Source organism: Pseudonocardia terrae (genome assembly GCF_021343995.1).
Lineage (GTDB): Bacteria > Actinomycetota > Actinomycetes > Mycobacteriales > Pseudonocardiaceae > Pseudonocardia > Pseudonocardia terrae.
Genome location: NZ_JAJTTE010000012.1, coordinates 57,378 through 147,499, shown reverse-complemented (window position 1 = coordinate 147,499; position 90,122 = coordinate 57,378). Strand labels below are relative to the sequence as shown.

General features: G+C 74.5%; 77 protein-coding genes (1 of these 77 only partly in view). 32 read left to right on the top strand and 45 right to left on the bottom strand.

Annotation, left to right across the window (positions count from 1 at the left end; translation table 11 throughout):
• Positions 1-4: 4 nt before the first annotated feature.
• Entirely contained in the window at positions 5-892 is an 888-nt protein-coding gene (locus LWC33_RS10790; RefSeq protein WP_233304145.1) for an alpha/beta fold hydrolase, read from the bottom strand.
• A gap of 118 nt (positions 893-1,010) precedes the next feature.
• Between LWC33_RS10790 and LWC33_RS10785 the strand changes: the two genes are divergently transcribed.
• From LWC33_RS10785 to LWC33_RS10775, 3 genes are all read left to right on the top strand, one after another.
• On the top strand, positions 1,011-1,697 hold the full coding sequence (locus LWC33_RS10785; protein ID WP_233304144.1) for an O-methyltransferase: 687 nt from the start codon (positions 1,011-1,013) through the stop codon (positions 1,695-1,697).
• Positions 1,698-1,773: 76 nt separating this feature from the next.
• Positions 1,774-2,931, top strand: a complete 1,158-nt coding sequence (locus LWC33_RS10780; RefSeq protein ID WP_233304143.1) for an acyl-CoA dehydrogenase family protein — start codon at positions 1,774-1,776, stop codon at positions 2,929-2,931.
• On the top strand, positions 2,924-3,418 hold the full coding sequence (locus LWC33_RS10775; RefSeq protein WP_233304142.1) for a GNAT family N-acetyltransferase: 495 nt from the start codon (positions 2,924-2,926) through the stop codon (positions 3,416-3,418). Before LWC33_RS10780 ends, LWC33_RS10775 begins: the two co-directional genes overlap by 8 nt.
• Before the next feature lie 77 nt (positions 3,419-3,495).
• Here the strand turns inward: LWC33_RS10775 and LWC33_RS10770 are convergent, their stop codons facing one another.
• Together LWC33_RS10770 and ctaC are read right to left on the bottom strand one after the other, a co-directional pair.
• On the bottom strand, positions 3,496-3,894 hold the full coding sequence (locus LWC33_RS10770; RefSeq protein ID WP_233304141.1) for a cytochrome c oxidase subunit 4: 399 nt from the start codon (positions 3,892-3,894) through the stop codon (positions 3,496-3,498).
• A gap of 13 nt (positions 3,895-3,907) precedes the next feature.
• Positions 3,908-4,879, bottom strand: a complete 972-nt coding sequence (gene ctaC, locus LWC33_RS10765; RefSeq protein WP_233304140.1) for an aa3-type cytochrome oxidase subunit II — start codon at positions 4,877-4,879, stop codon at positions 3,908-3,910.
• A gap of 243 nt (positions 4,880-5,122) precedes the next feature.
• Here ctaC and asnB point away from each other — a divergent pair, with 243 nt between their 5' ends.
• Positions 5,123-7,075, top strand: a complete 1,953-nt coding sequence (gene asnB / locus LWC33_RS10760; protein ID WP_233304139.1) for an asparagine synthase (glutamine-hydrolyzing) — start codon at positions 5,123-5,125, stop codon at positions 7,073-7,075.
• A 100-nt stretch (positions 7,076-7,175) separates the two neighbouring features.
• Here the strand turns inward: asnB and LWC33_RS10755 are convergent, their stop codons facing one another.
• The 3 genes from LWC33_RS10755 to LWC33_RS10745 all read right to left on the bottom strand — a co-directional run bounded on the left by LWC33_RS10755 (position 7,176) and on the right by LWC33_RS10745 (position 9,887).
• The gene (locus LWC33_RS10755; RefSeq protein WP_233304138.1) at positions 7,176-8,177 is read right to left on the bottom strand and encodes a carbohydrate kinase family protein; all 1,002 of its coding nucleotides are present in this window, start codon (positions 8,175-8,177) and stop codon (positions 7,176-7,178) included.
• A gap of 63 nt (positions 8,178-8,240) precedes the next feature.
• A complete protein-coding gene (locus LWC33_RS10750) occupies positions 8,241-8,609 on the bottom strand; it encodes a HesB/IscA family protein (protein WP_037040814.1) in 369 nt (122 codons plus the stop codon).
• Positions 8,610-8,744: 135 nt separating this feature from the next.
• Positions 8,745-9,887: a glycerate kinase family protein gene (locus tag LWC33_RS10745; RefSeq protein WP_233304137.1), complete on the bottom strand. Its 1,143-nt coding sequence runs from the start codon at positions 9,885-9,887 to the stop codon at positions 8,745-8,747.
• Between the two features lie 34 nt (positions 9,888-9,921).
• Between LWC33_RS10745 and LWC33_RS10740 the strand changes: the two genes are divergently transcribed.
• The 4 genes from LWC33_RS10740 to LWC33_RS10725 all read left to right on the top strand — a co-directional run bounded on the left by LWC33_RS10740 (position 9,922) and on the right by LWC33_RS10725 (position 13,034).
• Complete coding sequence (locus tag LWC33_RS10740) at positions 9,922-10,566, top strand: DUF3043 domain-containing protein (RefSeq protein WP_233304136.1); 645 nt, start codon at positions 9,922-9,924, stop codon at positions 10,564-10,566.
• The gene (locus LWC33_RS10735; RefSeq protein ID WP_233304153.1) at positions 10,563-11,129 is read left to right on the top strand and encodes a bifunctional adenosylcobinamide kinase/adenosylcobinamide-phosphate guanylyltransferase; all 567 of its coding nucleotides are present in this window, start codon (positions 10,563-10,565) and stop codon (positions 11,127-11,129) included. Before LWC33_RS10740 ends, LWC33_RS10735 begins: the two co-directional genes overlap by 4 nt.
• 104 nt (positions 11,130-11,233) lie before the next feature.
• A complete protein-coding gene (gene cobT / locus LWC33_RS10730; protein ID WP_233304135.1) occupies positions 11,234-12,295 on the top strand; it encodes a nicotinate-nucleotide--dimethylbenzimidazole phosphoribosyltransferase in 1,062 nt (353 codons plus the stop codon).
• Positions 12,296-12,302: 7 nt separating this feature from the next.
• The gene (locus LWC33_RS10725) at positions 12,303-13,034 is read left to right on the top strand and encodes an adenosylcobinamide-GDP ribazoletransferase (RefSeq protein ID WP_233304134.1); all 732 of its coding nucleotides are present in this window, start codon (positions 12,303-12,305) and stop codon (positions 13,032-13,034) included.
• A 168-nt stretch (positions 13,035-13,202) separates the two neighbouring features.
• On the opposite strand, the gene LWC33_RS10720 is transcribed toward LWC33_RS10725, so the two are convergent.
• From LWC33_RS10720 to LWC33_RS10710, 3 genes are read right to left on the bottom strand one after another with little or no spacing between them, the layout of a single operon-like run.
• Complete coding sequence (locus LWC33_RS10720) at positions 13,203-14,312, bottom strand: branched-chain amino acid aminotransferase (RefSeq protein ID WP_233304133.1); 1,110 nt, start codon at positions 14,310-14,312, stop codon at positions 13,203-13,205.
• Between the two features lie 53 nt (positions 14,313-14,365).
• Complete coding sequence (gcvT, locus tag LWC33_RS10715; RefSeq protein WP_233304132.1) at positions 14,366-15,463, bottom strand: glycine cleavage system aminomethyltransferase GcvT; 1,098 nt, start codon at positions 15,461-15,463, stop codon at positions 14,366-14,368.
• A gap of 14 nt (positions 15,464-15,477) precedes the next feature.
• Complete coding sequence (locus tag LWC33_RS10710) at positions 15,478-16,824, bottom strand: APC family permease (RefSeq protein WP_233304131.1); 1,347 nt, start codon at positions 16,822-16,824, stop codon at positions 15,478-15,480.
• 197 nt (positions 16,825-17,021) lie between these two features.
• Between LWC33_RS10710 and LWC33_RS10705 the strand changes: the two genes are divergently transcribed.
• A complete protein-coding gene (locus LWC33_RS10705; RefSeq protein WP_372476588.1) occupies positions 17,022-18,551 on the top strand; it encodes a leucyl aminopeptidase in 1,530 nt (509 codons plus the stop codon).
• 374 nt (positions 18,552-18,925) lie between these two features.
• On the top strand, positions 18,926-19,735 hold the full coding sequence (locus tag LWC33_RS10700; protein ID WP_233304130.1) for an SDR family NAD(P)-dependent oxidoreductase: 810 nt from the start codon (positions 18,926-18,928) through the stop codon (positions 19,733-19,735).
• Between the two features lie 5 nt (positions 19,736-19,740).
• Here the strand turns inward: LWC33_RS10700 and LWC33_RS10695 are convergent, their stop codons facing one another.
• Positions 19,741-20,094, bottom strand: a complete 354-nt coding sequence (locus tag LWC33_RS10695; RefSeq protein ID WP_233304129.1) for an oxidoreductase — start codon at positions 20,092-20,094, stop codon at positions 19,741-19,743.
• Between the two features lie 199 nt (positions 20,095-20,293).
• Here LWC33_RS10695 and lpdA point away from each other — a divergent pair, with 199 nt between their 5' ends.
• The 5 genes from lpdA (at position 20,294) to lipB (ending at position 26,639) form a co-directional block, all read left to right on the top strand.
• Positions 20,294-21,676: a dihydrolipoyl dehydrogenase gene (lpdA, locus tag LWC33_RS10690; protein WP_233304128.1), complete on the top strand. Its 1,383-nt coding sequence runs from the start codon at positions 20,294-20,296 to the stop codon at positions 21,674-21,676.
• Positions 21,677-21,726: 50 nt separating this feature from the next.
• Positions 21,727-23,547: a 2-oxoglutarate dehydrogenase, E2 component, dihydrolipoamide succinyltransferase gene (sucB, locus tag LWC33_RS10685; protein WP_233304127.1), complete on the top strand. Its 1,821-nt coding sequence runs from the start codon at positions 21,727-21,729 to the stop codon at positions 23,545-23,547.
• Positions 23,548-23,674: 127 nt separating this feature from the next.
• Complete coding sequence (locus tag LWC33_RS10680) at positions 23,675-24,565, top strand: TIGR01777 family oxidoreductase (RefSeq protein WP_233304126.1); 891 nt, start codon at positions 23,675-23,677, stop codon at positions 24,563-24,565.
• Positions 24,562-25,803 (top strand): FAD-dependent oxidoreductase, encoded by a 1,242-nt coding sequence (locus tag LWC33_RS10675; protein WP_233304125.1) that lies wholly within the window; start codon positions 24,562-24,564, stop codon positions 25,801-25,803. The genes LWC33_RS10680 and LWC33_RS10675 overlap by 4 nt, the downstream gene beginning before the upstream one ends.
• A 74-nt stretch (positions 25,804-25,877) precedes the next feature.
• Positions 25,878-26,639, top strand: coding sequence for a lipoyl(octanoyl) transferase LipB (gene lipB, locus LWC33_RS10670; RefSeq protein ID WP_233304124.1), 762 nt, complete (start codon positions 25,878-25,880; stop codon positions 26,637-26,639).
• Between the two features lie 51 nt (positions 26,640-26,690).
• Here lipB and LWC33_RS10665 read toward each other — a convergent pair whose 3' ends face one another.
• From LWC33_RS10665 to LWC33_RS10650, 4 genes are all read right to left on the bottom strand, one after another.
• A complete protein-coding gene (locus LWC33_RS10665; protein ID WP_233304123.1) occupies positions 26,691-28,838 on the bottom strand; it encodes a bifunctional polysaccharide deacetylase/glycosyltransferase family 2 protein in 2,148 nt (715 codons plus the stop codon).
• A 13-nt stretch (positions 28,839-28,851) separates the two neighbouring features.
• Positions 28,852-29,643: a hypothetical protein gene (locus LWC33_RS10660; RefSeq protein WP_233304122.1), complete on the bottom strand. Its 792-nt coding sequence runs from the start codon at positions 29,641-29,643 to the stop codon at positions 28,852-28,854.
• On the bottom strand, positions 29,640-30,710 hold the full coding sequence (locus LWC33_RS10655; RefSeq protein WP_233304121.1) for a glycoside hydrolase family 18 protein: 1,071 nt from the start codon (positions 30,708-30,710) through the stop codon (positions 29,640-29,642). The genes LWC33_RS10660 and LWC33_RS10655 overlap by 4 nt, the downstream gene beginning before the upstream one ends.
• 295 nt (positions 30,711-31,005) lie before the next feature.
• Complete coding sequence (locus tag LWC33_RS10650; protein ID WP_233304120.1) at positions 31,006-31,926, bottom strand: LLM class F420-dependent oxidoreductase; 921 nt, start codon at positions 31,924-31,926, stop codon at positions 31,006-31,008.
• Positions 31,927-32,016: 90 nt separating this feature from the next.
• Here LWC33_RS10650 and lipA point away from each other — a divergent pair, with 90 nt between their 5' ends.
• Positions 32,017-33,021: a lipoyl synthase gene (lipA, locus tag LWC33_RS10645; RefSeq protein WP_233304119.1), complete on the top strand. Its 1,005-nt coding sequence runs from the start codon at positions 32,017-32,019 to the stop codon at positions 33,019-33,021.
• A 119-nt stretch (positions 33,022-33,140) separates the two neighbouring features.
• On the top strand, positions 33,141-33,869 hold the full coding sequence (locus tag LWC33_RS10640) for a DUF4191 domain-containing protein (protein WP_233304118.1): 729 nt from the start codon (positions 33,141-33,143) through the stop codon (positions 33,867-33,869).
• A gap of 144 nt (positions 33,870-34,013) precedes the next feature.
• Here LWC33_RS10640 and LWC33_RS10635 read toward each other — a convergent pair whose 3' ends face one another.
• Positions 34,014-34,472, bottom strand: a complete 459-nt coding sequence (locus LWC33_RS10635; protein ID WP_233304117.1) for an RDD family protein — start codon at positions 34,470-34,472, stop codon at positions 34,014-34,016.
• A 142-nt stretch (positions 34,473-34,614) separates the two neighbouring features.
• On the opposite strand from LWC33_RS10635, the gene glnA (LWC33_RS10630) reads away from it, so the two are divergent.
• Positions 34,615-36,036 carry a type I glutamate--ammonia ligase gene (gene glnA, locus LWC33_RS10630; protein ID WP_233304116.1) on the top strand — a complete coding sequence of 474 codons (1,422 nt, stop codon included), beginning with the start codon at positions 34,615-34,617 and terminating at the stop codon, positions 36,034-36,036.
• A 144-nt stretch (positions 36,037-36,180) separates the two neighbouring features.
• Here the strand turns inward: glnA (LWC33_RS10630) and LWC33_RS35915 are convergent, their stop codons facing one another.
• The 4 genes from LWC33_RS35915 to LWC33_RS10610 form a co-directional block, all read right to left on the bottom strand.
• Positions 36,181-37,158, bottom strand: a complete 978-nt coding sequence (locus tag LWC33_RS35915) for an EamA family transporter (RefSeq protein ID WP_233304115.1) — start codon at positions 37,156-37,158, stop codon at positions 36,181-36,183.
• The gene (locus LWC33_RS10620; RefSeq protein ID WP_232875147.1) at positions 37,155-37,589 is read right to left on the bottom strand and encodes a GlcG/HbpS family heme-binding protein; all 435 of its coding nucleotides are present in this window, start codon (positions 37,587-37,589) and stop codon (positions 37,155-37,157) included. The genes LWC33_RS35915 and LWC33_RS10620 overlap by 4 nt, the downstream gene beginning before the upstream one ends.
• Before the next feature lie 103 nt (positions 37,590-37,692).
• Positions 37,693-38,121 (bottom strand): nitroreductase family deazaflavin-dependent oxidoreductase, encoded by a 429-nt coding sequence (locus tag LWC33_RS10615; protein ID WP_233304114.1) that lies wholly within the window; start codon positions 38,119-38,121, stop codon positions 37,693-37,695.
• Between the two features lie 41 nt (positions 38,122-38,162).
• Entirely contained in the window at positions 38,163-38,870 is a 708-nt protein-coding gene (locus tag LWC33_RS10610) for a M50 family metallopeptidase (protein ID WP_233304113.1), read from the bottom strand.
• 87 nt (positions 38,871-38,957) lie between these two features.
• Here LWC33_RS10610 and LWC33_RS10605 point away from each other — a divergent pair, with 87 nt between their 5' ends.
• Positions 38,958-39,878 carry a helix-turn-helix domain-containing protein gene (locus tag LWC33_RS10605; RefSeq protein ID WP_233304112.1) on the top strand — a complete coding sequence of 307 codons (921 nt, stop codon included), beginning with the start codon at positions 38,958-38,960 and terminating at the stop codon, positions 39,876-39,878.
• Here the strand turns inward: LWC33_RS10605 and LWC33_RS10600 are convergent.
• The 3 genes from LWC33_RS10600 to LWC33_RS10590 form a co-directional block, all read right to left on the bottom strand.
• A complete protein-coding gene (locus tag LWC33_RS10600) occupies positions 39,865-41,115 on the bottom strand; it encodes a M23 family metallopeptidase (RefSeq protein WP_233304111.1) in 1,251 nt (416 codons plus the stop codon). The genes LWC33_RS10605 and LWC33_RS10600 overlap by 14 nt on opposite strands.
• Positions 41,116-41,195: 80 nt before the next feature.
• On the bottom strand, positions 41,196-41,825 hold the full coding sequence (locus tag LWC33_RS10595; RefSeq protein WP_233304110.1) for a LysE family translocator: 630 nt from the start codon (positions 41,823-41,825) through the stop codon (positions 41,196-41,198).
• A gap of 54 nt (positions 41,826-41,879) precedes the next feature.
• Positions 41,880-42,797, bottom strand: coding sequence for a DUF2961 domain-containing protein (locus tag LWC33_RS10590; protein ID WP_233304109.1), 918 nt, complete (start codon positions 42,795-42,797; stop codon positions 41,880-41,882).
• Positions 42,798-42,915: 118 nt separating this feature from the next.
• On the opposite strand from LWC33_RS10590, the gene LWC33_RS10585 reads away from it, so the two are divergent.
• Complete coding sequence (locus LWC33_RS10585) at positions 42,916-44,034, top strand: DUF5685 family protein (RefSeq protein ID WP_233304108.1); 1,119 nt, start codon at positions 42,916-42,918, stop codon at positions 44,032-44,034.
• A gap of 111 nt (positions 44,035-44,145) precedes the next feature.
• On the opposite strand, the gene LWC33_RS10580 is transcribed toward LWC33_RS10585, so the two are convergent.
• The 4 genes from LWC33_RS10580 to LWC33_RS10565 all read right to left on the bottom strand — a co-directional run bounded on the left by LWC33_RS10580 (position 44,146) and on the right by LWC33_RS10565 (position 50,754).
• Positions 44,146-47,178, bottom strand: a complete 3,033-nt coding sequence (locus tag LWC33_RS10580) for a bifunctional [glutamine synthetase] adenylyltransferase/[glutamine synthetase]-adenylyl-L-tyrosine phosphorylase (RefSeq protein ID WP_233304107.1) — start codon at positions 47,176-47,178, stop codon at positions 44,146-44,148.
• 53 nt (positions 47,179-47,231) lie between these two features.
• Positions 47,232-47,606 carry a DUF6027 family protein gene (locus LWC33_RS10575; protein ID WP_233304106.1) on the bottom strand — a complete coding sequence of 125 codons (375 nt, stop codon included), beginning with the start codon at positions 47,604-47,606 and terminating at the stop codon, positions 47,232-47,234.
• Positions 47,607-47,674: 68 nt separating this feature from the next.
• Entirely contained in the window at positions 47,675-49,018 is a 1,344-nt protein-coding gene (gene glnA / locus LWC33_RS10570) for a type I glutamate--ammonia ligase (RefSeq protein WP_233304105.1), read from the bottom strand.
• Positions 49,019-49,113: 95 nt separating this feature from the next.
• On the bottom strand, positions 49,114-50,754 hold the full coding sequence (locus LWC33_RS10565; RefSeq protein WP_233304104.1) for an alpha/beta hydrolase: 1,641 nt from the start codon (positions 50,752-50,754) through the stop codon (positions 49,114-49,116).
• Between the two features lie 203 nt (positions 50,755-50,957).
• On the opposite strand from LWC33_RS10565, the gene panB reads away from it, so the two are divergent.
• Positions 50,958-51,887, top strand: a complete 930-nt coding sequence (panB, locus tag LWC33_RS10560) for a 3-methyl-2-oxobutanoate hydroxymethyltransferase (RefSeq protein ID WP_233304103.1) — start codon at positions 50,958-50,960, stop codon at positions 51,885-51,887.
• A gap of 52 nt (positions 51,888-51,939) precedes the next feature.
• Here panB and LWC33_RS10555 read toward each other — a convergent pair whose 3' ends face one another.
• Entirely contained in the window at positions 51,940-53,016 is a 1,077-nt protein-coding gene (locus LWC33_RS10555) for a glutamate-cysteine ligase family protein (RefSeq protein ID WP_233304102.1), read from the bottom strand.
• 108 nt (positions 53,017-53,124) lie between these two features.
• The gene (locus LWC33_RS10550) at positions 53,125-54,552 is read right to left on the bottom strand and encodes an RNB domain-containing ribonuclease (RefSeq protein ID WP_233304101.1); all 1,428 of its coding nucleotides are present in this window, start codon (positions 54,550-54,552) and stop codon (positions 53,125-53,127) included.
• 754 nt (positions 54,553-55,306) lie between these two features.
• On the opposite strand from LWC33_RS10550, the gene LWC33_RS10545 reads away from it, so the two are divergent.
• Together LWC33_RS10545 and LWC33_RS10540 are read left to right on the top strand one after the other, a co-directional pair.
• Entirely contained in the window at positions 55,307-55,468 is a 162-nt protein-coding gene (locus LWC33_RS10545) for a hypothetical protein (RefSeq protein ID WP_233304100.1), read from the top strand.
• A gap of 13 nt (positions 55,469-55,481) precedes the next feature.
• Positions 55,482-56,216 (top strand): hypothetical protein, encoded by a 735-nt coding sequence (locus tag LWC33_RS10540; RefSeq protein WP_233304099.1) that lies wholly within the window; start codon positions 55,482-55,484, stop codon positions 56,214-56,216.
• 62 nt (positions 56,217-56,278) lie between these two features.
• On the opposite strand, the gene LWC33_RS10535 is transcribed toward LWC33_RS10540, so the two are convergent.
• The 4 genes from LWC33_RS10535 to LWC33_RS35910 form a co-directional block, all read right to left on the bottom strand.
• Entirely contained in the window at positions 56,279-57,016 is a 738-nt protein-coding gene (locus LWC33_RS10535; protein ID WP_233304098.1) for a maleylpyruvate isomerase family mycothiol-dependent enzyme, read from the bottom strand.
• Positions 57,013-57,837, bottom strand: a complete 825-nt coding sequence (locus tag LWC33_RS10530; protein ID WP_233304097.1) for a fumarylacetoacetate hydrolase family protein — start codon at positions 57,835-57,837, stop codon at positions 57,013-57,015. The genes LWC33_RS10535 and LWC33_RS10530 overlap by 4 nt, the downstream gene beginning before the upstream one ends.
• Before the next feature lie 153 nt (positions 57,838-57,990).
• Complete coding sequence (locus LWC33_RS10525) at positions 57,991-60,336, bottom strand: xanthine dehydrogenase family protein molybdopterin-binding subunit (protein WP_233304096.1); 2,346 nt, start codon at positions 60,334-60,336, stop codon at positions 57,991-57,993.
• Between the two features lie 186 nt (positions 60,337-60,522).
• A complete protein-coding gene (locus LWC33_RS35910; RefSeq protein WP_233304095.1) occupies positions 60,523-63,012 on the bottom strand; it encodes a phosphotransferase in 2,490 nt (829 codons plus the stop codon).
• 360 nt (positions 63,013-63,372) lie between these two features.
• Here LWC33_RS35910 and LWC33_RS10515 point away from each other — a divergent pair, with 360 nt between their 5' ends.
• The gene (locus tag LWC33_RS10515) at positions 63,373-65,046 is read left to right on the top strand and encodes a fumarate hydratase (RefSeq protein ID WP_233304094.1); all 1,674 of its coding nucleotides are present in this window, start codon (positions 63,373-63,375) and stop codon (positions 65,044-65,046) included.
• Between the two features lie 115 nt (positions 65,047-65,161).
• Here LWC33_RS10515 and LWC33_RS10510 read toward each other — a convergent pair whose 3' ends face one another.
• The 3 genes from LWC33_RS10510 to LWC33_RS10500 form a co-directional block, all read right to left on the bottom strand.
• Positions 65,162-67,987 carry a bifunctional acetate--CoA ligase family protein/GNAT family N-acetyltransferase gene (locus tag LWC33_RS10510; protein WP_233304093.1) on the bottom strand — a complete coding sequence of 942 codons (2,826 nt, stop codon included), beginning with the start codon at positions 67,985-67,987 and terminating at the stop codon, positions 65,162-65,164.
• Between the two features lie 4 nt (positions 67,988-67,991).
• On the bottom strand, positions 67,992-69,164 hold the full coding sequence (locus tag LWC33_RS10505) for an acetoin utilization protein AcuC (protein WP_233304092.1): 1,173 nt from the start codon (positions 69,162-69,164) through the stop codon (positions 67,992-67,994).
• 130 nt (positions 69,165-69,294) lie between these two features.
• The gene (locus tag LWC33_RS10500) at positions 69,295-70,164 is read right to left on the bottom strand and encodes a sulfurtransferase (protein ID WP_233304151.1); all 870 of its coding nucleotides are present in this window, start codon (positions 70,162-70,164) and stop codon (positions 69,295-69,297) included.
• A 363-nt stretch (positions 70,165-70,527) separates the two neighbouring features.
• On the opposite strand from LWC33_RS10500, the gene LWC33_RS10495 reads away from it, so the two are divergent.
• Together LWC33_RS10495 and galE are read left to right on the top strand one after the other, a co-directional pair.
• Complete coding sequence (locus LWC33_RS10495; protein WP_233304091.1) at positions 70,528-71,247, top strand: iron-dependent transcriptional repressor DtxR; 720 nt, start codon at positions 70,528-70,530, stop codon at positions 71,245-71,247.
• Between the two features lie 177 nt (positions 71,248-71,424).
• Positions 71,425-72,387, top strand: coding sequence for a UDP-glucose 4-epimerase GalE (galE, locus tag LWC33_RS10490; RefSeq protein WP_233304090.1), 963 nt, complete (start codon positions 71,425-71,427; stop codon positions 72,385-72,387).
• A gap of 20 nt (positions 72,388-72,407) precedes the next feature.
• Here the strand turns inward: galE and LWC33_RS10485 are convergent, their stop codons facing one another.
• Positions 72,408-73,532, bottom strand: a complete 1,125-nt coding sequence (locus LWC33_RS10485) for a DUF4192 domain-containing protein (protein ID WP_233304089.1) — start codon at positions 73,530-73,532, stop codon at positions 72,408-72,410.
• A 247-nt stretch (positions 73,533-73,779) separates the two neighbouring features.
• On the opposite strand from LWC33_RS10485, the gene sthA reads away from it, so the two are divergent.
• The gene (gene sthA, locus LWC33_RS10480) at positions 73,780-75,189 is read left to right on the top strand and encodes a Si-specific NAD(P)(+) transhydrogenase (protein WP_233304088.1); all 1,410 of its coding nucleotides are present in this window, start codon (positions 73,780-73,782) and stop codon (positions 75,187-75,189) included.
• Positions 75,190-75,220: 31 nt separating this feature from the next.
• On the opposite strand, the gene LWC33_RS10475 is transcribed toward sthA, so the two are convergent.
• Together LWC33_RS10475 and LWC33_RS10470 are read right to left on the bottom strand one after the other, a co-directional pair.
• On the bottom strand, positions 75,221-76,261 hold the full coding sequence (locus LWC33_RS10475; RefSeq protein WP_233304087.1) for a M23 family metallopeptidase: 1,041 nt from the start codon (positions 76,259-76,261) through the stop codon (positions 75,221-75,223).
• A gap of 416 nt (positions 76,262-76,677) precedes the next feature.
• Positions 76,678-80,139: an indolepyruvate ferredoxin oxidoreductase family protein gene (locus tag LWC33_RS10470; RefSeq protein ID WP_308190925.1), complete on the bottom strand. Its 3,462-nt coding sequence runs from the start codon at positions 80,137-80,139 to the stop codon at positions 76,678-76,680.
• A gap of 198 nt (positions 80,140-80,337) precedes the next feature.
• On the opposite strand from LWC33_RS10470, the gene LWC33_RS10465 reads away from it, so the two are divergent.
• Positions 80,338-81,123: a 2-keto-4-pentenoate hydratase gene (locus LWC33_RS10465; RefSeq protein ID WP_233304086.1), complete on the top strand. Its 786-nt coding sequence runs from the start codon at positions 80,338-80,340 to the stop codon at positions 81,121-81,123.
• Positions 81,120-81,881 carry a 2-keto-4-pentenoate hydratase gene (locus tag LWC33_RS10460; protein WP_233304085.1) on the top strand — a complete coding sequence of 254 codons (762 nt, stop codon included), beginning with the start codon at positions 81,120-81,122 and terminating at the stop codon, positions 81,879-81,881. Before LWC33_RS10465 ends, LWC33_RS10460 begins: the two co-directional genes overlap by 4 nt.
• Positions 81,882-81,929: 48 nt before the next feature.
• Here LWC33_RS10460 and LWC33_RS35600 read toward each other — a convergent pair whose 3' ends face one another.
• On the bottom strand, positions 81,930-82,445 hold the full coding sequence (locus tag LWC33_RS35600; RefSeq protein ID WP_305080855.1) for a UGSC family (seleno)protein: 516 nt from the start codon (positions 82,443-82,445) through the stop codon (positions 81,930-81,932).
• Positions 82,446-82,468: 23 nt separating this feature from the next.
• Positions 82,469-83,929, bottom strand: coding sequence for a thioredoxin family protein (locus LWC33_RS10445; protein ID WP_233304082.1), 1,461 nt, complete (start codon positions 83,927-83,929; stop codon positions 82,469-82,471).
• A gap of 146 nt (positions 83,930-84,075) precedes the next feature.
• On the opposite strand from LWC33_RS10445, the gene LWC33_RS10440 reads away from it, so the two are divergent.
• Positions 84,076-84,870, top strand: a complete 795-nt coding sequence (locus tag LWC33_RS10440) for an SGNH/GDSL hydrolase family protein (RefSeq protein ID WP_233304081.1) — start codon at positions 84,076-84,078, stop codon at positions 84,868-84,870.
• Positions 84,871-84,912: 42 nt separating this feature from the next.
• Here the strand turns inward: LWC33_RS10440 and LWC33_RS10435 are convergent, their stop codons facing one another.
• A complete protein-coding gene (locus tag LWC33_RS10435) occupies positions 84,913-86,238 on the bottom strand; it encodes an MFS transporter (RefSeq protein ID WP_233304080.1) in 1,326 nt (441 codons plus the stop codon).
• A gap of 48 nt (positions 86,239-86,286) precedes the next feature.
• On the opposite strand from LWC33_RS10435, the gene LWC33_RS10430 reads away from it, so the two are divergent.
• Positions 86,287-86,988 carry a FadR/GntR family transcriptional regulator gene (locus LWC33_RS10430; protein WP_233304079.1) on the top strand — a complete coding sequence of 234 codons (702 nt, stop codon included), beginning with the start codon at positions 86,287-86,289 and terminating at the stop codon, positions 86,986-86,988.
• A gap of 122 nt (positions 86,989-87,110) precedes the next feature.
• Here the strand turns inward: LWC33_RS10430 and LWC33_RS10425 are convergent, their stop codons facing one another.
• The 3 genes from LWC33_RS10425 to LWC33_RS10415 form a co-directional block, all read right to left on the bottom strand.
• Complete coding sequence (locus LWC33_RS10425) at positions 87,111-88,061, bottom strand: NADP-dependent oxidoreductase (protein ID WP_233304078.1); 951 nt, start codon at positions 88,059-88,061, stop codon at positions 87,111-87,113.
• Between the two features lie 88 nt (positions 88,062-88,149).
• Positions 88,150-88,536 (bottom strand): YkvA family protein, encoded by a 387-nt coding sequence (locus LWC33_RS10420; RefSeq protein ID WP_233304077.1) that lies wholly within the window; start codon positions 88,534-88,536, stop codon positions 88,150-88,152.
• An 83-nt stretch (positions 88,537-88,619) separates the two neighbouring features.
• Complete coding sequence (locus tag LWC33_RS10415; protein ID WP_233304076.1) at positions 88,620-88,787, bottom strand: hypothetical protein; 168 nt, start codon at positions 88,785-88,787, stop codon at positions 88,620-88,622.
• Between the two features lie 266 nt (positions 88,788-89,053).
• Between LWC33_RS10415 and LWC33_RS10410 the strand changes: the two genes are divergently transcribed.
• Entirely contained in the window at positions 89,054-89,872 is an 819-nt protein-coding gene (locus LWC33_RS10410; RefSeq protein WP_233304075.1) for a PadR family transcriptional regulator, read from the top strand.
• 87 nt (positions 89,873-89,959) lie between these two features.
• Here LWC33_RS10410 and LWC33_RS10405 read toward each other — a convergent pair whose 3' ends face one another.
• Positions 89,960-90,122 carry the 3' end of an SCO5389 family protein gene (locus LWC33_RS10405; RefSeq protein ID WP_233304074.1) on the bottom strand. 227 nt of this gene lie beyond the right edge of the window, so only the last 163 of its 390 coding nucleotides appear in the window; its start codon lies off the right edge, out of view; its stop codon occupies positions 89,960-89,962.

Below are 90,122 nucleotides of genomic sequence, written 5' to 3'. Positions count from 1 at the left end.
CCGGCTACACCTGGTGGTCGGCCAGGAAGCCGAGCACGGTGCTGGTGAACACGTCGTTGTCGTCGCCCGCGACCATGTGGCCGGTCGCCGAGACGTCGATGTGGACCGCGCCGGGGATGAGCTGCAGCAACTCCTGCACCCCGTCGGAGCTCACGATGTCCGACTGGGCGCCGCGAACCAGCAGCGTGGGCACGGTGACCCGGGCGGCAGCGGCCGCGGCGCGCTCGTGGGTCGCCGAGCGCCGCGGCTCGTCCCCGACCCGGAGGAAGGCGGGATCCCAGTGCCAGTACCAGCGCCCGTCCTCGCGGAGCCGGACGTTCTTGCGCAGGCCCTCCGGGTTCGGCGGCCGCTTGCGGTGCGGGTTGTAGGCGCGGACGGTCTCGGCGACCTCCTCGAGCGAGCCGAAGCCGTCGGGGTTCGCACCCATGAACGCCATGATCCTCGCGACGCCGTCGGGTTCGACCCGAGGGACGATGTCCACCAGCACCAGGGCGCGGGCCACGCCGCCGTGCTCGCCCTCGGTGACCAGCGCGGTCATCCCGCCCATCGAGGCCCCGAGCAGCAGCGCGGGTTCGCCCACCTGCTCCGCGACCGCGAGCAGGTCCGCGTTCAGGGCGTCGGTGCCGTAGTCGCCGTCGGGCGCCCAGTCGCTGTCGCCGTGCCCGCGGGCGTCGAGCGCGATCGCGTCCCAGCCGGCGTCGGCCAGCGCAGCGGCCGTCCGGAACCAGGAGTGCCGGGTCTGGCCCCCGCCGTGCAGCAGCAGCGCGGGCCCGCGGCGCTCACCGGCCGCGGGCCACCGGTCCCCCACCAGCTTGCCGGCGGTGCCGTCGAACACCACCCGCTCGCCGCCCGCGGCCCGTCGCGCCGACCCCGGATCGTTCGCTTCCGACATGTACCGCACCCTAGGCGGGTCCGCCGGCCGGCGACGGGAGGCGTGTCCGACCCGACACGGTGGACGCGGCGATACCGGCCCCCTGGCTCGCGGCCCGTCGGAGGGCCAGGCTGGGAGCATGAGCGACAGCACCAGGGACGGCGCGAAGGACGGCGCGAGAGACAGCGCCGTCTGGGGCCGGGTCGACCGCTACCTGGAGGCCGCCCTCCTCCCCGAGGACCCGGTGCTCGGCGCGGCGCTCGCCCGCAACGCCGAAGCCGGGCTGCCGGCGATCGACGTCTCCCCCGCCCAGGGCCGCTTCCTGCACCTGCTCGCCCGGATCGCGGGCGCCCACCGCATCCTCGAGATCGGCACGCTCGGCGGCTACTCCACGATCGAGCTGGCCCGCGCCCTCCCGTCCGACGGCACGCTCGTGACCTGTGAGTACTCTCCCGAGCACGCGGCGGTCGCGCAGGCCAACCTCGAGCACGCGGGCCTCGCCGACCGCGTCGAGATCCGGGTGGGAGCGGCGCTGGACACCCTGCCGACGCTCGAGGGCCCCTTCGACCTCGTGTTCGTCGACGCGGACAAGCAGAACAACGCGGCCTACCTCGACCACGCGATCCGCCTCGGCCGTCCGGGCACCGTGATCGTCGTCGACAACGTGGTCCGCGGCGGCCGGGTCCTCTCCCCGGGCGACCCGTCCACGGACGGCACGCGGCACATGTTCGCGGCGCTGGAGACGGAGGACCGCGTGGAGGCGACCGCGCTGCAGACCGTCGGCACCAAGGGGTACGACGGGTTCGTCCTGGCGCGGGTGCGCTGAGCGGAGTTCGGAGCGCGCGGAGTGATCCATCAGCGCTGAGCTAGCGTCGGTGGCGAAGGAACGAAAGGAGCAGCCGGTGGACGTCGACGACCTGACACACGTGCTGGAGTCGGTGCGGGACTTCATCCGCACCGAGGTCGTGCCGCTCGAGGAGCAGATCGACGAGCAGGACGTCATCCCGGAGCGGATCGTCACGCAGTGCAAGGAGATGGGGCTCTACGGCTTCACCATCCCCGAGCAGTACGGCGGGCTGGGGCTCTCGGCGTACGAGGAGGTGCAGCTGGCCATGGAGCTCGGCTGGACCACCCCCGCGCTGCGGTCGCTGTTCGGCACCAACAACGGGATCGCCGGGCACGTGCTGCTGGAGGGCGCCACCGACGAGCAGAAGAAGGCGTGGCTGCCGCGGCTGGCGTCGGGCGAGGTCACGGCCTCGTTCGGGCTCACCGAGGCCGACGCCGGCTCCGACCCGTCGGCCCTGGCCACCACCGCGAAGCGCGACGGCGACCACTGGGTGATCAACGGGTCGAAGCGGTACATCACCAACTCGCCCGTCGCCGACGTGATCATGCTCTTCGCCCGGACCACCCCCGAGGCCAAGGGCAACCGCGGCATCTCGACCTTCCTGGTGCCCAAGGGCACGCCGGGGCTCTCGATCGGGCCCAAGGACAAGAAGATGGGGCAGTCCGGCGCCTGGACCGCCGACGTCCACCTCGACGACGTCCGCGTCCCGGCCGACGCCGTGATCGGTGGCGAGGAGGGCGTCGACCAGGGCTTCCGGATCGCCGCGAAGTGCCTGGCCCACGGCCGGCTGCACATCGCCGCGGTGTGCGCGGGTATGGCGGCGCGGCTGGTCCACGAGACCACCGAGTTCGCGAAGACCCGCGAGCAGGGCGGTGCCCCGATCGCGCGCTTCCAGCTGATCCAGGGCCTGGTGGCCGACTCGGTCACCGACTACTACGCCGGCCGTGCGCTGGTGCTCGAGACCGCCAAGGCGTTCGACGCCGGCACGGACCGGATCGCCGGGCCCGCCGCCGCGAAGTACTTCTGCTCGGAGATGGTGGGCCGCGTGGCCGACCGGGCGGTGCAGGTGCACGGCGGCGCCGGGTACATGCGGGGGGTGCCGGTGGAGCGCTTCTACCGCGACGTGCGGCTCTTCCGGATCTACGAGGGCACCAGCCAGATCCAGCAGGTCATCATCGCCCGCGACGCGCTCGGCCCGGCGGCCCGTGGCTGACGTGACGTTCCGGGTCGCGGGCCGGGAGGACTGGCCCGCGATCTGGCCGATCTGGCACCGCGTCGTCGCGGCCGGCGACACCTACACGTGGGACCCGGAGACCTCGGAGGAGCAGGCGCGGGCCCTCTGGATGCCCCCGCCGCCCGCGGCCACGATCGTCGCCGAGCGGGACGCGGCCGTCGTCGGGACAGCCCTGCTCAAGCCCGTGCAGCCCGGGCCCGGCGACCACGTGGCCAACGCCGGGTTCATGGTCGACCCCGACCGTGCCGGCGGTGGTATCGGCCGGGCGCTCGCCGAGTTCACCCTCGACGAGGCGCGCCGCCGCGGCTATCGGGGGATGCAGTTCTCGGCGGTCGTCGCGTCGAACGTCCGGGCCGTCGGGCTGTGGGAGTCCCTCGGCTTCACGATCGTCGGTACGGTGCCCGAGGCCTTCCGCCACCCGCGGGACGGGCTGGTCGGGCTGCACATCATGCACCGCGCCCTCTGAGTCCCCGAGAACGCCGAGTCCCCGAGAACGCCGACGGCGCCGGATCCCCGCGGGGGTCCGGCGCCGTCGACCGTGGCTCAGTGGCTCGCGGGGCGGATGTGGTACTCGAAGACGAGCCCGCCGACCGCGATCAGCAGCAGCACGCCGGCGATCACGATCAGCCACCAGAAGAAGAACGCCAGGCCGACGCCGACCAGCGCGGCGCAGCCCGCCACGGCGATCGGCCAGTAGCTGCCGGGCGAGAAGAAGCCGACCTCGCCGGCGCCGTCGGAGACCTCGGCGTCCGGGTTGTCCTCGGGCCGCTCCTCGAGCCGGCGGGACACGAACCGGAAGTACGTGCCGACGATCAGCGACAGTCCGCCGGTGAGGAACAGCGCGGCGATGCCCACGGCCTCGTGCGTCAGGACCGTGTAGACGATCGCGGCGACGAAGAAGAAGGCGGTGCAGATCTCGAAGATCCGGGATTCGACCTTCATCGCTGGTCCTCCCTCAGTTCCCGGCCGCGACGGGCTGGGCCTCGGCCTGGGCACGCTGCCCACGGTCGGTGAACGGACGGGTCGTGATGGCCTCCGGGGCGCACCACTGGCCGCAGTTCAGCGTGGCCAGGGCCTCCTGGGCGGTGTACGGCACGCCCGTGGCCGGGTTGTTCGCCTTGCGGAGCGCGATGTACCGGTCGTACAGGTCCGGGTTGAGCGCACGGACCTCGAAGTTCATCGACGCGTGGTACGTGCCGCAGAGCTCGGCGCAGCGGCCGACGAACGCGCCCTCGTGGTCGATCCGGTCGATCACGAAGGTGTTGTCCGTGTCGTTCTTCTCCGGCATCGGGAAGACGTCCCGCTTGAAGAGGAACTCCGGCACGTAGAAGCTGTGGATCACGTCGTTGGACGCGATCGTGAACTGGATCGAGCGCTGCGTGGGCAGGACCAGCAGCGGGATGGTGTTCGACGTCCCGATCGTCTGGACCGGCTTGCCGTCGGCCGCGATCTGGCCGGGGTAGGTGAACTCCCAGTTCCACTGGAAGCCCGTGACCGCGACGTTCATGTCGGTCGGCGTGTCCTTGTCGACGTACTGCTGGACGGCCACCGTGAAGCCGAAGAGCACGGCCACGATGATCGTCGGGATCACCGTGAAGACGATCTCGACCGGCAGGTTGTACTGCGTCTGCCGCGGGACCGACTCGTCGTCGCCCTTCTTCTTGCGGTGGAACGCCACCGCCCAGAACATCGCGCCCCAGGTGATCACGCCGACGCAGAGGGCGGCGATCGCCGCCCAGGTCCACAGGTGACGCATCTGCTCGGCCTCGGGCGTGACGCCCACCGGCCACCCGAAGCGGATGGCGTCCTGGACCGAGCATCCGGCCAGGAGCGGAATCGTCAGCAGCCCGAGACCGGCGAGCTTCGCCGCCCGGACGTACCCGGTACGGCCACGCACGGTCGTGCCGCCGCGCTCCGATCGGCTCACTGCCCGCCGCCTTCCCCTCGTCCGCGTGGTGTTCCCACCACACCCTTTCCTCGTTCCGACCAGCGCAAACCCGATCGGCCCGGGCCGGTCAGGCCGAGGGTCCGGACGCCCGGGACGGGGCGGACCTTCGACCACGCGTAGAGACTAGCCGAGCAGATCCGTCCGACGCGCCCCCGGGGGTCCGGCCCCTGCCGCATGACCCGTCCGGGGGTCCCCGGTCCGGGACCGCCATACTTGCTCCCTGTGTGCGGACTGCTGGGACTGCTGACCGCCGGCGCTGACGCGGCCGACCGGACCGAGGCCATCGCCGGCGCCCTGAGGTGCGCTCGGCACCGCGGGCCGGACGAGAGCGGCACCTGGAACGACGCCGACGTGGTGCTGGGCTTCAACCGCCTCTCGATCATCGACGTGGCGGGCTCCCACCAGCCGCTGCACTGGCCGCCGGCGCCGGCCGAGGACGCGGGGCGCTACACCATCGTCTTCAACGGCGAGGTCTACAACTACCTCGAGCTGCGCGACGAGCTCGCGGGGCTGGGCGCGGAGTTCGCGACCGAGGGCGACACCGAGGCCGTCGTGGCCGCCTTCCACCACTGGGGCGCCGAGGCCGTCACCCGGCTGCGCGGGATGTTCGCCTTCGCGATCTGGGACGCCCGGGAGCGGCAGCTGTTCGTCGCGCGGGACCCGTTCGGCATCAAGCCGCTCTTCCTCGCGTCCGGGCCGACCGGCGTCGCCTTCGCGAGCGAGAAGAAGAGCCTCCTCGAGCTGGCCCCCGAGCTGGGCATCGCCGGGTCGGACGAGCTGGACCCGGCCGCCCTGCAGCACTACCTGATCCTGCAGTACGTCCCGGAGCCGGAGACGCTGCACCGCGCGATCGGGCGCGTCGAGTCCGGCACCTACGCCACGGTGAAGGCCGGCCAGCAGCCCGTGCACCACCGCTACTTCCACCCGCAGTTCGTGTCGCTGCCCTCGCACGCCCCGGCCAGCGCCGAGGCGGAGGCGATCGTGCACGGCGAGATCACCGAGGTCCTGCGGGACTCGGTGGCCAAGCACATGCGCGCCGACGTCACCGTGGGCGCCTTCCTCTCCGGCGGCATCGACTCCACGGCCATCGCCGCGCTGGCCAAGGAGCACAACCCGGACCTCATCACCTTCACCACCGGGTTCGAGCGCGAGGGCTACTCGGAGGTCGACGTCGCCGCCGAGTCCGCGGCGGCGATCGGCGTGCGGCACGTGGTCCGCACCGTCAAGCCGGACGAGATGATGGAGGCCCTGCCGCTCATCGTCTGGTACCTCGACGACCCGGTGGCCGACCCCGCGCTCGTCCCGCTCTGGTTCATCGCCCGCGAGGCCCGCCAGTACGTCAAGGTGGTGCTCTCCGGCGAGGGGGCCGACGAGCTGTTCGGCGGCTACACCATCTACCGCGAGCCGCTGTCGCTGTCGCCGTTCGAGAAGGTGCCGGGCACGCTGCGGCCGCTGCTCGGTCGGGCGTCCCGCCGGCTGCCGGAGGGCATGCGCGGCAAGGACCTGTTGCGCCGGGGCTCGCTGCGGCTCGAGGAGCGCTACTACGGCAACGCCCGGATCTTCCGGGACGACCAGCTGCACGAGATCCTGCGCCAGTACGACCCGCGGGTCTCGCACACCGACGTCACCGCCGCGCACTACGCGGCCTCCGAGAAGTGGGACCCGGTGGCGCGGATGCAGCACGTCGACCTCTTCACCTGGCTGCGCGGCGACATCCTGGTCAAGGCCGACAAGATGACCATGGCCAACTCGCTGGAGCTGCGGGTGCCGTTCCTCGACCCGGAGGTGTTCCGGATCGCGTCGGCCCTGCCGCTGGCGCAGAAGATCACCGGCGGCGCGAGCGGCACCACCAAGTACGCGCTGCGCGGGGCGCTGGCGCAGGTCGTGCCGTCGCACGTGCTGAACCGACGCAAGCTGGGCTTCCCGGTGCCGATCCGCCACTGGCTGCGGGACGAGATGTACGCCTGGGCCCGCCAGATCATCCGCGACTCCGGGGCCGGTCACCTGGTCGACCTGCCGGCGGTCCAGGCGATGCTCGACGCCCACCGCGAGGGCCCGGTCGACCACAGCCGCCGGATCTGGACGCTGCTGGTCTTCCTGATCTGGTACGGCATCTTCGTCGAGCGCCGGATCACGCCCGAGGTCCCCGAGCCCGCCTACCCCGTCACCCTGTAACCGCGAGTCGGCACTCCCGGGCGACCGAACTACACATCGCGGTCGCCCGGGATGTGTAGTTCGGTGACCGGAGAGTGCCGACTCGCGGACCGTGCAGCGGTCAGGCGGGGAGGGCGGCGGCGATCTCGGCGGCGGCGTCGGGGCCGTAGGCCTGCTGCAGGCGCTCGAGGGCGCTGCCCCGGTCCCACCGCCACTCCTGGGGCCCGTCCGTCTCCAGCACCAGCACCGCGACCAGCGAGCCGAGCTGCGCGGCACGCTCCAGCGACAGGCCCCGGCCGGTAGCGGCCAGGAAGCCGGCGCGGAAGGCGTCGCCGACGCCGGTCGGGTCGACCTTCGCCGTCTCCGGCACAACCCCGACCTCGAGGGCGACGCCGTCGCGCCCGACGATCTGCACGCCCTTCTCACCCAGCGTGGTGATCCGTGTGCCGACCTTCTCCCCGACCTGCTCGGGCGTCCAGCCGGTCTTCTTGAGCAGGAGCTCCCACTCGTAGTCGTTGGTCAGCAGGTACTGCGCGCCCTCGACGAGCTTCCGGATCTCCGAGCCGTCCAGCCGCGCGAGCTGCTGCGACGGGTCCGCGGCGAAGGCGTAGCCGCGCTGCCGGCACTCGTCGGTGTGCCGGACCATCGCCTCGGGGTCGTTGGCGCCGATCAGCACCAGGTCAACCCCGCCGACCCGCTCCGCGACGGGCTGCAGCTCGATGAGCCGGGCCCGGGCCATCGCGCCCGCGTAGAACGAGGCGATCTGGCGCATGTCGTCGTCCGTGGTGCAGACGAACCGGGCGGTGTGGACGTCGTCGAACACGTGCACGCCGCTGGTGTCGACGCCGTGCCGGTCGAGCCACGAGCGGTAGTCGGCGAAGTCCGCGCCGACCGCCCCGACCAGCACCGGCGACTGCCCGAGCACGCCGAGCGCGTAGGCGATGTTGCCGGCGACGCCGCCACGCTTGATGGTCAGCTCGTCGACCAGGAACGACAGCGACACCCGGTCGAGCTGCTCGGCGACGAGCTGGTCCGCGAACCTCCCCGGGAAGTGCATGAGGTGGTCCGTGGCGATGGATCCGGTGACGGCGATACGCACGTCGGGACACCTTACGTCAGACATGACGGAACCCCCGGGTGAAGAAGAGGTGACCTTCTCCGACCCGGGGGCCCGCGACGCCGGGACTCAGTTGAAGGAGTCGCCGCAGGCGCAGGAGCCGCCCGCGTTCGGGTTGTCGATGGTGAAGCCCTGCTTCTCGATCGTGTCGACGAAGTCGATGACCGCGCCCTGCAGGTACGGCGCGCTCATCCGGTCCACGCCGACCTTGAGGCCGTGGAAGTCACGGAACAGGTCGCCGTCGAGCGAACGGTCGTCGAAGAAGAGCTGGTAGCGCAGACCGGCGCAGCCACCGGGCTGCACGGCGATGCGCAGGTGCATGTCGTCGCGGCCCTCCTGCTCGAGCAGGGAGCGGGCCTTGAGGGCGGCGTTGTCGGTCAGCTCGACGCCGTGGGTCTCCTCGGCGGCGCCGGCCTCGACGGTGTTCTCGACGGTCATGAACTCTCCCAACAGCGCACGTGACGGAACTGTTCCCGGCGACCCGGGAGTCGTACCGCGACCCATAGTAGGCCCTCCCGCCGACACCCTCCCGGGCCTGCGGGGATCCACCCTCCGCCGAGCGGGTGATCCGGGTCACCGGCTCAGCGGGGAACCGCCCCACCGGCGCGCGACGTGCTCGGCCAGCGCCGACAGCGTGCCCGCGGGGTCGGCCATCGAGGCCTCGATCCCGCCCGCGTGCTCCGAGGCCGAGTAGGCGGCGTCGACACCCGCGGCGGCCGCCTCCCGCCGCCCCACGCTGACCCGCCCGGCCAGGACGACGCACGGCACGCCCCGCTCGGCCGCCGCGCCCGCGACCGCGGTGATCAGCTTCCCGCGCAGCGACTGCCAGTCGAAGCTGCCCTCGCCGGTGACCGCCAGGCCGCCCTCGGCGGCGACGGCGTCGAGCGCGGCGTCGAGCCCCAGGAGCCGGCGGACCAGGCCCGCCCCGGACTCCCGGCGCGCACCGAGCGCCAGCAGCGCCGCCCCCAGGCCACCGGCGGCACCGGCGGCGGGCTCGTCGCGCACGTCCCGGCCCGTCGCCCCGGCGAGAACCCCGGCCCAGACCGCGAGTGCGGCGTCGAGCGCCGCGACCGTCGCCTCGTCGGCCCCCTTCTGCGGACCGAACACCGCGGCGGCGCCGTGCGGGCCGAGGAGCGGATTGTCGACGTCCGCGGCCGCGACCAGCGACAGCCCCGCGTCCGGGGTGCCGGACAGGCGGACGCACCGGCCCAGGTCCGCGCCGCCCGGCGGCAGCTCCGCGCCGGACGCGTCGAGCGGGGCGGCGCCGAGGGCCGCGAGCATGCCCGCACCCCCGTCGGTGGTGGCCGATCCGCCGAGCCCGACGACGGCCTCCGTGCAGCCAGCGGCCCGGGCGTCGAGCAGCAGTTCGCCGACCCCACGCGTGGTGACGCGCCCCGCCACCTCCGGCGTCCGCCGCTCGCGGGGCACGTGGTGCAGCCCGCACGCCGCCGCCGACTCGACGTAGGCGACCGTGCCGACCTGCAGCCACGGCGCGGTCACCGGGTCGCCGAACGGCCCCGTGACCTGCGGTTCGTGCAGGATCCCGCCCAGGCGCTCCTGCAGGACGTCGACGAAGCCGGTGCCGCCGTCGGCCAGCGGGAGGCGCTCGATCCGGGCGTCCGGCACGGCGCGCAGCCAGCCCTCCGCGATGGCGCCGGCCGCCGCCCGCGCGCTCAGGGTTCCGCCGAAGGAGTCGGGAGCGACGACCACACGCACACCGCGCACGCTATCGCCCGTACCCTGTGGACCTGTGAGGTTCCTGCGCCGCTCCGACGATCCCCCGGCATCCGCGTCCGTCGACACGGACGAGGCCGAGGGCACGCAGGAGAAGAAGCCGCTCGATCCGCGCTGGACGCAGGGCAAGGGCAAGCCCACGCCGAAGCGCCGGGACGCCGAGACCAAGCGCCGCGGCCCGGCCCCGCCCCCGCCGAAGACCCAGCGTGAGGCCTCCCGCCTGGCCAAGGCCAACCGCCCGAGCAAGGACGAGCGCCGCGCGCAGGCCGCGGAGCGCCGGGCCCGGATGGACGCCGGCGACGAGCGGGTGCTCCTCCCCCGCGACCGCGGGCCGGTCAAGGCCTACATCCGCGATGTCGTGGACTCCCGCCCGCACCTCATGGGCCTGTTCATGCCGCTCGCCGTGGTGGTGCTGATCTCGGTGCTGCTGCCGATCCCGTCGGTGCAGCAGTACCTGAGCCTGTTCAGCCTGGTCGTGCTGTTCGTGATGGTGGTGGAGGGCGTCACGCTCGGCATCCGCATCACGAGGCAGACGCGGGCCAAGTTCCCGAACGAGCAGATCAGCGGGCTCGGCACCGGCTGGTACGCCTTCACCCGGGCCAGCCAGATCCGCAAGCTCCGCGTGCCCAAGCCGCGGGTGCAGCGCGGGGCGCAGGTCTGAGAACCCTCGTCCTGGGCGGCACCCGGTCGGGCAAGTCGGGGTACGCCGAGGCGCTGCTGCCCGCCGACGCCCCCGTGCGCTACGCCGCCACCGCCCGCCGCCGGCTCGACGACCTCGAGTGGGAGGCCCGGATCGCCCGGCACGCCGCGCGTCGCCCGGCCTGCTGGACCACGGTCGAGGAACCCGACCTCGTCGCCGAACTGGCCCGCGGCGGGCCGTTGCTGGTCGACGACCTCGCCACCTGGCTCACCGGCGTCCTCGACGACACCGAGGCCTGGGAGGCGCCCACCACCCCGCCCGGGGTCGACGACGCCGTCGCGACCCTGGTCGAGGCCGTGCGCCGGGCGCCGTCGTCCGTCGAGGCGTCGTGCGTGCTGGTGTCGGCCGAGGTCGGGCTGGGCGTGGTGCCCGCGACCCGCGCCGGCCGGCTGTTCCGGGACGAGCTCGGCGCCCTCAACGCCGCCCTCGCCGAGGTCTGCGACGAGGTGGTGTTGCTGGTGGCCGGCCTGCCACTGCGCCTGAAGCCCGCCGCAGGCCGAGTGATCGCCGCCTCGGACCGCTGAAGGCCACGGGCGGCCGCGGACGGTCCGGGACAGCGATCAAGGGCAGGCGAGCCGACGGGTGGGCTGCCGCGGCGCCTGCCCAGGCCGGACGGTAGGAAGGGCGCGTGAGCGAGAGCCCCTTCCCTGCCGTCCCCGCACCCCATCTCGAGGCGCGGCGCGAGGCCGTCGCCCGGTACGAGGCGTTGGCGGTGCCCGCGGGCGGGCTGGGCGTGCTCGCCGACCTGGGCCTGTGGCTGGCGTCGATGCAGGGCGTCTGCCCGCCGCGGCCGCCCTCCCGGGCGCGGGTGGTCGTCGTCGCGGCCGACCACGGGATCGCCGCCGCCGGCGTCTCGGCGTACCCGCCGGAGGTCACCGCGCGGCAGGTCGCGGCCGCGCTGGAGCAGTCCGCGCCGGTCGCGGTGGCGGCGTCGGTGTCCGGGGCGTCGGTCCGCGTGGTCGACGTCGGGCTGGACCGCGAGGCGATGCTGCCCGGGCAGGAGCGGTTCAAGGTCCGCCGGGGCAGCGGCCGGATCGACCGCGAGGACGCGCTCACCGCCGCCGAGGTCGAGAACGCGATCCGGATCGGCCGCGCCCTGGCCGACGAGGAGGTCGACTCCGGCGCCGACCTGCTCGTCCCCGCCTCGCTGGGCGTCGGCGCGACCACCCCGGCCTCGACCCTGGTCTCGGCGGTGACGGGGGCCGAGCCGGTCGCCGTCGTCGGGCGGGGGTCCGGCATCGGCGACGACGCGTGGATGCGCAAGGCCGCCGCCATCCGCGACGCCCTGCGCCGGGCGAAGCCGCACCTGCGCGACCCGCACGCGCTGCTGCGCACGGCCGGCGGCGCCGATCTCGCGGTCCTCACCGGGTTCCTCGTGCAGGCCGCGCTGCGGCGCACCCCGGTGCTGCTCGACGGGCTGGTCGTCGGGGCCGCGGGGCTGCTGGCCGACGAGCTGGCCCCGGGCGCGCACCAGTGGTGGCTCGCCGCGCAGCACTCCCCCGAGCCCGCGATGACGCTCGTCCTGCAGCACCTGCAGCTCGTCCCGGTGCTGGACCTGCAGGTCCGCCAGGGCGACGGCACCGGCGCGGTCACCGTGCTGCCGCTCGTCCAGGCGGCCGCCCGGCTGCTCGGCGAGACCGCGACCGCGGAGGCGAGCGGGATCGCGCCGGTGCGCGCGGTCAGCGGATGAGCGGGGCATGAGTGCGCTCGCCCTCGCGCTGAGCTGGCTCACCGTCCTGCCCGTGCGGACCGGCGCCCCGTCGGCGCGGACCGCGGCCGGGGCGTTGCGCTGGGCTCCGCTGGTCGGGGCCGGGCTGGGTGCCGTCGCAGGGCTGGTGGTGTGGGGCCTCACCGCGCTCGGCGTGCCCGGACTGGTGGCCGGCCTGCTCGCCGTCGGGGTGCTGGCGCTCGGCACGCGGGGGATGCACGTCGACGGGCTCGCCGACACCGCCGACGGCCTGGGCTGCTTCGGCCCGCCCGAGCGGGCGCTGGCGGTGATGAAGGACGGCGGCGCGGGGCCCTTCGCCGTCGTGACGCTGCTGGTGGTGCTGGGCATGCAGGCGGGATCGCTGGGGGCGCTGTCCGGCTGGCAGGTCGTCGCCGGTGCCGCGGTCGCCGTCGCCGGCGGGCGGGCGGGGTTCTGCTGGATCGCCCGGCGCGGGGTACCGGCGGCCCGGCCGGGCGGGCTCGGCGCGATGGTCGCCGAGTCACAGCCCGCCTGGGTGGCGCCGCTGTGGTGGGTCGTGCTGGCCGCCGCGGGCTACGCGGTCGCGGGCTGGCGCGGGCCGGCCGGAGTCGCGCTCGCGGCGGTCCTCGTGGTGGCGCTCTCGGCGCACACCGCGCGCCGGTTCGGTGGGATGTCCGGAGACGTGCTGGGTGCGGCGGCGGAGCTGGGCACCGCCGCCGTCCTGCTGCTCCTCGCCGCGTGATCGCGTCGTGGCTCCATAACGCGCTCCACGCCTCGGTCCGAGCGCGTTATGGCTCCATGACGCGCTCCACTCACCGGCCCGACAGCGTTATGGCTCCATGACACGACCCACGCCCGGGCCGTGCGTCAGGGGTCCCTGCCGCTGCACCAGGGAGGAGCCGGCGTCAGATCAGAGCGCCGTCATCCACCCATGGGTGTCCGTGCCGCTGCCCCGCTGGATGTCGGTGAGCAGCGTGCGCAGGCGCGTGGTGATGGCGCCCGGCTGCCCGTCGGCCACCCGGACCGACCCGACGCCGGCGCCCTCGCTGAACTTGACGGCGCCGACCGGGGTGATCACCGCGGCGGTGCCGCAGGCGAAGACCTCGGTGATGGTCCCGTCCGCGCACCCGGAGAGCCACTCCTCCGCCGAGATCTTGCGCTCGGTGACCTGGCAGCCGATCTCCTTGCCCAGCGTGAGCAGCGAGTGCCGGGTGACGCCCTCGAGGATGCTGCCGGACAGCTCCGGCGTGACGAGCTCCGCGGAGTCGCCCGAGCCGAGGACGAAGAACAGGTTCATCCCGCCCATCTCCTCGACCCACTTCTTCTCCGCGGCGTCGAGGTAGGCGACCTGCGCGCACCCCTGCTGCGCGGCCTGGGCCTGCGGCAGCAGCGAGGCGGCGTAGTTGCCGCCGCACTTCGCGGTGCCGGTGCCGCCGAGCGCGGCGCGGGTGAAGTCCGTGCACAGCCAGACGTCGACCGGCTTGACCCCGCCCGGGAAGTACGCGCCGGCCGGCGAGGCGATCAGCAGGAACAGGTACGAGTCGGCCGGCTTCACGCCCAGCCCGACCTCGGTGGCGATCATGAACGGGCGCAGGTAGAGCGACTCCTCGCCGCCGGCCGGGGGCACCCAGGCGCGGTCGACGTCGATCAGCTCGCGCAGCGCGGCCATGAACTGCTCGTCGGGCAGCTCGGGCATGCCCAGGCGGACGGCGGACCGGCGGAACCGGGCCGCGTTGGCCTCCGGCCGGAACGACGCGATCGTGCCGTCCGGCTGCGTGTACGCCTTGAGGCCCTCGAAGATCTCCTGCCCGTAGTGCAGGACCATCGTCGCGGGGTCGAGCGCGATGGGCCCGTACGGCTCGACCTTGTGGTCGTGCCAGCCCTCCGCGGACGTCCAGCGGATCGTGACCATGTGGTCGGTGAAGTAGCGGCCGAACCCCGGTGCGGCCAGGATCTCGCTGCGCCGCTGGTCGGAGGCCGGCGCGGGGTTCGGGATTCGGGTGAACAGCGGCGCGTTCATGAATGAACGGTAACCCGACGGGCAAGGAGCGCGTCAGCCGGTCGGGAGTCCGATCATCGGACGTGCGACGGGACGAACGGCGGCTTCACGACCTGCGTCTCCAGGGCCCGTCCCCGGACGTCCACGGTGAGGACGTCGCCGGCCGACACCCCCGCCGCGGTGTCGATCAGCGCCAGCGCGATGCCCGTCCGCAAGGTCGGCGAGAAGGTGCCCGAGGTGGTCACCCCCACCGGCTCGCCGCCGGTCAGCACGGTCATGCCGGCGCGCGGGATCCCGCGTCCGGTGGCCCGCAACCCGCGCAGCCGGCGGGCCGGGCCGGCCTCCCGCTCGGCCAGCAGCGCCTCGCGGCCCCAGAACGCCGGCTTGGACCAGCCGACCGCCCACGAGCTCCCGGCCTGAACCGGCGTGATGTCGGACGAGAGGTCCTGCCCGTGCAGCGGGTAGCCCATCTCGGTGCGCAACGTGTCCCGCGCCCCCAGCCCGCACGGCCGAACACCGAGCGGCTCCGCGCCCGCGAGGAGGCCGTCCCAGACCGCCGGGGCCTGCGCGGCCGGCACGAGCAGCTCGTAGCCGCGCTCGCCGGTGTAACCGGTGCGGCAGACCCGGACCTCGCCGGCGTCGGCGAACGCCATGTAGTCCAGCCCGGCCACGCCGGCGGACCCCGCGAACGTCGTGGCGAGCAGCTCGGCCGAGCGCGGCCCCTGCACCGCGATCACGGCGAGCTCGCGGTGCCGGTCGACGACCTCGATCCCGGCCGGGGCGGCGTCGCGCAGCAGCGCGGCGACCCGGGCGGCGTTGGCGGCGTTGGGGACGAGGAGGACCTCGTGCGGGCCGTCGAGATAGGCGATGAGGTCGTCGACGACACCCCCCGACTCCGTGCAGCACAGCGTGTACTGCGCCTTCCCCGGCGTGATCCGGCCGAGGTCCGCGGTGAGGCAGGCGTTGACGAAGGCCGCCGCGCCGGGGCCGCGGACCAGGAGCTTGCCGAGGTGGCTGACGTCGAAGACCCCGACGGCCTCACGGACCGCGGTGTGCTCGGCCACCGTGCCGGCCGGGTAGGCGATCGGCATCGACCAGCCGCCGAACGCGCCGAGGGTCGCCCCCAGGGCGACGTGCCGGCCGTGCAGCGGCCCCGTGATCAGCTCGTCCACGCCCGGAACCGTACTCAGGCGGCCTGTTCCCCCGGCGGCTCCTCCTGCCGGGCGGGCGGTCTCCGGCGACCGCGCAGCGCCGACAGCTCGGACAACCCCCATCCGACGACCAGGACGCCGAGGGTGATCAGCACCGTGGTCCGCGGCAGCAGCGCCGCGAGGCCCAGGCACAGCACGAGCCCGACGGCCGCCACCCAGGCCGGGGTCCGCCGGTCCGGGACCCGCAGCGCGGCGGCGTGCACGAGCGCGTAGTGCAGCAGCATCGCGCAGGCCGACAGCGCGATGGAGGCGATGGGCCCGGCCAGCACGGCGACGAGGATCGCCAGGGCCGCGCCGAGGACGTCGGACCGCCAGGGGGCGCCGCTGCCGCAGACCGTCGCGAACGAGCGGGGCAGGTCCTCCCGGGCGCCCATCTGCATCGCCGTGCGGCTGATGCCGATCAGCACGGCCAGCAGCGTCGAGCCGGCGGCCGCGGCCGCACCGATGCGCACCAGCACGCCGAGCGCCGGAGCCTGGCCGGTGTCGACGAGCGCGACCAGCGGGGCGTGCTCCTCGCCGATCCGGCCGGTGCCCAGGCCCACGAGCAGCGCCCCGGCGACGGCGAGGTAGGTCAGCGTGCACACGGCGAGCGCGATCGGGATGGCGCGGCGCAGGGTCCGGGCCGGGGTGCGGACCTCCTCGCGGAAGGTCGCGACGTTGGCGAACCCGACGAACGCGAAGAACACCAGGCCCGCCGCGGACAGCACGCCGAGCGCACCCGGCGAGGCCTGCGGGACGGGCACCGCGACCCCGCGGGCCTCCCCCGCGGCCGTCACCGACGCCGACACCGTCTGCTCCCCGCCCGGCCCCAGCAGCCCGACGACGACCACCACGACCAGCACCGCGAGCGTCCCGCCGGCCAGCAGCCAGGAGGACCGGGCGGTGGTCCGGACCCCGACGATGTTGAGCACCGTGGCCACGACGATCACGACGATTCCGGCCACCAGCGGGTTCGACGGCAGCACGTACGCCCCGAACACGCCCGCGGAGGCCGCCGCGGAGGCGACCCCGCCGATCAGCAGCGTGACGCCGGCGAGCCGGCCCGCCACCGGGTGCAGGCGGTCCCGGGCCCCGACGTAGCCGGCCGTGTACCCGGCGGAGAAGGTCGCGCCGCCCGCGCCGCCCGCGAGCACCAGCTCCGCGGTGGACAGCACGCAGGTCCCCGCGACGACGGCGGCGAGCAGCACCGCCAACAGCAGCCACGGCCCCGCGGCGGCGCCGGCGGGGGCGAAGACGGCGAAGACTCCGGATCCGAGCATGGCGACGAGCCCGAGCACCACCACGTCGGCGGTGCCCAGACGACGGCCGAGGGTCGTTGCCACGTGCACCACCATCGCATCCGACCCTGCGCGATACGGCCCCGCGACGGTGTCATTAGCATTTCGAAGAGGTCTCGCCGGGCGCTCGGACCGCCCGTCGACGGGCGGTGCGGCGCCCGGGCCCGGCGATGCCCCACCGAATCACGCCGCCGCGCGGCGGTGCGACCCGCCCCAGCCGACCCCGACCGAGGAGACCCGCCTTGACGACCACCGTCCCGCAGACCGGCACCCGCATCGGCGCCCTGGAGGGCCCCGCCGCGGCGGCCGAGGCCGACGTCCTCGTCGTCGGCGTGCTCCCGGGCGCGAACGGCAACGGCGGGAACGGCGAGGAGACCGAGCCGGTCCTCGCGCCGGGAGCCGAGGAGATCGACGCCGCGTTCGACGGCACGCTGGCCGGCCTGCTCGCCCTGGCCGGTGCCACCGGCAAGGTGGAGGAGGTCGTGAAGCTGCCCTCGCGCGGGGCGGTCGGCTCCCCGCTCGTCGTCGGGGTCGGGCTCGGCAAGGCCGACGAGTCCGGCGCGATCCCCGCCGACCAGGTACGCCGGGCGTCGGGCGCGGTCGCCCGGGCGCTCGCGGGCAGTGGCCGCGTGGTCAGCACGCTCGGCGCGGTCGACCTGGCCGCCGCCGCGGAGGGCGTGCTGCTCGGGGCCTACCGGTTCACCGCGTTCAAGGGCGACCCGACGGCCGGGAAGAAGCCGATCGAGTCGGTCGAGTTCCCCGGCGGCGACGCCGACGTGCTGGAGCATGCCTACGCCGTCGCCCAGGCGGTGAGCACCGCGCGCGACCTGATCAACACCCCGCCCAACGCGCTCTACCCCGAGAGCTTCGCCACCCGTGCCCGCGAGCTGGGCGAGACCGCCGGGCTGCAGGTCGAGGTGCTCGACCACGAGGCGCTGGCCGCCGGCGGGTACGGCGGCATCCTCGGCGTCGGGCAGGGGTCGTCGCGGCTGCCGCGGCTGGTCCGGCTGCGCTGGTCGGGCGGGGAGAACCCGGTGAAGAAGGTCGCCCTGATCGGCAAGGGCATCACCTTCGACACCGGCGGAATCTCGATCAAGCCCGCCGCCAACATGGACCACATGACCTCGGACATGTCCGGGGCTGCCGCGGTGATCGCGACGACGGTACTGGCTGCCCGGCTGAACCTCCCCGTGGCCGTGACCGCGACCGTGCCGATGGCCGAGAACATGCCGTCGGACACCGCGTACCGGCCCGGCGACGTGCTGTCGATGTACGGCGGTAAGACCGTCGAGGTGCTGAACACGGACGCGGAGGGCCGGCTGATCCTGGCCGACGCCATGGTCCGCGCGGCCGAGGACGAGCCCGACTACCTCGTCGAGACCTCCACCCTCACCGGTGCGCAGATGGTCGCCCTGGGCACCCGCACGGCCGGCGTGATGGGCAGCGACGACTTCCGCGACCGGGTCGCCGCGCTCGGCCGCTCGGTCGGCGAGGACGCCTGGGCCATGCCGCTGCCCGAGCACCTGCGCGGCGAGCTCGACTCACGCATCGCCGACCTGGCCAACGTCACGGGCAACCGCTTCGGCGGCATGCTCGCGGCGGGGATCTTCCTGCGCGAGTTCGTCGCCGACGGGCTGCCGTGGGCGCACATCGACATCGCCGGCCCGTCGTTCAACACCGGCGGCGCCTGGGGCTACACGCCCAAGGGCGGCACGGGCGTGCCGGTGCGCACCCTGGTCGCCCTCCTCGAGGACATCGCCGCCAACGGCTGACTTGCCGGTCGGCGCCGGGCTGCCGGGAGTCGGGAGCTCCCGCACCGCGAGTCGGGAGCTCCCGCACCGCGCCGGAGTCGGAGGCGTCGGGGCGGTGGCGCCGAGGCGCGCTCGAGGTCGCCCACCTGTCGGTGATCGACGATCCTGTGTCATGAGGCCGGTGTCCGCGGCCACCACTGCACGCGGACGCCGATCACCCGCCCGTCCGCGCGTCCATGATCGACACCTGCGTGCACCCACGGTTCGGCTGCGCACCCTGGGAGCATGCCGATGGCGATCATGCGTCCGCGCATCGGGCCGCAGAGGCACCGCACGGGGCACCGCCTCGGCGTTCGGGGCTCCCCCGAGGGCTACCCGCGGGTAGGGTCACGCCCGTGATCCGTCGTCGTGTCGCCCACTCGGTCCCTGCCGGCTCCCGCTCGGCCGTCGTCACCGGTGGGGCGCGCGGCATCGGGGCCGCGATCTCGCGGGAGCTCGCGGGGCGCGGCTACCGCGTCCTGGTGACCGACGTCGACGCGACGGCGGCGGAGGTCACCGCCGCGGACATCGGCGGGGAGTCCGCCGCCTACGACGTGACGGACCCGGCCGCGGCGCACGCGATCGCCGCCCGCGCCCGGGAGCTCGCGCCGCTCGGCGCATGGGTGAGCAACGCCGGTGTCGGCACCGGCGGCCCGCTCACCGAGCTGACCGACGCGCAGGCCCGGGCGCTCGTCGAGATCAACCTCCTGGGCCCGGTGTGGGGCTCGCGCGCGGCGATCGCCGCCTTCCGGGAGCAGGGCGGCGGCGGTGACCTCGCGATCACCGCGTCGCTGTCCGGGCTCGGCCCGGTGCCCGGCCTGTCCCTCTACGCCGCGACGAAGGCGGCCGTGCTCTCCCTCGCCTCCGCGCTGTCGGCCGAGGTCCGGGCGGACGGGATCCGGGTGCACGCGATCAATCCCGACGGCGTCGCGACGGCCCTGCTCGACACCATGGAACCCCGGGCGCGGGCCCTCGTCCGCTCGGGGGTGCTGCTCACCCCGGACCGGGTGGCCTCCGAGCTGGTCGGCCTGTTCGGCACCGGGCGCGTCTACAAGACGGTCCCGGGCTGGCGCGGCGCGATGATGCGGCTGTCCGCCCTGGCGCCCGGCCCGCTGCTCCGCGCCGCACCCGTGCTGCAGGCGATCGGCGCGCGCAAGTCCCGGTAGCCGGCTCAGCCCAGGCCGCCGAGCTCCTCCAGCCCGCGGCGCCGCTCGCGCTCGCGCAGGATCCGCTGCCGGGCGTCGTGGTCGCGCATCCGCTGCGGGTAGCCGACGATCTGCGCGTCGTAGACCGGGATCCGCAGCGACCGCGCGAGCGCGCGGGCCCCGGCGGGTCCGGTGACCCGGCGCCGCGTCCACTCCCCGTCCTTGGCGACGAGGACCATCGTCGTCTCGGTCACGGTGGTGCGGGGCTCGACGAACGCCTCCACCCCTTCGCGCACCATCGCCCAGTCGCGCAGGTACTCGGCGTCCGCGGCCGCGGCACCACGCCGCCCACCGGCGCGCTTGCGGCCGAACAGTCCCATGAGCCCTCCGCTCTCCACGACGGTCACCAGGCCAACGCGCGGCCTGTCCGCTTTTCTCCCGGACCTGTTCCAGCGACTGCCGCCGCCGAGTGACAAGATGGGGCCGCCCGGACGGAGCACCGGGCGCGCGAACCGCACGGACCAGCACGGACCAGCACCGACAGAGAGCACCGAGACCGCGCGAGCGAGGAGGACGGACGTGCCCGAACGGACTGCCGATCTGGTGATCCTCGGTGGCGGCTCGGGTGGCTATGCCTGTGCGTTGCGCGCGGCGGAGCTGGGCATGTCGGTGGTGCTGGTGGAGAAGGACAAGCTCGGCGGCACCTGCCTGCACCGCGGCTGCATCCCCACCAAGGCCCTGCTGCACGCGGCCGAGGTGGCCGATGCCGCCCGCGACGGCGCCAAGGTCGGCGTGCTCTCCCAGCTGGTCGGCATCGACATGACCGGGGTCAACACCTACAAGGACGGCGTGGTCGGCCGCCTCTACAAGGGTCTGCAGGGGCTGGTGAAGTCCCGCCAGATCGAGCTCGTCGAGGGTGCGGGCACCTTCGTCGGCCCGACGTCGGTGGAGGTGGACGGCACCACCTACACCGGGCGCCACGTCGTGCTGGCCACCGGCTCGTACTCCAAGACCCTGCCCGGGCTGGAGATCGGCGGCCGGGTCATCACCTCCGACCAGGCCCTCACCCTCGACCACGTGCCGCAGCGGGTGGTGGTGCTCGGCGGCGGCGTGATCGGCGTCGAGTTCGCCTCCGTGTGGCGCTCCTTCGGCGCCGAGGTCACCCTCGTCGAGGCCCTGCCCCGACTGGTCCCCAACGAGGACGAGTTCGCCTCCAAGCTCCTCGAGCGCGCCTTCCGCCGCCGCAAGATCACCGCCAAGACCGGGGTCAAGTTCACCGGCGCCAAGCAGGTCGGCTCCGCGGACAACGGCACCGTCACCGTCTCCCTGGAGTCCGGCGAGGAGATCGAGGCCGACCTGCTGCTCGTCGCCGTCGGCCGGGGCCCGAACACCACCGGCCACGGCTACGAGGAGGCCGGCCTCGCGATGGAGCGCGGGTTCGTCACCACCGACGAGCGGCTGCGGACCAACCTCGACGGCGTCTACGCCGTCGGCGACATCGTGGCGGGCCTGCAGCTCGCCCACCGCGGGTTCGCCCAGGGCATCTTCGTGGCCGAGGACATCGCCGGGCTCGACCCGGCCCCGATCGACGAGGCCGGTATCCCGCGGGTCACCTACTGCGAGCCCGAGGTCGCCTCCGTCGGCCTCACCGAACCGGCCGCCAAGGAGAAGTTCGGGGAGATCGAGACCCTGACCTACGACCTCGGCGGCAACGGCAGGTCGCAGATCCTGCAGACCTCCGGCGCGATCAAACTCGTCCGCGCCAAGGACGGCCCGGTGGTCGGGATCCACATGGTCGGCGCCCGCGTCGGCGAACTCATCGGCGAGGCCCAGCTCGTCTACAACTGGGAGGCCGAGCCCGGCGACGTCGCCCCGCTCGTCCACGCCCACCCCACCCAGAACGAGGCGTTCGGCGAGGCACACCTCGCCCTGGCCGGCAAACCCCTGCACACCCACGGCTGAGGTCCCGAACGGACCACACCACCGCACGTCGAAAGAGGATCCGAGCAGACATGGCCTTCTCCGTCCAGATGCCCGCCCTCGGTGAGAGCGTCACCGAAGGCACCGTCACCCGCTGGCTCAAGGCGGAGGGCGACACCGTCGAGGTCGACGAGCCGCTGCTCGAGGTCTCCACCGACAAGGTCGACACCGAGATCCCGTCCCCGGTCGCCGGCGTCCTGCAGAAGATCGTGGCCGGCGAGGACGAGACCGTCGAGGTCGGCGGCGAGCTCGCCGTGATCGGCGACGCGGGCTCCGACGAGGGGTCCGCGCAGCCCGAGGCCCAGCCGCAGTCCGAGGCCGCCGAGCCCGAGGCCGAGCCGGAGCCGGAGCCGGAGCAGGCCGAGGCGCCGCAGCAGGAGGAGCCGCAGGAGGCCCCGAAGGCCGCGACCGGGAAGTCCTCCGGCGGCGGCACCCCGGTGACCATGCCCGAGCTGGGCGAGTCGGTCACCGAGGGCACCGTGACCCGCTGGCTCAAGCAGGTCGGCGACACCGTGGAGGTCGACGAGCCGCTGCTCGAGGTCTCCACCGACAAGGTCGACACCGAGATCCCGTCGCCGGTCGCCGGCACGGTCCTCGAGCTGTCGGTCGGCGAGGACGACACCGTCGAGGTCGGCGGCCAGCTGGCCCTGATCGGCGACGCCGAGGCCGCGCCCGCCCCGGCCGAGGAGTCGACGCCGGAGCCCCCGAAGCAGGAGGCCCCGAAGCAGGAGGCCCCGAAGGAGCCGGAGGCGCCGAAGGAGCCCGTCAAGGAGGAGCAGGCCGCCCCGGAGCCGACGAAGCCGGAGACCGAGGACACCGCCCGCGCCGCCGAAACCGCGCCGGCTCCGTCGGGCAACGGCAAGGCCGAGACCAAGGGCACCTCCGCCCCGCCGTACGTCACCCCGCTGGTGCGCAAGCTGGCCGCGGAGCACGGCGTGGACCTCGACTCCCTCGAGGGCTCGGGCGTCGGCGGCCGCATCCGCAAGCAGGACGTCCTCGCCGCGGCCGAGTCGGCCAAGGCCCCGGCGCCCGCCGCCCAGCCCGCCGCGGAGCAGCCGGCCGCGCCGAGCGCCCCGACCGGCGCGCCGAAGGAGCCCACGAAGGTGCCGGCGCGCGCCGCCGACGCCCCGCAGCCGGGCACCACGGTGAAGATGCCGCGCCTGCGTCAGGTCATCGCCCAGCGCATGACCGAGTCGCTCAAGGTCTCGGCCCAGCTGACCACCGTGCAGGAGGTCGACGTCACCCGGATCGCCAAGCTGCGGGCCCGGGCCAAGGCGGCCTTCGAGCAGCGCGAGGGCGTCAAGCTCACCTACCTGCCGTTCTTCGCGAAGGCCACGGTCGAGGCCCTCAAGGCCTATCCGGCCGTCAACTCCTCGATCTCCGAGGACGGCAAGCAGATCGAGTACCACGGCAACGTCCACCTGGCCATCGCCGTCGACACCCCGCGCGGCCTGCTCGTCCCGGTGATCAAGAACGCCGAGGACCTGTCGCTGGCCGGACTCGCCCGCAAGATCGCCGACGTCGCGGCCCGCACCCGCAACAACACGATCAAGCCCGACGAGCTGTCCGGCGGCACCTTCACGATCACCAACATCGGCAGCGCCGGCGCGCTGTTCGACACGCCGATCATCAACCAGCCGCAGGTCGCGATCCTCGGCACCGGCGCGATCGCGAAGGAGCCGAAGGTCGTGGCGGGTCCGGACGGCGAGGACGTCATCGCCGTGCGGTCGGTCTGCTACCTGCCGCTGACCTACGACCACCGGATCGTCGACGGCGCCGACGCCGGCCGGTTCGTCAGCGCGATCCGCGCCCGGCTGGAGGAGGGGGCGTTCGAGGCCGAGCTCGGCCTCTGACACCCGTCCCGCTCAGCTCACACCCGGAGGGGTCCCGCAGGTCGCGGGGCCCCTCCGGCCGTTCTCACGCGCCCGTGTCGGCGTGCCCGGGTCGCGCGTCCCGGCCGCGTTCGGAAGGATCCGGACCGTGCGCGTCGTCGTCGCCGGTTCGTCCGGCCTGATCGGAACCGCCCTGGTCGCCGGCCTCCGGGAGGCGGGTCACGAGGTCGTGCGGCTGGTCCGCCGCACCCCGTCGGCCCCGGACGAGCGGGGCTGGGACCCGCCGTCGGGCGCGATCGACGAGGGCGCCCTCGACGGGGCCGACGCCGTGGTGAGCCTCGGCGGCGTCGGCATCGCCGACCGGCCGTGGAGCGGCGCGCGCAAGCAGGCGGTCCGGGACAGCCGCAACGTCCCGACCGAGGTCCTGGCCACCGCCGTCGCGCGGGCCGGCGTGCCGGCCTTCGTCAGCGGCTCGGCGGTCGGCTACTACGGCGACGCCGGGGCGACGGAGATCGACGAGTCCGCACCGTCGGGCGAGGGGTTCCTGGCCGAGGTCTGCCGGGACTGGGAGGCCGCGACCGCGCCGGCCGCCGACGCCGGTGTCCGGGTGGTCCGGCTGCGCACCGGGCTGGTCCTCTCGCCCTCGGGCGGGCTGCTGGCGCTGATGCGTCCGGTGTGGAAGGCGTTCCTGGGTGCGCGGATCGGCAGCGGCGAGCAGTACATGCCCTGGGTCTCGCTCGACGACGAGGTCGCTGCGATCCGGTTCGCCGTCGAGAACGGCGCGCTGCGCGGCCCGGTCAACGTCACCGGGCCCACGCCGGTGACCAACGCGGTCTTCACCCAGACCCTCGCGAGCGCCGTCGGGCGCCCCGCGCCACTGGTCGTCCCGGCCTGGGCGGTGACCACCGTGCTCGGCGACATGGGCTGGGAGATGCTGCTGTACTCGCAGCGGGCGATGCCGCGGGCGCTGCTCGGGGCCGGGTTCGCCTTCCGGCACACCACCCTCGCCGACGCCCTCTCCGCCGCCGTCCGGGCATGACCGCCGCACGCACCCCCGACACCGACGTCGCCGTCGTCGGGGCGGGCGTCGCCGGGCTGCGGGCCGCGCGGATCCTGCGCCGCCGCGGGCTCGACGTCACGGTCCTCGAGGCGGCCGACCGGGTCGGCGGACGGATCGCGACGGACGTCGTGGACGGCTTCCGCTGCGACCGCGGCTTCCAGGTGCTCAACACCGCCTATCCCGCGCTGCGCACGGTCCTCGGGCCGGACGGGCCGGAGTCGCTGGCGATGCGCCCGTTCGTCCCGGGTGCGGCGATCCGGACCGCCGACGGGGCGCTGCGCCGGTTCGTCAACCCGCTGCGCAGCCCCACCGGCGCGCCCGCGTCGCTGCGCGCGCTCCCGCCCGCGGACCTGGCGCGCCTCGCTGCGTGGACCGCCCGGGTGCTCGCCACCCCGCTGGCACGCACGGCCCTCCGCACGGCCCGTTCGGCCGCCGCGGACCTGGTCGCCGCCGGGCTGGCCGGCACCGCCACCGAGACCTTCCTCCGCCCGTTCCTGTCGGGGGTGCTCGCCGACCGCGAGCTCGTGACGAGCGAGGCCTTCGTCCGGCTGGTGTGGCGGAGCTTCGCGCTCGGCCGGATCTTCGTGCCCGCCGACGGCATGGAGGCCCTCCCCCGCCGGCTGGCCGCCGGGCTGCCGGTGCGGCTCCGGACCGGGGTCGAGGCCGTGACCGGCGGCGCGACCCCGGTCGTCCGGACCGCTGACGGCGAGATCGCGGCCCGCGCCGTCGTCGTGGCGACCGACGCGGCCACCGCGGCGAGGCTGCTCCCCGGCGTGACCGCACCGCCGACCCGCACGCTCACGACCTGGTACCACAGCATGCCGGAGCCGCCCGCCGACGAGCCGGTCCTGCACCTCGACGGGACCGGCGGGCCCGTCGCCAACACCGTCGTCATGACCGCGGCGGCGCCGGAGTACTCGGCGTCGGGCCGCCCACTGGTGTCCTCGACGGTCGTCGGCGCGGCGCTGCCCGAGTCCGAGGTGCGCCGCGAGCTGGGCCGGATCTACGGCACCGGGACCGGCGACTGGGAACTCGTGCACACCGTGGAGGTCCGTGCGGCGCTGCCCGCCTTCCTGCCCGGTCGGCCGGTGCAGAGCGGGGTCGCTTCGGGCGACGGGATGTTCGTGTGCGGCGACCACCGGGACACCCCGTCGACCCAGGGCGCCCTGGTCAGCGGGCGGCGGGCGGCCGCGGCGGTGCTGCACGCCCTCGCCTGAGTACGGGCTGTGCGGTCCCTGTGGTGTGACCATGCCCGCCCTGCCGTGCCGGGACCCGGGCGTACTCTGGGCCGGTGGCCAGCCAGGGAACCTCGTGCCGCCGCTCCCCCAACCCCGTTCGGGTGGACCTGCTCGGCACGGTCGACTACCTCACCGCCTGGGACGTCCAGCGCGCCAACGCCGAGGCACGGCGCGCCGGCACCGGACCGGACGTGCTCATGCTCCTCGAGCACCCGTCGGTGTACACCGCGGGCAAGCGGACCCGGCCGGAGGACCGCCCGACGGACGGCTCTCCCGTCATCGACGTCGACCGCGGCGGCCGGATCACCTGGCACGGCCCGGGCCAGCTCGTCGGCTACCCGATCGTCTCGCTCGGCGAGCCGCTCGACGTCGTCGACTACGTGCGGCGGCTCGAGGAGGCGCTGATCGCGGTCTGCCACGGCCTCGGCGTGACCGCCGCCGGCCGGGTCGACGGTCGCAGCGGCGTGTGGCTCCCCGCCGACGACCTGCGCCCGGAGCGCAAGATCGCCGCGATCGGCGTGCGCGTGCAGGGCGGGGTGACGCTGCACGGCTTCGCCCTCAACTGCGACCCCGACCTCACCGAGTTCGGCCGGATCGTGCCCTGCGGGATCACCGACGCCGGCGTGACCTCGCTGTCCGCCGAGCTGGGCCGCGAGGTGGTCACGGACGAGGTGCTCGTGAGCGTCACGGACGCGGTGCTGGGTGCCCTCGAGGGCGCCCTGCCGGTCCGCGAGCACGTGGTTCCCCGCCGCGAGGAGCCGGTCGCCGCCGGGGTGGCGGGCCTGGACCTGCAGCTGCACCCCTCGCTGCACTGACCGTGAGCCGACGCCGTGGGTGGCGGCGGCCCGCCGCCACCCACCCCCGGGTCAGACGCCGGCACCGACGCCCTTCTCCACCGGTGCGCCGCCGAAGTCGCCGGTCCGGCGCAGCTTCTGCCACTTGAGCCGGATGCCCGCCAGTGCGGTCATGATCGACTGGATGAGCACCGCGTACATCAGTTGCCGGTAGACGATCTGCTGGAACGGCAGCAGCCACAGCACGCCGATCTTCTCCCGCTCCAGCCGGAACGCGTAGACCGCGGCGAGCAGCTGGATCAGCTGGACGCCGCCCCAGGCCGCGAGCGTGGTGACCGGGTCGAGGAAGAACAGGCCGTACACCAGGAACACGTCGACCAGCGGCGCGAGCAGCGGCAGCACCACCTGGAACAGCGCGATGTTGAGCAGGCCCACGCGCCCGAAGTGGCCCGCCGGGCCGCGCGCCACGACCGTCGCGCGGTGCTTCCACATCGACTGGATGGTCCCGTAGCTCCAGCGGTAGCGCTGCCGCCACAGCTGGCCGAGCGTGCCCGGCGCCTCGGTCCAGGCGCGGGCGCGCTCCTCGTAGACCACGCGCCAGCCGGCCCGGCACAGTGCCATCGTGAGGTCGGTGTCCTCGGCGAGGGTGTCGTCGCTGACGCCGCCGACCTCGAGCAGGGCGGTGCGGCGGAAGGCGCCGACCGCGCCGGGGACGGTGGTCATGCAGCGCCACAGGTCGTAGACGCGGCGGTCGAGGTTGAAGCCCATCACGTACTCGATGTGCTGCCAGCGGGACACGAGGCCGCGCCGGTTGGCGACCTTGGCGTTGCCCGCCACCGCGCCGACCTCCGGCCGGGCGAACGGCTGCACGAGGGTCCCGACCGTCGTCGGCTCGAACACGGTGTCGCCGTCGATCATCACGACGATCTCGTGGCTCGCCGCCCGGATGCCGGCGTTCAGCGCGGCCGGCTTGCCGCGGTTGGGCTGGCGGATGACCCGCACCCCCGGCAGGCCCAACCGCTCGACGATGTCCGGCGTGCCGTCGGTCGAGCCGTCGTCGACCACGATGATCTCGACGGGATGGTCGCTCGCCACCAGGGAGCGCACCGTGTGCTCGATGCACTCCTTCTCGTTGTAGGCGGGCACGACCACCGACACGGGGTCGGTGTACCAGGGCCCGCTGCGGCGGCGGGTGGCGAGCCGGCTCTGCTTCGCGTGCCGGCGGGCGACCACGATCATGATCAACAAGCGCGCGACGACGAGCGCCCCGACCAGCAGCAGCAGCCACTCCAGCGTCCGGACGATCGAGGTGGAGACACCCGCGGCGGCGACGAGGATCGTGCCGAAGGTGCGGTCCCAGGCGTCGGCCGGCGTGTTCGCCGTGGGCAGCCCGAGGCCCTCGCTGACCGTGGTGAACCGCCAGCCCTGCGCCTGCAGCTCCGGGATCAGCTTGTCCAGCGCCGCGACGGTCTGCGCCCGGTCGCCGCCGGCGTCGTGCAGCAGCAGCGCACCACCGGCGTCCGAGGGCGGGGTCGAGGCCTTCTCGATGACGTCGACGCCCTTGCGCTCCCAGTCCCGGCTGTCGAAGTCGGTCAGCGCGGTGACGTACCCGCGCTCGCCGAGCTCCCGGACGACCGTGTAGTCGTCGTTGGTGAGCGCGTCGGACCGCGAGGAGTACGGCGGCCGCACCAGGTAGGAGATCTCGCCGGTCGCTCCCGCCAGGGCCAGCTGGGTCAGGGTGAGCTCACGGTCGAGGCGGCTCGCCGAGGCCTCGGCGAGGTTCGGGTGGGTGAAGGTGTGCAACCCGATCTCGGACCCGGTGGCGCGCATCTCCCGGACCAGGTCGGGGTGCTGCGCGGCCAGCGAGCCGAGCACGAAGAAGGTGCCGGGGACCTGGTACTTCTCCAGGACGTCGAGGATCTGCGGCGTCCACTCGGGGTCCGGCCCGTCGTCGAAGGTCAGCGCGATCGTCTTCGCCGGGTAGCTCAGGGTGCGGGGCGGGTCGTGGATGGTGTCGACCGCCGAGCCGCCGTCGTGGACGGCGACCGGCACCTGGTCGTCGGGGCCGCGGACGAGGTGACCCTCCGCGTCGGAGGAGGTCTTGGCGGTCAGGACGCCGTTGAGGAGGAGCACGGCGACGAAGGTCGCGAGCACCACCACCGCGACCACGAACTTGCCGGGGGAGAACGCGCTCCCGCGCCGGCGGATGCGACTGCGCATGGGCTGCGTGCTCCTAGACCGGGACGACCAGGGCCGTGGTGGTGGTGGTGGTGACCACCGGGGTCGTGGTCGGTACGACCGTGGTGGTGACCGGTGGCGTCGTCGTGGTGACCGGCGGCTTCGTGGTAGCGGGCGGCGTCGTGGTGGCGGGCGGCGTCGTGGTGACCGGTGGCTTCGTCGTGGTCGGCGGCGGGTTCGTGGTCACCGGCGGGGGCGTCGTGGTGACCGGCGGCGGGGTGGTCGTGACCGGCGGGGTGTCCGGTCCGCCCTCGGAGTTCGGCGGGGTCGTCGGGTCGGTCGCCGGCGGCGTCGTCGGGCCGGCCGGGGCCGCCGGGTCGGTGGGGACGGGCGCACCCGGCAGCGGAGCCGCCGGGACAGGCGCTGCCGGGACCGCCGCGGGCGCGCCCGGGGCGGCCGGGGCCGCGGGGAGCCCGGCCAGCGGCGCGAGGACGTCGGCGGCCCCGCCGCTCGGCGTGCCGCCGGTCCTCCCCGCCGAGGCGGCGGTGACGCCGCCGATCAGCCCGCCCTGGGAGGGCGGCGCCGCCGGCCGCACCTCGCCCTCGGTGTCGTCGGCCGCCTCGGCCTCGGGCGCGGGCAGCAGGTCGCCGAGCACGGGGATGTTCAACATGGGCGTGCGCTGCCCGGCCGCCAGGCTCGTCCCGACGACGACCAGGAACACCAGGCACATCGAGACCAGCCCGTACACGGCCATCCGGATCCGGCGCTGCCGGCGGCCGGTGCCGTCGACGAACACCGGGCCCCGTTCGGGGACCTCCCGGGATACGAGGGTGTCGTCGTCGTTCATCGGGGACCTTCCTCGGGGGACGCGGCCGCGTCGCGCGCGGCCAGGGTGAAGGCGAACGGCGACTGCGCGATGCCGCTGCAGTCGAAGGAGGCGGTGGGGCGGTCGGGGCACCCGCCGTTGTCGCGGCCGACGGACCAGAAGCCGACGGTGCCGAGGCCGCGCTCGCGGGCGTCGCGCACCACGGCGGTGGCGTCGTCGAGCGTGGTGACGGCGCCGACGTCGGTGCGGCCGAGCATGAACACCACACCGGCGCGGGCGGCGACCGCGGCGTCGGACATCTCGGAGCCGGAACCGGACCAGACCTCGCCGAGCTGGCCGAGGACGGTCTCCGTGGCGCCGGTCATCGCGTCGGCCCACGCGCCGGTGTACGGAAAGTTCATGACCATGGCGTCGACGTGGGCCTCGACGCCGGCCGCGTCCGCCGCCCGGACGAGGTCGAGGGCCTCGGCGGTGAGCCCGCGCTCGGCGTCGTCGACCTTGAGGGTCAGGGTGACCGTGGCGTGCCGCTCGTCCTGCACGGTCCGCAGCGCCTCGACGACCGTGGCGACGGGGACGTCCTCCTCGACGTCGACGACGAGGGCGGTGCTGCCGACCGCGTCGAGCGCCTCGCCGTAGGCACGGGCCAGGGACGGGGCGTCGGGGCAGGCGCTCTCCAGGTAGGTGCCCGAGGCGCCGCCGGTGGCGACGGCCACCGCGCCTCCCCTCCCGGTCAGGTCGCGGGCGGCGGTCACCACCGCGGGGGCGGTGACGGGCTGGGTGCCGCCCCAGCTCGGCGTGCAGCCGCCGGAGCCGGCGAGGACGAAACCGAGGACGGCGTCGGTGACCCCACTCGCGTCGGCCATGGCCGGGAGCGGGGAGGGCACGAGGGAGGCGTCGACGTAGGGCCGCAGCCGGGTGCCGGCGGTCGCGGTCGTCCCGGCGGTGGCGGCGGTGCCGGTCGTGGTGGAGACGCCGGACGGGCTCCCGACCGCCGTCGGCGCCGACCCGCATGCCGCGAGGAGCAGCGCCGGGAGGGCGAGCAGGGCCAGCAGGGCCGAACGGCGCCCAGGGGCGGAGTGCGTACGCACGAGCAGTTGTTCCCTCGTCTGGTGAACCAGTACTACGGATGGCCTAGACCGCTACCCCGAGAGGGAGACAGAGAGTGGCCAACGCTTGCGTCTGGCAATCGACCGAGGGAACGCGTCCGTTACGGACGGTTCATCACGGAGTGATGACGACGCGTCGGAGCGCGCCGACCGGTCGCCGCGCGGGGACCAGAGGGGACCGGAGCGGGACCGGCGAACGATCGGCGCAGGATCGGCGCACGATCGGCGCACGATCGGCGCACGATCGGCGCAGGGTCAGCGCGGGATCAGCGCCGGATCACAGCAGGTGTGAGGCGATGAGCTCGAGGTGGTCGAGGTCGCCGAGGTCGAGCACCTGGAGGTACACGCGCGTGATGCCCGTCCGCTGCGCCCACTGCCCCAGCCGGTCGGCGACCTCCTCCGGAGAGCCCGCGAGCCCGTTGGCCCGCAGCTCGTCGGGCTCGCGGCCGATGGCCAGCGCCCGGGCCTTCACCTGCTCGTCCGTCCGGCCCACGCACACCACCTGCGCGATGGAGCGGACGATCTCCTTCGGGTCGCGGTCGGCGGCGGCGCACGCCTCGTCGACCCGCCCGAACTGCGCGGCGACCTCGTCCATCGAGGAGAACGGGACGTTGAACTCGGAGGCGAACCGGGCCGCCAGCCGCGGGGTGCGACGCTTCCCCTTCCCCCCGACGATCACCGGCGGGCCGGGCTGCTGGACGGGCTTCGGCAGCGCCGGCGAGTCCGTGACGGTGTAGTGGTCGCCGGAGTACTCGAACCGCTCTCCCGGCAGCGTGCCCCAGAGCCCGGTGACGATCTCGAGCTGCTCGGCGAGGATGTCGAAGCGCTCGCGCAGCCGCGGGAACGGGATGCCGTAGGCCGCGTGCTCGGCCTCGAACCAGCCCGTGCCGAGGCCCAGCTCGACCCGGCCGCCGGACATCCGGTCGACCTGTGCGACCGAGACCGCGAGCGGCCCGGGCAGCCGGAAGGTGGCCGACGACACCAGGGTGCCCAGCCGGATCCTGGACGTCTCGCGGGCCAGCCCGGCGAGCGTCAGCCATGCGTCGGTCGGACCGGGTTCGCCGCTGCCGCCCATCGCGAGGTAGTGGTCGGAGCGGAAGAAGGCGTCGAACCCCGCCTCCTCGGCGGTCCTCGCCACCCGGAGGAGGTCGGCGTAGTCGGCACCCTGCTGCGGTTCGGTGAAGATCCGGAGGTCCACGGCGGGCAACGCTAGCCCGGTGCGCGACGGGCCGCCGGACCGCCGCCGGGACCGGCGTCACGCCTGCTCCCGGGGCGTAGGCTGGTCGCCGTGACGATCGCTCCCGAAGGCCGCAAGCTGCTCCGCCTCGAGGTCCGCAACGCCGAGACCCCGATCGAGCGCAAGCCCTCGTGGATCCGGACGAAGGCGCGCACCGGCCCGCAGTACACCGAGCTCAAGGGCCTGGTCCGCGCCGGCGGCCTGCACACGGTGTGCGAGGAGGCCGGCTGCCCCAACATCTACGAGTGCTGGGAGGACCGCGAGGCCACCTTCCTCATCGGCGGCGAGCAGTGCACCCGGCGCTGCGACTTCTGCCAGATCGACACCGGCAAACCCGCCGACCTCGACCGCGACGAACCGCGGCGGGTCGCCGAGTCCGTGCAGCAGATGGGCCTGCGCTACTCCACCGTCACCGGTGTGGCCCGCGACGACCTGCCCGACGGCGGCGCCTGGCTCTACGCCGAGACCGTCCGCCAGATCCACGCCCTGAACCCCGGCACCGGCGTCGAGCTGCTGATCCCGGACTTCAACGCCAAGCCCGACCAGCTGGCCGAGGTGTTCGACTCCCGCCCCGAGGTGCTCGCGCACAACCTCGAGACCGTGCCGCGCATCTTCAAGCGCATCCGCCCCGCCTTCCGCTACGAGCGGTCCCTGGACGTCCTGACGGCCGCGCGCGAGGACGGGCTGGTCACCAAGTCCAACCTCATCCTCGGCATGGGCGAGACCCCCGACGAGGTCACCGAGGCACTGGCCGACCTGCACGACGCGGGCTGCGAGATCATCACGATCACCCAGTACCTGCGCCCCTCCAAGCGCCACCACCCCGTGGAGCGGTGGGTCAAGCCCGAGGAGTTCGTCGAGCACGCCGAGACCGCCGAGAAGATCGGTTTCGCGGGCGTCATGGCCGGGCCGCTGGTCCGCTCCTCGTACCGGGCCGGGCGGCTCTACGCCCAGACCGTCGCCCACCGCGGCGAGGAGCTCACCCCCGAGCTCGCGCACCTCGCCGCCGAGGCACCGGCCGCCCAGGAGGCGCGCTCCCTGCTCGCCCGCGGCTGAGTCCTCCCCGCGCACTCCCGGGCCGTTCCGGGTCGCACTCCCGGGCCCGTCCGGGCCTTCCCGGGCGCTCCGCCGATCCTCGCGGCGCGACCCGGCCTGCTCGACGTATCCTGGCCCGCATGGCCGGCAAGCCCGACAAGGAGACCCAGAAGCGCCTGAAGGCGGAGAAGCGCGCGGCGTCGAAGCAGCGGCGTGCGCAGATCTGGCAGGCGTTCCAGATGCAGCGCAAGCAGGACAAGCTCCTGCTGCCGCTGATGATCGGGTCGGTGGTGGGCGCGGCCGTCGTCGCGTTCCTGATCGGGCTGATCTTCGGCCTGCAGTGGATCTTCCTGGTCTTCGGTGTCGCGATCGGCGTCATGGCCGCGATCAGCATCTTCGGTCGTCGCGTCCAGAGCACCGTCTACGCGCAGGCCGACGGGCAGCCGGGCGCCGCGGGCTGGGCGCTCGACCAGCTGCGCGGGCAGTGGCGGGTGACCCAGGGCGTCGCCGGCACAACGCACCTCGACGCGGTGCACCGGGTCGTCGGCCGGCCGGGCGTCGTCCTCGTGGCCGAGGGCGCGCCGCACCGGGTCAAGTCGCTGCTGGCGCAGGAGAAGAAGCGCACCGCGCGGGTCGTCGGCCAGACCCCGATCTACGACATCGTCGTGGGCAACGAGGAGGGCCAGGTCCCCCTCAAGGGCCTGCAGCGGCACATGATGAAGCTGCCGCGCAACATCAGCGCCGCCGAGATGGACTCCCTCGACGCCCGGCTCGCCGCGCTCGGCAACCGGGCCGCCGCGCTGCCCAAGGGCCCGCTGCCCCAGGGCGCCAAGATGCGCAGCGTCCAGCGCACCGTGCGCCGCCGCTGACGCCGGAGCGCATCCCCGACACACACCGCGGCCAGGACCCGATCGGGTCCCGGCCGCGGTCGTTCTCGGATGCGTTCTCGCGTGGCCGTCCTCGGGTGGTCGTTCGCCGGCCGGTCGTTCGTCGGCTGGTCGTTCGGCGGCCGCTCAGGCGCGGGAGCGCACCACGATCGTCTGGGTGGCCCGGTCGTGCCAGCCCCGCCCGTCCGCGTCCCGGATCAGCGCCGGGAGGACCACGCCGAGCAGCACAGTGCGCAGGATCGCCCGGAACCCGACCGTCGCGGCCATGTCCACGCGGGCGACCCGGATGCCGACGGCGACCATCCCGGGCGTCATGCCGAAGAGTGCGGTCGGGATCACGGTCAGCACGAACCAGACGACCCACACCCACCAGCCGATGCTGGTCCCGCCCAGCGCGTCGAGCCCCATCACGGCCAGGGTGAGCACGTACGCGAGCAGCCAGTCGACCGTGACGCCGACCAGCCGCCTGCCGAACCCGGCGACCGCGCCCACGCCCTCCGCCGGGAGGCCGAACCGCTCACCCGGGTGGTCCTGGTCGTGCGCGGACGGTGAACCGCCCGTCCAGGAGTCGAGGAACCCCGCCATGCCCCCTACCCTAGTTGTCCCATGTGAGAGAGGACGCGATGCGGCTCCGTTAACGTCTGTGAAACCCGCGAGTGATGAACGGGCAACACGGCGGCCATACCGTCGCGGCCGATACAGAGGACGACTGAAGGAGCCAGCGCTCGTGTTCAACAACTCCGAAGAGGTACTCAAGTACATCTCGGACGAGAAGGTCGAGTACGTCGACATCAGGTTCTGCGACCTGCCCGGCGTGATGCAGCACCTCACCGTCCCCGCCTCCACGGCCGGCGACCTGCTCGAGAACGGCGCCGCCTTCGACGGCTCGTCCGTCCGCGGGTTCCAGGCCATCAACGAGTCGGACATGGCCCTGCTGCCCGACGCGGCGACGGCCCGGCTGGACCCGTTCCGCAAGCACCGGACCCTCAACATCAACTTCTTCGTGCACGACCCGATCACGGGCGAGCCGTACTCCCGCGACCCGCGCAACATCGCCCGCAAGGCGGAGGAGTACCTGGCCGCGTCGGGCATCGCGGACACCGCCTTCATGGCGCCCGAGGCCGAGTTCTACGTCTTCGACTCGATCCGCTTCGGCTCGAACCCGCACGAGACCTACCACCACATCGACTCCTCCGAGGGCTGGTGGAACACCGGCCGCGAGGAGGAGGGCGGCAACCTCGGCTACAAGGTCAACTACAAGGGCGGGTACTTCCCCGTCCCGCCGGTGGACCACTACGCCGACCTGCGCGCCGACATCGTGTCGACGATGATCGACTCCGGCTTCACCGTGGAGCGCGAGCACCACGAGGTCGGCACCGCCGGCCAGGCGGAGATCAACTACAAGTTCGACACGCTGCTCCACGCGGCCGACGACATCATGCTGTTCAAGTACATCGTCAAGAACGTGGCCTGGCAGGCCGGCAAGACCGCCACCTTCATGCCGAAACCGCTCTTCGGCGACAACGGCTCGGGCATGCACGTGCACCAGTCGCTGTGGAAGGACGGCCAGCCGCTGTTCCACGACGAGTCCGGCTACGGCGGCCTCTCGGACATGGCGCGCTACTACATCGGCGGCCTGCTGCACCACGCGCCGTCGCTGCTGGCCTTCACCAACCCGACGGTGAACTCGTACCACCGCCTGGTCCCGGGCTTCGAGGCGCCGGTCAACCTGGTCTACTCGGCCCGCAACCGCTCGGCCTGCATCCGGATCCCGCTCTCCGGTGACAGCCCCAAGGCCAAGCGCATCGAGTTCCGTTGCCCCGACTCGTCCGGCAACCCGTACCTCGCCTTCTCGGCGATGCTGATGGCCGGCCTGGACGGCATCAAGAACAAGATCGAGCCGCCGGCGCCGATCGACAAGGACCTCTACGAGCTCCCGCCCGAGGAGGCCAAGGACATCGCGCAGGTCCCGGGCACGCTCGCCGCGGTCATCGACAAGCTCGAGGAGGACCACGACTACCTCCTCGAGGGCGGCGTGTTCACCCCGGACCTCATCGAGACCTGGATCAGCTACAAGCGGGAGAACGAGATCGACCCGCTGCGGCTGCGCCCGCACCCGTACGAGTTCGCCCTGTACTACGACGTCTGATCGCATCGACGCGACCTGACCTGCGGGTGCGCGGTCAGGCCGCAGCGGTCGGACGGTCGGCCCCGGCGACGGCCCGTGCACCCCGTTCCGCGGGGGTGGCGGGCCGTCGCCGCGTTCGCGGGGCCGTCGATCCCGGTGTCGTCGTCACGGCTCCGCGAGGCCGGCCGGGCGGGAGCGCGTCAACGCGACCCCGGCCAGGATCAGCGCTCCCCCGGCCAGCTGGACGGCCGCGGGGACCTCGCCCAGCAACAGCCAGCTCGCCACGGCCGAGGCGACGACCTCCAGCAGCGCGACGAGCGAGCCCCGGGCCGCCCCGATCCGCCGGATCGCGAGCACACCGGTCAGGTAGGCGACGACCGTCGAGACCAGCACGAGCAGGCCGGCCGCGACCATCCAGCCGACGTCGGCCCCGGCGAGGACCACCGGCCCGTCGGGCGGCGTGGTCACCACCAGGGGCAGCAGCCCGGTCAGGCCCAGCACCGCCACGACGACGGTGCCCACCGCCATCCCGACGCCGGCCAGCACCAGCGGCGGGGTCGCCGCGCCCGCGCGGTCGGCGAGCAGGAAGTAGCTCGCCTGGCAGACGGCGGCGAACAGTCCCCACGCGAGGCCGGCCGGCGGGACCGCGGTGCCCGACCAGATCTGCACCACCAGCAGCAGGCCGGCGATCGCGACGGCCGCGCCGGCCAGGGTCCGGCCGCTCGGGGGCTGCCGGCGCACCGCCCACACCCAGGCGATGACCAGCACCGGGCCCAGGTACTCGAGCAGCAGCGCGATGCTCACCGGCATGTACCGGACGGCGTTGAAGAACGCGACCTGCACGCCGGCCATCGCCATCAGCCCGTAGAGCAGCAGCGCCGGGGCGTCGGACCGCAGCGCGGCCAGCACCCCGGGCCGGGTCACGGCGAGCAGCACGAGCACGACGACGGCCGAGCCGCCGATCCGGACGAGCGCCGCCCCGGCGGAGGACCAGCCGGCGTCGATCAACGCCTTCGCGAACGGGCCGGAGAGCCCGAACGACACGGCCGAGACGACCGCGAACGCGAGGCCGACCTGCGCCGCACGACCGGCGGGATCGGCGGGATCGGCGGGGTGGTGCGGCGCGTCGCGCCCGGTGGTCACTCCGCGCCGGTGACCGCGACGAGCCCCGCGGCCTGGATACCGGCGACGGCGGCGGCCTCGTCGTTGAGCGAGGCGTCGCCGGTCACGCCGACGGCGCCGAGCAGCGTGCCCTCGCCGTCGCGGACGAACACCCCGCCCGGCACGGAGAAGATCTTCCCGCCGGCGAGGTTCGCCACCGAGGTGAAGAACTCGGGCGAGTCCGCGGCGCGGGCGGCGATGGCGCGGTTGGTCATGCCCAGCGCCAGCACGCCGTTGGCCTTGGCGACGGCCAGGTCCGGCCGCAGGTAGCCGGAGCCGTCCTGGCGGGCGAGGGCGACGATCGCCCCGCCCGGGTCCAGGACGGCGACGGTCAGCGGGTTGAAGCCCTGCTCGGTGCCGTGCGCGAGGGCGGCGTCGACGATCGTGCGGGCCTGCTCCAGCGAGATGCTCACGGGAACCGAGCCTGTCAGACGCAGGGTGGCGAGGGCGACCTGCGTCGGGATCGAAGTCGTTCCTCGCCTCACCCAGGGTGTTCGGCTCGCGGAGGGCGGTGGGTCAGGCCGCGGGGTTGAGGGCGAAGACCGGGATGGTGCGGATGCCGTCGGTCTTCTTCTCGTAGTCGCCGAAGCCCGGGGCCGCGGCCTTGATCTCCTCCCACTTGCGGTCCCGCTCGGACCCGGTGAGCTCCTCGGCCTCGACGGTCAGCTCGCGGACGCCCTCGGAGGTGCCGAGGTCGACGGAGATGCGCGGGTTGGCCTTGAGGTTGTGGTACCAGGCGGGGTGCGACGGGGCACCGGCGGCCGACGCGACGATCAGGTAGCGGCCCTCGTCCTCGAAGTACACGAGCGGGCTGGTGCGGACCTGGCCCGACTTGGCGCCGACGTGGTGGAGCAGGATCATCGGGGCGCCCTCGAAGGGCGGGCCGACCTTCCCGTCGTTCTCCGTGAACTCACGGATGATGCGGGCGTTGAAGTCCTCGGGCACGGCGTTCCTCTCGGTCGATCACGCTCAGCGCATGAACGTGATCAGGGCATGAAGACGATCACGGCGGCGGCCAGTGTGGCCCCCAGCCCGATCAAGCCGAACACCCCCGCCCACATTCCGCCCGGCACGCCCGTGATCGCGGCGAGCTGGTCGGCGTCGGAGGTCGTGGTGCGGCGCCGGCGGCGGCTGCGCTGCAGCTCGCGCACCGCACGCAGGCCTCCGAACAGCAGGAACCAGCAGAGCGCGGCCGCGAACCCGGCGCGCCAGTCCGGCGGCGCCCACGTCGCGACCACGCCCAGTACGGCACCCGTCACCAGCACGGCGAACGCCCCGTAGAGGTTGCGGACGTAGACCAGGGTCGCGACCAGCAGCGCCACCCCGAGCCACAGCAGCGCGCTCGTGTACCCGTTCGCGACGAGCGCGGCCCCGCCCAGCCCGAGCAGCGGCGGGAACACGTAGCCCGCGAGGAACATCAGCACCACGCCCGGTCCGCGACCCGCACCCGTCGAGTGCGTGACACCGGAGGTGTCCGAGTGCAGCCGGATGCCGGTGAGCCCGCGCCCGACCAGCACGGCGACGAGGGCGTGCCCGCCCTCGTGCGCGATCGTCACGACCGTCCGCGTGAGCCGCCAGGACACCGTCCACAGCACCACGAGCAGCGCGGCGCCCGCCGCGGCGAGCTCGGCGGGGCGTGCGGTGAGGCCGTTGACGATCGCGTCGACCACGCCCTGGACCTCGGTTGGCAGCACCCGCCGAGTGTCGCAGCGCTGCCTGTGTGCGGGCTGAGTACCGAATATCTTGACCCTCCAGCCGCTGGAACCTCGAAGGTGGATCCCGTGACCGCGACGTACGACCGGACGGACCGCACCCTGATGACGATCGGGCAGCTCGCCCGGCGCTCGGGGGTGCCCGTCCGCACCATCCGCTTCTGGTCGGACGAGGGCCTGCTGCCCGAGACCGACCGGACCGCCGCCGGCTACCGGCGGTACGACGCGGCCGCCGTGGCCCGGCTCGATCTCGTCCGCACCCTGCGGGAGCTCGGGATGGGGCTGGACGACGTGCGGGAGGTGCTGCTGCGTCGCCGTCGCGTCGGCGAGGTGGCGGCCGCGCACGTGCGCGCCATCGACGAACGGATCCGCGCCCTGCGGGTGCAGCGTGCCGTGTGCACGCTGCTCGCCCGCGACGGCAGGGATCCCGCACCGAGGGAGCTGAGACTGATGAACGACCTGGCCAGGCTGTCCGCCGAGGAGCGGCAGCGGATGATCGACGAGTTCGTGGCGGAGGCCTTCGCCGGGACCGACCCGGACGCGCCCGGCGCCGGCATCGCCTCCGCGATGCGCTCGATGCCGGCCGAGCTGCCGGACGAGCCGACGACGGAGCAGGTGGAGGCATGGGTCGAGCTGGCCGACCTCGTCGCCGATCCGGACTTCCGGGCCCGGGTCCGGGAGATGGCCGTCGCGGGGTCGGAGACCACCGCGCCGCCGCCCTACGACCCCGCGCAGGTCCTGGAGCACGCCGGTGCCGCGCGGCGCGAGGGCGTCGATCCGGCGTCCCCGGAGGCGGCCGCGGTGCTGGAGCGGATCGGCGTCGACGAGACCGCCGACCGGGCCGCCCTGGCGGCCACGGTCGACACCTTCGCCGACCGGCGCGTCGAGCGGTACTGGACCCTGCTCGGGCGGCTCAACGGCTGGCCGGAGCGCCCGCCGACCGTCCCCGCCTTCGAGTGGTTCGCCGCGGCCCTGCTCAGCAGAAGGTGACGACGTTGCGGTCGAGCGGCATCTGACCCCGCCGCTCGCCCGTGTCCGTCGACGGCGTGTACGGCAGCTCCGGGGTGGGCTGCTCGGCCAGCACGTCGTCCCAGATCCGCTCGGTGACCTGGCCGTCCACCCGCATGCAGTCGAAGGCGAACGGCGTGCTGTCCGTCGGGAAGAACGTCGGTTGGGTGTTGACCTGGAAGTGCAGGTGCGGGGCCGTCGAGTTGCCGGAGCTGCCGATGTGGCCCAGCACGTCCCCCTTCTTCACCTGCTGGCCGGTCTTCACCGCGACCGAGTCCTTCGTGAAGTGGGCGTACATCACGTACACCCCGGGCGCGATCATCAGCGTGACGTGGTTGCCGACGGTCTCGACGATCGGCGGGATCGGCGGCGGCTGCGGCAGGGACGTGGTGTCGGCGAACCCGTCCGTGGCGTCGACGACGACGCCGTCCGCGACCGCGATCGCGGGCTTGTCGTAGGCGAGGAAGTTCGTGATCTTCGAGGGGTCGTCCACCCAGGCGCGGTGCTGGTCGTCGAGCAGGTACCAGTCGATGGCGTAGCGCTGCGGGACCAGCAGCTGTCCGTTGGTCGGGGCGAGCCCGCGGCGGTGGTGGGTGTCGTCGACGCAGCAGCCGTCGCTGGCGTACCAGGGGCCGCCCTGCAGCGGCGGGCCCAACACGGGAGCCGCGGCGGAGCTCACCGGCACCGACCCCGTGTCCACCTCCGTGGTGGGCCCGCCGCCGATCGAGCCGCTGACCCGGTGGGTCAAGGCGGTCGGCACCGAAGTCGCTCCGGGCCCGTCGAACAGGACGTCCAGCCAGACGATCGCGGTGCCGCCTCCGGGGATCGATGCCGCGGACCCGGTGGGATCGCCGACGCCCTCGTCCCCGGTCTGGGCGGCGAGCAGGTTGGACTGGGCCGCCAGCTCGGGTCCGCTCAGGGAGAGCACGACCTCCTGGTCCGCCAGGACGTCGACCTTGCCCATGGTGAACGGCGCGGGCGTGGCGTTGGTGAGCAGCAGCTCGTACGTCACGTGGGTCTTGCCGTCCGTCCCCAGGACGGGCGCGGGGGTGGTCACCGTGGTGGCCGACAGCGGCGTGAACTTCGTGGTCGGGGCGATGCCGCCGGTCGGCACGGCGGGCGGTTCGAGCTGCTGGGCGGTCTCCGAAGGCGCGCTCGCGCACCCGGCGACGACCAGCAGGAGCAGGGCGGCGACTACGCCGATCCGACGAGCAGGCATGCGAACTCCCGGGGTCATCCCCGACCCGCACACAGCCTAAGAGGTCCTGCTCCCGGGGAGAAGGGGGCAAGGTCCTGTGATCAGTCGTGCCGGCCGGTGAGGGCCAGCCCGACCCCCATCCCGACGAGCACCAGCCCACCCGCGCCGCCCATCCGGCGCAGGCGGGCCGGGCTCGTCGCGAACCAGTCCCGCGCCGTGCCCGCGGCGAGGCCCCAGGCCGAGTCCAGCACCGCCGCCGTCAGGCAGAAGAGCAGGCCGAAGACCAGCAGCTGCACCGACGGGTTCGGCGTCTGCGGGCCGAGGAACCCCGGCAGCACGGCCGCGAAGAACACCAGCGCCTTCGGGTTCGTCACGCCGACGAGCACGCCCTGCAGGTACAGGCGCCGGTCGGTGCGGGGCGCGGCGAGCGCCGCCACGAGGTCGCCCCGCCGCCGGATGGTGTGCACGCCCAGCCAGACGAGGTAGGCGGCACCCGCGAGCTTGATCACCGTGAACACCTCGGCCGACGCGGCCGCCACGGCCCCCAGCCCCAGCGCGACGACCACCACCAGCACGGCGACGCCCGTCGTGTTCCCCGCGACGCTGGTCAGCGCGGCGCGGCGGCCGTGCGCGAGGGCGCGGCCCACGATGAACAACACGCTCGGGCCGGGGATCACCACCAGCACCAGCGACGCGGCCAGGAAGGCGAGGATCGCGCCGGTGGAGGGCATGCCGGTGACCGTAGGACGGCGGTCCGTGCGCCGCCACGGATTTCGCAGGGCCCCTCACTGGTAGTAGAGGAGGCACCAGGAGAGGGTGTCGCCGGTGGTGCAGGCGGGCTCGGGCAGGGACCTGACCACGGCGGAGCTCGTGAAGGGGATCCCGCCCCACTTCGACCACAGGTCGGTCGCCATGCCCACCACGTTCACGTTGCCCGCCGGCCGGTCCGTGCCGACGTAGCTGTGGACGCTGGTGCCGTAGTCGCGGCGACCGTGGAAGTACCACCCGCTGTCGAACCAGTCCTCGGTCCCCGTCGCCTCGATCTGCGCGGTCGGCTCGCCGTCGACGGCGACCGAGAAGTTGCGCTCCAGCCAGGACAGGTTCGTGGCCCCGACTCCCCCGACGTAGGAGTGGTGGACGATCGACCCGGGGCCGCCCGTGATCTGCGCGAGCGTGGTCGTGGCGCCGGCCGTGCGGGTGACCTTCTGGTCGACGTACCGCACCCCCTGGCAGCGCAGCCGGCGACCGTCCGCCTCGTCGGTCGAGGTCAGGCTGTAGGTCGCCATCGAGTAGATGCTCGCGGTCTGCCCGGCGTCGATGTTGAGGTAGGCGATCCTGATCGAGCTGCCGAAGGGCAGGGGGTAGGTCGACAGGAACGCGGTCTGGTAGCTCGCACTGTCGATCTCGACGTGCAGGTGCGTGCAGGAATGGCTGGTGTTCGCGCTGCCGGCGCCCCAGTGCGTCGCCAGCAGCGTGCCCATGTCGATGTCGATCGCGGGCGTCGGCGCGTCGTCGTAGAAGACCCGCAGGCGCGCGTCCAGGGCCGGGGCGTTGCCCCCGCCCAGCGCCATCCAGAGGGAGACGACGACCCCCGGGCCGGTCCGCGCGAACACCGTGCGCTCCGTGTTCGGCGGCACCCGGACGTTCTCGAGCTTGTCCGTCCGGAGCTTCGCCTGCCGCAGGGAGGCCAGCGGGTTCGCCATCGGTCGTCCCTTCGTCCCGGGCACCGCCCTGTCGACCGGCCCGAGGCTACTGAGGACGCGCGGGGCGGGGAAGGCCGACACGCACCGGGCCGCCGGGCTCCCCGCTACGATCCGCCGCGTGTTCGGCATGGTCCGGCCCTGCCGGCACACCCTGGCCCCTGCCCTGCGCGCCGAGTGGATCGGCCACCTGTGCGGGCTCTGCTACGCGCTGCGCGACGAGCACGGCCAGGCCGCGCGGATCGCCACCAACTACGACGGGCTGCTCATCTCCGTCCTGCTCGACGCCCAGTCCCCCGGCGCCCCGGGCCGTCGCACCGCCGGGCCGTGCCCGTTGCGCGGCATGCGGACCGCACGGGTCGCGACCGGCGACGGCGCCCGGCTCGCCGCCGCGGTGAGCCTGGTGCTGGCGTCGGCGACCCTGGCCGACCACGTCGCCGACCGGGACGGCGCGTTCGCCCGGCGCCCGGTCGCCGCCGCGGCCCGGCGGCTGGCGGCCGGGTGGGCCGGGCGGGCGTCGAGGGGGGCGGCCGGGCTGGGCCTGGACCCGGGAGTGCTGCTCGACGCCGTCGCCCGCCAGCCGGCGCTGGAGCGCGCCGGCTCGCCCCTGCTCACCGTGACCGAGCCGACCGAGACGGCCACCGCGGCCGCCTTCGGGCACACCGCCGTCCTCGCCGGGCGGCCGGACAATGCGGCACCGCTCGCCGAGGCCGGGCGGCTGTTCGGCCGGCTCGCCCACTTGCTCGACGCCGTCGAGGACTTCCCCGCCGACGTCGCCGCCGGAGCGTGGAACCCGCTGCTCGCGACCGGCACCGACCTCGCGGCGGCGCGCGCCCTGGCCGACGACGCCGCCCTCGGGATCCGGCTCGCCCTCGACGAGGTGCGCTGGACGGACCGGCGGTTGGCGCATCGGCTGCTGGTGCACGAGCTCGAGCGGTCGATCGGGCACGCGTTCTCCGATGCCACCGTCCATGCCGAGCGGAAGCCCGGTGAGGACGTCCCTTCACGACCCGGCCCGCGCCCGCCACGTGGGGCACTCGCGGGGTGCGCCGTGGCCGTCGGGCTGTTCTGCAGCTGCCAGATGTGCTGTGCGGACACCTTCGAGGACCCGTGGACCCGCGAGGCGCGCGAGGGCTTCTGCCGCGGCGACACGTGCGCGAACTGCTGCGACTGCTCCGAGGCGAGCTGCGACTGCTGCGACTGCTGCTCGGACTGCGACTGCTGCGACTGCGACTGCTGAGCCCCGACCCGCGCCGCCAGAACTCGCGACTCGCGGGAGCCCACAGCGCGACTCGCGGAAGCCCACAGCGCGACTCGCGGAAGCCCACAGCCCGACTCGCGGGTGGGTCAGTCAGGAGTCCCAGCCGTAGAAGACCCGCTCCACCACGGTGCGGGCGCGGCGGGTGGTGCGGCGGTAGTCGTCGAGGAACCGGCCGGGATCGCCGTCGGCCGGGTAGCCGAGCGCGGCGGCGACGGCCGCCAGCTCCCGGCCCGAGCGCGGCAGCTGGTCCCCCGGCTTGCCCTTGACCAGCATGATCGCGTTGCGGGCCCGGGTCGCGGTCTCCCAGCCGGCCCGCAGCTCCGCGGCGTCCTCCGCCGCGATCAGGCCCGCCTCGGCCGCCTCGCGCAGTCCCTCGAGCGTCGACGTGGTGCGCAGCTCCGGGATGTCCCCGGCGTGCTGCAGCTGCAGCAGCTGCACGGTCCACTCGACGTCGGCGAGCCCGCCGTGGCCGAGCTTGGTGTGGGTGGAGCGGTCCGCCCCGCGCGGCAGGCGCTCGTCGTCGACCCGGGCCTTGATCCGCCGGATCTCGGTCACCTGGGCCGTCGTCAGCCCGTCCGCGGGGTACCGGATCGGCTCGATCAGCTCCATGAACCGCCGGCCCAGCTCCGGGTCGCCGGCGACCGGCCGGGCCCGCAGCAGCGCCTGTGCCTCCCAGACCTCCGCCCAGCGGGCGTAGTACTCGCGGTAGGAGTGCAGGGTCCGCACCAGCGGGCCGGAACGCCCCTCGGGCCGCAGGTCCGCGTCGACCTGCAGCGCCGGGTCCGGGCTGGGCGCACCGAGCTGCCGCCGCACGGCCTCGACGACGGTCGTCGCGAACTTGACCGCCTGCGCGTCCGTGATCGACTCGTCGGCCGGCTCGCACACGAACAGCACGTCCGCGTCGGAGGAGTAGGCGAGCTCGGCGCCGCCGAGCCGGCCCATCCCGATCACCGCGATCCGGGCCTTCGGCGGCTCGCCCGCGGAGATCTCCTTGACCGTGGCGTCGAGCGTCGCGCGCAGCACCGCGACCCACACCGTGGACAGCGCCTCGCACACCTCGGCGACGGTGAGCGCGCCGAGCAGGTCGGCGCAGGCCACCCGCAGCATCTCGTGCCGGCGCATCGAGCGCGCCGAGGCGACCGCGGAGGTGAGGTCGTGCTGCCGGGCGACGGCGGCCAGGAGCCACTGCCCGACGACGGCCGGGTCGCGCTTCAGCTCGTCGGGTTGGCCGGGGTTGGGCGCGGCCAGCACGCGCAGGATCTCCGGGGCGCGCACCAGCAGGTCCGGGACCAGCGCGGACGTGCCCAGCAGGCGCATCAGCCGCTCGGCGACCAACCCCTCGTCCCGCAGCAGCCGCAGGTACCAGGGCGTGGTGGCCAACGCCTCCGACACCTGCCGGTAGGCCAGCAGGCCGCGGTCCGGATCGGGTGTGGCGGCGAGCTCCTCCAGCAGCACCGGCAGCAGCGTCTGCTGGATCGACGCCGCGCGGGACACCCCGCCGGTCAGGGCCCGCAGGTGCCCGAGCGCGCCCTCCGGCGAGGCCCAGCCCAGCGCCTTGAGCCGGGCCGCCGCGGCCTTCTCCGAGAGCCGGGACTCCTCCGGCGACAGCCGCGACACCGACTGCAGCAGCGGCCGGTAGAACAGCTTCTCGTGCAGCCGCCGGACCCGCCGGGCGTTGCGCGACCACTCCGTGAGCAGCACCCCGACGACGTCGTGCCGGCCGTCCGGGCGCAGCCGCGCGGCGCGGGCGAGCCAGCGCAGCCCGTCCGTGTCGTCCTTCGCCGGGAGCAGGTGGGTGCGGCGCATCCGCTGCAGCTGCAGCCGGTGCTCCAGCAGCCGCAGGAAGCGGTAGGAGGCGGCGAGGTTGGCGCCGTCGTCGCGCCCGACGTACCCGCCCTCGGCGAGCGCGGCCAGCGCCTCCAACGTCGACGGCGAGCGCAGCGACTCGTCCGTGCGGCCGTGCACGAGCTGCAGCAGCTGCACCGCGAACTCGACGTCGCGCAGCCCGCCGCGGCCCAGCTTGAGCTCCCGGTCGGCGTGCTCCGGGCGGACGTGCTCCTCGACGCGGCGGCGCATCGCCTGCACGTCCTGCACGAAGTCGTCCCGGCTGGCCGCGTTCCACACCATCGGCGCGACGGCCTCGGTGTAGGCGGCGCCCAGCTCCTCGTCGCCGGCGATCGGCCGCGCCTTGAGCAGCGCCTGGAACTCCCAGGTCTTGGCCCAGCGCTTGTAGTAGCTGACGTGCCCGTCGAGCGTGCGGACCAGCGCGCCCTGCCGGCCCTCCGGCCGCAGGTTGGCGTCGACCTGGAAGCAGGCCTCCCCCGCAATCCGCATCACCCGGCTCGCGAGCCGGGAGGCGGCCTGCGTGTCGCCCTCGGCCACGAAGATCACGTCGACGTCGCTGACGTAGTTGAGCTCGTGCCCGCCGCACTTGCCCATGCCGATCACCGCGAGCCGGACGTCGTCGGGCGGGTCCACCTCCTCCAGCGCGACGGCCAGCGCCGCCCGGATCGCGGCCGCGGCCAGGTCGGCGAGCTGCGCGGCGACCTCGTCGACCTCCATCACCGGCAGGGACGTCTCCCCGACGGCGGCGAGGTCGGCCCCGGCGAGCCCGAGCAGCTCGTCGCGGTACGCCGTGCGCAGCGCGGTGATCGCGGCCGCCCCGGTCATCTGGGCGCGGGCCCCGCCCGGACCGCCCGACGCCGGCGCGTCGGGATCGGCGCCGACGGCGCGGAGGAGGTTGGCGGCGCGGCGGGCGAGGTCCGGCGGCGGGTCGTGCCGCTCCGGGCCGTCGGCGAGCAGCCGCCAGCGGTCGGGGTGTGTGACCAGGTGGTCGCCCAGCGCCGTGGAGGCCCCCAGCAGGGCGAGCATCCGGCCGCGCAGCCCCAGGTCGGTGCGCAGCTCCGCGTCGACGGCCCGCCAGTCCCCGGCGGCCTTCGCGAAGCGCTCGACCTGCCGCAGCGCGAGATCGGGATCGGGCGAGCGGGCCAGCGCCCACATGATCGGCTCGGCGCCCGCCACGGGCCGGTCCTCGACCCACCAGCCGAGCTCGGCCAGGGTCTGCTCCGCCCACGGCTCGGTCAGGCCGAGGCGGGCGAGCGAGGTCCGGGTACGTTCCGCCACGTCGACCGATCCTGCCCTATCGCGGCCCCGTTGCGGGCACGGTTCACCGCCCGTTACGCGCCCGGGTAGAGATCCGGATCGTCCAGCGGCGCGCCGAGCCAGCCGAGCAGGGCGGCGAGCTCGCGGTACGCCGCGAGGCGCGCCTCGTCCGTCCCCTCCGCCTCGGCCCGCCGGACCGGCTCGCGCAGCCGCTCGACCATCGCCGGGCCGAGCTCGAGGAGCCCGCCCGAACCCGTCGTCGCGAACCGGGCGAGGACGTACCGGGCCAGCGCGCCGACCGGGACGCCGGTGTGCGCGCTGAGCCCGCGGAGCGTCTGCAGCGGGTCGAGGCGGCCGTAGTCGGCCACCTCGGCCTTGAAGTTGGCGTCCGGGTCGTCCGGCTCCCAGGGCCCGTCGTACCGCTCGAGCCGGACCCATTCCGAATGCATTACGGAACCATGACGACGGAATCGACGGCCAGAATCGACATTATGGTTCCATACTGCGTCATCGCAGGTCAGAGGACGGGCAGGTAGGTCGCCAGCTCGTACGGCGTGACGTTGCGCCGGTAGTTGTCCCACTCCGCCCGCTTGTTGCGCAGGAAGAAGTCGAACACGTGCTCGCCGAGGATCTCCGCGACCAGCTCCGAGTGCTCCATCGCGCCGAGGGCCTCGGTGAGGTTCTGCGGCAGGGCCTCGTAGCCCAGGGCGCGACGCTCGGTGTCGGTGAGCGACCAGACGTCGTCCTCGGTGGCGGGGGGCAGCTCGTAGCCCTTCTGCACGCCCTGCAGGCCGGCCCCGAGGATCACCGCGAACGCCAGGTACGGGTTGCAGGCGCTGTCCAGCGTGCGGATCTCCACCCGCCGGGTCGACGACTTGCCGGGCGAGTACATCGGCACCCGGACCAGCGCCGAGCGGTTGGCGTGGCCCCACGACACCGCCGTCGGCGCCTCGCCGCCGGAGATCAGCCGCTTGTACGAGTTGACCCACTGGTTGGTCACGGCGCTCATCTCGCGCGCGTGCCGCAGCACCCCGGCGACGAACGCCTTGCCCGTCGCGGAGAGCTCGTACGGGTCGTCCGGGTCGTGGAAGGCGTTGCGGTCGCCCTCGAAGAGCGAGAAGTGCGTGTGCATGGCCGACCCGGGGTGGTCGGTGAAGGGCTTGGGCATGAACGACGCCCGCACGCGCTGGGTCAGCGCCACCTCCTTCACCACGTAGCGGAAGGTCATGATGTTGTCGGCCATGGTGAGCGCGTCGGCGTAGCGCAGGTCGATCTCCTGCTGGCCCGGCCCGCCCTCGTGGTGGCTGAACTCGACCGAGATGCCCATCGACTCGAGCGTCTCGATGGCGTTGCGGCGGAAGTGCGGCGCCACGTCGTGGCTGGCCTGGTCGAAGTAGCCGCCGGAGTCGGCGGCGATCGGCGGTGACCCGTCCGACGGCAGGTCGCGCAACAGGTAGAACTCGATCTCGGGGTGCACGTAGCAGGTGAAGCCGGCCTCGCCGGCCTTGGACAGGGCGCGCCGCAGCACGTGCCGCGGGTCGGCCCACGACGGCGAGCCGTCCGGCATGGCGATGTCGCAGAACATGCGCGCCGAGTAGTGCTCGCCGTTGGCGGTCTCCCAGGGCAGCACCTGGAAGGTGGAGGGATCGGGACGGGCGACCATGTCCGACTCGTAGACCCGGGCGAAGCCCTCGATCGCCGAGCCGTCGAACCCGATGCCCTCCGCGAACGCCCCCTCGAGCTCGGCGGGGGCCACCGCCACCGACTTGAGATAGCCGAGCACGTCGGTGAACCACAGCCGCACGAAGCGGATGTCGCGTTCCTCGAGCGTGCGCAGCACGAATTCCTGCTGGCGGTCCATGGCCGCCAGGCTAGGAATGCCGTGTTACGTGAATGTTTCGTGGCTGCTCAGGATGTGCGACACCGCGGCGCGAACGGGTGAGGCTCGGTGCGGGGTCACTGCGCCGGCAACGTGCACTCGGCGCCCTCGGCCGGCAGGGTGCCGTCGACCAGGTACGCCGTGAGCTTGTCGTCGATGCAGCCGCTGCCCTGGTAACCGGCGGTGTGCTGGTTGCCGTCGACCTTCAGCAGCCGCCCGTTCAGGTCCTGCGCGAGGTCGACGCCGGCCTGGTACGGCGTGGCCGGGTCGCCCGTCACCGAGACGACGACGACCGGGGCCAGCCCGTTCGCCTCCGGCCGGTGCGGCTCCATCGTCGGCGGGACGGGCCAGAACGCGCACGGGTCCTTGGCGTCGACGGCCCCGCGGCCGGTCGCCGTGAACGGCGCCGCGGCCACCACGCCCTCGTTGAGCTTCGCGACCTGCGCCGGGTCGGTGACGCGGTCGTTGTCCATGCAGGTGATCGCCTGGAAGGCCTCGAGCGTGTTGTCGTACTTCCCGTTGGTGCGCTTGTAGTAGAAGTCGGCGAGGGTGAGCAGGACCGAGCCGTCGCCCGCGGCGAGCTTGGAGATGCCCAGCGACAGCGCCGGCCACAGGGAGCGCAGGTACAGCGCCTGCTGCACTCCGGTGATCGCGTCGGAGAAGGACAGCGTGCGGGTGGGGTCCGAGGTCTTGGCAGGGTGGTCGATCAGCGGCTGCGCGATCTTCTGCCAGGTCGCGGTCGTGGCCTTCGGGTCGGTGCCGAGCGGGCAGTTCGGCTGGGTCGTGCACCAGGTCGCGTAGGCGTCGAAGGCCTGCTGGAAGCCGGCGCTCTGGTCGATGTTGGTCTCCACCGTGTCCTGGGTCGGGTCGACCGCGCCGTCGAGCACCATCGCCCGGACCCGGGTCGGGAAGGCCTCGGCGTAGGTCGAGCCGATCGACGTCCCGTACGAGTAGCCGTAGTAGGTCAGCTTCTCGTCGCCCAGGGCCGCGCGCAGCACGTCGAGGTCCTTCACGACCTCGCGGGTGCCCAGGTGCGCGAGCACGTCCGCGCCCATCCGGGCGGTGCAGCGGTCGGCGTACTGCTTGTTGTGCGCCTCCAGCGCGGCGACCCCGGCCGGGGACGGGTCCGCGTAGACCGTGGCCCGGTACTGGTCCTGCTCGGCGTCGGTCAGGCAGTCGATCGAGGGCTCGCTGACCCCGACCCCGCGCGGGTCGAAGCCGACGAGGTCGAACCGCGCCTGCACCGGCGAGTTCTCCGTGGACTTGACCATGGACGGCACGAGCTCCGTGCCGGAGACGCCGGGGCCACCCGGGTTGACCAGCAGCGAGCCGATCCGGTGGGCCTGGTCGGTCGCCTTCGAGCGCAGGACGGCGATCTTCACCGTCTTGCCGTCCGGCTGCGCGTAGTCGAGCGGGACCTCGAGCTTCGCGCACTGGTAGCGCGGGTCGCGGTACTGGTCCGCGACGTCGGGCGAGGCCGCGTAGTCGGTGCAGGCGCCCCACTGCAGCTTCTGGCCGTAGAAGCGGGCCAGCGCCGGATCCTGCGCAGGATCACCCGCCGGGGTGGCGGCGGCCGCGGTCGGCGCGGGCGTGGTCGGGGCGGAACACGCCGCGAGGGCGACGGCGGCCACGACCGCGACCAGCGCGGTCAGGGCCCGTACGCCCAGGTGGGGCAGCCCGAACGGGGAGCGACGGCGCGACGACACGGAGCCAGGCACCGCGCCAGCATGACAGTGGCGGCGCGGGCCGCCACCCGGGGTGCGGTGAGCGGGACCCGGCGCCGCGCACCCCACCGTGTGAGGTGCGTCGCCGGACCGTGCGCCCGGCGGGCGCCGGGTGTCACGCTCACGGCGCACGACCCGAGAAGGACCCAGACGACCCGGGGACCTGCTGCGCAGGCCTCGAGGGAGGACGGACGACGATGTCCCGCGACACCACCGGCACGCCCGGCGACGGCACCCCCGCGAACGGTGCGGACGGCTCTGCGAACGGCTCTGCAGTCGGCTCTGCGAACGGTGAGGTGCAGGCGCCCTACCGCAGCGCCGCCCGGCAGAAGCGCACCCGGGTGCACCACCTCACCGAGATGAAGCACCGCGGCGAGCGCTGGCCGATGCTCACCGCCTACGACGTCTACTCCGCGGAGATCTTCGACGAGGCCGGCATCCCGGTCCTGCTCGTCGGCGACTCCGCCGGCAACAACGTCTTCGGCCACGACAACACCCTGCCCGTCACCGTCGACGAGCTGATGCCGCTGGTCAAGGCGGTGGTCCGGGGCGCGAAGCACGCCCTCGTGGTGGCCGACCTGCCCTTCGGCAGCTACCAGGTCTCCCCCGCGCAGGCCCTCGAGACCGCCTTCCGGTTCATGAAGGAGGGCGGCGCGCACGCCGTCAAACTCGAGGGCGGCGCCCACTACGCCCCGCAGGTCCAGGCGCTCACCGCCGCCGGCATCCCGGTCATGGCGCACCTCGGCTTCACCCCGCAGAGCGAGCACGCCCTCGGCGGGTTCCGGATCCAGGGTCGCGGCCAGTCCGGCGAGCAGCGCCTGGTCGACGACGCCCTGGCGCTGCAGGAGGCGGGCGCGTTCGCCGTCGTGCTGGAGATGGTGCCGGGCGAGGTCGCGAAGCGGGTCACCGCGGAGCTCACGATCCCGACGATCGGTATCGGCGCCGGCCCGGACTGCGACGCGCAGGTGCTCGTCTGGTCCGACATGGCCGGGATGAACCGGGGCCGCAAGCCGCGCTTCGTCAAGCCCTACGCCGACCTGGGCGGGATCCTGCTCGACGCGGCCCGCGCCTACGCCGAGGACGTCCGCGGCGGGGCCTACCCGGACGAGGCGCACACCTACCACTGACCCGGTGGACGGCGCCCCCGTTCGTCAGGGAAGGGGGCACCGTCCGCTCCGCTCACGTCGTGACCGGCCGCCGGGCGAGCATCGTCGCGGCCGGGCAGTCGCGGGCCCGCCACCGCTCGCGCAGCGCGACCATCCGGGCCAGGTCCGCCGGCCGGTCCGCCAGCGCCCGCTCCGCCGCGTCGAGCAGGGCACCGGTCCGGGCGTGTGTCTCCGGATCCGCCAGCCCCTCCACGGCGACGTGCCGGTGCAACGCGGCGTCCGGGGTGCGCCGCCGGCCCGGCAGGGTGTCGTCGAGCACGAGGCCGGTCAGCAGGCTGAGGAGCTCGCCGTACAGCACGGGGTCGGGGCAGGTGTCGAACGCCTTGAACTCGATCCGCCCGACCTCCGCCGGCAGCCGCGCGGGCTGGGTGAGCGAGGGGTCGGACGCGACCGCGTGCGGTGAACCGGGCTCGAGGAACACCATCGCCGCGGGTCGCAGCCCCGTGCGCACGGCCGTCCGGGCCGACAGCCCGCCCCAGGGCACCCCGTCGCGGAAGGGCGAGGAGAAGGCCAGCGGCACGAGCCAGGGGCTGTAGTGGGTGAGCTTCTCCCCGACGTCGACCAGGGCGGCGCCGCCGAGCCCCGCGACGGACAGGTTGAGATCCGGTCCGTGGGTGACCATGTGCAGGTGCGCGGTGCGCTCCTCCGGCGAACCCGTGCGGTGGGCGCGCTCCCAGGCGTTCAGCTCCGGGACGATCGGGTAGCTCGACCGCACGGGATTGAACCCGATCGGGTACGGCTCCAGCCCGCGGGTGGCCGCCTCGCGCTCCAGCGCCCCCAGGTCGGTCGTCAGCGCCGCGACCGTCTCCTCCACGGAGTCGTGGATCCGGGTGCGGATCTCGATGCCCTTCGGGTCGCACCGCACGAGCCCGCCCGCGTCGTCGAAGCGCTCGAACCCCTCGACGTACCACCGCTTGCGCTTGATGCCCTGGTCACCGATCCGCAGGTCGGGATAGTCGGCGGGGTCCTCGGGCAGGGCGTCGACGATGCCCTGCAGCTCCTCGAAGGTGGTGTTCGTGAAGTCGGCGAACGCGCCGTCGGCGCGGCGGAACGCCAGCTCGTGCTCGATCCCGTACCTGACCTGCGCCACCCTCGTCCTCCACCCCGCCGGTTCGTGCCGGCGGCCGACGCTAGCCCGCTGGGGGCCGTCGCGGAGCGTGTCGGTGCGGACACTCGATCGGGGTTGAGCAGGGAGGGGTCAGTCAGGTAAGGCGAACCTCACCCGACCCGTCGCGGGATCGGCCTCGACGAGCCGGGCGCGGGCGAGCGTGCCGGGCGCGAGCGCGCCGTCGCACTTCGCCAGGACCGGCGGATCGGCGAGGAAGACCTCGCCCGGTTCCCGGCGCAACACCACGACCTCGAGCTCCTCCCCCACCCGGCCGGCCAGCACCGCCGCCTCGGTGCGGTCCGTGCAGGCCCGGTCCACCCGGGCGGCCTGGGTGTCCGACGCGCTCATCACGCCGGGCAGCGTCGGGAGCGCCTCCGCCAGCCAGCCGGGCACCTCCCGCCCGGCCGCGAGGGCCAGGCAGACCTCGCTGCCGAACCGGTCGACCAGGCGTCGCAAGGGTGCGGTGACGTGCGCGTACGGCGCCCCGATACCCCCGTGCCCCGGGTCCGCGGGCGGCGGTGTCCCCGCGCCGATGGACGCGTAGGCCGCACCGCGCAGCAGCGTCGTGGCGGCCCGCCGGACGGCCAGCGCACGCCGGTCGGCCGGATCGGCGCCGTCGGCGGGGCGGGGCAGCCCGGCGAGCACCCGCGCCGGCGACTCGCCCTCGGGCCAGTCCAGCCCCAGCTCGAGCGCGGTCGCCCGCAGCGCGGCCACGGCCTCGGGGTCCGGCGCGGGGAGCGTGCGCAGCACCCCGATCCCGGCGTCGAGCATCATCTGCGCCGCGACCTGCCCGGTGAGCAGCGAGATCTCCGCGTTCCAGTCCTCCACCGCCGTGCGGCGGCGCACCCGGACCGTCCAGCCGGTCCCGTCCGGCACGACCTCCTGCTCCGGCAGCTCCAGCTCGATCGCCCCACGCGCGACGGCCCGGGCACGGCGCAGCGGGCCCAGCTCGGCCAGGGCGGAGATCGCCGGGTGCGGGCAGCCCGCGTCCACCGCGGCCTGCACCCCCGCGTAGTCCAGCCGCGCCAGGGAGCGCACCAGCGCCCGCCGGACGTCGGCGCTCACGACCGCGCCCTCGCGGTCGAGCTCGATGCGCCAGAGCACGGCCGCGCGCGGCCCGTCGGGCAGCAGGCTCGCGGCGTCCTCGGACAGGACCGGCGGGTGCAGCGGGACCGCGCCGTCGGGCAGGTAGAGGGTCTGGCCGCGGCGGCGGACCTCGGTGTCGAGCGGCCCGCCGGGCTCGACGACGGCCCCGAGGTCGGCGATCGCGTAGTGCACGAGGAAACCGCGGGGCGTGCGGACGAGGCCGACCGCCTGGTCCAGGTCCTTCGAGCCCGACGGGTCGATGGTCACGAGCGGGACGTCGGTGGCGTCGACGCGGGGGCCGGAGCGGGGGTCGTCCGGGCCCGCGGCGGCGGCGCGCTCGGCCTCGGCGAGCACCGCCGGTGGGAAGGCCGTGCCGTCGGCGGGCAGGCCGAACTCGGCACGGACGGCGGCGAAGTCCGGGACCGCACTCATGGCGTGCTCACGCGCGCACCCTACGGCGGGCGGACCGACTTGGGCGGTGGAACGCGGGGTGTTGTCGTCGTCGGGTTCCCCGCCGCCGGACGCCCTGGGTCCCGGCCGACCGGGACCGGTGCCGACCCGGTGGGCGCGGGAGACGCGGACGTCGTGTCGACCGGGGACACCGTGGTCTCCCCGGTGCCCCGGGCCTCGGTGCTGCCCGCCGAACCGGGCGGCGGCGCCGTCGCGGGGAACGGCGCGGCCGCGGTGCAGGTCGTCTGCCCCGGCCGGACGGTCGAGCGCGGTCTGCTTAGACCGTTCGACGCCGTCTCCTTCGCCCTCGTCGTCGACGCCTCTCCGGCCCGGCCACAGCCGTCCACACCTGCCACACCCTATCCGGGCCTGCCACACCCCATCCGGGCCTGCCACACCCCATCCGGGCCTGCCACACCGATCGGGGCCCGGCACACCCCCCGAGCCCGGCCCCACATCCGCCCGTCCCGTCGCACACCCGGTCGACGGCCCGCACGACGCCCGGCGCGGGTGGGCGGAAGGGCGCGGGCGGCCTACGCCCGAGCGGCGGAACCGGGGGCCCGAGCCCCGCATCACCTCGAACGGGCGAGGAATCCCGTCATTGCGCACCCGCTGCAGGCAGGGGTGCCGCCGTCCGGGCGAGGAGGTACACGGTCGGCATCGCCTCCTCTGGACAACTCCGCGGCGAAGGATCAGCCTGATACGCAAGCGTTCACCGCTACAACCGGGAGGCGTCATGAGGTTGGGCAGGAAGCTTGCGGAGGGTGTCGCGGTCGACCGGGAGGCCGAGCGCCTCGCCGAGACCCGCGAGCCCGCGTCACAGGCGCACGACACGGTCCCGGTCGTCACCGCCGCCCTGGCGGAGGACACCCCGGCCGAGCGTCCCGCCCGGGTCTGACCGGGCCGGGTCGGTGGGCGGTCCCTTCGCCCGCAGCCCGCGCGAACATTCCGACGAGCCCCTGCCGGGGTTCAAGCTGGCGTACCCGATGCTCGCCGCCGACGGCGCGAGCTGCGGGTTCAGCGGCGTGACCCTCGGCAGGGCGCACGTCTACCGCGCGGTGGACGACGCCATCTGCGCGCACGGCTCGCGGCACGCCTGCCCGTCGCGCTGGTGTGACTGCGGGTTCTACTGCTTCCACGAGATGGGTGCCGCGCGCGATCTGGCGTGCGAGCCGGACCATCGCAGCGCCGTGCTGCTGGAGATCGCGGCGTCGGGCCGGTACCGGCGCTACGAGCGCGGCCTGCGGTACGCCCGCCAACGGGTCAAGATCGTCCGCATCGGGCGCTGCGAGTGCGGCCGCCCGGCCGACCTGCTGGCGGACTCGGGGGCCGGAAGCGTCGGCTGGCGGCGGCTCCTCCCGGTCTGCCGCAACTGCGCCGCCGACCGCCCGGTGCTCGGTCCCGACCGGTTCGCCGAGCTCGCGGGCGGGGTGCAGGTCGTGCTCGAGGGCCGCCCGACCGGCCTCGAACCCGGCGTCCCGGCTGCCGCCGCCGCGTCGCCGGAGGCCTCGGCCGAGGACCCGGGCGCGGTCGCCCTGCTGACGGCCGAGGTGGCGGTCCTGCACGCCCGCCTCGACGAGACCCTCACCCGCCTCGAGGAGGTGCAGACGAGGCTCGACGAGCTCACCCGCCGCGACCGCCCCTGACCGAGGGCTCCGACCGTGGGCTCTGACCGAGGGCTGGGACCGAGGCTGCGGCGAAGCGGGCCCTACAGCCAGGCGGGCAGCTCCGGGACCTGCGTCGGCTCGCCCTCGGGCGTGACGGCCCTGATCCGGCGCGAGCGCCCGCGCCCCGACACCCACTCCGCCAGGTCGGCGACGGGCGCCTCGACCGAGAGGGCAGGCGAGGTGCCCTCGGCCGCGGTCGTCCACGCCTGGTCGCGGTCGCCCGCGACGAGCCGCACCGCCGGGGTTCCGGGCCGCGCCGCCAGGTTCGCCGCCACGTCGGCGACGAGTTCGCACAGCATGGGCTGCGGGAAGTCCTCGAAGGAGGCGCCGACGTCGAGGTCGACGGAGTGGATCCACATCTCCCGCGCCCGCATCCAGGCGATCTCGGTCGCCGGCACCTCGCGGCCCTGCCGGTCGCGGATGCTGCGCGACCACGCCTCCTCGGGCATCGCCTTCACGACCTGCGCGAGCTTGTCCGAGGTCGCGACCACGTCCTCGCGGATCGCGGCCGGGTCGCGCTGCGCCCCGGTGGCGATGTCCGCGTCCCGCTGGGTGTCGTCGGCGTAGGCGGGGGTCTCCTCCCCCGTTCGCGCCCAGTGCAGCAGGTTCATCATCGCCTCGGCGTTGCGGGCGACGTGGCTGAGCACGTGCGCGCGCGTCCAGCCGGGCAGGGCGGACGGGGCCTGGAAGGCCTCGTCGCCCATCCGGTCCATGAGCCCGCGCAGGTGCGCCGCACCGTCGCCGGCCCACGCCAGCGACAGCTCGAGCGTCCGGGTCATTTCGTGAGCCGACAGACGTTGCGGCACTCGCCGATGCCGGCGATCGCGGTGACCAGCTCGGCGCCGTCCGTCAGGTACCGCGGGGGCCGGCGCGCGTGGCCCACGCCGCCCGGGGTGCCGGTGGCGATCACGTCGCCCGGGTTGAGCGTGAGGATCGCCGACAGGTAGACGATCAGGTCGACGGCGCCGAACACCAGCTGGTCGGTGGTCGAGCTCTGCATGACCTCGCCGTCGAGCGTCGAGGAGATCGCCCAGCCGCCCTCGGGCAGCTCGTCGGGCGTGACCAGCACCGGGCCCAGCGGGGTGCTGTGCTCGAAGGTCTTGCCCTGCAGGAACTGCTTGGTGCGGTTCTGGTAGTCGCGCACGCTGACGTCGTTGAGGATCGTGTAGCCGGCGATCGCCGCCGCCGCCGCGGCCTCGTCGGCGTGACGCACGGGCTTCCCGATGACGACGGCCAGCTCGGCCTCGTAGTCGACCTGCTCGGAGACGGTGGGCAGCTCGATCTCGTCGTGCGCGCCGACGAGCGCGGGCGCGTACTTCGCGAACACCGTGGGGTACTCGGGCAGCTCGTTGCCCATCTCGAGGACGTGGTCGCGGTAGTTCAGACCGACGCAGATGATCTTCTCGGGAGAGGGCACCAGCGGCGCGTAGTCGAGCCCCTCGACGGGGTGCGACGGGCCGGCCGCGGCCGCCGCGTGCTCGGCCCAGTCCGGCCGGGAGAGCAGGGCGCGCAGGTCCGCATCGCCGGTCTCGGTCGCCCCCGTCGCGTCGACCCGGACGGCGCGCGTCCCCGCGGCGGTCCGGATGGTGGCCAGCCTCATCGCGTGCGCTCCACGCTCGCTCCTCGAGTCACGGGCAAGAGTCTGCGCCACGACGGGCCGGTTCACAGCCCCGGGGGTGGGTGCCCGGCGCACCCACCCCCGGACGGCCGAACCGGCCCGTCGATCATGCGGCCGTCCGGCCGCCGGGCGCCCTCAGATCGCGCCGGACTCGTCCTGCGAGTCCCCGCCCCGCAGCGGCAGCGCGCCGAAGACGTCCGCGGGCTCGCGCCACGGGTCCCCGCCGCCGGCCTGGATCGCCCGCCAGATGCGCTCCGGCGTGCACGGCAGATCGACGTGCGTGACCCCGTACGGCCGCAGCGCGTCGACGATCGCGTTCTGCACCGCCGGCGTCGAGCCGATCGTCGCCGACTCGCCGATGCCCTTCGCCCCGAGCACGTTGCGCGGGGTGGGCGTCTCGGTGGTGACCGCCTGGAAGGCGAAGAGGTCCGCCGCGGTGGGGATGTGGTAGTCGGCGAGCGTGGCGGTGGTCGGGTTGCCCTCCGGGTCGTAGAGGACCTCCTCGTAGAGCGCCTGGGCGATGCCCTGCGCCAGCCCGCCGTGCTGCTGCCCCTCGACCAGCAGCGGGTTGAGCACCCGCCCGCAGTCGTCGACCGCGATGTGCGTACGCGGCCGCACCAGCCCGGTCAGCGTGTCCACCTCGACGACCGACAGATGTGCGCCGAAGGGGTAGGTCGCGTCGGCCTGCTGCTCGTCGACACCCGCGAAGATCTCGCCCTCGGCCGCGACCTGCTCCCAGGTCACGGTGGCCGACGGCACGCCGGTGACGCCGAACTCCCCGTCGTCGGTCAGCGCGACGTCGTCCGGGTTGGCCTCGAGCAGCGCCGCGGCCCGCTGGACGGCCTCCTTGAGCACGTCGTCGGCGGCGACCCGCACCGCGGACCCGCCCATCTGCAGCGACCGCGAGCCGCCGGTGCCACCGCCGCGCGGGACGCTGGCGGTGTCGGACTGCTCGTAGGTGATCTTCTCCATGGGGATGCCGAGGCGGTCCGACACGAGCATCGCGAACGACGTCGCGTGCCCCTGCCCGTGCGCCGAGGTCCCGGCCTGCACCGTGGCCGTCCCGTCCGGGTGCACCCGCACCGACCCGTACTCGCTGCCCCCGCCGCCCGCGGTGATCTCCACGTAGACCGACATGCCGATACCCAGCTGCACCGGGTCACCGGACTCGCGGCGGGTGACCTGCTCCTCGCGGAGCTTCTCGTAGTCGGCCAGCCGCAGCGCCTCGCGCAGCGGCAGGTCGTAGTCGCCCACGTCGTAGTTCGCGCCGACCGGCGTGGTCAGCGGGAACGCGGCCGGGTCGAGGAAGTTGCGCCGGCGCAGCTCCGCCGGGTCGATGTCCAGCTCGGCCGCGGCGATGTCGACCAGCCGCTCGAGGTGCGCGGCCGCCTCCGGCCGGCCCGCCCCGCGGAACGCCCCCATCGGCGTGGTGTTGGTCAGCGCCGCGACGGCGTCGTACCCCACCTCGGGGATGTCGTAGACGCCCGGCGCCATCACGTAGGTCATGTGCAGCGGCAGCGCACCGCCGAACCCGGCGTAGGCGCCCGCGTCGCCGACGACCCGGCAGCGCAGCCCGGTCATCCGGCCCTCGCGGGTCAGGCCGAGCTCGTAGTAGGCGACCTGGCCGCGGCCGTGCGGCATCGAGACGAGGTTCTCCGAGCGCGTCTCGACCCACGCGACCGGCCGGCCCAGCGCCCGCGCGGCGCCCACCGTCGCGGTGTGCTCGGCGAGCACCCCGGCCTTGCCGCCGAAACCGCCGCCGACGTTGGGCGCGATCACCCGCACCGCGTCGGCCTCCAGCCCGAACAGCCCGGCGAGCTGGGCACGGAAGCCGTGCGGCATCTGGGTCGAGACGTGCACGACGAGCGTGTGGTCGGCGTCGGTCGGGTCGGCCAGGATCGCGTTGCCCTCGAGCGGCACGACCGCGATGCGCTGGTTGACCATGCGCGCCCGGACCACGACCTCGGCGCCGTCGAGCACGGCGGCGCCCTCGGCCGAGCGCAGCCCGCCGGCCACGTTGGACCCGGCGTCGGGGAACTGCAGCGGGGCGTCGGGTGCGAGCGCCGCCTCGGCGTCGACGACGGCGGGCAGCGGGTCGTAGTCGACCTCGACCAGTTCGGCGGCGTCGACCGCCGCCGCCTTCGACTCGGCGACGACGAGCGCCACGGCCTCGCCGACGAAGCGGACCCGGTCGGTGGCCAGGGGCGGGCGGGGCATGTCGGGGTTGAGCACCATCAGCCCGTGGTGCGCGGGGAGCCCGAGGTCCGCGGCGGTGTAGACGGCGACGACGCCCTCGGCCGCCGCGGCCGCGGAGGTGTCGATCCCGGTGACGAGCGCGTGCGCGAGGGGCGAGCGGACGAACGCCGCGTGCAGCACGTCCGTGCGGCCGGCGACGATGTTGCCGACGTAGGTGGTGGCTCCGGTGATCAGGTCGGGGTCCTCGATCCGCCGCACGGCGGTCCCGAGAATGGAATGAGGCATGTGACTCACATTACGACGTGCGGGTGGAGAAGCCAGCCGGATGTTTGACGCGGGCCGCCCACGTCGGGGAGGGTCGACGGAGTTCCCCTCCTACCCCGCACCGCGGCTGCCGGTCCTCCGGCGCGCCGTCGGTGTCGCCCGGGGTGGCCGGACCGGACGGGGGCCGGTCCGGCCACCCGCCCACACTCAGCTCGCGGCCTGATCCGTGAACGGCTCCGTGACCGGCTCGGTCTCCGGAAACGGTTCCGTCAGCGGCTCCGTCACCGGCACCGGCCCCGGGCCGCTGGCCTCGAGGGCCGCGCAGGCGCCGCGCAGCGGGGCCCGGACGTTGCGCCGCACCCACACCGGGTTGGCCGAGGCGCGCGCCGACTTCCGGGCCACCTCGGAGACGTGCTGCAGCCAGCCCAGCGCGATGAGCGCCCGGGGGTCGACCGGGTCCCCGCCGAGCCGACGCTGGGCCGCACCCAGCCGCCGGCCCACCGCGTCGGGCGCGCCGGCCAGCCAGTCGAGCACCAGCGGGCCGAGCTCGCGCCCCGCCCCGTGCATCACGGCGAACTGGTGCAGCGCCACGACGTCGAGCACCTGCAGGCCCGCGGGCCGCGCCTCGCACCAGTCGACGATCCCGCTGACCCGGCCCGCCGGGTCGACGAGCAGGTTGACCGGACTGAAGTCGCCGTGGACCCAGCCGACGGACGCGCGGCGGCCACGCAGGGCGGCGTCGAGCATGGCGCCGAGGGCACGAGTGTCGGCGTGCAACGCCCGCGGGACCAGCGACCGCACCCGCGACAGCGGCTCGTGCACCCACGCGTCGAGGTCCTCGGGCCCGACCTGGCGGACCTCCCCGGTGTGCCGGTGGAGCTCGCCGATCACCTGGACGGCGTGGTCGACGAGGGCCGGACCGCGCAGGGGGTCGCGCAGCACGGTCAGCCCGCTCTCCCCCGGCACCAGCGACTCGATCACGCAGTAGCTGCGCCCGATCTCGCCCGCGCCGAGCACGCGCGGCAGCAGCGGGTGCAGGTGCCCGATCCGGGGGTCGGCGTGCAGCCGGTCGAGCACCTCGGTCTGCCAGGCCAGCCCGCGCCGGCTGCGCGGGGTGTCGCACGCCTTGAGCAGCGCCCCCTGCGCGACGGCGCCGCCCTCCGGGCCGACCCGGACGACCACGGACTCCGAGCCGCCGCTCAGGCGCTCGCCGAGGGTCCAGCCCGCGCCGCCCGGGACGACGTGCAGCAGGGTGCCGGCGCCGCCGATGCGGCGCAGCAGCCCGGCCGAGCGCAGGGCGTCGACCCGGCGGGCCAGCACCGGCGGCAGCCACCGCGCGGTCAGGAGCATGATCACGAGTGCCACCAGCGACTGCCCGACCAGCCACGCCAGGCCGGCCCCGACGATCCCGAGCACCGGCAGCAGCACCCAGGAGCCGCCGATCACCAGGACCGCGGCCGCGGCGGGCACCGCGAACTGGACGACGCCGCGGCGGCGGACCCGTGCGGCGCTCACGGTCGCGGAGGTCACCGCGTACGGCACGGCGGCGAGGGCGGTCAGCGCGAGCGCGGCGGTGCCCTCGCGGGCGTAGCCGGCGCCGAACACGGACAGGATCAGCGGGGCGCCGACGGCCACGACCAGGGCACCCGGCAGGACGAGGGTCAGCGAACGGCGGATCGTCGCCCTTCGGGCCGCCTCGACCGTCTCGGCCGAACCCGCGTCGGCCGCGGTGTGGGCGACCATCGACTGGTTCATCCCGGACGAGACCACGAACAGCGCCTGCGCGATCTGCCAGACGATGCCGTAGGCGCCGTTGGCCTCCGGCCCGAGCCGGCCGAGCACCAGGACGGGCATGCCGAACATCGCGGCTTGCTGGAAGATCGCCCCCGCGTAGTCGGCACGCACGAAGCCGCCGAGATCGCGCACCGTGATCCGCTCGACGGGTCCGCCCGCGGCCTCGTGCTCGCGGGTGAAGCGGGGCAGCGCGCGGGCCAGCAGCCAGACGTTGACGACCAGGACCAGCAGCGCCGTCGCGACCATCCAGGAGACGGCGACCGCCCCGGTCACGGTGGCGGCCAGCGCCGCCAGCAGCAGCCCGACCTTGAGCACGGCGAACACGCCGTTCTCCAGCGGGACCACCGTCGCCCGCCGGATCCCGGTCAGCACGTAGTCCTGCACCGTGAACAACGCCCACACCGGCGTCGCGAGCACGAAGAACACCGTCAGCCGGTCCTGGCCGACCGCCGCCACCAGGTCCGGCGCCCACCACCGCGCGCCGGTCGCGAAGGCCAGCCCGACCAGGGCGGCGATCGCGCCCGCGGCCAGGTACCCGCCGATCACCAGGCGGCGCGCCGCCCGCCCCGCGACCGGGACGAAGCGCAGCAGCGCGTACGTCATGTTCAGGTGCGCGACGCTGCCCAGCAGCATCACCGCGGAGAGCGCCGCCTGGTTGAGGCCGACGACGTCGGCGGGGAACAGCCGGGCGGCGAGCACCCAGTAGACGAGCCCGACGGCCGAGGTGAGGCCGGAGCCGAGGATGAGCGCGAGCCCGTCGCGATGGGCGGCGCTGCGGATCAGGGAACCGCGGACGAGACCCCCGCGGGTCCGGGACGGCGACGGGTGGGACCGCCGCCCGGACGATCGCGGGGCTGCGGGTTCCGGCGGGTCATCTGGCGCCCGTACGCCCCGGCTCTCCACGGCGGCACGCTAGCAACACGGTTCGGCCACGATCGGGTGGAGAGGGGGTGAACGCCACTCGAACGACGTGCGGCGCTCTGCGGGAGACGGGCGGTGTCGCCCGGTCGGTCGACGGGGGGATCCCGCTCACACCGGGACACGGCGGGCGACACGACCGAGTGGCGCGGCGGGCGGCGCGACGGGCGGCGCGGCGGGCGGCGCGGCGGGCGGCGCGGCGGGCGGCGCGACGGGCGGCGCGGCGGGGCGGGGCGGCGAGGCGGCGAGGCGGCGAGGCGGCGAGGCGGCGAGCTGGGCGGCGCGGGGCGAGCATCACGCCCGCGCCGTACCGGGGGCGGGGAGATCCGGAGGTAGCGTCCTCCCATGCCCGAGTTCCACCACACCGACGTGCTCCCGCTCGGGGACGACCAGACCGAGTACCGCGAGCTCGACCTTCCCGCCGGGAAGCTCGTCGAAGCGGCCGGCAGGACGTTCCTCGAGATCGATCCCACCACGATCACCGGCCTGGTCCGCGAGGCCGTGAAGGACATCCAGCACCACCTGCGGCCGAGTCACCTCGCCCAGCTCCGCGCGATCATCGACGACCCGGAGGCGTCCGGCAACGACCGGTTCGTCGCGACCGACCTGCTGCGCAACGCGTGCGTCTCGGCAGGCGGGGTGCTGCCCATGTGCCAGGACACCGGCACCGCGATCGTCATCGGCAAGAAGACCGAGACTGTCCTGACCGGCGGGAACGACGAGGAATCCGTCTCGCGCGGGGTCTTCCAGGCCTACGACGAGCTGAACCTCCGGTACTCGCAGATGGCGCCGGTGTCCTTCTGGGACGAGAAGAACACCGGCACCAACCTGCCCGCGCAGGTCGAGCTGTACTCGGTCCCCGGGCAGAAGCCGAAGTACGAGTTCCTGGTGATGGCCAAGGGCGGCGGCTCGGCCAACAAGACCTTCCTCTACCAGGAGACGAAGGCGCTGCTGAACCCGAAGAAGCTCGCCGCCTTCCTCGACGAGAAGCTGCGCTCGCTGGGCACCGCGGCCTGCCCGCCGTACCACCTCGCGATCGTCGTGGGCGGCATGTCCGCCGAGTACACGCTGAAGGTCGCGAAGCTGGCCTCGGCGCGCTACCTGGACACGCTGCCCACGGCGGGATCGGAGCTGGGCCACGCGATCCGGGACCCCGAGTTGGAGCAGCAGGTCCTGGAGCTCACCCGCAACTTCGGCATCGGCGCGCAGTTCGGCGGCAAGTACTTCTGCCACGACGTCCGCGTGATCCGGCTGCCGCGCCACGGTGCCTCCCTCCCCGTCGGCATCGCAGTGTCTTGCTCGGCGGACCGCCAGGCCAAGGCGAAGATCACCGCCGACGGCGTGTACCTCGAGCAGCTGGAGTTCGACCCGGCGAAGTACATGCCGGACGTGACCGAGGAGCAGCTGTCGGAGCCGGGCGCGGCATCCGGTGCCGAGGAGGTCGTGAAGATCGACCTCACCCGCCCGATGTCGGAGATCCGCGCGACGCTCTCGCAGCTGCCGGTGAAGACCCGCGTCTCGCTGACCGGCCCGCTCGTGGTGGCCCGCGACATCGCGCACGCGAAGATCGCCGAGCGCCTCGACCGCGGCGAGGAGATGCCGCAGTACCTGAAGGACCACCCGGTCTACTACGCCGGCCCGGCCAAGACGCCCGAGGGCTACGCGTCCGGCTCCTTCGGTCCCACCACCGCGGGCCGCATGGACTCCTACGTGAAGCAGTTCCAGGAGGCGGGCGGCTCGCTGGTCATGCTGGCCAAGGGCAACCGTTCGAAGCAGGTCACGGACTCCTGCGCCGCCAACGGCGGGTTCTACCTGGGCTCGATCGGCGGCCCGGCGGCCCGGCTCGCGCAGGACTGCATCCGCAAGGTCGATGTCCTGGAGTACCCGGAGCTCGGCATGGAGGCGGTCTGGAAGATCGAGGTCGAGGACTTCCCCGCCTTCGTCGTCGTCGACGACAAGGGCAACGACTTCTTCGCCGACACCAGCACCCCGACCCTGCAGGTCACCTTCCGCACCTGACCGACCCGCACTTTGGAACCATAATGCGCGAAACGCCCGCCCTCTCGCGCATCATGGTTCCATAACGCGATCATCGAGGGCGGAATCGCGCATTATGGTTCCACAATGCGGCCTCTCAGCCGAGGCGGCGGGGGCCGTGGTCGTCGCGCGTCGGGGGCGGGCCGAGGACGACCCGGGCCCCGGTGACGAATGCCCCCTCCGCCGACGCCAGCACCGGGTCGAGCGCGAGCGAGCGCAGCTCCGGCAGGGCCTCGGCCATCGCCCCGACCCGCAGCGCCAGGTCCTCCATCGCGGCCAGGTCGGCCGGCTCGGAGCCCCGGTAGCCGGTGAGCAGCGGCGCGGCCCGCGGCGCCCGGACCAGCGCCGCCGCGTCCTCGGTCGACAGCGGCACCACCCGGAAGGCCCGGTCGTCGAGCAGCTGGGTGGCCATGCCCGAGATGCCGAAGGACAGCAGCGAGCCGAACGACGGGTCCTCGGCCACCTCCAGCACGCACGACGTGCCCTTGGGCGCCATCCGCTGCACGTAGACCTCGTCCTTACCGGTCACCCGCTCGATGTCGGCGAACGCCCGGCGGACCGCGGCCGCCGAGCCCAGGTCCAGGCGCACGCCGACGAGGTCGGTCCGGTGCCGCCAGCGGTCCCCCACCGCCTTGAGCGCGACCGGGTAGCCGAGCTCGTCGGCCGCCTTCTCCGCGGCCTCCGACCCGCGGACCCGCCGGAACGCCGTGACGGAGATGCCGAAGCAGCCCAGCAGCTCGACGGCCTCGTCGTCCGTCAGCGTGCGGGTGGCGCCGTCCGCCTCCGCGCCCACCCCGAGGCCCTCGATCGTGGCCCGCGCCCGGTCGAGGTCGATGCCGTCGGGCTGCACGAACTCCCCGACCGGCATCTCCCGCCAGGCCGCGTACCGGGCCACCCGGGACAGCGCCTGCACCGCCCGCTCCGGGCTGGCGTACGAGGGGACCGACCCCGGGCCGGGCGTGCCGTCGGGCAGCGGGACCGCGAGCTCGTCGGGCACACCCTCCATCGCGAGGAAGACCGCCGCCACCGGCTTGTCCGCGCCGCTGTTCGCGGTCTCGCGCAGCACCCGCGCGTACTCCGCGCCCGGCGTCGCGATCGGCGGCACGAACACCACGACGATCGAGTCCGCCTCGCCCGCGCCGCCCGCCTCCAGGGCTCGGCTCACGGCGGCGGCGAACTCCTCCGGCGACGCGGCCGCGCCGATGTCGACCGGGTCGCCCGCGGTCTCCATGCCCTCGTCCCGCAGCGCGTCCGTGACCAGCACGTTCAGCGCGGTCGAGTTGCCGACGACCGCGACCCGCCTGCCCTTGGGCAACGGCTGGTAGGCCAGCAGCAGCGCGGTGTCGAACAGCTGGGCGATGGTCTCGACCCGGATCACGCCGGACTGCTCGAACAGCGCCCGCACACTCGCGTCGTCGATCGGGACGGCGCTCTCGCGGAGCCGCTCGGGCCGCGCGTGCCGGCCGCTCTTCACCGCCACCACTGGCTTGGTCCGGGCGAGCCGGCGTGCGAGCCGGCCGAACTTGCGCGGGTTGCCGAAGGTCTCCAGGTAGAGCAGCACGACGTCGGTCGCCGGGTCGGTCTGCCAGAACTGCAGCAGGTCGTTGCCGGAGACGTCCGCGCGGTTACCGGCGGAGACGAAGGTCGACAGGCCGAGGCCGCGGGACTTGGCCGTCGCCAGGATCGCCGTGCCCAGCGCGCCGGACTGGCTGAAGAAGCCGACCCGCCCGCGCGGCGGCAGGTCCGGGGCGAGGCTGGCGTTGAGCCGCACCTCGTCGGCCAGGTTGGCCACGCCCAGCGCGTTCGGCCCGATCACCCGCATGCCGTGCGCCCGGGCCTCCGCGACGAGCTTGCGCTCGGCGATGACGCCGCGGCCGCCGGCGTCGGCGAACCCGGAGCTGACCACCACCAGCGCCTTGACCCCCTTCTCCAGGCAGGAGTCCATGACCTCGTCGATCCCTGAGGCGGGGATGGCGACGACGGCCAGGTCGACGGGGTCGGGGATGTCCGTGACCGAGGCGTAGGCGCGCACGCCGCGCACCGAGCGGGCGTCGGGGTTGACCGGGTAGACGGGCCCGGTGAAGTTGGCGCGCAACAGGTTCGCCAGGACCGCGTGACCGATCTTCGACTGGTCCGTGGACGCCCCGATGACCGCGACGGACGTCGGGTTGAGCACGTTCGCGACGCTGCGGGCCTCCGCGGCCTGCTCGCGCGAGTCCCGCACGGCGAGGGAGCGCTCGGTGGGGTCGATGTCGAACTCGAGGTGCAGCACGCCCTCGGCGAAGGCCCGCCGCACCTGGTACCCGGCCTCCCGGAAGACGCGGACCATGGTGTGGTTCTCCACCAGCACCTCGGCCTCGAAGCGGTCCAGCCCGTTCTCCCGGGCCGCCGCGGCGAGGTGCTCCAGCAGGATCGAACCCAGCCCGCGGCCCTGGTGGTCGTCCCGCACCACGAACGCGACCTCGGCCGACGTCACGGGGTCGTCGGGCCTGTCCGGGTCGCCCAGGCCCTCGTACCGGCCGACGGCGATGATCTCGTCGCCGAGCAGCGCGACGAAGGCGACCCGCTTGTGGTGGTCGACGGTGACGAACCGCTCCAGGTCGCGCGGGGGGATCCGCGGGTAGGGCCCGAAGTAGCGCAGGTACCGGGTGCGGTCGGACAGGTGCTGGTGGAAGGCCAGCAGCGCGTCGGCGTCGGACGGGTGGATCGGCCGCAGGTGCACGATCCGGCCGTCGGAGGCGACGATGTCCGCCTCCCAGTGCCGGGGGTAGGCGGGTTCGGCCGGCGCGGGAACGCTCGTCTCCGGGGCGCTGCCGGCTCCGTCCGTCGGCGGGTCGGCGGTCACGGTGCCGGTGTGGGTGCCGGGCTGCGTGCTGGGGTCGGTGGTGGTCTGGTCGGCCCGGTGGGGCGCGCGATCAGGCATGGACTTAGTCCCGGGGGTCGTCGGGGTCGAGGCCGTGCAGGGGGAAGACGGCCCGCCGGGTGTCGACGAGGCCGCCGTCGACCCGGTCCGCCACGCCGTCGCCCCACGGGGAGTAGGAGGGGTCGGCGTCGTCGGTCATGGCGACCGGCAGCGGCATCCGGGTGAGCGAGGTGGCATGGGCGGTCCAGTCCGCGGGGACGGACGTCGCCGGGTCGAGGTCGCGGTCGAGGACCGTCGCGAGGAGGTGGGTCCAGGCCCGCGGCACCACACGGAACAGCGCGTACCCGCCCCCACCGAGAACGAGCCACTTCCCGCCGGCGGTGGTCTCGGCCAGCTCGCGCATGGCCTGGTAGGTCGCGCGCTGCCCGTCGACCGACATCTCCAGGTTGGCCAGCGGGTCCTCGGCGTGCGCGTCGGCGCCGCACTCGCTGACCAGGATCTGCGGGCGGAACTCCTCGAGCAGCGAGGGCACGATCGCGTGGAAGGCGCGGCGCCAGCCCGCGTCGCCCGTTCCGGGCGGCAGGGGAATGTTGACGGCGAACCCCTCGCCCTCTCCCTTGCCCAGCTCCGCCGACCACCCGGTGCCCGGCCACAGTGTGAGCGGGTGCTGGTGCAACGAGATGGTCATGACCCGCGGGTCGTCGTAGAACGCGGTCTGGACGCCGTCGCCGTGGTGCACGTCGACGTCGACGTAGGCGATCCGCTCGTAGCCCTGCTCGAGCAGCCACGCGATGGCCACCGCGCAGTCGTTGTAGACGCAGAACCCGGCCGCCCGGCCCGGCATGGCGTGGTGCAGCCCGCCGGCGATGTTGACCGCCCGGTCGGCACGGCCCTCCGCGATCTCCCGCGCCGCGAGCAGCGAACCCCCGCAGATCAGGGAGCTGGCCTCGTGCATGCCGAAGAAGATCGGGTTGTCGTCCGTGCCGAGCCCGTGCCCGACGTCGAACGGCATCTCCGGGGCGGACTTCACCGCCGTGAGGTAGCCGGGTTCGTGGACGCGCAGCAGATCCTGCTCCGTGGCCGGCTCCGGCGCGAGCAGCTCGACGCCGTCGAGCACGCCCAGCCGGCTCGCCAGCCGCATCGTCAGGTCGAGCCGCACCGGATTGAGCGGATGGTCGTCCGAGAGCTGGTAGGTGAGGAACTCCGGTGTCCAGACCACCGAGGTGCGCGGGCTCATGACGCGGACGGTAGGCGAATCGCGCGCGTGCGGCCACGTGTCGGAGGTCCCGGGCGCCCGGTCACGCCGGTGTCGACGGCGAGGACCACGGCGCCGGCCGCTCCTGGGAGGAGATCCGGCAGGTGACTCCTCACAACTGCCCCGGGTCGCCCGGCTCCGCGCCGGTCGCGACGGGCCGGCGCGGATCGGAGCTCCAGTCCGACCACGACCCGGCGTAGAGCACCGCCGGCCGGTCGGGTGGGCGCAGCCCCGCCACCTCCAGCGCGAGCACGACCGACGACGCGGTGACCCCGGAGCCGCAGTACGCGCCCACCGGCCCGCGCCCGACCCCGAGGACGCGGAAGCGCTCGGCCAGCTCCTCGGGCGGGAGCCAGTGCCCGTCCGGGCCCACGTGCCCCGCGAACGGCGCGTTCACCGCCCCCGGGACGTGCCCCGCCCGCGGGTCGACCGGCTCCTGCTCGCCGCGGTAGCGCACCGCGGCGCGGGCGTCGAGCAGCACGCCGGCGGCGGCGACGACCGCCGCCCCGTCCGCGTCGACCACCGGCATGCCGCCGGGCCGGACGACGATCGTGCCGTGCTGCGGCGGCAGCGCCCCGGTGTCCTCGGGCAGCCCGGCGGCCCGCCAGGCGGCCCAGCCGCCGTCGAGGACCGCGACCCGGTCCGCGGGCAGACCGGCCCAGCGCAGCAGCCACCAGGCACGGGCGGCGACGGAGCCGTCCCCGTCGTCGTAGGCCACCACGCGGGAGCCGGCGCGCACCCCGCACAGCCGCAGCGCCCTCTCCAGCCGGGCCACCGACGGCAGCGGGTGGCGCCCGCCGAGCCCGCCGGCCCCCTGCGGATCGGCCAGCTCGGAGTCCAGGTCGACGAACCCTGCGCCGGGGACGTGCCCGGCCAGGTGGTCGGCGCGGCCGTGCGGCCCGCCGAGGCGCCAGCGCACGTCGAGCACCACCGGCCGGTCGGGTCCGTCGAGCACGGCCGCGAGGCCGGCGGGACCGATCAGCGGCGCGCTCCAGCCCGGTTCCGGTGCGGCACCGGAGCGGTCGGCGGTCGGGCCGTCGTCCGGCTCGAGGTGCGGATCGTCGTTCGGCGGGGACACGCACACCATCCTGCACGGTCTATCCTCGGGCCCGAAGCGTCCGCCGCCCCGGGCGCCGCCGCACCGCGCTGCTCGCGGCGGCACCCGGGCGGGTGACGGAGGGCGTCGCACGGAACCGGGCCCGCGTCCGGGCCCGCGGAACGTCCCCTGACCATCTCCCACCACGCAGCAGCGTCCAACCGACGACCACCGCGAGCCCGCCGACAACGCTGCGACGACGCTGCGACCGGCGCCGCTAGACTGGTCAGACGAACGAAGGGGCCGGCCGTGAACGATCTCATCGACACCACCGAGATGTACCTCCGGACCATCTACGAGCTCGAGGAGGAGGGCGTCGTCCCGCTGCGCGCGCGGATCGCCGAACGCCTCGGGCAGAGCGGTCCGACCGTCAGCCAGACGGTGGCGCGCATGGAGCGCGACGGGCTCGTCGTCGTCGCCGGCGACCGCCACCTCGAGCTGACCGAGGACGGCCGCTCCCGTGCCGTGGCCGTGATGCGCAAGCACCGCCTCGCCGAGCGCCTGCTCATCGACGTCATCGGCCTCGAGTGGGAGCTGGTGCACGCGGAGGCCTGCCGCTGGGAGCACGTGATGAGCGACGCGGTGGAGCGCAAGCTCGTCGCGCTGCTCGACGACCCGCAGGTCTCGCCCTACGGCAACCCGATCCCGGGGCTCGACGAGCTGCGCGCCCCCGAGGCGGCGGGTGCCACCCGCACCTCGGCGCCGCCGACCCTCGAGGTCGGCCTGCAGCGGCTCGACGAGTTCGCCCGCCGCGGCGGCGGCCGGGTCGAGGTGCGCCGGATCGCGGAGCACGTGCAGGTGGACGCGGACCTGATGGCCGAGCTGAAGCTGGCCGGGATCGTCCCGGGCGGCGACGTCGAGGTCGGCGGCATCCCGCGCTTCGGCGACCCCGTGCCCGTCAACGCGAGCGGCGAGACGGCCACCGTCGCGCCGCTGATCGCCCACGCGGTCCTCGTCCGCGCGGTCTGAGCCGCGGTTCCCGCCCGTGCGGGCCGCCACCGGTGGTCCGCACGGGCACGCACGCCCGTCCCACCACGAGCCCCGGTCCGGCCGCCGGGGCTCGCGGCGTGTCCGGGGGCGGGCGCGGGGAACCGGGCCGGGCGTGAGACCGTTCCGCGCAGAACAGCCGGATCCAGGGAGGACCTCGTGAAGCTGCTCGTCTCCGGAGGCGCGGGCTACGTCGGCAGCGTCAACGCGGCCCACCTGGTGGAGGCCGGGCACGAGGTCGTGGTGCTCGACGACCTGTCCACGGGGCACGCGGACGCGGTGCCGGAGGGCGCGCGCTTCGTCGAGGGCGAACTGTCCGAGGCCGCGGGGCCGCTGCTGGCCGAGGGCTTCGACGGGGTGCTGCACTTCGCCGCCCGTTCGCTGGTCGGCGAGTCGGTGGAGAAGCCGGAGCTGTACTGGGACAACAACGTGGTCCGCACCTTCCGGCTGCTCGAGGCGATGCGCGAGCACGGCACCCCGCGGCTGGTCTTCTCCTCCACCGCCGCGGTGTACGGCGAGCCGGAGCAGGTGCCGATCCGCGAGGACGCGCCGACCCGGCCGACCAACCCGTACGGCGCCAGCAAACTCGCCATCGACACCATGATCACCTCCTACGCGGCGGCCCACGGGCTGGCGGCGGTCAGCCTGCGCTACTTCAACGTCGCCGGCGCCCACGGCCGCTTCGGCGAGCGCCACGCGGTGGAGACGCACCTGATCCCGATCGTGCTGCAGGTGGCCGCGGGCACCCGGGAGGCCGTCGCCGTCTTCGGCGACGACTGGGACACCCCGGACGGCACCTGCCTGCGGGACTACATCCACGTCGACGACCTCGCCGACGCCCACCTGCTCGCCCTGCAGAAGGCGGAGCCGGGCCGGCACGGGATCTACAACCTCGGCAGCGGCCGCGGCTTCTCGGTGCTCGAGGTGGTGGAGGCCTGCCGCACGGTGACCGGGCACCCGATCCCCGCCCGCGTGGCGCCGCGCCGGGCCGGCGACCCCGCGGTCCTCATCGCCTCCAGCGAGCGCGCGACGAGCGAGCTGGGCTGGAACCCGACCCGCACCGCCCTGGAGACCATGGTCGGCGACGCCTGGCGCTTCGCCCAGGGCCGCCTCCCGGTCTGAGCCACGCGAAAGGAGGGAGCTCACTGCTCCCCCTCCAGCCACGCCCGGATCTCTCGCGGGCCCCAGCCGCCGTCGAGCCCGGCCCGGAGGGAGTGGGCCAGGCGGTGGCCCGGATCGGCGCCGAACGCCCGGTCGAGGGCCACGTTGGCCAGCGCCCCGTCGCCCCGCAGCAGCGCCGAGACGGCGAGCAGGGCGGCCGGGGTCGCGGCGTCCGCGCCGGGGCTGGTCCGGGCCAGGGCCGCCCAGAGCTGCTCGGCCTCCGCTGCCCACGGCCCGGCACAGGCCGCGAGGGCCTCGTCCCGGAACCACGGCCGGCGCAGCGCCGACGCCATCGCCCCGGCGAACCGCCGCCCGACGACCAGGCGGCCAGCGGCGGCGTCGGCCAGCGCGTCGCGCAGCAGGCGGCGCGGGTCGGCAGCCCGTCGCCCCTCCGGTGACCCGGCGGACTCCGCCTCGCCCTGGTCGGCAGCGCACCCGGGAGCGGTCCCGCCGGCGTCGGCGTCCGGCGACGCGCCGGCCGGTCCGTCCTCGGGTCCGCCGGGCTGCACCACGCGCTGCAGATCCTCGCGGGAGTCGCGCAGCACGGCGCCCCGGGCCACCGCGGTGGCGGCGAGGACGGAGGCCGCCGGGTCCGGCAGGGTGCCCTCGCAGCGGCAGTCGTGCAGCGGGTAGCACCGCCACGGCGCGCCCGCGGCGATCTCGGCCGCCCACGCCACCGTGTGCACCCCGATCTCGCGCTCGAGCAGGGCGAGCGTGGCGGCGCCCGCGACGTCGGCCCGCGGCGGCCACCCCGGCTCCGCCGTTCCCGGCGGCGACGGTTCTCCCCCGCCCACGACCAGCACGGCCGCGCCCTCCGGGTCGTCCCGGCACAGCGCCGCGGCCGCGGACTCGCAGAGCGCCGCGACCAGCTCCGGGTCGTCCGGCGGCGGCAGGTCCACCCGCAACGTCAGGCCCACCCGGCGGCCGTGCGGGCCACCCGTCGCGACCAGGACCAGCGAGTCCCGCGGGCGGAACCCGATCAGAACCGGCACCGCGGCCAGCAGCCCCTCGGTACCGACGCGCACCGGGGAGTCGGGGTCACCGGGCAGCGCGGACGCGGGAGACGAAGGGCCGGACGGCGGGACGGGGGACGGCACGGGACTCATGCCCGACAGCCTCACCCCCGCCCCCGACGGCCGGCGGACTTCCGGCGTGGACTGTGGATGACCGCCACGCCGGGCACCGGGAACCGCGGCCCCGACCGGGTCCTGTGGACGGACGGGCGGGACGGGCACCGGAACGGTTCGCCACGTCGTCGCGCGGATGTAACGTCGAACGGTTGCTCCCGAGGGCCGACCCGGGAACCCTGATCGAGCGCAGACGGCGCACGAGCGCGCACGGGAGGGACGGTCGGTGTACGACTACGACCTGCTGGTGATCGGTTCGGGCCCGGGCGGGCAGAAGGCGGCGATCGCCGCGGCCAAGCTCGGCAAGCGGGTGGCGATCGCGGAGCGCCGCGACATGATGGGCGGTGTCTGCGTCAACACGGGTACGATCCCGTCGAAGACGCTGCGCGAGGCGGTCCTCTACCTCACCGGCTTCGCCCAGCGCGAGATGTACGGCGCGAGCTACCGCGTCAAGTCCGAGATCACCATCGCGGACCTGCTCGCGCGCACGCAGCACGTCGTGGGCCGCGAGGTGGAGATCATCCGCAGCCAGCTGCTGCGCAACCGCGTGGACATCCTCGGCGGCACCGCGCACTTCGAGGACCCGCACACCGTCACCGTGACCGGGACGGAGCGCGGCGACCACACCACCGTCACGGCCGGGCACATCGTGATCGCGACCGGCACGAGGCCCGCCCGGCCGCCGGAGGTCGAGTTCGACGACGAGGGATACCACGTCGTGGACTCCGACGCCGTCCTGCACCTGAGCCGGGTGCCCACCTCGATGGTCGTGGTCGGCGCCGGCGTCATCGGCATCGAGTACGCGTCGATGTTCGCCGCGCTGGGCACCAAGGTCACGGTCGTCGAGAAGCGACCGGCCATGTTGGACTTCTGCGACCCCGAGGTCGTCGAGTCGCTGAAGTTCCACCTCCGCGACCAGGGCGTCTCGTTCCGCTTCGGCGAGGAGGTCGCCCGCGTGGAGAACACCGCGAAGGGCACGATCACCTCGCTGGCCAGCGGGAAGAAGATCCCCGCCGACATGGTGATGTACTCCGCGGGCCGGCAGGGCGTGACCGACGAGCTGGCGCTGGACAAGGCGAACCTCACCGCCGACGGGCGCGGCCGGATCGCCGTGGACCAGCACTTCCGGACCGAGGTCGAGCACATCTACGCCGTCGGCGACGTGATCGGCTTCCCCGCCCTGGCCGCGACGAGCATGGACCAGGGCCGGCTGGCCGCGTACCACGCGTTCGGCGAGCCCGCCCGCGAGCTGCACGGCCTGCAGCCCATCGGCATCTACACCGTCCCGGAGATCTCGTACTGCGGGAGGACCGAGGCCGAGCTGACCGAGTCCGCCACGCCCTACGAGGTCGGGATCTCGCGGTACCGCGAGCTGGCCCGCGGCGCGATCGTCGGCGACTCCTACGGCATGCTCAAGCTGCTGGTGTCCACGGAGGACCGCACGCTGCTGGGCGTGCACGTGTTCGGCACCAACGCCACCGACCTCGTCCACATCGGACAGGCGATCATGGGCTGCGGCGGCACGGTCGACTACCTGGTGGACACGGTGCTGAACTACCCGACCCTGTCCGAGGCCTACAAGGTCGCCGCGCTCGACGTGACGAACAAGATCCGCGCGCTGGAGGCGTACCGGTAGATCGACCGGTCGTCCCGATGGTCGAGGCCGGTCAGGTGTAGCCGATGCCCTGCTCGTCGAGCCACGGCTTCGGGTTGATCTTCGTTCCGGCCGGGGTGGTGACCTCGATGTGCAGGTGCGGGCCGGTGGACTCGCCGCGGTTGCCGACCTCGGCGATCTCCTGCCCGGCGTCCACCTGCTGGCCGACCCCGACCAGCGACCGGTTGATGTGCCCGTAGGTGGTGATCGTGCCGTCGGCGTGCTGCACCCGCACCCACAGCCCGAAGCCGCTCGCGGGCCCCGAGCTGATCACGATGCCCGCCAGCGGGACATGGATCGGCGTGCCGATCGGCGCGGCGATGTCCAGGCCCTGGTGCGGGACGCCGCCGCGGATGCCGAAGCCGGACGACACCCGCCCGACCACCATCTGGATCCCGCCGCCGGCGGCGCGGGAAGCGCCCAGCTTCGCCAGCTCGTCGGCCTGGCGCGCGGCTTCGGCCTCGGCGGCCTGCCGGGCGACCTCCGCCTCTTCCGCGGCCTTGCGGGCGGCGTCGGCGGCGGCCTGGTGCAGGCCGGCGGCCTTGACCACGTCGGCCACGACGTCCGCGCCGGTCACCGGGCCGGCGACCGTTCCGGGGGTGGCCACCGCCGGCGGCACCGCCACGGGCGCGAGCGGCACGCGGACCTGCCGGCCTCCGAGGTCGGCGATGGCGTCGGCCGTGCCGGTGGCGGTGTCGGCGGAGGTGTCGGCGGAGGTGTCACGGAGGTCGCCCGTGAGGGCGGACGCCCGGGTGGTCAGCTCGACGAGACCGGCACGCAGCGCGTTGGCCCCGGAGTCCAGGTCCGGGAGCGCGCCCGAGTAGGCGGCCTGCCCGGCCGCGGCCACGACGCCGCCGACGGCGACGACCGCGGCCATGCGGGCCTGCAGGGAGGTGACGCCGGAGGGCGGGGACGACAGGGAGAGCGACGGGGAGCCGCCGGGGAGCGGGATGCTCGTTCGCAGGCCGCCGGGCCCCGCTGTCGCCCGGGGGACGGCGAGCAGCGGAGGCCCGGCGATCGCGCGACGGCCCTGGGGGGAGCGATGCCGTGCCACGATCTTCCTTCCGAACCGTGACGGGGCCCGGACGTCCGGTGGGGGGCCGGGACGGGACGGCTCGGGGATGCCGGCCCGGTGTCCTCTTCGTGACCTCGTCGTGATCCGCGGACGACGCTAGCGGGGCCGGAGCCGCCCTGTCGCGGTCCGGTTGCGTCCGGCGAGACCACCGGATCGGGTGGCGCGCCGAGCGGCCGACGTCCGGGAGGACCGGCGTGTCGCCGCGACACGCGGGTCGTTCGCCGCCGTTCACCGCACGGACAGGCCCGCGCCCCGGTCGTCGTCGCCGACAGCACCCGCCCGACCACGGAGAGCGACCAGCGCGTGCCCGTGGTCACGCCGATTCCCGTCAGGCCCGCGCCGAACGGCGTTACGGGAGCCACGTCACCTGATCGAGAACGCCGCGGCCGCCGACGTCAAGAGGCCGGACCCGCGGGCTCGGGCACCCCGGGTCCGGCCGGACCGCGCTCGACGAGACCGAGCTCACCGAGACCGAGCTCGGCGAGCCGGGCCCGGTACCGCGCCACCCCGGCCAGCTTGACGTCCTCGTAGCCGCGGACCAGCTCCGCCGCCTCGGCCGCCGCCACCGCGGTGTCGTAGGTCTGCGAGGTGAGCGAGCGCGCCAGCCGGAGCACCATCGCGCGGTACTCGTCCCGCAGCGCCCGCTCCAGCCTCCGGACCTCGGTGCGGCCGAACGGGTCGAGCGGCGTGCCGCGCACCACCTTCCCCCTCGCCAGGGTGCGCAGCACCGGCCGCATCCACGGCCCGAGCGCGATCTTCCGCCGCCGCCCGAGCGCCTTGAGCACCGGCGGGTGCAGCCGGTACCGCATCCGTGTGCCGCCCGGCACCTCGGCCGCGAGCCGGGCCTCGAACGCCGGGTCGGTGAGCAGCCGCGCGACCTCGTACTCGTCCTTGTAGGCGGTGAGCCGGTGCAACCCACGGGCCACGGCCTCGGAGAACCGCGTGTCCTCGCCCACCGCCCGCTCGGCCCGCCACACGGTCCGCACGTCGGCGACGTACGCGCGCGCCGTCCGCGCCGACTGGTAGGCGACCAGCCCGGCGGCCCGGACGTCGACCAGCCGCCGGGTCTCCCCCGCCAGCTCCCCCAGGTCGAGGCCGGAGGGCTCGGGGTCCCGCACGGCCGCCGACGGGACCGCCGCCGCGAAGGCCACCGGGTCGGCGACCGCCACCCGGCCCCAGCGGAACGCCGCGGTGTTGGCCGCGACCGCCACGCCGTTGAGCTCGATCGCCCACTCGATCGCCGCGGCCGGGACCGGCAGCACCCCGGCCTGGTACGCCGCGCCGACCAGCAGCAGGTTGGCCGGCATCGCGTCGCCGAACAGGGCCTCGGCCGCGGCCTGCGCGTCGAGCGTGACGACGGCGCGGGACCGCCCGGCGATCCGGGCGACCAGCTCGTCGGCGGCCTGCGGGGTCACGCCCGCGTCGCGGACCTGTGCCCCCGTGGGGACCGGGCTGGTCGAGACGACGGCGGTGGTCCGGTCCTCCGCGGCGTGGGCGAGGAAGCGGGAGTCCGCCCCCACCAGCACGTCGAAGGCGAGGTAGCAGTCCGCGGTCCCGACCCGGTTCGCCGGACCGAGGACGGCGGGGTCCCCGACCCGCAGGTGCGAGACGACCGGGCCGGCCTTCTGCGAGAGCCCCGTCTGGTCGACGCCGTGGACCGCCCGCCCGTCGCGCACCGCGGCGGAGCCGAGTACCTGGTTGACCGTGACGATGCCCGTGCCGCCGATCCCGGCCAGGAAGACGTCGCCGGCCTCCGGCACCGCGACGTCGGGCACCGGCGGCGGTTCCGGCCGTTCGCGGCGCGCCGCCCGGCCGCCGGGCGCCTCGACCGTGACGAACGACGGGCAGTCCCCGTCGAGGCACGAGTAGTCGGTGTTGCACGAGGTCTGGTCGATGCGGGTCTTGCGCCCGAACTCGGTGTCGACCGGCTGCACCGACAGGCAGTTCGACTTCGCGCCGCAGTCGCCGCAGCCCTCGCAGACCGCCTCGTTGATCACGACGCGGGTGGGCCGAACCGGGATCGCGCCGCGCTTGCGCAGCCGCCGGGACTCCGCGGCGCACCGCTGGTCGTAGATCAGCACCGTGACGCCCGGGGTCTCCCCCAGCACCCGCTGCGCCTCGTCGAACCGGTCCCGGTGCCAGAGGTCCACGCCCTTCGGCAACGGCGGCAGGTCCCGGAAGCGGTGCGGCTCGTCGGCGCACACGATGATCCTCGCGACGCCCTCGGCCAGCAGCTTCGCGGCCAGCGCGGGCACCTCGAGCCCGCCCTCGGCGTCCTGGCCGCCGGTCATGGCGACGGCCCGGTTGTAGAGCAGCTTGTACGTGATCGTGACGCCCGCGGCCACGCACGCCTGCACCGCGAGCTGCCCGGAGTGCGCGAACGTGCCGTCGCCCATGTTCTGGAACATGTGGCCGGCCGTGGTGAACGGCGCCTGGCCGATCCACTGCGCGCCCTCGCCGCCCATCTGCGTGAGCGAGCCGACCTCGCTGGCCTCGCGGTGGGTCAGCGCCACCATCGCGTGGCAGCCGATGCCGCCGCCGGCGACCGCGCCCTCGGGGACCACGGTCGAGCGGTTGTGCGGGCAGCCCGAGCAGAAGTACGGGGTGCGCGCGACCGGCAGCAGCTCCAGCGGCGGCGCGGACCTCGGCGCGGCGAGCGGGAGGCGGTCGCGGAGCACCCGGCGCAGCGGTCCGGTCAGCACCGCCGCGGTGAGCTCGCCGGCCTGCGGCACCAGCGGGGCGCCGGCCGCGTCGGCCGCGCCCAGCACCGCGGGCGCGGCGGGCATGCCGTACAGCGCGTCGCGCACCGCCGTCTCCACGAACGGCGCCTTCTCCTCCACCACCAGCACGGTGTCGAGCCCGGCGGCGAAGTCCCGCAGACGCTCCCGCTCCAGCGGGTGGATCGCACCGAGCTTGAGCAGCCGCACGCCGGAGTCGACGCCGAGGTCCCGCAGCGCCTGCCGGACGTCGCCGAACGCCTTCCCGCCGGCCACGATCCCGATCGTCGCGCCCGGCGCGGGGTCCACCAGGACGTCGACCGGGTTGGCGGCCAGGAACGCCCGGACCATCGCCCAGCGCGGCCCGTACAGCTGGGCCTCCGCCTCCAGTGACGCCGGCGGGATGAGCATCGGGTACTGCCGGTACCGCCAGGGTCGGCCCTCCCACTCGAGCTCCGGCACCGTGATCCCGAGGTCGGAGACCTCGGCCGGGTCGAGCGCGTACACGCCGTCGGCCACGTCGGCGGTGATCTTCAGCCCCACCCACATGCCCGACGCCCGGCTCAGCGCGATGCCGTACCGGCCCAGCCGCACGACGTCCGCCGCGTCGGCCGGGTACAGCACGGGCAGCCCGTAGCCGGCGAGCGTCCGCTCCGAGACGCACGGGATCGTCGAGGACTTGCAGCCCGGATCGTCGCCGGCGAGCACCAGCACGCCGCCGTGCGGGTGGGCGCCGCAGATGTTGCCGTGCCGGAACGGGTCGCCGGCCCGGTCCACGCCGGGGGCCTTGCCGTACCAGACCCCCACGGCGCCGTCGACGGTCCGCTCGTGGCCCGGCACCTCGACCTGGCTGCCCCACACCGCCGTCGCGGCCAGTTCCTCGTTGACCCCGGGGACGAACCGCAGGCCCGCACCCTCGGCGAGCGCGGGCAGCCCGGCGAGGGTCTTGTCCAGTCCGCCGAGGGGACTGCCCTGATAGCCCGAGACGAACGACGCGGTGCGCAGGCCCGCGGCCGCGTCGGCCGCGTGCTGCTCCACGAGTAGCCGCGCGACGGCCTGCACCCCGGTGACGGGGGCCGGCCCGCCGTCCGTCCGGTACCGGGTCCCCAGATCGAACTCGACGGCCACGATGCCCCCCACGAACGCGCCACCGGCGCCGACACCGTCGCCGCCGCCCTCCGGACACTCTGCACCACCGCGACCGCGCGGGCGCCGAGGACCCGCGAGGGCGTCCCGACGACCGTGGCCGGCAGGGCGTTCCGAGGGGAGGACCGGCGGTCGTGACCGCGACGGCCGGGCCGGGGGAGGATGGACAGGATCACCGAACGAGGAGGTGCCATGCCCGTGACGGACGCGGCGGCGAGGGCCCGGGCGCTCTACGACGCCCGGCGCACCCGCACACCGATCCCGCCCTTCACCGACGACGACCCGACGCTCGGGATGGCCGACGGGTACGCGGTGCAGCGCGAGCTGGTCGACCTCCTGCTCGCCGACGGCGACCGGATCGTCGGGTACAAGGTCGGTCTGACCTCCGAGCCCATGCAGAAGATGATCGGCGTCGACTCCCCCGACCACGGGCCCGTCCTCGCCTCGACCGTCTACCGCGACGGCGACGAGATCCCGCTGAGCCGGTTCATCGCGCCCAAGGTCGAGGCCGAGATCGTGTTCGTGCTGGGCGAGCGGCTGGCCGGCCCGGGCGTCACTGTCACGCAGGCGCGCGCCGCGCTCGCCGGGGCCGTCGCCGGGATGGAGATCGTCGACTCCCGCATCGCCGACTGGCGGATCAAGCTGGCCGACACCGTCGCCGACCTGGCGTCCAACGGCGCCGTCGCGACGTCGAGCCGGATCGTGCCGGTCGCGGACCTGGACACCCGGCTCGTCGGCATGACCCTCACGCGCAACGGCGAGCTGGTCGACACCGGGGCCGGCGCGGCGGCGCTCGGCGACCCGGTCGCCGTCGTCGCGTGGCTGGCGAACGTCCTGGGCGAGAACGGGGTCGCCCTCGAACCCGGCCACCTGATCATGACGGGCGCGCTGCACGCGGCCGTCCCGATGACCCCGGGCGACGTGTTCCGGGCCGAGTTCGACCGCCTCGGCGCGGTCACCGTGAGGGTGGGCGCATGATCACCATCAGCGAGCTGGCCGCCCGGCTCAGCAAGGCGGTCGCCGACCGCACTGCGATCGGCACGCTGTCCGACGAGTTCCCCGAGCTGGACATCCCCACCGCCTACCAGGTGCAACGCGCGCTGCGCGGCGCCGCCGGCCCGTTGGCCGGCTGGAAGCTGGGGGTGACCTCGCGGGCCAAGCAGAAGCAGGTGAACATCTCCGAGCCGATCTACGGGTTCCTCCCGGCCGCCGGGGCGCTCGACCTCGGCGAGCCACTGGACACCGGCGCGCAGATCCAGCCGCGCTGCGAGCCCGAGATCGTGTTCACCCTCGGCCGCGACCTGGCCGGCCCGCACGTCACCGCGGCCGACGTGGTGGCCGCGTCGTCGGGCGTCACCGTGGGGATCGAGGTCCTCGACTCCCGCTACGCCGACTACCGCTTCACGATGGCCGACGTCGTCGCGGACAACACCTCGGCCGCCCGGTACGTCGTCGGGGCCCCGGTGTCGCCCGAGGGGATCGACCTGCGGCTCGTCGGCGTGGTGCTGGAGAGGAACGGCAAGGTCGTCGCCACCGCGTCGGGTGCGGCCTCGCTCGGGCACCCGGCCGCCGCGGTCGCCTGGCTGGTCCGTGCACTCGCCGCCGAGGGCGAGGGCCTGCGGGCGGGCGAGATCGTCCTGTCCGGTGGCCTGACGGCGGCGGTGCCGGTCGGGCCGGGCGACGTCGTCGTCGCGTCGATCGACCGGCTCGGCAGCCTGGAGCTGGCCTGCCGCTGATCCCGGCCACCCTGGCGAAGGGCTGCACGCCGGAGCAGCGGCAGGCGCTCACCGCCGGGTGACGGCCGCCAGCACCTCCTCCAGCGCGGCGTCGGCGAGCGCGCGCAGCTCGTCGTCCGTGCGGTCCTGGATCGGGTGCGGCACGAACACCGACGGCACCTCGCGGTACCCGAGCGCCTTCGCCTGGGCCTCGGCGGCCACCACGAACTGCGTCGACGCGAGGAAGGCCGCGATCACGCCCCGGCCCTCGAGGGCGACGAAGTCGTGCACACTGCACGACGTGCACGAGCCTCAATCGGCGAGGGCCTCGATCACCACGTCGCACTCGGTGGTGATCTCGCGCCGCAGGTCCGGCGGCATCGGCTTGGTGAACGTCGGCTTGGCGTAGCGGCGCACCGTGATCCCGCGCTCGGCGAGCAGCTCGGCGAGCCGGTCGAGGAACACGTCGCCGCGGGCCTTGGAGATGTCGAGCAGGCCGACGCGCAGCCCGTCGAGCGAGGCCGGGCGCTCGAGCGCGGTGCGCGCGTCGGGCGCGGACTCGTCCGTCGGGTCCAGGATCACCAGCGACCCCGTCGCTCCGGCAGGGCTCACCGCCACGGGTCGACCTCCCTCGTCACGGGCGCGCTCCCGCCCGGTCCACCGGCCCAGCCGCCGATCACGGCCGAGAACATCCCGGCGCCACCGCCGGCGTACATGATCATGTAACCGCCCGGCCGGAACTTCGGCACGGGACGGTCCGACGCGCGCGCGGGCACGCCCTCGTCGATGCCGCCCGCCCCGCGGGTGATCTCGGCACGGTCCAGCAGCAACAGCTCGTCCAGCTCCCGGTGCAGCCGGGCGCGGTCCCAGCCCGCCTCCCGGAAGGTCCGGCCGTGCTCCGGGCTCAGGACCAGGGACGCGTCGAACCCGCCGGGCAGCTTCCAGTGGCAGACCGACCGCAGGCCCTGCGCGAGCGACCGGGCCAACGACTCGGGGGCGCGGGAGATCTGGTCGGCGAGCCCGCGCGGCCCCTCCGCCGCGAAGACCGTGACGGCCGAGCGCCCGGCAGGCACCCCGCGGCTCTGCGCGAGCGGCTCGAACGGCGAGCCCTCCTCGTCCTCGGCGAAGCAGAACCCGACCTTGCCGGGGTGACCCAGCGCGGCCCGGTCGACCTCCTGCGGGCGCCCGCCGCCGACGTTGCGGATCACCAGCTGCAGCGCCCGGCCGATCGTCGAGTTGGCGCGGTTGCCCTGGCCGAGCGCATTGCCGGCCCAGTTCATCCCGATCTCGCCGCGGATCGGACCGTTGACGACGATCGCCGGACCGGCGCCCCAGGTGGTGGCGAGCAGGCCGTGGGCGTTGAACTCGTCCGTGCACGCCGCCTCGACCGCGGCGAGCACGACGGGCAGGTACTCCGGCCGGCACCCGGCGAGGACGGCGTTGATCGCCACCTTCTCCACGGTCGCCTCGGCCAGGTTCGGCGGGACCACGGCCACCACCTCGTCCGGCTTGCGCGAGGTGCCCTCCAGCATGCGCAGCACCCGCGCCGGGGTCGGGGCGACGACCGGTAGCCCGTCGGTGAACCCGCGGTCGAAGAGCGCCTCCGCCTCGTCCTCGAGCGCCGCGATCTCCAGCCGGCGCGCCCGCAGCGACCCGCCGCGGGTGCGGACCAGGATCTCCTCGGCCACGTCCGGGTCCTGGGTGCGGGAGCCGCAGCCCGGCCGGTACTCCGGCAGGCCCTCGCCCAGGTCGGCGACGCCCGTGAACTCCGCCCACTGCGCGCGGCTCCACCCGACGATCCGGCCCTGTTCGACGCCGCCGGCGAACCGGACGAGCGTGGGCACGGTCTCGATGTCGAGGGCGAGGCTGGCGTCCAGGTCCGTGTCGTCGCGCCGGTCGGCGACGCCCGCGGGGAACGCGGGATCGTCCTGGGTGAAGACGGTCAGCCCCGGCAGGCCGGCGAGCACGGGCTCGACCAGCCGGCAGGTCGGACAGTCCTGCTTGACGACGGCGACCAACCCGTCCGCGGGCCATGTCACCGTCTCCCGCTCCTCCGTCGGCACCGACACGCTCCGCACGCTAGCCGGTTGAACGGTCGTCCGGTAGGTCAGACGGTTCGGTCGGCGCGGCCGAGGTCGATCGACGGCGGGCGCTCCTCCCCGCGATCACCGGACGGCGGTTGTGCCGGGCGGCGGCCGGCTGGCTGGATGGGATCGTGCGCCGCTTCCGCCCCGGGCTCCGCCGAACGGTCGTCCCGCTCGTCCTGGCCCTGGCCGCGACGCTCGCGGGCGTGCAGACCGCCTCCGCCGCCCCACCCGTCGACTACGTCGCGCTCGGCGACTCCTACGCCGCGGGCGTCGGCGGCACCCCGGACGGCACGAGCGGCGCGTGCGCCCGCAGCGCCGCCTCCTACCCGGCCCGCTACGCCGCCGCGACCCACCCGGCGTCGTTCACCTCGGTCGCGTGCAGCGGCGCGACCACCGTGGGCGTGCTGCGCGACCAGGTCTCCGCGGTCACGAAGGACACCGACCTCGTCACGCTCACCGTGGGCGGCAACGACACCGGGTTCGCCCCGGTCCTCGCCCGCTGCGCCACGGCGCCCGACGACGCCGCCTGCGACCAGGCCGTCCAGGCGGGCGAGCGGGTGGCCCGGTACGTCCTGCCCTCCGCCCTGGCGGTCGTCCTCGGCACGGTGCACGTGCGCGCCCCGGGCGCGAAGGTCGTGGTCCTCGGGTACCCGCGCCTCTTCGGCAGGGGGCCGGGCTGCCCGCTCAACACGGTCCGCAGCGCGCGCATCGACGCCGGGGCGGACGTGCTGAACGACCGGATCGCCGAGACCGCGCGGCGGTTCGGGGCGACGTTCGTCGACGTCCGGCCCGCCTTCGCCGGACACGGGCTGTGCAGCGCCGCCCCGTGGATCGTGGCGCCCGGCGGCCCGGGCGCCTACCACCCCACGGCCACCGGGTACGTCCGCGGCTACGTGCCGGCCCTGCGCACCGCCGTCGCCTGACACCGCCGTCACCTGAACACGCCCCCCTCGGGGCCCAGCCGGTCAGACGGTGCGGGGCCGCCCGGCCAGCACGCCCGCGACCAGCTGCGCGACCAGGGCGACGAGCAGCACGGCGAGCGAGACGGTCCAGCCGCCGGTCGCCTCGTGCAGCAGCCCGACGAGCATCGGGCCCGTCGAGGCGATGAGGTAGCCGAAGCCCTGCGCCATCGCGGACAGCCCGGCCGCCGTCTCGGCGTCGCCCGCGCGCAGCGTGATCACGGTCATCGCCATGGCGAACACGGTCATCCCGGTGCCGAGCAGCACCGCCCACAGCCACGGCACCTGGGCGGGCGCGAGCATCAGCCCGAGCGCGCCGGCGATCGCGAGCAGGGTGATCCCGGCGTTCCAGCCCGACTGGCTCCGCCGCCGCGCGGCGATCGCGGGCACCATCAGGCTGAACGGCACGGCGACGAGCGTCGCGATGCTGAGCATCACCCCCGCGGTCCCCTTGGACAGGCCCGCGCCCAGGTAGATCTGCGGCAGCCAGCCCATCACGACGTAGGCCATGAAGGACTGCAGCCCCATGAACGCGGTGACCGACCAGGCGACCGGGCTGCGCAGCAGCCGGCCCCACGAGGCGTGCCGGGCCGTGCGGCGCACCTGCGGCGCCGGCCGGTGCCGTGCGCCCACGATCCACACGACCAGCGCCACCAGGGCGAGCGCCGCCCAGAGGACGAGCGCCCCGCGCCACCCGCCCGCAGGTCCCTCCAACGGCGGGGTCAGTGCCGAGCCCAGCGCGCCGCTGCCCTGCAGCGCCGCGGTGTAGAGGCCGGTCATCAGCCCGACCCGGTGGGCGAACGACTCCTTGACGACCACCGGGACCAGCACGTTGGCCACCGCGATGCCGGCACAGGCCACGAACGTGCCGCCCAGCATCACGCCCGCGCCGCCCAGGACCCGCACGACGAGACCGACGCCGAGCACGGCCAGCGCCACGCCGATCGCGCGGGCCAGGCCGACCCGCCGGGCCAGCACCGGGGCGGCCAGGCCCGCGAGGGCGAAGCACAGCGTGGGCGCGGTGGTGAGCAGGCTCGTCCAGGCCGCCGAGGCCCCGAGCCCGGTCCGGACGTCGCCGAGCAGCGACGACGCGCTGGTCACCGCCGCCCGCAGGTTCACCGCGGCGAGCACGACGCCCACGGCGAGCAGCAGGCTCCCGCGCAGCGGGCCGAACCGGGCGGGCGCGAGCCGCTCCTCGGCGGCGGCCTCCCCCGCGATCTCGAGCGCCTGCCCGTCGGCGATCAGGTGGTGCTCACCGCGCGCGGGCGCGATCGGCCCGGCGGACGCCCCGTCCGGAGTGTGCGCGGCGCCTCTCGGATCCCCGACTGCCATGGCGACTACTCTGACAGACGTCCCATGTTCGGATGAAAGGATGCGCCTGTGCCCTTGGCCACCACCCGTCGTACCGGGCTCGTCGACCAGGTCATCGAGCAGATCCGCGCGACCGTGGCCGCGGGCGAGTGGCCGGTCGGCACCCGGCTCCCGCCCGAGCCCGAGCTCGCCGGGACGCTGGGGGTCGGGCGCAACACGGTGCGCGAGGCGGTGCGTGCGCTCGCCCACGCCGGGCTGCTGGAGGTCCGCCAGGGCGACGGCACGTACGTCCGGGCCACGAGCGAGATCTCGGGGGCGATCGGCCGGCTCGCCGGGACGGAGCTGCGCGAGGTGCTCCAGGTGCGCCGGCTGCTCGAGACCGAGGGCGCCCGGCTCGCCGCGGGGCACCGCACACCGGAGGAGCTGGCCGAGCTGGAACGGGCCATGGCGGCCTGCACGGAGGCCGAGGGGGCCGCGGACCTCGCGGCCTTCATCCGGGCCGACCTGACCTTCCACCAGCTGGTCCTGCGCTGCGCCCACAACGCGGTGCTGGCCGAGCTCTACCGGGGGCTCACGGAGGTGGTGCACGCCAGCGTCGCGACGACGGTCGCGGGCGGCCGGTGCGAGAGCCACACCGGCCTGCTGGCCGCGATCCGGTCCGGCGACGCCGCCGCGGCCGCCGCGGAGGCGGAGGACTTCCTCGACTCCCTCCTCCGCGAGCACGGCGACCCCAGTGCGGTGACCACGAACGTTCGCCGGGTGATCGCGTGATCCGGGGGGTTCCTCGCAAGGCGCCCCCGCACCGCCTGTACCGGGCGTACCGGGGTGCGGGGGCAACGCCGCGAGGGGCCGCCCGGGCGCGCGAGGACCGGTGAACGTTCGTGGTCACCGCACTAGATCGTGAGGACGATCTTCCCCGTCGTGCGGCCCTGCTCGCCCAGCCGGTGGGCGTCGGCGGCCCGCTCCAGCGGGAAGGTCTCGGCCACGCGCACACGGAGCTTCCCGTCGGCGTGCAGCCGGAGCAGCTCGGAGAGCCCCGGCCCACCCGCGCGCACGTAGGCGCCGGAGGCCTTGACCCCGCGCTCCTCGGCCGCCTTCACCGCGGCCTCGACCGCGATCGTCGGGAGGCAGATGAGCATTCCGGAGGGCTTCACCAGATCGAACGAGCGCACGGCCGTCTCGCCGCCGATGAGGTCGTAGACCAGGTCGACGGGCTCGACGACCTGCTCGAACCGCTCCGTCCGGTAGTCGACGACCTGGTCGCAGCCCAGCTCGCGCAGCAGGTCGTGCTTCGCCGCCGACGCCGTGCCGATCACGTGCGCCCCGCGCGCCTTCGCGATCTGCACCGCGAGGTGCCCGACGCCGCCGGCCGCGGCGTGGATCAGCACTCGCTGCCCCGCCTCCAGGTGCCCGACGTCGACGAGGCTCTGCCACGCCGTCATCCCGGCGAGGGGCAACGCGGCCGCCTCCACCACCGACAGGTCCGCGGGGCGCGCCCGGAAGTGCCCGGCAGGCGCGGTGACGTACTCGGCGTAGGCGCCGTCCGGGCTGGGGAACCGGGCCATGCCGAGGACGGAGTCGCCGACCGCGTACCCGCGCTCGTCGAGGTCGGTGTCCGGCCCCAGCGCGTCGACCACCCCGGCCACGTCCCAGCCGACGACGAACGGCTTCCCGCCGAACGACTTCGCCGGACCGAGCCCCGACCGTGTCTTCCAGTCGATCGGGTTGACCCCCGCGGCCTCCACCCGCACCCGGACCTCGCCGGGACCGGGCTCGGGCGTGGGGATGTCCTGCAGGCTCAGGGCCTCGGGCCCACCGGGGGTCTCGCAGACGATCGCGCGCACGGCTTCGCAGCCTACGGCCGCCCGTCTCCCGGGGATCGGCTCGTCGCCGAACGCGAACCCCCGGGCCGGCGCCACCTGTTCCCAGGGACTACCCGATGAGCTCGCCCTCGACCACCTGCGGGCGGCCGTCGCGCTCCCACTCCAGGAAGCGCTGGGTCTCGACGAGCAGGGCGCCGCCGAGCCAGAGGGCCACGACACCGTCGTCGACCAGGCCGAACACCGAGGTGAAGGCCTCCGGGACCAGGTCGACCGGCGACACGATGTAGGCGAGGGCCAGGACCAGGAGCGCGAGCCGCCCGCGGGTCAGCACACCGGAGCGCCCGCTCAGGGCGCCCGTCACCATGCGGGGCAGCGCGCGGGCGCGGTCGCCGAGGCCGGGCGTACCCGGCTTGCGGCTCTGCACGATCACGCGGGCCAGGGTCAGGAGCGCGGCCCGCCGCCCCGCGGAGGAGCGCGAGCCGGAAGAGGTCGTCATGTCCGCTTCAACGCCCGCCGGACCCTGTGCGTTCCACCCCTGGTGTGACGGCGGCGACGACCCCCGCGCTCCGTCGGCACCCCTCAGCGCCGGACGCGCCCCCCGCCGTCGCGGGTCGAGAGCGACCACACCACGACCCCCGCGAACACGAGCGCGCCGACCGCGACGGCCCACGCCAGTACCTGGTACAGCGCCCCGGCCAGCGTGAACGCCAGCACCACGAGGAGCGCGGCCCCGAGCACCCGCAGCATGGACACCTCCGACTCGCGTGCGACCGCGCCAGGATCTCACGAATCGGACGAACAGGACCAGCAGCGGGGAACGGGTGATCCGACCCACACCGGGCGGGCCCGCCGGGCACCGGAGTGCGCCCTCACCGAACCGGCTGGACGGCGAACGCTGCGCGCCGACACTGAGGACGTCTCAGGAAGCTGTTGCATCGCCGATAGATAGCGATATATCGTGATGGCACACGAGCTACCGATCAAGAAGGCTCACGACGAGAAGGAGACACACCATGTCTGCCGACAACCCCACCTGGGACTCCCCCTTCGGCCCGCGGTTCGGCGGGTTCGGGCCGGGCTTCGGCACCGGCTTCGGTCCGCGGGGTCGCGGTCGCGGCGCCGGACGTCGAGGCGGTCCGCACCGCCGGCCGTTCGGCCCCTTCGCCGACACGACCCCGGGAGCGCCCGACGTGAACGTGAACGTGAACATCGACGCCGAGGACGGGGCCGAGCGCCTGCGTCGCCGGCACGGCGGCCCGCGGTTCGGCCCCGGCGGGCCGGGCGGCCCCTTCGGCCCCGGTTTCGGCCCCGGCGGCCCGTTCGGACGCGGCTTCGGGCCGGGTGGCCGCGGCTTCGGCCCCGGCCGGCGCGGCCCCGGCGGCCGCGGACGGCGCGGGCGCGGGGACGTCCGGCTGGCCGTCCTCGCGCTGGTCGCGGAGCAGCCGCGGCACGGCTACGAGATCATCCAGGAGATCGCCGAGCGCTCCGGCGGGCACTGGAAGCCGAGCCCCGGCTCGGTCTACCCCACCCTGTCGCAGCTCGAGGACGAGGGCCTGGTCCGCGTGGAGCAGACCGACGGCCGCCGCGTCGTCCACCTCACCGAGGCGGGCACGGCGTACGTCGAGGAGCACCGCGAGGAGCTCGACAAGGTCTGGTCCGCCTTCGACGGCGAGGAGGAGGACGGTCCCGACACCGCCCTCTGGCAGCAGCTCGCACAGCTGCACGCCGCCGCCCAGCAGGTGATGGCCACCGGTACGGCCGAGCAGATCGCCACGGCCACCGAGGCCCTCACCGAGGCCCGCAAGACCATCTACCGCCTCCTGGCGGAGTGATCCGAGCGGCATTGTGACCGCGTCATGGAACCATAATGCGCGAACAGGCGATGCCTGCGCGCATTATGGTTCCACACTGCGTTTCGGTCAGCAGTCCCGCAGCTCCGGGGACTGGTTGAGGATCTGCCCGCGCGGGCTGATGAACTCGCGGTAGATCTCGGAGTCGACGGCGGCCGGGGCGAACGCGGCGACCCGGTGGCAGTTCTGGAAGGCCAGGACCACACCGAAGTGCCGCTCCAGCGCGCCGCGG

Bases quoted from the DNA above. Each gene is read 5' to 3' on its own strand.
- LWC33_RS10635 (WP_233304117.1), bottom strand. From the start codon at position 34,472: ATGGCGGGGTTCCTCGACTCCTGGACGGGCGGTTCACCGTCCGCGCAC.
- LWC33_RS10785 (WP_233304144.1), top strand. From the start codon at position 1,011: ATGAGCGACAGCACCAGGGACGGCGCGAAGGACGGCGCGAGAGACAGC.
- LWC33_RS10515 (WP_233304094.1), top strand. From the start codon at position 63,373: ATGCCCGAGTTCCACCACACCGACGTGCTCCCGCTCGGGGACGACCAG.
- LWC33_RS10640 (WP_233304118.1), top strand. From the start codon at position 33,141: ATGGCCGGCAAGCCCGACAAGGAGACCCAGAAGCGCCTGAAGGCGGAG.
- LWC33_RS10435 (WP_233304080.1), bottom strand. From the start codon at position 86,238: ATGGCAGTCGGGGATCCGAGAGGCGCCGCGCACACTCCGGACGGGGCG.
- LWC33_RS10510 (WP_233304093.1), bottom strand. From the start codon at position 67,987: ATGCCTGATCGCGCGCCCCACCGGGCCGACCAGACCACCACCGACCCC.
- LWC33_RS10790 (WP_233304145.1), bottom strand. From the start codon at position 892: ATGTCGGAAGCGAACGATCCGGGGTCGGCGCGACGGGCCGCGGGCGGC.
- LWC33_RS10575 (WP_233304106.1), bottom strand. From the start codon at position 47,606: ATGCATTCGGAATGGGTCCGGCTCGAGCGGTACGACGGGCCCTGGGAG.
- LWC33_RS10725 (WP_233304134.1), top strand. From the start codon at position 12,303: ATGAGTGCGCTCGCCCTCGCGCTGAGCTGGCTCACCGTCCTGCCCGTG.
- LWC33_RS10550 (WP_233304101.1), bottom strand. From the start codon at position 54,552: ATGAGTGCGGTCCCGGACTTCGCCGCCGTCCGTGCCGAGTTCGGCCTG.
- LWC33_RS10415 (WP_233304076.1), bottom strand. From the start codon at position 88,787: ATGCTGCGGGTGCTCGGGGCCGCGCTCCTCGTGGTGCTGGCGTTCACG.
- LWC33_RS10535 (WP_233304098.1), bottom strand. From the start codon at position 57,016: ATGACCCGGACGCTCGAGCTGTCGCTGGCGTGGGCCGGCGACGGTGCG.
- LWC33_RS10750 (WP_037040814.1), bottom strand. From the start codon at position 8,609: ATGACCGTCGAGAACACCGTCGAGGCCGGCGCCGCCGAGGAGACCCAC.
- glnA (WP_233304105.1), bottom strand. From the start codon at position 49,018: ATGGACCGCCAGCAGGAATTCGTGCTGCGCACGCTCGAGGAACGCGAC.
- LWC33_RS10595 (WP_233304110.1), bottom strand. From the start codon at position 41,825: ATGCCCTCCACCGGCGCGATCCTCGCCTTCCTGGCCGCGTCGCTGGTG.
- LWC33_RS10530 (WP_233304097.1), bottom strand. From the start codon at position 57,837: ATGAGGCTGGCCACCATCCGGACCGCCGCGGGGACGCGCGCCGTCCGG.
- LWC33_RS10720 (WP_233304133.1), bottom strand. From the start codon at position 14,312: ATGAACGCGCCGCTGTTCACCCGAATCCCGAACCCCGCGCCGGCCTCC.
- LWC33_RS10755 (WP_233304138.1), bottom strand. From the start codon at position 8,177: ATGTCTGACGTAAGGTGTCCCGACGTGCGTATCGCCGTCACCGGATCC.
- sucB (WP_233304127.1), top strand. From the start codon at position 21,727: ATGGCCTTCTCCGTCCAGATGCCCGCCCTCGGTGAGAGCGTCACCGAA.
- LWC33_RS10600 (WP_233304111.1), bottom strand. From the start codon at position 41,115: ATGCCTGCTCGTCGGATCGGCGTAGTCGCCGCCCTGCTCCTGCTGGTC.
- LWC33_RS10545 (WP_233304100.1), top strand. From the start codon at position 55,307: ATGAGGTTGGGCAGGAAGCTTGCGGAGGGTGTCGCGGTCGACCGGGAG.
- LWC33_RS10460 (WP_233304085.1), top strand. From the start codon at position 81,120: ATGATCACCATCAGCGAGCTGGCCGCCCGGCTCAGCAAGGCGGTCGCC.
- LWC33_RS10665 (WP_233304123.1), bottom strand. From the start codon at position 28,838: ATGCGCAGTCGCATCCGCCGGCGCGGGAGCGCGTTCTCCCCCGGCAAG.
- panB (WP_233304103.1), top strand. From the start codon at position 50,958: ATGTCCCGCGACACCACCGGCACGCCCGGCGACGGCACCCCCGCGAAC.
- LWC33_RS10465 (WP_233304086.1), top strand. From the start codon at position 80,338: ATGCCCGTGACGGACGCGGCGGCGAGGGCCCGGGCGCTCTACGACGCC.
- LWC33_RS10695 (WP_233304129.1), bottom strand. From the start codon at position 20,094: ATGGGACTGTTCGGCCGCAAGCGCGCCGGTGGGCGGCGTGGTGCCGCG.
- LWC33_RS10590 (WP_233304109.1), bottom strand. From the start codon at position 42,797: ATGGCGAACCCGCTGGCCTCCCTGCGGCAGGCGAAGCTCCGGACGGAC.
- LWC33_RS10675 (WP_233304125.1), top strand. From the start codon at position 24,562: ATGACCGCCGCACGCACCCCCGACACCGACGTCGCCGTCGTCGGGGCG.
- LWC33_RS10410 (WP_233304075.1), top strand. From the start codon at position 89,054: ATGTCTGCCGACAACCCCACCTGGGACTCCCCCTTCGGCCCGCGGTTC.
- LWC33_RS10525 (WP_233304096.1), bottom strand. From the start codon at position 60,336: ATGCCTCATTCCATTCTCGGGACCGCCGTGCGGCGGATCGAGGACCCC.
- LWC33_RS10770 (WP_233304141.1), bottom strand. From the start codon at position 3,894: ATGAAGGTCGAATCCCGGATCTTCGAGATCTGCACCGCCTTCTTCTTC.
- LWC33_RS10505 (WP_233304092.1), bottom strand. From the start codon at position 69,164: ATGAGCCCGCGCACCTCGGTGGTCTGGACACCGGAGTTCCTCACCTAC.
- LWC33_RS10420 (WP_233304077.1), bottom strand. From the start codon at position 88,536: ATGACGACCTCTTCCGGCTCGCGCTCCTCCGCGGGGCGGCGGGCCGCG.
- LWC33_RS10660 (WP_233304122.1), bottom strand. From the start codon at position 29,643: ATGAACGACGACGACACCCTCGTATCCCGGGAGGTCCCCGAACGGGGC.
- LWC33_RS10485 (WP_233304089.1), bottom strand. From the start codon at position 73,532: ATGAGTCCCGTGCCGTCCCCCGTCCCGCCGTCCGGCCCTTCGTCTCCC.